We start from the raw sequence: 113311 nt of genomic DNA, 5'->3' as shown, positions 1-113311 counted from the left end.
CTGCGGTTCTCACTGCCCTATCGCAGCCTGTTCGCCCACGGGATGACGGCCGAGAACCTTCCCAGCCTGATCGACGCCATCGTCGTGTTGCTCGTACGCCTGCATCTGGCGGGTTTCTACTGGGGCGACGTCTCGCTGTCGAACGTGCTGTTTCGGCGTGCCGCCGGGGAGTTCTCGGCCTACCTGGTGGACGCCGAAACCGGTGAACTACGCGATCACCTCAGCGACCAGATGCGGCACTATGACGTGACCGTCGGCTGCGAGAACATCTTCGCCGAACTGCTCGATCTGCATGCCAGTGGCGCGATCGACGTCGAGGAGCGCGCGCTGACGATCGTGGAGACCCTGGAAGAGAGGTACGCCGCGCTCTGGGCCGAGCTGACCCGGGTCGAGGAGTACCCCGCAGGCGAGCTCTGGCGCATCGAGGAGCGGGTGGAGCGACTCAACGAGCTCGGCTTCGACGTGGACGAACTGGACGTTGAGACCGACTTCGACGGCGACCGGATCGTGATCCGCCCGAAGGTCGTCGAAGCCGGACATCACGCCCGCGAACTGCAAGGGCTCACGGGGCTCACCGTCGAGGACAACCAGGCTCGGCGACTGCTCAATGACCTGGCGGCCTACACCACGCACAAGAATCTCGGGCGCGAGCCTCGCGAACTCGTCGCCGGCCGGTGGCTGCACGAGATCTTCGAGCCGATCATGGAGTTGGTGCCGCCCGACGCCCGCGGCAAGTTGGACGGCGCCGAGATCTTCCACGAGATCCTGGTGCACCGGTGGTATCTGTCCGAGCGGGCGGGCGAGGAGGTGTCGATATTCGACACCGCCCGCGACTACATCAAGACCGTGCTGCTGCAAAAGCCCGACGAGGCCATCACCAGCCCAGCAGGAGAGGCCGGACCGGAGATCGACGACTGACGGATCACACGACCGGCTTCGCCGGGAGCTTCCTGCCTTCGATCTCACGCTGGCTCGCGGTCACCGCGTCATTCCAGGCGGTGAGCGCTTCGGCATACTCCTTGGTGATGCGTTCGGACTCCGCATGGAAGAACTTCCAGCCGGACGTGTCGCGATAGAAGCAGGTCGTGTAGCAACTGTCCGCATCGACCAACCCGTCGTACGCCTCGCTGACCGCCTCGATCCCGTCGTCGATCATCGTCACCAGACGGGAGTGACTCTCCTGCATCTCTCGTGGCACGGACAGCACGTTCATCGCGTCGCGTACCTCACCGCGCTGCTGGCCGGCGTCGCTGAGCTTGGTGTAGGCATCGCTTTCGGTAATGGCCGCGTTGGGGTCTTCCACGGCATCGAACCAGTCGCCGAGGTTCTCCCTCAGCGCGCTGTAGCGCTTGAGCAGTCGATCCATCTCGTCGCGGTAGTAACTCAGCATTTCCCGGTCGGAGTCGCGTTGCTCGATCGCGACCCGATTATCGTCCTCCCACTTGGCCATCGCCTCAACGCCGCGGTCGACGATCCCCGCGACATTCTCCAGCGCCGCGGCCCCGCTGATCCCGGAGATCTTCGCGAGCGAAACATTCAGTTGCGCCCGCACGGCCTCCCACGAGTCCAGGTGACTGGCATTCAATCCGCTGAGGGCTCCGATGGCGGCGAAGGCGCCGGAGAAGTTGCGCAGCGTTTCGGCTTCTGCTCCGGAGAAGTCCCCCAGCACGGATTCGATCGCACTGTGCTGAGACTGCGCCGCGCTCGCCGTCTCTCGGACTTCGGCGGTGCGTCCGGCTGACTGCAGTCTCTCGAGTGCCGTCGTCAAAGCACCGTTGGCCCCGACTGCGACTTCCCCGCCCACGAGAGCGGTGAGCGAGTCGAGGACGCCGGCGACGTCAGGGACCAACCCCCCGGCCTCGGTGTCGACTGCTGCCATGTGGGTCTTCGCCTCGTCGAGCTCGGAGATAGCCGACTGCAGGCTGTCGTTCACGCCAGGCCACCCGGAAAAGTCAGCTCCCGACACACCCGACAACGTCGTCAGTGCGTCGACAAGTGCGGACTCGGCGGCCAGAACCGATGCGCTGGCCACCGCGAACTTCGAGTGCGCTTCAGCCGCTGACTCGCTCAGACCTTCCAACTCGGATTTCGGCGCCGTCCGCGGCAGTTGCCACGTCCGCGATCGATGTTGCCGACTCCATCGACTCCACCACCGGGGCGAACGCCTTCTGAGCCGCCACGAAGTCATCCTTGATCGGCTTGGCTTTCCAATAGCGGAATCCGAAGAAGCCGCCCAGGGCCAACAACAACACCAGCGACAGACCGGCCGCGAAGGCGACTGCGACGAGTCGTTTCGACGAACCTGCCGCTTCGGAACCCGGCACCTGCTGGGAGGCTGCGCTCGGGTCGAACTCGTGCATCCTGATCAGCGCATCCGCACCAGGATCGTCTTGCTGCACTTGCCCTTGTAGCAGGCGATGTAGCGACGCGAACCCGACCGCACGTCCTCGCGGTGCCGGAAACGACCGGTCGGCGAAATGCACTTGCTCGCCTCAACGACCCACCGCGAGCCACGGCGCGTGAGTTTTTGATAGATCTTGACCTTGCCGCGACTGCGGTTGACTCGACCCTTCAAGGTGACGAAGCCACCACGACTGACGAGATACTTGTTTGCTTTGAGCGTGATCTTGAGCTTCTTCGCCGGGGGCGGCGGAGGTGGCGGCGGTGCGACAGGAGTGGTGCCAAGCGACGAGGCGGGCGAGACCATGATCCGGTAGGTCGTCCCGACGGTGCCGGTGATCTTCAACTTGAAGGTCTGGTCGGAACTGCTCACCTTGGTCGACTCGAGGTCGTAATACCCGGCGGAAGCCGACAGGTCGCTGAGATAGTTGTAGTTCAAGGAATCGGCATCGGCCTGCCCCGCAGCAACGCTCAGTCTGACGTTGGCCGCCATGTTGGCCTTGACCTGGAAGTAGACGTAGTCGGCATCGTTCGAGGTCTCGATGGCTCCCGCGAAGTCGACGTCGCCAGTCAGCGGGCCGTTCGCCTGCGACTCCAGATCGTTGGGCTCGGTCAGATTCACCACGGGTGCCATGGCTGGTGGGGTCGGATCGATGGCATCGGTGGCGCCACCGGCCGTATTCGTCACTTTGAGCGAGTAGCGACAGTTGAGCCCTTCGTCTTTCCAGTATTCCGCAACGGATACCAGGAAGTACTGCGTCGGTCCACCGACAACACCAGGAGTCGTCAGGGTCGTCGTCGAAGAAGAACCGTTATCTGGATTCAGGTAAGCCAAGGAATAGGCAGTTGAGTCAGTGGGTTCGCGGACATAGATCCGTAGCGAGTTGTAAGGATCAGCGCACCCGGCGACCGCAGCCGTCATACGAATCTGACGCTGGGGTCGCAAACCAAGCCAGAAGTAGTCCAGGTCTCCGTCAGCTCCCCAACACCCCCATGAGCCCTTCGGTGTTCGCGGTCGCAGACACCTGGAAGATGTTGTCGTTCGGCTCCACTTCCATGGTCGGCGCTGCGGACGCCGTCGGCATTGTCAACAACGCGATCACCACCGCCAAGACGGTCCCCAGCAGCGTTCGCCTGATCCCCACACGACTCATCCGAAACAACTCCCTCGCCTGCGGCACTCCCTGGGCAAAACCGACGAATCGCACGTTAACCCAGGGCGGGGACATCCGACGGAGATACCGAAAATCTCCCTCGATCTGGGGAGGTCAGGGTGCTCCCATTGGAACGAAATCGGTAACTGACACCCTGCCGTTGGTCTGGATGACCACGGCCTGCACTCCCAGGGGACGGCCGTCGCGGTAGGTGATCAGGGAGACCTCGGCCATCCGCCGCGGCTTGCTTCCGACCGCAATCGTGTACGCAGCACCGCCAGTGGTGCCGTTGATGTACGTATAGCCCGTCTCGCCGTTCACGCCAACCGTCGCGTCGGGGCCCGTGCGTACATGCAGGTGCCCACCCACCACCAGGTCGACGCAGCCACGCCGCAACGCCTCACGGCCGAGGTTGGTGTCGTGGACCAGCAACGTAGTGACCCGTTCGTCCGCTGCACACGCCGTGTCGGCGAGTTCGCGACCGATCTCGGTGAACGTACGAGGCCCCTCGTCGCGCCAATTCCCCAACCCGGAGCGGCGTGGGTCGTCCACGCCAAGCAGCGTCGTGCCGCCGGGTCCGTCGACGACCTCGCCGGACAGCCGGGTCCAGCCGAGATCCAACAGGTACGGCCCCACGAAATCGCCGTTGTCGTGGTTTCCGGTCACGGCCCAGCGGTCGAAATCCTCGAACTCCTCCGTGACCGAGTCGAGGCTGAACGCCTCCCAACTCTTGCCGGACGAGGTGTCGTCGCCGGCGTTGAAGACCGCCGAGGCTCCCCCGCGGTCGGCGATCGCACGTGCCACCGGATCCATGCCCACGTTGTCGTGACGGTCGGAGACCAGCGCAACGACGGTGTCGCCGGGCTCCGGTACGCGTACCTCGATCTCACCGACCCGCGCGACCACCTCGGCATAGAAGTGCTTGGAGCGGTCATAGGTGTCCAGGGCGCTCTGGATCAGTCGTCTGGTCTGCCTGGTGGTGATGTCACCGCTGATCTGCACGGGCGGCAGATCGCCCGGCAGCGCGACCTCGACGCCCGCGAATTCTTCGAGACTCACCCAACGGCGCTCGGACTCCGAGGTCGGGTCGGTGACATCCCAAGGCTCGATGAGCACGACGGCCACCGCCACCACCGCCAGGGTCCCCGCCGTGACCGCCGGGGACCGCAGTCGGCCCACCAGGTCCCGACGTCGGGTGCGTCCGACCAGCACCCACACGAGCAACGGCAGCCCCGCCACCACGCCACCGCGCAGCACCGCACTGACCGCCATCTGCGACAGCGCTCCGCGTACCTTCTCGATCTGCGCCTGCGGGTGCGCACCGATCACCGCATAGCGCTGCATCAACTCGTCGATCGAACCCGCATCCGTCTTGCCCAACTGGATCTGCGCGCCGATTGGCGCCTGTGACTCTGCGCGAAGGTTGGGCAGGATCGGCCCGGTGCGGACCTCGATCCACGGTTCGTACGTCGGCCGCACGACAGCATCGTGACTGGCCAGCACGACCTCTCGACTGCTGTGAGTGAAGATCAGGCTGGCACAGCCGACCGTCATCGCCAGCCACACGGCGACGGCCAACGCAGCCTTCGCCACCGCGCGCGTACGTAGGCGAATCGGCATCGTGTCACCGTAGCCGGGATCAGGGTTCTCCCCGGAAGAGGGGACCCGTACGGGTACCGTGCGGCCGTGGGCAATCGGAGATTCTGGACCCACACGCGGCCACCTGGCAGATAAACCGGTGCCGCAGCGCCCCACGACCAGAAGGCAACGATTGGCATGACCCGCTTTCCTCAGATCGGTGACGACTTCGGGCCCTATCGCATCGTCGGCCTGCTCGGCCAAGGCGCGATGGGGGTGGTCTTCGCGGCGACCGAAGTGGGGTTGGGTCGGCAAGTGGCACTCAAGGTGCTCTCGCCACAACTGAGTCAACAGCCGGAGTATCGGGCTCGCTTCGAGCGTGAGGCGACCTCACTGGCCCGGGTGGACTCACCCCACATCGTGGCGATCTTTAGTCACGGCGCCATCGATGACTGCCTCTACATCGCCGCCCAGTACGTCTCCGGCGGAGACCTGGGCGATCGGATCCAACAGCAGGGCCCGCTGGCCCCGCTCGACGCGCTCACGGTCGCTGCCCAGGTGGCCTCGGCGCTCGCCGCGGCTCACCAGGTGGGGGTGCTGCACCGAGACGTGAAGCCGCGCAACGTCTTGCTGCGCCCAGCTGGCGACGGCCTGCACGCCTACCTGTGCGACTTCGGCATCGCTGCTGGACAGGATGCGCAATTGACGGCGACCGGTGTCGTGGCGGGTACGTTCGGCTACTTGGCCCCTGAGCGCTGCCGAGGCGAGCAGGCCGCCCCCGCCTCCGACCTCTATTCGCTCGGCTGTCTGTTGTGGAACTGCCTGACCGGTTCGCTGCCCTATGAGGGAAGCGCGACCGAGCAGGTGCTTGCGCATGTCAGTGGTCCCGTGCCCCAACTGCGGGAGACCGACGGTACGTCGGTGGCACTCAACCGAGTGCTCCGGACCCTGATGGCCAAGGATCCGCAGGCGCGCTACCCCGACGCGATCGCGGCGCGTGACGACCTGCTGCGGGTGCGTCAGATCGTCGAGCGGGCAGGTGACACCACGCTGGTGACTGCCCCGCTCGCGGGTCAACACCCAGGAGAGCAACCGACGGTGGCGCGCGTGCCCGACACCGCGGCGTACGCGTTGCCGCCCACGCCGACGACGAACCACACCTCACGCAAGTGGGTGGTCCCGGTGGCTGTCGGATCGGTCGTCGCCGTCCTCGCCGCGGCGGGCGGAGTGTTCGCGCTGACCCGAGGCGGCGACGACGAGTCGACCCCGAAGGCGGCGGTGACGAAGTCGACCGCCACGCCCACTGCCCCGACCTCCTCGGCCTCGACCAAGCCCAAGAAGCCACGCAAGACCCTCACGGCCACAGCCACCGTCACGATGACCGCAGGCACGGCGGGATCGGCCGGCGTGCTGAGCGGTCGAGACGCCAACGGCGACGCCCACGACGACTTCGTCATCCAGACCTCCGACGGCGTCGCGGCAGTGACGCTGTCCGGTGACGACGCCTCGCCGGAGGTGCTGTGGGAGCAATCCACCGACAACCCGTCAGTGCCTGTCGTACGCGAAGACTTCGATGGCGACGGCCTGATGGATCTGGCCTCGATGTCGTTCGTCGAGGGTGGCTGGCTCGTCGAGGTCTCGACGGGCATCGGATCGCGGTTCGAATCCCCCGGGTCCTGGGTGAACTGGGAGGGCGACGCCGAGCAGGACTCCAACATCACCGCGGCCGATTTCACCGGTGACGGTCTGGCCGATCTCGCCGTCGCACGTTCCACCCCCGGAGGCATCGCGATCGATGTGCTCGAGTCGACCGGTTCTTCGTTTGCCGCACCCGTCACGTGGGCGTCGGTGCCGAAATGGACCTGGGCCAACATGAAGATCGTCGCCGGAGACTTCACCGGGGACGGCATCGCGGACCTGGCCGAACTCGGCAAGCCCTGGCGCGGTGGTGTCGATGTGCGGATCTTCGAGTCGTACGGCTCGGGCTTCGCGCCCAACCGCGAATGGATGGCCAACAAGACCTGGGACTGGTCCAAGACCCACCCCCTGGTCGCCGACATCGACGGCGACGGAGTCGTGGACATGCTGATGCTGCGCGACGAGGGCTCCACCACCGCGTACGCCCTGATCTCCAACGGGAGCGAGTTCGAAGACTCCTATCCCCTCGGCACCGTGTCGTCACAAAGCCTGGAACACGTCGCCAGCGTCAGCGTGGACGCAAATCAGGACGGCCGGACCGATCTGGTCGTCCTGGGTGACCTGACCAGCGGGAGTGGCGGGACTATTCAGTCCTTCCTGTCCAACGGTTCGGGACTGGACCCGGCAAGTTCAGGGCGTACGGACTTCAATGTCTCCGGGGCGAGCAGGGCCGTGGGCAGCACCGCGTTGGCGATGAACTGGTAGCCGTCAGGCGCGGGCCTGGCTGATCGCGTACAGCGCGACCGAGGCGGCCACGCCTGCGTTGAGCGACTCCAAGGTCGAGGCCATCGGGATCGAGACGAGTCGATCGCAGGTCTGCGACACCAGGCGCCCGAGTCCGTCGCCCTCCGAGCCGACGACCACGACGAGCGGGCCACGCGCGAGGTCGGCGTCCTCGACCAGTTCGGGCAACGTCAGGTCACCGTCGGCCGCAAGACCGACGACCTGGCAGCCGGCGTCCTGATAGGCCCGGAGTTGTCGGGTCAGATTGACGGTCTGGGCGACCGGGATGCGGGCCGCCGCACCAGCCGAGGTCTTCCATGCCGAGGCAGTCATGGAGGCGGCTCGACGTTCGGGGATCAGCACGCCGTGGGCACCGAATCCCGAGGCGCTGCGGATCACCGCACCAAGGTTGCGCGGATCCGTCACCGAGTCGAGCGCGACGATCAACGGACGCTCGCCCACTGAGGTCGCCGCGTCGAGCAGATCGTCGGCGTGCGCATACTCGTACGCCGGGATGCGCGCCGCCAGACCCTGGTGCACCGCGCCCGCGGTCATCCGGTCGAGTTCGCCGCGCGGCACCTCCATCAGCGCCACGCCGCGCTCATTGGCAAGCTTGAACGCCTCACGCAATCGGCCGTCACGCTCCGCGCCTTCAGCGACATACAGCGCGTTGACCGGGACACCCTCGCGCAGCGCCTCCACCACGCTGTTGCGACCGGCGATCCACTCGGCATCCGAGGTCTTGGTGACTCGACGCTTGGGTCGGGCGGTGGTCGCGTCGGCCTTCTTCTTGGCCTTGTGCGCCTTGTGATAGGGCCGGTCGACCGCCTTCGGGGTCGGACCCTTGCCCTCCAACCCGCGCCGGACCCGACCTCCCGAGCCCGCAGCTGGCTTCTTCGAGGTCTTGCGGATCGCGCCCTTGCGTTGTGAATTGCCTGCCATCACACACTCCACTTCGGCCCGGACGGGGTGTCCTCGATCGTGACGCCGGCGGCCGAGAGTTGGTCGCGGATCGCGTCGGCGCGTCCCCAGTCCTTGTCGGCACGTGCCTGCGCCCGGTCGGTGAGCAGTGCCTGGACCAGCGCGTCGACGACGGGTTCGAGTGAGTCCGTACGGGACTCACCCCACGCCGGATCTGCCGGGTCGAGACCGAGCACGGCGAGCATCGCGCGTACGGCCGTCGCCTCGGCGGCGGCGGACTCCCCCGCCGCGAGCTTGCGGTTGCCTTCGCGCACGGTGTCGAAGAGGACCGCCGTCGCGCCCGAGGTGTTGAGGTCATCGTCGAGCGCGGCAGCGAACGCCGCGGGAAGCGTGGTTTCGAGACGGGCTGCGCCCTCCTCAACCACCGGTTGGCCGGGATTGGTTTCGAGAGAGGTCGGTGCTACCGGTGGTTGAGGAGCCGACGCAGTCGGCGTCTCGAAACCACCGGCCCGCTCCAAGAAGTCCTCCACCCGACGAAAGCCCTTGGCCGCCTCGTCGAGGGACTCGTACGAGAACTCGACGTGGGAGCGATAGTGCGACGAGACCATATAGAAACGCAGTTCGATCCCGCGTACGCGCTTGAGCACCTCGGGGATCAGCAGCGAATTGCCCAGAGACTTGCTCATCTTCTCGCCCGCAGTGGTGATCCAGGCGTTGTGCATCCAGTAGGTCGCGAAGGGGCGGCCGGAGGCTGCGGACTGAGCCAACTCGTTCTCGTGGTGCGGGAAGCGCAGGTCCACGCCCCCGCCGTGGATGTCGAAGGCATCGCCGAGGTACTTGCCCGCCATCGCCGAGCACTCGATGTGCCAGCCAGGACGCCCCGGTCCGTACGGAGAGGGCCAAGCGGCAGTCTCCGGCTCCGAGTCCGCCTTGTACCCCTTCCACAGCGCGAAGTCGCGCGGATCGCGCTTGCCCCGCGGGTCGGCGTCCCCGGCGGGCTCCATGTCGTCGACACCCTGCCGGGTCAGCGAGCCGTACGCCGGCCACGACCGCACGTCGAAGTAGACATCCCCCGAGCCGTCCTCGGCGACGTACGCGTGCCCGAGCGCGATCAGGCGATCAATCAAGGCGATCATCTCGGGCACATGCCCGGTCGCCGCCGGCTCGTACGTCGGTGGCAACACGTTGATCGCGGCCAGCGCCTTGTCGAGTTCGCGCGCCATGTTCTGCGCCAGCGAGTACCAGTGGATGCCCTGTTCGGCCGACTTCGCCAGGATCTTGTCGTCGATGTCGGTGACGTTGCGGATGAAGTCGACCTCGAAGCCCTTCGCGGTCAACCAACGCCGCAGCACGTCGAAGTTCACCGCGCTCCTGACGTGCCCGACATGCGGTTCGCTCTGCACGGTCAGCCCGCAGACGTAGATACCGGCCTTGCCCTCGACGAGGGGCACGAAGTCACGGACTTCGCGCTTGGCGGTGTCATAGAGCCGGAGAGTCACCCGGGCAGTCTAGGGAGCCGGGCCCGCTGCCCCCCAATCATTCACTGGGGCCCATCACTGGGGCCCATCACTCGGGCCCATCACTCGGGCCCATTCACTGGACCCGATCATTCGGCGCTGAACTCGACCTGATGCCAGCCCGTCGCACCATCCGGTAGCACATCGCGGCGTACACTCGTCTGCCACTGCCCGTCCGCGCCACGAGCACGCACCTTCACCACATGGTCGCCGGGTGCCACCTGGGTGACGGCCAGCCACTGCACCCACGTGTTGACCGACGGCACCTCGGCCAGTCGTGCGTCCTGCCAGGCGCCACCGTCCACGGCGATCTGGACCCCGGAGACACCGACCCCCTGGTTCCAGGCGACGCCCGCAAAGGTCACCGCGCCAGCCGAGACCGAGTCGCCGGAGCGCGGGACGTCGATTCTCGAGGCCAGCTTCACCGGACCCCGCTCGGACCACCCGTTGGCAGTCCAGAACGCGGTGAAGTCCTCGAACCTGGTCACCTCCAGGTCGACCACCCACTTGCACGCCGAGACATAGCCGAAGAGTCCGGGCACGATCGTGCGTACCGGAAAACCGTGCTCCAACGTGAGCGCTTCTCCGTTCATCGCCATCGCCAACATGGCGCCACGCTGGTCCTGCAGCGCGGCCAGCGGGGTGCCGCAGGTCCAGCCGTCCTGGCTGGTCTGAAGCACCGCGTCCGCGTCCGTGTGCGCCCCTGCCTCTGCTAGCAGGCCGGTGAGGCGTACGCCCGACCACCAGGCGTTGCCGATCAGTCCCCCGCCGACCTGGTTGGAGACGCAGTTGAGCGTCATCCACTGCTCGGTGAGCTCGCGGCGAGCCAGGTCGTCGTAGGTCAAGGTGAGTTCGCGCTCGACCATCCCGTGGATCCGCAGCCGCCACTCGAACGGGTCGATCGTGGGCACCGCGATCGCGGTGTGGATGACATAGAAGTCCCGTACGGGTGTCTGCCACGGGGCGAGTCCCTCGGCGGCGGTGACGTAGGCAGCGTCGACCTCCGGTGACGTCACGCCGCCCAGGTGCACCAGCCTGCGCACCTTCTCGACGCGACGCCGACCGCGCCCTGCCCAGCGCCCACCTGCGGCCACCACGGCAGCGCCGACGGCCAGCAGCAACGTACGCCGTGAAGGCCCCGGCGTCGCGGGAGCCGACGCCGCCTGCAGCGGCGACGTCACCCAACGCAATCCCACCACCCAACCGAGCAGACCGACGGCCAGCGGGACCAGGTCCCACCGGCTCGCACCGGGACGGGTCAGGACGGCGATCAGGCCGATCGCCGCGAGGATCAGGTAGCCCGTGTCCGCGCGCCACAGACCGTCGCGTGCCTGGTCGCCCAGAAGACAGAAGACCACGACCAAGATCGCGATCGTGGCGCCCACCAGCAGGGGTTTGTCCGCCGGGCCGACGGTGTCCAGCGCCCAGCGGACCACGACCCCGGGCGTGATCGCGATCAGGAGTTCGTCCACGGCCACGACCGGGGACTGCCGCACGGTGAGCATCAGACTCACGGCATAACTTGCGGCGAGGCCGGCAAGGCCCGCGACCAGCCCGGCGAGCCGCCAACGCCAACGCGGAGCCTGCGCGTTCTCGCGAACGCGCTCCACGGAGGAGTCAGCCGCGGCAGTCATGAAGGCGATTGTCGCAGCCTCTGGTCGGCGTGCGGCATGATCCGAGCGTGCACTCCACCCCCAACTTCCGTGTCGGCACGGGTGTCGACGTCCATCGACTCGTGCCGGGTGTCCCGCTACACCTGGCCGGACTCGCCTGGCCTGACGAGGAGTACGGCCTGGAGGGCCATTCGGATGCGGACGTCGCCGCGCATGCGGCCTGCGATGCGCTGCTCGCCGCCGCTGGCCTCGGCGATCTCGGCTCCAACTTCGGCACTGCCCAGCCCGAATGGGCCGGTGCCTCGGGAGCCGCCCTGCTGTCCGAGACCGCCCGACGCGTACGCGCTGCCGGCTTCGAGATCGGCAACGTGTCGGTGCAGGTCATCGGCAATCGGCCGAAAATCGGGCCGCGACGCGAGGAGGCACAGGTGGCATTGAGCAGTGCCGTGAGCGCGCCCGTCTCGGTCAGTGCCACCACCACCGACGGGCTCGGCCTCACCGGCCGCGGCGAAGGCATCGCCGCCATCGCCACCGCGCTCGTGAGTCGCTGACCATGTCGGTCGCGATCGTCATCCTCGCCGCGGGGTCAGGCACCCGGGTCGGGGCGGAGGTCAACAAGGTCTTGCTGCCCGTCGGCGAGATGCCGCTGCTGGCGCACTGCGTACGCACGGCGCTGACGGTCCCCGGGGTTATTCGCGTGCTGGTCGTCACCCGCGCCGACGAACGCGACGAGGTGGCAACGGCTCTGTTGCCGCACCTGGGTGATGCGGAGATCACCCTGGTCCACGGCGGTGCCACTCGTCACGCGTCGGAGACCAATGCCCTTCGCGTGCTCGCAGACGACATTCACCGTGGCCTGATCGAGACGGTGGCGATCCACGACGGGGCTCGCCCGCTGGCGCCCCGCTCGCTGTTCGAAAGCGCCCTGGCCGCTGCCCATGAGCACGGCGGCGCCCTGCCCACGGTCTCCGTACGCGGGCTGGTCGACGACACCGGCGCCGAGGCACCGGGCGAATTGGTCACGGTGCAGACGCCGCAAGCGTTCCGCGCCACCACCCTGCTCGACGCCTACCTGAAGGCTGCCGAGGACGGCTTCGAGGGCACCGACACCGCCGCCTGTCTTGCGCAGTACGCCCCCGACGTCCGCCTCATGGGCGTCCCGTCGACGCCGCTCAACCTCAAAGTCACGTTCGCCGAGGACGTGGCCGCGGTCGAACATCTGCTGCGCAGCGGCCCGGCATGAAGGCGTACTAGGGCCTCGGCGCGGCCGTGAGCGCTTCCAACAGTTGCAGGTCCTCGGCTGAGGACACGCGGCGTGCGCTGGGGGGCGCCTCGATCCACTCCAGGTGCTCGCCGCGCTCGACCAGTGCGCGGCAGAGGGCGATGAACTCGGTCGGCGGCGTACGGTCGAAGGCCTCCACGACGCGCAGCGGCAACACCATCGGGGACACGACCGCGCGCAGCCGGTCTCGATCGACGGTGCGGCCCACCTGGCCTACCACTAGTTCCTTGACGGTGTCGGTGACCGGTCGAGACGCCACCACCACGCGGTCGTTCAGCACCGCTCGGGTCACGCACGCGGCCAGGAAGTCCGGTGGCGTCATCGGGCACAACGCATCGTGAAGCACCAGTGCGTCACCCACGGCTGCCGCACGCTCGGCGATGGCAGACCACGGCGCATCCGGGTCGATCGGCTCGATCCCGGCGGCTTCCAACGCCAATACCGCGCAGCGGACTAACGGCTCGCCGTGGATCAGGGCGTACGGCAGCGACCCCCGGTCGCGTTCCCACACCAGCCCGAGGGCGGGCGGGGCCTCGGGAGTCAGATCGGACACGTGCCGGAACCTATCGCGTGCGACCGGCCGATAAATGCATACCGGGCCCCGTGAGGTTCACGGGACCCGGTGCGAATGCAGTGTGGATCAGGAAGCGAGGACCTCGTCGAGCATGGCCTCTGCCTTGTCCTCGTTGGTCTTCTCCGCGAGCGCGAGCTCGGAGACCAGGATCTGGCGAGCCTTGGCCAGCATCCGCTTCTCACCCGCGGACAGGCCACGGTCGCGCTCACGGCGCCACAGGTCGCGTACGACCTCGGCGACCTTGTTGACGTCACCGGAGTGCAACTTCTCGAGGTTGGCCTTGTAGCGACGCGACCAGTTGGTCGGCTCCTCCACCTGCTGGGCACGCAAGATGTCGAAGACCCGGTCCAGGCCCTCCTTGTCGACCACGTCGCGGACACCGACGAGGTCCAAGTTGCATGCTGGCACTCGTACGACCAGGTCCTGCTGAGCGACGATCCTCAACACGAGGTATTGCCGGTCCTCTCCCTTGATCTGCCGCATCTCGATGTCCTCGATGACTGCGGCCCCGTGATTGGGGTAGACGACCGTTTCGCCGACAGTGAAAGTCATATGTTCAGTTCCCTTCCTAAGGTGACCAGTCTAACACGGGCCCCTGTCCATCCCCACATCGTTTGCGCAGGTCAGAGCCGCAATGGGGGGTTGACATATCGCAAAGGGTTATGCGTCAACCGACACTAGATCGCCCTCTTCGCACCGAGACGGCCTTCGGCCGCTACGCTGTGGCCATGCATGCGCGTCGCTCATTCCTCTCGGCCGTCGCGGCCGCGGCCTTGGCGTTCCCCGCCCTCACCGCCTGTGGGTTCGACATGGGCACCAACCGCGAATATCAACCAGGTGCCGGATCCAATGAGGTCGGCGAGATCAGCGTGCTCAACGCTGCCATCGTGGCGGCGACACCTGACCGCGGCTCCTTCGTCGCCAGCATCAACAACGGCACGGACGACGCGATCAAGCTCACCTCGATCGAAAGCGGCGGCGCCGGCGACATCACCGTACGCAACGTCGGCAACGTCGAGGTCGCCAAGCACGGTCTGGTCAACCTGGCTGCGGCCGCCGAGCCGATCGTGGCGTTCGGCAAGTTCGAGCTGGGCAACAATGTCGACCTGGTCTTGAGTTTCGACAACGGCTCCACCGTGGAGGTCACGGTGCCGGTGGTGGCCAACGTGGGCCAGTGGGAGGACATCCCCGTCCCAAGCGCCCCCGAGTGAGTCGACCCGACTAGCCCGGAGACCCCCGCGCCCCAGCGCAAATCTCTCAGCGCAAATCTCTCAGCGCACATCCCTCAGCGCACATCCCTCAGGGAGGAACCCATGGCCCTCGGCACTTTGATTCTGCTCCGCCACGGCGAGAGCGAATGGAACGCCAAGAACTTGTTCACCGGCTGGGTCGACGTGGCCCTGACGGAGAAGGGTCGCGGCGAAGCGGTTCGGGGTGGGGAACTGATCAAGGAGTCCGGCCTCCTGCCGGACGTTGTGCACACCTCGCTGCAACGCCGGGCGATCAACACCGCCGCGCTCGCCCTCGACGCCGCCGACCGGCACTGGATCCCGGTCAAGCGCAACTGGCGGCTCAACGAGCGGCACTACGGTGCACTGCAGGGCAAGGACAAGAAGCAGACGTTGGAGGAGTTCGGCGAGGAGCAGTTCATGCTCTGGCGCCGCTCCTTCGACACGCCCCCGCCCCCGCTGGACGACGCGTCCGAGTGGTCGCAAGCCGGCGATCCGCGGTACGCCGACCTGGGTGCGGACCTGCCGCGCACCGAATGCCTCAAGGACGTGATCGAGCGGTTCCTGCCCTATTGGGAGACCGAGATCGTCCCCGATCTTCGCGCGGGCAAGAACGTCCTCGTCGCTGCCCACGGCAACAGCCTGCGGGCGTTGGTCAAGCACCTGGACCAGATCTCCGACGACGACATCGCGGGACTCAACATCCCGACCGGAATGCCGTTGGTCTACCGCCTCGACGAGGATCTGCAGCCGACCGTGAAGGGCGGCCAATACCTCGACCCCGAGGCGGCGGCAGCCGCCGCAGCGGCGGTCGCCAACCAAGGCCGCTGATCACGCGCCACCAGCAACCACGAAAAGCGGGCCTGTCGCCATGACAGGCCCGCTTACTGGTTGTCGCTGGGCGAAGACTCAGTTCATCTCGCCGTGCTGGCCGGTAACCACGAAGATCACGCGGTTGGCCACGGACACGGCGTGGTCGGCGATCCGCTCGTAGTAGCGGCCCAGCAGCGCGATATCGACGGCCGCCTCGACCCCGTGGTCCCAGTCGGTGCCCAGGAGTTCTTGGAAGGTCGCCACTCGCAGCCCGTCCATCTCATCGTCCATCAGCGCCAGTTCGTCGGCGGCTTCGATCTCACGATCGGCGATGATGCGTACGACTCGTTGCACCATCTGTTCGGCAACCGTGGCCATCCGCAGCATCATCGGTCGCGCCGGCACCGGAACGGCGATATGCGGGACCCGCAGTCGCGCGATCTTGGCGACGTGCACCGACAGGTCACCCATCCGCTCGAGTTCGGCGACCATCCTCAGGGCGGCGACGACCGTACGCAGGTCGCCCGCGACCGGCTGCTGCAGCGACAGCACCTCGAAGCACCGCTCCTCGACCTGCTCGGCGAGCCGGTCGATCTCCTTGTCCTGGGAGATGACCCGTTCGGCGGTCGAGGCATCGGCAGACAGCAGCGCATGGCTGGCCTCCTGCACCTGGGAGTGGACCTGCCGGGCCATCTCCGCAAGGTCGGTGATGGTTGCCTCAAGTTGTTCGATAAATGCCTCACGCATGGCGCCAACCCTAGATTGCGGGGGTAACGCGAGGTGCGGAAGCGGTGAACGTGAAGTGAACTCTCCGCGTCGTTGCTGCTCAGCGGGGGTGGCGCACCCCAGTTCGAGCCTATTGTGGGCGGCATGGACGCTACCGCCCAGACGATGCTCGCTGCCCTGGTGGGCGGCATCATCGTCGGCGGTGCCGTGCTGGCCTGGATGTTGAGCGAGCGCGAACAACGCGCGGTCGTGTCACCCGAGCCGGCAATTCCGGACGGCGTCGCGGCCGTGTTGTCGGTGCTGCGCAGTTCGGCGGTTCTGATCGACGACAACGACCAGGTCTTGAAGGCGTCCGCTCCGGCGTACGCGTTCGGGCTCGTGCGCGGAGACCGACTGGCGGCCGCGGAGTTGGCCGATCTGGTCCGCGTGGTGCGCCGCGACGGACAGATCCGAGAGACCGAGTTGCTTATCTCGCGTGCCGACCTGCCTCCACGGACGGTGACCGCCCGCGTCGCGCCCTTGGGAACGAGCCTGGTGCTCGCGCTGGTCGAGGACCGCACCCGCGAACGTCGACTCGAAGCGATCCGGCGTGACTTCGTGGCCAATGTCAGTCACGAACTCAAGACCCCGGTCGGCGCGATCCGGCTTCTGGCCGAGGCAGTCGGCGACGCCGCCGACGACCCCGAGGCAGTGCGCAGATTCTCCAAGCGGATGCACGGGGAGAGCGACCGGCTCGCCCGACTGGTGCAGCAGATCATCCAGCTCTCCCGACTCCAGGACGACGAGGCTCTCGACCACCCCACGCCCATCGACCTCGACGAGATCGGGTCGGCGGCACTCGAAGCGTCCAGCACCGACGCGATGGCGCGTCGCATCGAGTTGGTCCGCAGCGGCGAGACCGGGCTGGCCGTGATGGGCAGCCACCAACAACTGCAGGCCGCGGTCAGCAATCTGGTCGCCAATGCCGTGACCTACTCCCCCGAGGGCTCGACGGTCGTGGTCGACACCCGCAGCACCGAAGGCCGGGTCGAGCTGAGCGTGATCGATCAGGGCATCGGCATCTCCGAGGACGAGATCTCCCGGATCTTCGAACGCTTCTACCGCGTCGACCCGGCCCGCCATCGCTCCACCGGCGGCACCGGTCTGGGGCTGTCCATCGTCAAGCACGTCGCCAGCACCCACGGCGGCGAGGTATCGGTCTGGTCCGAACCCGGTCACGGCTCGACCTTCACCCTGACGCTTCCCCGCCTCCAGCAGGCCTCGGACGGCGAAGTCTCACCACAAGATGATTCCACCAACCAGGAGGTGCGCCCGTGACGCGGGTGCTCGTCGTCGAAGACGAAGAAGCTATTCCGACGCCTTGTCCTACATGCTGCGGCGTGAGGGGTACGAGGTCGCGATCGCGGCTACCGGACCCGAGGCGCTGAGCGAGTTCGAACGCAACGGCGCCGACGTGGTGCTGCTCGACCTGATGCTGCCGGGAATCCCGGGCACCGAGGTGTGCCGACAGATCCGGCTGACGTCCAATGTGCCGGTGATCATGGTGTCGGCCAAGGACGAGGAGGTCGACAAGGTCGTCGGTCTCGAACTCGGTGCCGACGACTACGTCACCAAGCCGTACTCCCCTCGCGAACTGGTGGCTCGTATCCGCGCCGTCCTGCGCCGCGGGCAGGATGTCGATCTGGTTCCCGCCACCCTGGAGGCCGGGCCGATCCGGATGGATGTCGAACGCCATGTGGTCACCATCGATGGCCACGAGCAACGTCTGCCTCTCAAGGAGTTCGAACTGCTGGAGATGTTCTTGCGCAATCCGGGCCGCGTGCTCACGCGCGGACAGCTGATCGATCGAGTCTGGGGCTCCGACTACGTCGGTGACACCAAGACCCTGGACGTGCACGTGAAGAGGCTGCGCTCCAAGCTCGAACCCGAGCCCTCGACCCCGCGATACCTGATCACCGTGCGCGGACTGGGCTACAAGCTCGAGGTCTGACCCGCTCCCATCGGCCGAGTCCGGCGTGCGTGCGGGAATGCGTACGCCCTAGGGTCGGCGCGTGAGTTCGACCTCCCCGCCGACCTGGGTAGCACCCACCGCGGTGGCGGTCACCATGGTCTTGTGGGCTTCGGCCTTCGTCGGCATCCGGCACTTGGGAGCGGACTTCTCTCCCGGGGCGCTGTCCCTGGGCCGGCTCCTGGTGGGTTCGGCCGCGCTCGGGCTGGTTGCCCTCCGGCACCCCTGGATCCGGCCGAGCCGCGGTGACTGGTGGCGCCTGATCGCGATCGGCACGCTCTGGTACGCCATCTACAACGTGGCCCTGAACGAGGGCGAACATCATGTGGATGCGGGAACGGCCGCGATGCTGCTGCAGTTGTCGCCGGTGCTGCTCAGCGTGCTGGCGGTCCTCTTCCTCGGCGAACGCTTCAGCGTGTGGTTGGGGGTCGGGCTGGTGGTCGCCTTCTCGGGTGTCGCGCTGATCGCGACCGGCAGCAGCGAAGACAGCAATCGTGACCCCGTCGGCGTCGCGCTGTGCCTGCTGGCCGCGCTGGTCTACTCGGTGAGTGTGGTGCTGCAGAAGCCGATGAGCGGGCGGCTGCGAGCCGGCCAGATCACCTGGGTGGCCTGCACCGTGGGTGCGGTGCTGTGCCTGCCCTTCGCCCCGACCTTGTGGCACGAGGCGACCGCCGCGCCGATGTCGTCGCTGGGCTGGCTGATCTATCTGGGAGTCTTCCCGACCGCGATCGCCTTCACCACGTACGCCTACGCGCTGACCCACATGAATGCCTCGTCGCTGGGGGTGACGACCTACCTGGTGCCCCCGATCACCATCGTGATGGGGCTGGTGTTGCTCGGCGAGGAGCCGCCGAGGTTGGCCTACCTAGGCGGCGTGGTCGCGTTGTTCGGGGTGTGGTTGGCGCGCCGCACCCCCAAGGTCGAGCCGCGGGTCGTGGGGCGTTGAGGCGCGCACTTACTTAGCGCTCGGGGCGCTCCGGGCGCTCCAACCAACCACGGAAAGCCTCCAGATTGGCGGTGGATTCGCCGCGGGAGATCCGCCACTGCCATTCCTTGCGGATCGAGGTGGCGAACCCGAGTTCGAGCAGAGTGTTGAACGAGCCGTCGGCCGTCTCCAGAACCGTGCCGAGCAGCCGGTCGAGTTCGTCGTGGGTGACCACGCTCAACGGCAATCGGCCGTCGAGGTAGATGTCCCCCATCGCGTCGAGGGCGAAGGCGACGCCGAACAGTTTGAGGTTCTTCTCCAGCAGCCAGCGATACACGCCCACGTGATTCTCGTCGGGTTGGCGACACACGAACGCATGCACACCGAGAGCGTGGGTCCCGACGTCGAGCCGTACGGGTGTCGCGAGTTTGCGTACGCCCGGCAGGTCGAAGGAGAACATCGTCTCGACCTCGTCGTAGGCGAGATCCTGCTCAGCCAGGTAGGACCGGATGACCTCGGCCGGCGTCATCGGGCGGTGTCCGTACGCATGGCGGAGCGGGCCTTGGCATAGACGTCGAGAGTGCGGTCGGTCGTACGCTCCCAGGAGAACTCGGCCGCCTGCTCGACCGCACCGCGCGCCAGCCGCTCGCGAAGGGCAGGGTCGGCCACGATCTTCTCGATGCTCGCCGCCCAGTCGCGCGGATCGTGACCGTCGACCAACATTCCGCTGACGCCGTCTCGTACGACCGTCGTGAGCCCGCCCACCGCCGCGGCGACGACCGGCGCACCGGCTGCCTGGGCCTCGACTGCGACCAATCCGAACGACTCGTTGTGCGACGGAACCGCGACAAGCGTCGACGCGGCGAACCAACGTGCGAGTTCGGCCTGGCCGACCGGCGGTACGAAACGGACGACATCATCGAGGTCAAGGTCTGCCACCAGGTCGGCCAACGCCGTCGGATGCTCCAGCCCCGAGCCCGACGGACCGCCTACGATCGGCACCACGAGCCGCGAGCGCAGCGACGGGTTGCGATCGAGCAGCACTGCCACGGCTCGGACCAGCACGTCAGGGGCTTTCAGCGGCTGCAACCGCCCGGCGAAGAGCAGGATCAACGCGTCCTCGGACAACCCCAAGGCGGTGCGAGCCGACTGCTGGCCGATCGGTTGGAAGACATCCAGGTCGACCCCGGGATGCACCACCTCGACCCGAGCCGGATCCGCGGCATAGAGGGCGATCAACTCACCCGCTTCACGATCGGTGTTGGCGATCAGCATGTCGGCGGCTTCGACCACCTGCTCCTCGCCGATCATCCGCGCCATCGGCTCGGCACTGTCCCCCTGAGCCAGCGAGGCGTTCTTGACCTTGGCCATCGTGTGCATGGAGTGGACCAACGGCACACCCCACCGATCACGCGTCAGAGCACCGACCTGACCCGACAGCCAGTAGTGAGAGTGCAAGGCGGTGTAGTGGCCCGCATCCTGGCCCGCCTCGGCGCGCAGCACCTCGCGCGCGAAGACACACAACTGCGCGGGCAGTTCCTGCTTGCTGAGCCCCTCGAACGGACCGGCCTCGATGTGGCGTACGAGCACCCCCGGCGCCGCCTCGGAGATTGCGGGAAGTTTCGACGACGTGGCCCTGGTGAAGACGTCGACCTCGATGCCGCGCTGGGCCAGTCGCTTGGCCAACTCGATGACATAGACGTTCATGCCGCCCGCATCGCCGGTGCCGGGCTGATCGAGCGGGGAGGTGTGCAGGCTGATCATGGCCACGCGTTCGGGCCTGGTCTGATGTGCGTGCACGGCTCCAGTGTGACACCTGCCAAACCGGCCCCGCCGTTCCCGCCCGCTCTGATTGAATGGCGTTGTGCAGACGATCGGACTCCTCGGTGGGATGAGTTGGGAGAGCAGCGCGGCGTACTACCGCATGCTCAACGAGGGCGTCGCGGAGCGTCTCGGGGGCCTCTCCTCACCCAAGCTGGTGCTCAGCACCGTCGACTTCGCCGAGCTGACCTCCCTCGAAGAGGACCAGAAGTGGGACCAGGTCGGCGCCCTGCTCGGCGATGCCGCTCAAGGTGTCGAACGCGCCGGCGCTGACTTCGTCGTGATGTGTACGACCACCTTCCACAAGGTCGCGGACCAGGTCGAGCAGTCCGTGTCGATCCCACTGCTGCATCTGGCCGACGTGGTGGCTCAGGCCTGCCTGGCCGCGCGCGTCACCACGGTCGGTTTCATCGGCACCCAGGTCGCGATGACCGATCCGGTCTTCATCGAGCGCGTCGAACGCCACGGCGTGCGGGTGCTGGTCCCCGACGTACGCCATCACGCTTACCTCAACGACGCGATCTATGAGGAACTCGTACACGGTCACGTGCTGGCGCGCACCCGTCGCGGCGTGGTGTCGATCATCGACGAACTGTGGGATGCGGGCGCCGGCGGCGTCTTGCTGGGCTGCACCGAACTCGAACTCCTCGTCGATCAGTCCGACGTCGAGATTCCCGTCTTCCCCTGCACCACCTTGCATGTCCAAGCAGCCCTGGACCGCGCCCTAGCCTGAACCACACCCGCCTGGTCAGCGCTCCAAGCCACTCTGGAGCACCAGGGCTGCCAATTCTGCCAACTCCGGCGTCAGATGTTGCTCCGGCACGGTGAACTCGGAACGTTCGGGCAACGCGAAGCAATAGACGAAGTGGTCGGGCATGGGGGGGCCGCCCTTGACCTGGTGGACCTGCACCCGGCGACACAGCACGGCCGCCTCGGCGGCCTCCGGGCTGCCGTCCGTGAGATCAATCGCGCCCTCGACGGTGCGTCCGGCGAAGCCGCCCGTACGCCGCACGGCCACCGTGCCGGCCTCGCCGAGCGTCCCGCTCCCTCCGCTCGCGACCGAGCCGGCCCCGGTGACGCCCACGTCCGCCCAAGCCTTCGCGACCAGGTCACGATGGGCTCCCGCCGACTCGATCGTCAATGCCGCGAACGCGTCGAAGTCGGCGGTCGGGCGCAGTCCGCCTGCGGTCCAGGCTTGCCACCAGATCCGGCCGGCGCCCTCCCACGACGCGCCGCCGATCGAGGTTGCGGCCAACTGGAAGGCCCGGTTGGGGATGCCGGAGTTGAGATGCACGCCGCCGTTGTCATCACGGGTGTCGAGGTAGTCGCTCATATGGCCGACCTGGGGATCCTTGCCGAGCGCCGGGTCGTCGTACGCGGTCCCAGGTGCCGCCATGTCGCGCAGGCCACGCGCCTTGATCCCGGGCACGAAGATGCCCTCACCGATCAGCCAGTCGGCCTCGTCGGCACTTTGACCCAGGACCCGCTGCTTCACGCAGGCCGCGAACACGTCCGAGAGTGATTCGTTGAGCGCGCCCGACTGGTCGCGATAGACCAGGCCCGCGGCGTACTGCGTCACCGCGTGGGCGAACTCGTGGGCCATCACGTCGACCGGCTTGGTGAACCGCTCGAAAACGGTGCCATCGCCGTCACCGAACACCAGTTGAGTGCCGTCCCAGAACGCGTTGTCGTAGTCCTGTGCGTAGTGCACCGTGATGGACAGCCGCGCGCCGCGGTCGTCGTACGAATCCCGCTCGAAATCGCGCGCCAACGCCAACGCCGCCACGGCGCCGGCCGCGGCCTCGTCCACCGCCAGGTCCCCGCTCTCTGCGTCACCATCGCGGCGCACTGCGCGTCCGGGCAGCGTGGTGTCGTTGTCGGCGGAGTGGACGATCCAGGCAGACGTCGTGGCCTCCGGTCCGGCGGCGGATTCGGGAGCCAGGTCGCGCTTGGCTCGCAACTCACCGTCGGTGCGCAACGTCCCCTCGGCTGCGTCCGGCGTGGGGCACCGCTGCGCGACCTCGCGCAACAAGTAGGGCGGGATGAAGGTGCAGCGGGCTCCGAGACTGCTCATGGGACATGCCTACCTGGTGCCACCGACAGCGCGGAAAACCTCAGGCCTCGGGCGTCCCTTGGTGGAAGCGTTGCTGCCAGCCGCCGGGCGTACGCACCCACCAGGACGAGCGCAGCCGCGAGTCGTCGTCGGAGACCGCACGCCACACGAGCAGGATCTGGTCCGGGCCGATCTTCTCGACCGACAGCACGTCGAGGCTCACCGGCGACGCGAGCGGGCCGATCTCCGCAAGCAGGTCCGCGCGGCTCCACAGCCGCCCCGATGCGCCGATCTCCTGCCACTGGGGATGCAGCAGGGCGGCGACGGCCGGCGGATCGGACCGTACGTCATCCGCGAGCAGCGAACGTTCGAGTTCGACCACCGTCTCCTCGTCGCTGCGCTCGTTCTCGTCGAGCATCGAGAAGAGGTCGTCCTCGGGCTCGGTCTGCCCCACTTCGTACGCGTGGTGCAGCGCGACCCCGCCCATCCCGGGCCCGGCATCGGGGTCGCGTCCCTCTTTGTGGGCCAGGGCCGCAGCATTGGCCAGGCGGTCGGCCTGCTCGTTGAGCTCGTGACCGGAGTGGCCCTTGACCCATTCGAACTTGACAGCTCGACCCTGCATCGCGGCGTCCAGCGCCTTCATGATCTCGACATTTTGGACCGGCTTGCCGTCGCCCTTCTTCCAGCCTTTGCGCTTCCAGCCGGCCATCCATTTGGTGACGCTGTTGATGACGTACGTCGAGTCGCACACGATGACGAGGTCCTCGTCGAGATGCGCGGTCTGCTGCAGCAGGTCGAGTACGGCGGTCAGTTCGCCCATGTTGTTGGTGCCGTGCGCCCAACCGCCGCTGGCCCAACGTTCCTCATCGACGTACCAACCCCAGCCGGCGGGGCCTGGGTTGCCGAGGGCAGATCCGTCGGCGGCTGCAGTGATCGTCACGCAGGCATGGTGCCACGATGGCGCCTATGACCACCGATCGCATCGCCGTCGTCACCGGCGCCTCCAGCGGCATCGGAGCCGCGACCGCCCGGGAGTTGGCCCGTTTGGGCTTCCACGTCGTCTGCGCGGCCCGGCGTACGGACCGGATCGTTGCGCTGGCCGACGAGATCGGCGGTCGCGCGGTCACCTGTGACGTGACCTCCGACGAATCCGTCGCCGCGCTCGCCGAGTCCGTGGGCGTGGTGCACGTCCTGGTGAACAACGCAGGCGGCGCCCTGGGCGTGGACCGCGTCGAGGACGCCGATCTCGATCAGTGGCGCTCGATGTACGAGACCAACGTGCTGGGCCTGGTCCGCGTGACCAAGGCATTGCTGCCCGCGTTGCGCGCGTCGGGCGAGGGGTTGATCGTCAACGTCGGGTCACTCGCGGGGCGGGTGTCGTACGAACGTGGTGCCGGGTATGTGGCTGCCAAACACGCGACGCGTGTCGTCACCGAGACCCTGCGTCTCGAACTCAACGGCGAACCCATCCGGATCTCCGAGGTGGCGCCCGGGATGGTGCACACCGAGGAGTTCTCACTCGTACGCCTCGGTGGCGATCAGGCCGCGGCCGACGCCGTCTACGCGGGTGTCGACAAGCCCCTGCTGGCCCACGACATCGCCGACGCGATCGGCTGGATCGCGACCCGCCCGGCGCACGTCGACATCGACGAGATCGTGATCAAGCCCGTAGCCCAGGCGGCACCGCACAAGGTGCACCGCGCGGGTTGAGCTGCGTGAGCTTGGAGAGTCCCCGGCCGGCCGGGGACTCTCATGGTGTGTAACCGATGCATTGGTCACACACCATGAGACTTGGTTACTAACCCACGCCCAGCCGAGGGCCGAAGGATCGACCCGCCAACACGGTTATCCACAGCCTGGCGTCGTCTGGGTTGGCCAGGAGATCACAAGGGGCATGCACTGGGAATGGAAGACGTCTTCGACAGCGACGAGATCAGCGCCATGTTGCTCTTGCGCCGTGACCTGGTGGCCCAAGGGCTCAGCGACAATCAGATCAGTCGGCTGCGACGAGGCGGGGTGTACGAACGAGTCCGGTACGGCGCCTACTTCCCCGGCGGCATCTGGGACCAGATGTCCGACGAAGCCAAGCACCGCGTACGCGCTCGAGCGGTGCTGCGTACAGCCGCCGACGACTCCATCCTGAGTCACCTGTCCTCGGTGATCGAACGCGGCGTGCCTGTGTGGGGTTTTGATCTGAGCGTCGTCCACACCACCCGCATGCTGGGCAAGTCCGGGCGAAACCATAGGGACTGGACTCAGCATCGCGGAAGACTGAACGACGACCAGGTCGAGTTGATCGAAGGCATCCGTGTCACCCGGGCTGCTCGGAGCGCGGTGGAACTCACCACGATCGGGACTCTTGAGGCTTCCGTGGTCGCAATCGACGGGTTGTTACACGCTGGCTGCTTTACCCGGCAACAGCTCGCGGATGAAGTTGAGGCGTGTCGACACTGGCCGTCCTCGTTGACCGCCGACATGGTCTTGCGACTGGTTGATGGGCGCCACGAATCGGTCGGCGAGCGACGGTTCGACTTCTTGTGCTTCAAGCAGGGCCTGCCTCGTCCTGAGCCTCAGGTCGACGTACACGACGCATCGGGCGCATTCGTTGCTCGGGTCGACTTTGCGTGGCCCGAGTACGAGGTCTTTCTCGAGTTTGACGGCAAGCAGAAGTACTTCGACTTCCGCCGCGAGGGCGAATCGCTGGAGCAGTTCTTAGTGCGCGAGAAGCAACGACAGGAACGAGTCTCGCTGGAGACAGGTTGGTTCTGTATTCGCATCACGTGGGCGGACCTGGCTCAGCCCGCCCGCCTGGCACGTCGCATCCGCGCGATCCTGAAAGCCCGTGGCCTGGCCGCTGCATGACGATGTGGATTGTCCATCCGTGTGACTAAGTCTCACGGTTCGGTGTCAATGCATCGGTTACTTACCGTGAAAGTCCCCGGCCGGCCGGGGACTCCTAGGGCGCGACGATGCCACTCCCGCGCGAGGCCCGACCTAGACTGGTGTTTCGTGTCCCTGAAGCGCTCTGACATCCGCAACGTCGCCATCGTCGCCCACGTCGACCACGGCAAGACCACCCTCGTCGACGCGATGCTGCGTCAAGGTGGTGCCTTCACCGCTCACCAGGCCGAGGGCGTGGCCGAGCGGGTGATGGACTCCGGTGACCTGGAGCGTGAGAAGGGCATCACGATCCTGGCGAAGAACACCGCGATCCGCTACACCGGCCCGAGCGCGGCCGAGCACGACGCACCCGACGGGATGACGATCAACATCATCGACACCCCCGGCCACGCCGACTTCGGCGGCGAGGTCGAGCGCGGGCTGTCCATGGTCGACGGCATCGTGCTGCTCGTCGACGCCTCCGAGGGCCCGCTCCCCCAGACCCGCTTCGTCCTCCGCAAGGCACTCAACGCGGGGATGCCCGTGATCTTGGTGGTCAACAAGACCGACCGCGGCGACGCACGGATCGCGGAAGTCGTGGACGAGACGTACGAGCTCTTCATGGACCTGCTCGACGACTCCCACAGCCAGGACGCGCTGGACTTCCCGGTGATCTATGCCTCCGGCAAGGCAGGCATCGCGGCGCTCGACGCGCCCGGGGACGGCACGCTGCCCGACGGCGACAGCCTGGAGCCGCTCTTCCGCACCATCTTGGAGACTATCCCCGCACCGACGTACGACGAGGACGCCCCGCTCCAAGCGCACGTGACCAACCTTGACGCGAGCCCGTTCCTGGGTCGTCTCGCACTGCTGCGTGTCCACCAGGGCACCTTGAAGAAGGGGCAGCAGGTCGCCTGGATGCGCCGTGACGGCAGCACCAAGACCGTCAAGATCACCGAACTGTTGATCACCGAGGGTCTCGACCGCAAGCCCGGCGAGTCCGCCGGACCGGGCGACATCGTCGCGGTCGCGGGCATCCCGGAGATCACGATCGGTGAAACGCTCGCGGACGCGGAGAACCCGATCGCGCTGCCACTGATTCACGTGGACGAGCCGGCCATCTCGATGACGATCGGTACGAACACCAGCCCGCTGGTCGGCAAGGGCGGCAAGGGCCACAAGGTCACCGCGCGCCTGGTCAAGGACCGCCTCGACTCCGAGCTCGTCGGCAACGTGTCGCTGCGCGTGCTCCCCACAGAACGCCCCGACGCGTGGGAGGTGCAGGGCCGTGGCGAGTTGGCGCTGGCGATCCTGGTCGAGCAGATGCGACGTGAGGGGTACGAACTCACGGTCGGCAAGCCGCAGGTCGTCACCAAGGAGATCAACGGCAAGCTGCACGAGCCGATGGAGCGGCTGACGATCGACGCGCCGGAGGAATACCTCGGCACGATCACCGAGCTGCTCGCGCTGCGCAAGGGCCGGATGGAGTCGATGACCAACCACGGCACCGGCTGGGTGCGGATGGAGTTCATCGTGCCGGCGCGTGGCCTGATCGGATTCCGTACGGATTTCCTCACCGAGACCCGTGGCACCGGCATCGCCCACCACATCTCCGAGGGGTACGAGCCGTGGTCGGGCGAGATCCGTTCGCGTGCCTCGGGCTCCCTGGTCGCGGACCGTTCGGGCGCGGCGACGGCGTACGCCATGACGAGCCTGCAGGAGCGCGGCGTGATGTTCGTCGAGCCGACCACCGAGGTCTATGAGGGCATGATCGTCGGCGAGAATTCTCGCGCGGACGACATGGACGTCAACATCACCAAGGAGAAGCAGCAGACCAACATCCGCTCCGCGACCAGCGACAACTTCGAGAAGCTGATCCCGCCCAAGCGGCTCTCGCTGGAGCAGTGCCTGGAGTTCTGCCGTGAGGACGAGTGCGTCGAGGTGACCCCGGAGACCGTACGCATCCGCAAGGTCGAGCTGGACGCCAACGTCCGCGCGAAGATCGCGAGCCGAGCGCGTAAGGCCAATAAGTAGGGCTCGGAGCGAGGAACGAGCGGAGAGTTCTACCTACTGGCTTTCTGCGAGGCGAGGCGATCCATTCGAGGTACGAGGATCGATCGCCTCGCCTTCATCCGCATGTCGGCAGCAGGGTTGACGTCGCTCACACCACGCTCCTCGTCGGAGTAGCCCGGAACATGATCGACGGACATCTCTGGTCAACACCACCAAGGAGAAGCAGCAGACCAACATCCGCCGCGCGCAAGGCCAACAAGTAGGCCCTAGCGCCTCGTCACCACCACGACGCCCTCGATCCGCACCGCCTTTCGCTTGGCAACCTGGATCTTGAGCACTCCCGAGCGAGGAGAATCGAATTTCCGGACGCGCTTGAGCACCAGGAAGCGCTTCTTCCCCTTGGTCTTGACCGTGCGCAGCACCGACTTGCCCAGCGTCACCTTCACCGGGCCGAGTCGCTTGCCGGTGCTCACGATCAGCCGGATCTCGGTGACCCCGCGGACCTTCAGCCGCAGCAACGAGCCGCGCTTCTTGGACGTGGCGTAGTCACCGCCGTACGCCCGTGTCTTGGCTCGCACTCGCCACTTGCCCTTGCGTTTGAGGGCTCCGTCGTCGAAGGGCACCGTGAAAGTACGCCGTGCTGGCGTCGCGTCGAGGAGACCTTGCGGGCTCCGGGCGGCGACTGTGAACACGTGAGTGCCGCTAGGCAATTTCGGCCAGGAAACTCCTGATGCGGCGCAGGGCAGCGCGGCACCGTCGAGGGTGCACACAAAGGAGCCCGGCGTGGTGGTGGAGGCGTACGTGAATCCCATCGGCTGCTTGAGCACGATCGCCTGGTCTGCCAGGCCGCCGGTGATCACGGTGTCCGGCGCGACGGGAGGAGCGGCCACGACCTGGAAGTCGATGTCGTTGACGTCGAAGAAGTAGTTGCCGACGGCTTCGACCTTCACGCGGGCCTGGGCCGTGGGGATGTCAGGCCAGACGATCTGGGCGGTCCCGTTGTTGGGGGTCGACTCGGCCAGCACGTAGGCGAAGTTCTTTCCGCCATCGACCGAGAGCGAGATCCGCACCTGCGTCGCCAGGTCCGGTCGATCAGTGCCCGCGACGTCCCAAGTGACCGTGCCCGCCGTCCCCCCGGTGACCGACTGACCGACCTGGCTGTGCGACGTCACTCGGAAGGGCAGCGGATTCGGCCGTTCGGCCGTCGCCGGCTGCGGGTCGACCAGAGTCAGTTTCACGTCACCGCTCGTCGTGCCTCCCGCTTCCGGCGCGAGGTCACGGACGGTGAGGCGGAAGTTCAGCGACGGCTCGGTGTTGCCCGACAGATCGCTCCCGACGTACGCCGCGGTGGGCAACCATTCCGAGGCGCATTCGATCAACGGCACCGGCACGTTGCTGCCGGAGCCCTCCGGCGGCGGGGCCGGAAACGCAGGGCACGTCCCGGTCATCGCATTGGTGTTGTTGGCCAGGATCTGGGCCATGTCGGGGAAGACGCGGGTCGGGCTGGTCGAGGCCGAGTTCTGTCCCGGCGAGCCGATGAGGAGGGAACCAGCAGGGGTGACAGGGGCGTACGTCCCGAACATCCGGAAGAGTGGACCGTCGACCTTCGTCTGGCTGCCCAGCGCGGTGCCGAACGCGCCGCCCTCGTCATTTTGCTCCCACGAGTAGACCAAGGCGTCCCCATCGGGGTCAGTGGCGGAGCCGGTCAGCGCGAACGGCACCCGGATCGGGATCGACTTGGCGCCGGGCACCGTCACGATGGGCGCGTGGTTGCCCGACGGCGTCACCGTCGACCCACCGTTGGTCGCCGCGCCCCCACGCGCGGTCTCGCCCGACCAGCCCGCGACGTCACCGCTGACCGGAATCACGGTGATCGCCGGTTGATCGTTGAACCTGACCTGGGTGCCGGTGAACCGGACCTCGAAACCGGTGTCGTTGAGCGACCCCGTGCCGGCGAACGGCGCGACTGTCACCGAACCTGCGCCCGTGATCGCCTCGATCGCGGCGTCGAGGGCCGCCAGGGTGTAGGTCGTCGTGCCGCGCGCGATCGGCACGGTGTTCTGCCCACCGATGTTCAACCGGAACGACTCACCATCAACGTTGAAGCGCTGGAGCGCGATGTTCTGGACTTCGTTGACCATCGGTCGCGACGTCAGCAGGCCCGCTGCAATCTCCGCGATGCTGCGTTGCGAGAAATACGGGTCCGTATGCGGCTGCAGATCGTCTTGGCCGCAGATCCCGGCGTACGCCATCACCGACGAGCCGGAACCGGGTTCCACCGGCGAATCCCCGCCGCCACATGAATACTCCGTGCCGTTGAACGTGTGCCAGGCCCCGAACTGGTGGCCGATCTCGTGTGCGACGTAGTCGACAGCGAAGAAGTCACCCTGCGGAGTCGGCAGCCCGGTGCAGCCACGGCCCTTGCCGTCGCCGCCCACGACACCGATCCCGGCGAGTCCGCCACCGTCCTTGCCCAGTGCGATGTGTCCGATGTCGTAGTTGCTCGCACCGATGAGCTGGCCGAGCACCACGCGGTTGCGATTGAGCAGAATGCCCGAGCACGAGGTCAGGTCGGACGGGGTGAAGCAACCGGCCGACCCGCACGGACCGTTGGCTCCGATGGCCTTCGCGTCCGTGTCCAGGTTGAGTTTCTCGGTGCCGTTGACCAGCAGCATCCGCACCCCGAGGTCGTCGTTGTAGATCTGGTTGACGCGGTTGATCAGCGTGACCTTCTCGCTCAGCACATTGGCCGAGCCGAAATACGCGGCGTACGACTGATCGGTCACCAGTGCCAACCGGAACGTGCGCAGCGAGACCTCGGCGCCGGGTGCCTCTCCGGCGTTCTTCACCACCTTCTTGGCTGCCTCGGCACCGAGTTCGGGCTCGATCAGCGGCTGTTGCGGTGCGGGGACGTCCGAGCCCAGGTAGGACACGTACAGGCTCTCGTCACCTTGGTAGGCCGGGTCGACATGCCAGGCCGCAGTGTCCGCGCTGCCACGCACTGACGCGTGGAAACCGGTCGTGGTGAGGTCGAGACGGATCGAGGCAGTGGGATCCAGGACTCCGCGCCCGGCGTACGACTTGATCTCCGGGTGACGCGCGGCCAAGTCGGCCTGCATCACCGGCGACTCCTTGACCCGGAAGTTGACGAGCGAGCCGTCGGGCGAGGGCACCGAGACGACCACACCGTGCGTACGCGCCCCCTCGTCGGGTGCGGTCGCCAGTCGGCGTGTCAGGCTCGCGCGGTCGAGCGTGTACGCCTCGTAGCGCGTGGGCAGCACCCGCGCCTGATGCCCGTTCTTGCTCGGGCGCTGCTTCGCGGTCGTCGAATGCCAATAGCCGGTGGTGTCCCCCAGGGGCGTCGCCTGCGCGGACGAACTCATGACCGCCAACGCGGCTGCTCCGAGCAGCGTGCTGAGGGTGACGGCGAGTGCCTGTCGACCGCGACGGGTGATAGACGGCATTGCGGTCTCCGATGCGAGGGGGACTTGAGCCTGGCCACCATAAGCCGTGACCGCTCCCCTTCACGAGTAGCCTCCTCGCCCATGAGTCAGGGTGTCCGCGACACGGCCAACGTGCGCACGTGGTCCAAGAAGGTCCCGGCCTATTTGTTCGACCTGGGCGACCTGGATGCTCACGTGCTCAAGGAGCACCCAGAGGTGATCTCGGCGATGGGTCGCGCCCGGACACCACGAACCGTCGACTGGAACGGCGCGATCGTCCTCTTCCTGTGTGGGCTGCTGCCCCTGATGGCTGCCGCGGCTTGGGGCGGGGTCCTCACGGAGAGCCGGATCGAGGTCGATGCTCTCTCAGAGGCACCCGAGATCGGGCGGTGGTGCTTCTCGGGTTCGACACTCGGCCTGATCGTGGTGGCGGCGTCGTGGTGGCGTACGCACCGACTGCGCAGCACCTTGGAGATGGCCACGGTCTTGTGGGCAGTTGGCGCGGGCGTCTATTTCCTTGTCGGGACCTGGAACGACGGCAGCGTCGACGTCCTTCCCCCGGATCAGGAAACGGTGCCGGCGTGGCTCACGATCCTGGGTGGGCTCGTGCTAGCAGCAGTGATGCAGTGGGCCTCGCACGGCCAGCGGTTGCAGTTCCGTCGCTTCTTCCGGGTCACGCACAAACCGAATTTCGACGAGGTACGACGCCTCGTGGGCCGACTCGACTATCGACGTCAGGAGAAGCTCCTCGACGAGCGCCGCCGAGCCATCCGCCGGTTGACAGAGCGGGGTCTGATCGATCGCACGCAGGCGGCGCGCGTCGAGTCGCTGCCCCTGGGTTGCTCCCCGATGGCGACCGACGACGACTGATGCGGTCAGGGTGAGCAGGTCACTGTCGGTGCCTTGATCGCGATGTCGTTGACATAGGTCGCGCAGCCGACGCTGGTGCCGTACGACGTCGCGTTCTGGAACTGGTAGCCGAAGTAGATGGTGTGAATCGACGTGGTCTGGGCCGTGAAGGTGAGCGTTCCTGTCCCAGACCGATTGTTGACCCCAGGGCCGGTGGCCGAGCTGCTGCGAATCGTGCATCGGGTCCCCGTGAGCACCCGATCAGCGCGGGTGATGACGGCGGAGGTTCCACCAGTCGGTTGAGTGCCGGTGGGGAACACCCCGGGCACAACCCCGAGTTTCATCTCGGCCCACAATGCGTTCCCGTTGTAGGAGATCCAGGGCACGCTGAACCTGTAGGTGGTCCCGGCCGCGAGGCAGAGCGTCTGGGAGAGCGAGCCCGTCACATTGGCGTAGCGGGGGTCGCCTTGGGCCACGAAGGTGGCGCCCGTGAGCGACACGGTGTTGCAGGTCACCGGAGTGTTCGTATTCCCATCACATCGGGTGGTGGTGTTCGGAATCCAGGTCGTCTGGCCGGACTGATAGGTGAAGCCGTTGTACGTGCCCATCCCCTGGTCGCCACCGGAATAGAACAGGTTGGTGCCCGTTGTCCCGTTGCGGAACTGTTGCCACGTCCAGGTGCCCGGCGAGACTCCGTTGCCGTACGTGGACGCACCGAAGGCCATCGTGCCGTTGAGCGCTGCACAGGTGACGGCCGTGCACGGCTGGTGGACCGGCGAACTCGCGAACGCGGGCGCGGCACCCATCAGCGAGACCGCAGGTACGGCCCAGAGACCCCCTTTCGCAACAGTCCGTCGCGTCGACCTGACGCCCCCAAATTTCACATCGGTCATGTCATCCCCCGCCCCTATAGACGAACGCGTCCCCACGCGCCACATTTTCGGAGCAGAAATTTCTCACATTCCCTGGCCTTGCGGAGGCAGAAATCATGAGCTCGATCATTTTTTTTGTGCGGGTCGGCGCTTCAACGCGCACTGTCCGCAGTTCACGGCCCACGCATTTAGGGTGGCGGTCATGCCAGCCCGCCGCGTGATGCCGTCCGAGGAAGCCACCGACCTGCTCCGTTTGGTGCGCGAGCTCTGCACGACCGAGTTGTTGCCGAAGGCCGCGGAGGCTGAGGCGACCGAGACCTTCCCGCGCGAGATCTTCACGTTGCTGGGGCGCACCGGGCTGCTGGGGTTGCCCTATGGCGAGGAGTACGGCGGGGGCGGTCTGCCGTACGCGGTCTATCTCCAGGTGCTGGAGGAGATCGGCGCCGTCTGGGCCAGCGTCGGCGTGGGCGTGAGCGTCCACGCACTGTCCTGCTTCGGCCTGGCGACGGCGGGCACGTCGCAGCAACGCGCAGACTGGTTGCCCGACATGCTCGGCGGTGAGTTGCTGGGGGCGTACTGCCTCTCCGAGGCGCATGCAGGCTCCGACCCGGCTGCCATGCGTACGACCGCCCGTCGCGACGGCGACGAATACGTGCTCAACGGGGCCAAGGCCTGGACGACGCACGGCGGACAGGCCGACTTCTACAAACTGATGGCTCGCACGAGCGATGACCGCAACGGGATCTCGTGCTTCCTGATCCCGGCCGACACCCCCGGTCTCGTCTCAGACCCGCCCGAGCGCAAGATGGGGCTCACCGCCAGCCACACCACGACCATGCGCCTGGAGGACGTACGCATCCCCGTCGAACGCCGTCTCGGCGCCGAGGGCGACGGCCTCAAGATCGCGCTCGCCGGCCTGGACAGCGGTCGGCTCGGGATCGCGGCGGTCGCGACCGGACTCGCCCAAGGCGCGTTGGACCACGCGGTGGCGTACGCCAAGGAGCGCGAAACCTTCGGGGTACCGATCATCGACCACCAGGGACTTGCCTTCCTGCTCGCCGACATGGAGGCGGCCGTGTCGTCGGCACGCTCGACGTACCTGCACGCCGCTCGCCTGCGCGATCTCGGCTTGCCGTTTGGCCGGGAGGCATCAGTGGCGAAGATGGTCTGCACCGACAACGCGATGAAGGTGACGACCGACGCGGTGCAGGTCTTCGGGGGCTATGGCTACACCAAGGACTTCCCCGTCGAACGCTTCATGCGTGAGGCCAAGGTGATGCAGATCTTCGAGGGCACCAACCAGATCCAACGGATGGTGATCTCGCGCGGACTGGCAAAGGACAACCAGGGGCGCATCGAGCAGGCGTAACCCCCCGGCCGCTGTCGCGTTGAGCCAGGCATAGCCACTCAACAGACCTCGACGAAAGGCCCCCTGATGACCCGTTCACGCCGCATGGCAGCCGCACTCGTTAGTTCCGCTCTGCTCGCGTTGGGAGGTACGACGGGGGTGCTGGTGAGTTCCGCGAACGCCGCCGAGGACGCGACGGCAGCCGCTGAGGTGCTCCCCACGGAGTTGCCCAGCCTGCCGATCCCCACCGAGATCCCGACGACGCTGCCGCCCTTGCCGCCCTTGCCGCCCTTGCCCACGATCCTGCCGAGCCTGCCGATCCCGACCGGTTCCCCCTCGACCTCTGCTCCAGCCACCCCTGCGAGGAAGTGCTCCGGTCAGGACGTGACCGTGCCGGCCGGCGAGCCCGCGACGAAGGCCGGCGACGTCATGCTGGGCACTGCCCAGGGCGACGTACTCAAGGGCCGCCGGGGCGGCGACACGATCTGCGGCAAGGCTGGCAACGACGTGTTGAAGGGCGGCAGGGGCGCCGACACGCTGCGCGGCGGCTCGGGCAACGACGTGCTCGTCGGCGGTCCCGGTGCCGATGTCTTGAAGGGGGGCACCGGCAACGACGTGTGCCGCAACGTTGGCAAGAATGACGTCACCAAGTCCTGCAAGGTCAAGCGGGGTTGATCCACCACCGCTGAAGCAGAGTGCCGTGGTGTTCGATCAGTTGGTGGAGCGCCACGGCGCTCGTGCTGCGCGCGCCGGCGAGAAGTCGCAGGGACTCACCGCCAAGCAGCAGGGGTACGACCGTCAGACACAACTCGTCGATCTGCCCGGCCGCCACGAGGTCCGCAGCCAGGTGTGGCCCACCCTCGCACAACACCTGCTGCCAGCCGCGCGCATGGATCTCGTCACGCAGCCCGTCCAGGTCGACCTCGTCGTCGCCGAGCAGGAGCACGTTCTCCTTGCCCAGGACGTCGAGTGCCTGACTCAGCAGCGGCGCGTTGCGTACGGTCGCGAGCAACACCGTGCCGCGCGGAGACGTGCCCAAGGTTTCGGGGACCGCTCCGGACCTGCTCACGACCACGACGGGCCGTTCGTTGACCTGATAATCCTCCGCGCGCGCCGTCCCGGCGCCGACCACGACGACATCGGAGATCTCTCGCAACGTGGTGAAGACCCGCTCGTCCGCGTCGTTGTTGATAGACCCGCTCAGTCCGTCGGATCCGCGGATCGCCCCGTCGACGGTGGCGACGAAGTTCAGCCGCCACCAGGGGGCTTTGGGGGCGGTGTACGCCTCCCGCAACGCGTCGTCGTCGAGATCGGCAAGCGCCAGCATGTCCATGACCGCACCCTAGACTCGCGGGGGTGATCACTCTCGCGGCGCTGGCGCGCGTTCAGGCGGCGTACGGCGACTCGTGGTCCCACGACATCTCCCCCGTAGCGGTCGGCGATCTGAGCATCGGTGACGACGCGCCGGTGCTGATGGGCACGGTGAATCTCTCGCGCGATTCCAGTTATCGAGAATCCGTGGCCACGGGCACGTCCTCTGCGCTGCGAAAAGCACGCATCCAGATCGCACAGGGTGCGGGCATCGTCGACCTCGGGGCCGAGTCGAGCAACGTCGGGACCGTACGCGTGTCGTCACGCGACCAGATCGCGTCCTTGGTGCCGGTGATCGAGGAGTTGGCCGACGAGACAGTGGTGAGTGTCGAGACGTACGAACCCCCGGTCGTCGAAGCCTGCCTCGACGCCGGCGCGACGATCCTCAACATGACCGGCCGCGAGCACGAGGACGAGATGCTCACGCTCGCGGCAAAGTACGACGCCGCGGTCGTGTTGTGCTTCGGCGAGGCCGACAACATCCGCGAGATCAGCGACCTCGACCTGTCCGGCGATCCGATGCCGCTGCTCGTGGACCATTTCGGGGCCCGGTTGGAGCGCGCGCGCTCGTTGGGGGCGACCCGGCTGATCATCGATCCGGGGATGGGCTTCTATTACGGCAACCTCGTCGATCCGATCCCCCGTGCCCGCCACCAGGCCAAGGTGTTGACGCAAGGGTTCCGACTGCGTTCCCTGGGCGCGCCGATCTGCAACGCCATGCCGCACGCGTTCGACCTCTTCGAGGACGAGTTCCGCACCGCCGAAGGGTTCTTCGCCATCTGGGCGGCACTGGGCTCCACGCACGTGTTGCGTACGCACGAGGTGTCGCGGGTCAAGGCCGTGCTGGACTCGCTCGCGGCGCTGGCCGTCGACTGAGCGCGCGCCGGCGCCCGCCGGCGCGCTGGCCGTTGAGCGGCCAAACTGGGTGCTTAGTCGAGCCCCGAGACGCTATTCAGCGGCCCTTCCACTGGGGCGCACGCTTCTCGGCGAATGCCCGAGGACCTTCCTGGGCATCTTCGGAGACGAAGACCGGCATCAGGATCTCCATCTGTTTGGCCCACGCCTCGTCGGCCGACCACCCGGAGCCCTCCCGGGCGACCTGCTTGGTCGCTGCCACCGCGAGCGGGCCGTTGGCGGCGATCTTCTCGGCCAACTCCACCGCCGCATCCAGAGCCGCACCGCTCGCAACCACCCGGTTGACCAGGCCGAGTTCTGCGGCCCGTCCAGAGGTGATCGGGTCTCCTACCAAGAGCAGTTCCATGGCTTGCGCCAACGGGATCCGCTGCGGCAACAACATCGCGGCGCCTGCCCCCGCTACGAGGGCACGCTTGACCTCGGGCACTCCGAACGTCGCATCCTCGGCCGCCACCACCAGGTCGCAGGCCAGAGTCAGCTCGAACCCACCCGCGAGGGCGAAGCCTTCGACAGCAGCGATCAGCGGCTTGCGTGGTGGCGCCTCGACCAGACCGCCGAACCCGCGACCCTCCACCATCGGCGAATCGCCCGTCAGGAAGCCCTTGAGGTCCATGCCGGCGCAGAACGTCCCGCCTGCCCCCGTCAGCACCCCGACCCGCAACTCGTCAGCCGAGTCGAGCCGGTCCATCGCGGCGGCGATTCCCTGCGCCACTGCGCCCGATACCGCGTTCTTGGCCTCGGGCCGGTTGATCGTGACGACCAGGACGTGGCCGCGTACGTCGGTCAGGACCGCCGCTTCAGCACCCTGACCTGCACGTTCGCTCAGTCGCTCGCTCACGGTTCCACCACCGGCCACAGCGGCAGGTTCGAGAACTCCGGCTCCCGCATCAGTTCCGCTCGCGCCAAGGTCACCAGATGCACCTCATCCGGCCCGTCGAAAAGCCGCATCGCCCGATGCCACGCCCACAACTGCGCGAGCACCACGTCGTTGGTCACCCCCATGCCCCCGAAGACCTGGATAGCCCGGTCGATCACGCTGAGCACAGCACGCGGCACCGCGACCTTGGCCTCGGCGACCAGGTGACGCGCTGCCTTGTTGCCTTCGGCGTCGATGACGTACGCCGCGTGGTGGCACAGGTCGCGCGCCATGTCGAGTTCGATCCGCGACTCGCCGATCCGCTCACGCACCGACGACTGCTCGGCCAACAACTTGCCGAAAGCCCGACGTTCCTTCGTACGCGCCGCCATCAGCGCCAGCGCGCGCTCACCCGCACCCAACGCGCGCATCACGTGGTGGATCCGGCCCGGGCCCAGCCGTGCCTGCGCGTTGGCGAAGCCGCCGCCCTCCTCGCCGAGGAGGTTGGCGACAGGCACGCGTACGTCGACGAAGTCGGTAACCGGGTGGCCCTGGTGGTCCCACTGCCCGAACACCGGCACGTTGCGCCCGATCGTCACGCCCGGGGTGTCGGTCGGCACCAGCACCATCGACTGCTGGCGGTGGATCGCTGCGGTCGGATCGGTCTTGCCCATCACGATCAGCAGTTTGCACTCGGGATCCTGCGCGCCGGAGGTGAACCACTTGCGCCCGTTGATGACGTATTCGTCGCCATCACGCTCGATGCGGCACTCGATGTTGGTGGCGTCGCTCGACGCGACCGCCGGCTCGGTCATCGCGAAGCCGGAGCGGATCGCTCCGTTGAGCAGCGGTTCAAGCCACTGTGTCTGCTGCTCCTTCGTACCGACGAGGTGCAGCAGTTCCATGTTGCCGGTGTCGGGGGCCGCACAGTTGGTTGCAACGGCGGCCAGGTGGGTCGACCAGCCCGTGAGTTCGGCGAGCGGGGCGTACTCCAACTGCGTCAGCCCACTGACATGCGGCAAGAACATGTTCCACAGCCCCTGCTCCTTCGCGATCGCGATCAGATCGTCGACCACAGGCGGACGGGTGCCGTCGAGGTGGCCCTTCTCCTCGCGATAGGCGTCGTAGGCCGCCTCGGCAGGGAAGACGTGCTCGTTGAGGAATGCCTTGAGTTTGGCCTCGAGCTCGACGGCTTTGGCGGACGGTGCGGGATAAGCGGGATACATCGGGACTCCTCAGACGTCGGTCACGCGGACGCCCGCGTGCGCCTTGTAGCGGCGGTTGATGCTGATCAGGTTGGCCGTCAGCGCCTCGACCTGGTGGGCGTTGCGCAGTCGTCCGCCGAAGATGCCGCGTACGCCCGGGATCGCGTCGGCGAGTTGCTGTACGAGGTCCGTCGCCGCGCGGTCGTCACCCAGGACCAGCACGTCGGTCTCGACCGTGGCGACCTCGGGGTCCTCCAGCAGCACAGCGCTGACGTTATGGAAGGCGCCCACCACGGTCGACTCGGTGCAGATCGCCGCCGCCTGCTGGGCGGCGCTGCCCTCCTCGACCGGGAGCGCGTACGCACCCTGCTTGTCGAAACCGAGCGGGTTGACGCAATCGATCACGATCTTGCCGGCGAGCGCCGGGGCGAGTTCGCGCAGGAGTTCGGCGTGGCCGTCCCACGGCACCGCGACCAGGATGAGGTCGCCTTGGGCAGCCGCGTCGGCATTCGCCGCCCCGCTCACCTCGCCACCCGTGGCGTCGGCCAAAGTCGCGGCCGTCTCCGCAGCGCGTTCGGTCGTACGAGATCCGATCACCACACGCAGGCCCGCAGCGGCCCACCTTCGGGCGAGTCCGCGACCCTGGGGCCCCGTCCCGCCGAGTACGGCGATCGTGTAGTCGGACAGCGTGCGGGCGTCGGCCTCGGTCATGATTCGCAGCCTAGCGGGACCGTGACAGTGCCGCTGTCAGCATCCAGGGACATCCCGGTGGTTGAGGAGCGAGCACAGCTCGCGTCTCGAAACCACCACCAGCCATCCCGGTGGTTGAGGAGCGAGCACAGCTCGCGTCTCGAAACCACCACCAGCCATCCCGGTGGTTGAGGAGCGAGCACAGCTCGCGTCTCGAAACCACCCACGCCCGTCAACCCAAGAACCGCGTCGCCGCCTGGGTCAACGCACCCGCATAACGCTGCCGACCCGCCGGCGTCGTCATCCGCCCGGCGTCCAGCGCCGACCGCATGTTGCCCAACTCGACCATCACGGTCGGCACATTCGACAGATTCAGCGTGCCCAGGTCACCCCGGAAATCCAGGCCGTCGCCGCCGGCGATGTAGTTGGCGACCGGGATCCCGGCCGCGACCAGTGCCGTCTTCATGGCGTACGCCGCCCGCCGCGACGGGCGGTAGATGTCGTTTGTCCACGGAGCCCGGTTGGTCGGCGCGATCACGTGGAAACCGCGCGCACCGGCGGCGTACGACCCGTCGGCATGGATCGAGATCTTCAGATCCGCGCCGACCCGGTTGCCGGCTCGTCCGCGTACGTCCACACACGGACCCCAGCGATCCAGTCGGTTGGTGACGCGCGTCATCAGCACACGTGCGCCCAACGCCCTCAACCGCGCACGCAGGCGGAGCGCGACATCGAAGGCGAACGACGCCTCCGGGTAGCCCCCGTTGGTTGACGTGCCCGTCGTGTTGCACGGCTTGCTGAAGCCACCTGCCGGGACCAGTCGGTTGATCTCGGCGGGGAAGCGGTAGTTGCCCAGTTGGTGGCCCGGGTCGAGTACGACGACCTTGCCGGCCAGCGGCGATCGTGACCCCTCGGCGCGAGTTGGTGACCCCTCGGCGGAAGTTGGTGACCCCTCGGCGGTTGTTGGTGACCCCTCGGCGGAAGTTTGTGACCCCTCGGCGGGACCACAGCCGAACAACCCCAGCGCCACGACCATCACGAGGGCGACGATTCTCACGCGCGAAGACCGTTCACGCCGAGTATCCGTTCGGGTTTCCCGACTGCCACCGCCAGGTGTCGACGCACATGTCGTCGACCGACTTCTCGGTGGCCCAGCCCAACTCCCGGTTGGCCTTGGCGGGATCGGCGTACGACGTCGCGACATCACCCGGGCGGCGGTCGACGATTTCGTAGGGAAGCGAACGCCCGACCGCCCTCTCGAACGCGTGCAGCAGTTCGAGCACCGAGGTGCCCCGACCGGATCCGAGGTTCCACACCGAGACCGGCTCCGCGGACACCGCGAGCTTCTCCAGCGCCGCCACGTGCCCGGCCGCGAGGTCCTCGACATGGATGTAGTCGCGTACGCCGGTTCCGTCGACGGTGTCGTAGTCGTCGCCGAAGACGGACAGCTTCTCGCGGCGCCCCACCGCCACCTGGGCGATGTACGGCATCAGGTTGTTGGGGATGCCCGACGGGTCCTCCCCGATGGTGCCCGATTCGTGCGCCCCCACCGGGTTGAAGTACCGCAGCAGGGCGAACCTGAAGTCCGGCTCGGCGCGCGCGACGTCGGAGAGGATCTGCTCCTGCATCACCTTCGTCCAGCCGTACGGATTGGTCGCGAACGTCGGCCGGTCCTCGGTGGCGCCAGCCTGATCGGTGCCGTAGACGGTGGCGCTGGAGGAGAAGACGAGCTTGTCCACGCCGTGGCGCTGCATCGCACGTACCAGCGAGAAGGTCGAGCCGAGGTTGTTCTCGTAGTACTCCAGCGGCTTCTGCACGCTTTCCCCGACGGCCTTGAGCCCGGCGAAATGGATGACCGCGTCGAAGGACTCCTGCGCGAAGAGTGCCGCGGTCTTGTCGTAGTCGCGCAGGTCGAAGGCATGCACCGGCAGGTGCCGGCCGACGATCGACTCCAACCGCCCGACGACGGCAGGATGGGCGTTGCTGAAATTGTCGACGATGACGACGTCGTGGCCGGCTTCAAGCAGGCGTACGACCGTGTGCGACCCGATATAGCCAGCGCCGCCGGAGACGAGTACCAACATGGCGGACACCATACGGCCGTCGATGCCCGCGAACACCTGCACGTCTGGGAAGGTGGGTGCGTGAGCACCGCGCGGATCCTGGCTGACGCGCGGCGTCGACCACTGGCGTCGGCTGCCATGGTCGTCTATCTGGCCTGCCTGGGTCTGCTCACCTTTCAGCCGGGTGGCGCCACCGCCAACTGGGCCGTGGTCCGGGCCGTGGACCTGCTGTCACGTCTTCAGTTCCCGCCGACGATCGCGAACGAATACCGGATGGGCGTGTTGCTCAACGTGGCGATGCTCATGCCGCTGCCGATGCTCGGGATGTGGCTGTTGCCGCGCACCAACTGGCGCGACTGGACCGCGTGCGCCTTCCTGACGTCGCTGACCATCGAGGTGCTGCAGGTCCCGATGACGACGCGCGACGCCAGCTACAGCGATATCGCTGCCAACACCGCGGGCGCCCTGGTCGGCGGCCTGCTCTTCCTCGCCGGCCGCTGGCTCTGGGACTCGCACCGGCTGCGCCGCGAGCACGATTCGTACGAGCCCGGCTCGCCGCGCGAACCTCTCCGAAAGGCACAATGACCTCCATGCCATCCGCACTCATCACCGGCATCACCGGCCAGGACGGGCTTTATCTGGCCGAGAACCTGCTCGCGAAGGGGTACGAGGTCCACGGCCTGATCCGTGGTCAGAACAACCCCCGTCGCGCGCTGGTCGAGAACGTCGTGCCTGACGTTCGCCTGCACAACGGCGACCTGACCGATCTTTCCAGCCTGATGCGCGCCCTGCGCGACTCCGAGCCCGACGAGGTCTACAACCTCGGCGCGGTGAGTTTCGTGGCGTACTCCTGGGAGAACGCATTCGTGACCAGCGACGTCACCGGCATGGGCGTGCTCAACATCTTGGAGGCCGTACGCCTGCACGCCGGGTCCGACCCGGCGAGCGTCCGCTTCTATCAAGCCTCCAGCAGCGAGATGTTCGGCAAGGTTCAGGAGACCCCGCAGCGGGAGAACACCCTGCTCTGGCCGCGCTCGCCCTATGGCGTCAGCAAGGTCTACGGCCACTACATGACCATCAACTATCGCGAGTCCTATGGGATGCACGCGAGTTCGGGGATCCTGTTCAACCACGAGTCGCCTCGTCGCGGCGAGGAGTTCGTGACGCGCAAGGTCAGCAAGGCCGTCGCCGCGATCAAGCTCGGCCTCCAGGACGAGATCGTGATGGGCAACCTCGACGCTCGTCGAGACTGGGGCTTCGCGGGCGACTACGTCGAGGCGATGTGGCGGATGCTCCAGCAGCCCGAGGCCGACGACTACGTGATCTCCACGGGCGAGACCCACTCGATCGAGGAACTGCTCGACGTCGCCTTCCAACACGTGGGCATCGACGACTGGCGTCCGTACGTGCGCCAAGACCCGCGCTTCATGCGACCGGCCGAGGTCGACCTGCTCATCGGGGACGCGAGCAAGGCCAAGGAGAAGCTGGGCTGGGCGCCGACGGTCAGCTTCGAGGACCTGATCCGGATGATGGTCGACGCCGACCTCGCCGCCCTCAAGGCGGGCTGGTGACCGCTCGCCGTGCGCTGATCACGGGGGTCAGCGGCCAGGACGGGAGCTACCTCGCCGAGCGTCTGCTCGACGAGGGTGTCGAGGTGCACGCCATCTCGCTGCACGACGAGGCGTCGGAGCACGTCCCCGCCGATGTCGAGATGCACGCTGGCGACATCACCGACGTGGAGCACACCCGGGCCCTCACGCTCGCACTCAAGCCCGACCTGATCGTCAACCTGGCCGCGGTGAGCTCGGTCGCCCGGTCGTGGCACGAGCCCGAACTGGTCTCGCAGGTCAACGGCGCGGCGGCGGTCGCGATGTTGGAGACGGCCTTCCTGGTGCGCGAGCGCGGCACCGACGTGCGCTTCCTCCAGGCCTCCAGCGCCGAGATCTTCGGCGAGCCGTCGATCAGTCCGCAGCATGAGGACACCGCGATCGCGCCGGTCAATCCCTACGGCGTGGCGAAGGCGTACGCCCACCTGATGACCGGCGTCTATCGCACCCGCGGCCTGCACGCGTCGAGCCTGATCCTCTACAACCACGAGTCACCGCGGCGGCCACCGCAGTTCGTCACCCGCAAGATCACCTCCACCGTCGCCGCGATCGCCAACGGCACCGCCGACGAACTCGTGCTCGGCAACCTCGACGTACGCCGCGACTGGGGCTGGGCACCTGACTATGTCGACGCGTTGACTCGCGCCGCTGCGGCGGACCAACCCGGCGACTATGTGATCGCCACCGGGGTCACCCACACGATCCGCGACTTCGTCGCGGCGGCCTTCGCGCACGTGGGAATCGCCGACTGGGAGCGGCTCGTACGCGTGGATGCGGCCCTGGCGCGCCCCGCTGACGCGGCGGCCCAACAAGGTGATGCGACCAAGGCGCGTACGCACCTGGGCTGGCGACCGACCGTGGGGTTCGACGAGATCGTGGCCCGGATGGTCGCTGCGGATCTCGACCCCAGCTGACTGCTCGTACTCCAGTGCGTTTTGGTCGCTGTGGGGGCAGGCTGACGACCATTTCGCACTGGACTATGCGGGAGGGGCGATGCGCACGGCGCCGTCACCGGGCCGGAATTCGATCAACTGCCCGCCCGAGCCCTCCAGCCTCGCGAGCGTCTCGCGTGACTTCACCAGCATCTCGACCTCACGCGGACTCAACGTGCCATCTGTCTCCTTGGCCCCGAGCCGCGCGATCTGATCGTCGAGCCTGATCCGGTTGGCCTGATCGCGGGCCGACCATGGCAGGCCCTCGGCGTTGCCGACGGCGCCGGGATAGCCCGCGATCACGGCCTCCCGCTCGGCGTGGCTGAGCCCTGCCCACCACCTCTTCTGCTCGTCGGCGGTGGCGTTGTCATCCAGCACCGAACCCCGGCCTGCCACCGCGTGGCGCGCGAGATCCGTACGCCCCGCTGCCCGCGTCAAAGCCTCCTCGCGGGTGTCGGCCGACTCGAACGACTCGCGCATCAGGCGTTCGTTGTCCGACACGTGGCGCCGGAGCCTGGCTTCGTCGTGCACCAACTCGGCGTACTCGGCGCGCAGTCTCAGCGACCGCTCCTCCAGCGCCCGCACGGCCGCGACCGAGACCAACGGGTCGCGTTCGAGCGCCGTCACCTCGCGTGAGAGTTCCGCCCGCCGGGAGTCGAGGAGGCGCTGCCGTTCGCGCAGTTCGTCACTGGTCGCCAGGTGGGCGCGCAGATTGTCGGCGTACGCGACCACGGTGCGCGCAACTCGGCGGACGGCACCAGCCATCGGCGGCTGTTCGCGAGCTACGCGCTGGGCGCGCCGGGCGTACGCGGCCACGGCTTCGCCCGCACCCTCACTCCTGCGCAGCAATCGGATCGCCTCCTCGCCGAACTCGTCGAAGCGTTGCGCGGTCGTGAAGAGCGTCTGTGCGAGCCGATCCGCAGCGTCGGCGTCACCCTCCGGCTGCACGATCTGCTCGGGTCGCGAGTCGGGCAGGTCGATCATCGCGGGCTCCCGAGCCGCTCAGCCAGGTCGGAGCCGCCCACGAAGGCATCGGCGCGCGCCTGATCAACCCGCCCGAAGTCATGCTGGGCCCGCACGAGCCCGGCACCTACCGCACCGGCCTCCTGCGCACTCTCCTGCGCGAGCCTGCTCCAGGTCTCCAGGAACCGACGCGCCGCAGGCACCACGCGGGGCGCCAGTTCGTCCACCGACGCGGCACCCACCCGGCGGCCGGACTCGCTCAGCAGGTCGTCCAGCAGCGACCAGCCTGCGGCGTCTTGTCGCAATGCGTCGGTGTCCAACTGGACACGCCCCTCGATCCATCCCGTCATGATCTGCCTCCCGCTCGCCTGCCGAACGGATGGTGGACCACCCGCCGGGCCTGATTGCGAAAGTCGTGTCCGCACGAGGGCGGCGCAAACCGAGGGCGCTTCGGCCTGTGGATGACCGCACGAGGAGAGTGCGCGTACGGGCCCCGATCAGCGGCGGTGGCGCAGCAGTCCCAGCAAATATTCGCCATAGCCGCTCTTGCGCAACGGCTCGGCGACCCGCGCCAGGTCGTCGTCGCTGAGGAAGCCCAGCCGCCAGGCGATCTCCTCGGGACAGCCGATCTTCATGCCTTGGCGACCTTCGATCGTACGCACGAAGTTGGAGGCGTCGTTGAGCGAATCGAAAGTCCCGGTGTCCAGCCACGCAGTGCCTCGCGGCGAGCACCTCCACCTGCAGCGTGCCCGCCTCGAGGTAGATCCGGTTGAGGTCGGTGATCTCGTACTCACCACGCGCCGACGGCTTCAGCCCTGCCGCGATGCTCGACGACGCTCGTTGTCGTAGAAGTAGAGGCCGGGCACGGCGTAGCTCGACTGCGTGGTTCGCTCGGCTTCTCCTCCAGGCTCAGGGCCTGGCCGGCGGCGTCGAACTCCACGACGCCGTACGCCGTGGGATCCGCCACGTGGTAGGCGAAGACGGCCGCCCCCGTCGATGTCGACTCGAAGCGAACGCAGGCTGAGTGCCCAGGCCGGTGCCGTAGAAGATGTTGTCGCCGAGGACGAGGCCGACCGAACCGTCGCCGATGTGTTCCGCGCCGATCAGTGAAGGCCTGCGCCAGACCATCGGGCGCGGGCTGCTGCGGCGTAGGTGATCGAGATCCCGAACTGGGACCCGTCGCCGAGCAGCCGCTCGAAACTCTCCGCGTCGTGCGGGGTGGTGATCACCAGGACGTCGCGGATGCCTGCGAGCATCAGCGTCGACAGCGGGTAGTAGATCATCGGCTTGTCGTAGACGGGCATCAACTGCTTGCTGATGCCTTGCGTGATCGGGTGCAGTCGCGATGCCCGTGCCGCCTGCCAGGATGATGCCGCGCATGACGCCATCCCTAGGGCCGAGCCACGTCGTACCGCGAGCCGTAGGACTCCGGCGCCATGTCAGACGCTTCTCGTGACCGGCGGCGCCGGCTTCATCGGCTGCCAACTTCGTCCACCACCTGCATGGACCACACCGACGCGCAGCGTGACCGTGCTCGACAAGCTGACCTACGCCGCGTCGCGCGAGGCCTCCTGGCGGGTCTGCCCGGCGGATCGCGTACGCCTGGTGGTCGGCGATGTCGCCGACGCCGACGCTGGTCGACGCGCTGGTGGCCCAGGCGCGACGCGATCGTGCATTTCGCCGCGGAGTCGCACAACGACAACTCGCCTCGACGACCCGTCGCCGTTCGTGCAGACCAACCTGATCGGCACCTTCACGCTTGCTGGAGGCGGTCCGCAAGCACGACAAGCGCTACCACCACATCTCCACCGACGAGGTGTACGGCGACCTCGAACTCGACGATCCGGCGAGCGCTTCACCGAGGACACGCCCTACAACCCGTCGTCAGCCCGTACTCGTCCACGAAGGCCGGCTCGGACCTGCTCGTGCGCGCGTGGGTGCGCTCGTTCGGCGTGCAGGCGACGATCTCCAACTGCTCGAACAACTACGGCCCGTACCAGCACGTCGAGAAGTTCATCCCGCGTCAGATCACCAACGTGATCGACGGGATCCGCCCCAAGCTCTACGGCGCCGGCGAGAACGTGCGCGACTGGATCCACGCCGACGACCACTACGTCGGCGGTGCTGACGCATCCTCGAGAAGGGCCGCATCGGCGAGACCTACCTGATCGGTGCCGACGGCGAGAAGAACAACCTCGACGGTGATCGAGCTGATCCTCGACGCTGATGGGTCGAGCCCGCGGACGCGTTCGACCACGTCACCGACCGCGCCGGGCCACGACCTGCGCTACGCGATCGACGTCGACCAAGCTGCGCACACGAACTCGGGTGGGAGCCGCGGTTCCAGCGACTTCCGAGTCCGGCCTGGCCGACACCATCGAGTGGTATCGCGAGCACGAGGCGTGGTGGCGCCCGGCCAAGGACGGCGACCGAGGCCAGCGTACGCGCAAGACAGGGCCAGTGATGGACCGAGCTGACCGTCGAGACCACCGCCGATCCCGGGCCTGCTGGTCGTACGACCTGCCTGTGCACGGCGACGCCCGCGGCTGGTTCAAGGAGAACTGGCAGCGCGAGAAGATGGTCGCGCTCGGCCTGCCCGACTTCGGACCGGTGCAGAACAACGTCTCCTTCAACGCCGCGCCGCGGCGCGACCCGCGGGCATCCACGCCGAGCCGTGGGACAAGTTCATCTCGCTGACGACCGGGCGGATCTTCGGCGCCTGGGTGGACCTGCGCGACGGGCGACACGTTCGGCACGGTCGTTCACGCTCGAAGTCGACCCGAGCGTGGCGGTCTTCGTCCCGCGCGGTGTCGGCAACTCCTACCAGACCCTGGAGGACGAGCACCGCGTACACCTACCTGGTCAACGAACACTGGCGAGCCGGCGTCACCTACCCCGCGCTCAACCTCGCCGACGAGACCGTGGCGATCGCCTGGCCGATCCCCCTGGACTCCGCCGAGGTCGAGATCTCCGACAAGGACCTCGCCACTCCGCGCTTGGCCGACGTCACGCCGATGGCAGCCAAGAAGACACTGATCATCGGCGGCGAACGGCCAGCTCGGCCGCGCGCTGCAGGCGCGACTTCCCGGGCTCGACGCTGGTCGACCTGGTCGCCGAGGACGGCGTGGAGGCGCTCGACGTCTCCGATGCCGGCCGCGGTCGCCGCCTGGCCGTGGCACGAGTACGCCACCATCCTCAACGCCGCCGCCTACACGGCCGTCGACGCGGCCGAGACCGACGAGGGCCGAGTCGCGGCCTGGGCCGCCAACGCCACTGCACCCGCGACGCTGGCGCGGGTCGCGGCCGCGCACAACCTGACGCTGGTGCACTACTCCTCCGACTACGTCTTCGACGGGACCGCGCAGGAACACACCGAGGACGAGCCCCTGTCCCCGCTCGGTGTCTACGGCACAGAGCAAGGCAGCCGGGTGATCTGGCCGTCGCCACGGCGCCGCGCCACTACATCCTGCGTACGACCTGGGTCATCGGCGAGGGCCACAACTTCGTCCGCACCATGGCGACGCTCGCTGCCAACGGGGTCTCCCCCAGCGTCGTCGACGACCAGATCGGACGCCTGACGTTCACCTCCGAGCTCTCGCGCGCCACCCGGCACCTGCTCGACGTAGGTGCCGAACACGGCATCTACAACGTCACCAACGGCGGCGAGAACCTGTCGTGGGCGGGCTGGGCCAAGGCGGTGTTCGCGCGCTGCGGTCGCCACGTCGACGACGTCAGCGCGACCGACACCGCCTCGTACGCAGCCGGCGTGCTCGCCCAAGGCAAGCCGTTCGCACCGCGCCCCCTGGGCTCGCGGATGTCGTTGGCCAAGCTCGAAGCGACCGGCTTCGTCTCGCAGGACGCCCACACGGCACTGGATCGCTATCTGGCCTGACCGGGTTAACGCATGTCGGTGGCCTGTGAGAGTGTCCCGTTCGTGTGGTGCGTACCGGTGGGCCTGCGGAAGGTCCTGACTCTGCTCTTCGTCCTGGGCGTGTGTGCCGTGATCTCCCCGCAAGGGCAGGCGGTCGCCTCGCAGGTGTCCACCGTGGGCAGCACGACGACGCCGCGCGCCGTGACCTGGCGCCGGTGTGCGCGCCCGGCCCTGCGCAAAGCCAAGGCCAGGTGCGCGACGCTGCGCGTCCCGCTCGACTACGACAACCCGTCCGGCGCGACCTTGGTGCTGGCCCTGTCTCGAGTGGCGCACACGGCCAAGCGCTTTCGAGGCGTGGTGTTGACCAACCCGGGCGGACCGGGGCTGCCGGGGCTCACGATGGCGTTGGAGGGAGAGCAGATCGCGGGCAAGATCGCCCGGTCGTACGACTGGATCGGCATCGACACCCGAGGCGTCGGCGCCAGCCGCCCGCGTCTGGCCTGCGACGCGGGCTATCTCAAGCGGGGCCGGCCGGCCTACCCACCCGCCCAGGCAGCCGCCGCTTCGCCCTGGGTTGCGCGCAGTGCCGCGTACGCCCAGCGTTGCAGTTCCGCCACGGCTCGAGATCTGCTGGGTCACCTGCGATCGCTGGACACGGTGCGCGACTTCGAGTCGATCCGGCAGGCGCTGGGCGTCGACCAGGTGAACTTCTACGGCGTGGGCTACGGAACGCACCTCGGCGAGCTCTACGCCGCACAGTTTCCCGATCGGGTACGCCGCCTGATCCTCGACGGTGCCCGCGATCCGGAGATCGCGGCCTACGACCAGTTGCGCGCCCAGACAGGTGCGCTCACCCCCGCCTGGAACCGGTTGACACGTTGGGTGTCTCGTCGCGCGAAGCGTTATCACCTCGGCCGTACGCCCACCGCGTCGGCGCGGATCATCCAACGCCTGATCGCGATGCCGGGCACCGCGCGCCTGGGGTCGGCCGATGTCGCGGACATCGTTGCGCCCGCGCTCGCCGATGCCGCAGCCTGGGCCCCGACCAGCGCCGCACTCGCCGAACTCAAGCAGGGCAGACCACGCCAGGCCGTCCGGCTCTATCGCCGGACGCTGCGTGCGAGCGGGGGTGAGAACGGGTACGCCGTGCGGATGGCGACGACCTGCACCGACAACCCACAGACTCTGCCGACCGGCGGATTCGGCCCCTTGACATCCTCGCCCACGGCGCCGATCGGCCTGCTCAAGGACGGCCGGCTCTACGGCACGTCTGCCAACATGCTGATGTCGAGTTCGGACATGGGCGCCACCTGGCAGCCCGTACGCGATCTGGGCGTCGACGGCGGCGCAGTCGTGAAGATCCTGGACGCCCCGGGCGGCGAGATCCTGCTCGTACGCGCCTACCGCGTGCTGCGTTCGACAGGTTGGTCGGCGTCCCCCGCAACCGCGAGGCTCAGTACGACGCTGCGACTGGACGGTCGTTCCACGTTCTATTCGTGGGGCGTCAACACCAACACGGACGGTTCGAAGGTGGTGGCCACCTCGTATGTCGGCGCTCCACCCTTCACCGGGAGTCGATTCGTCTGGCTTTCGACCGATGGCGGCCTGACCTGGTCGGTGATCTACGACCTGGAGCAGAAGGCAGCCGAGGTCGGCCAGACGAACGACACGACCCATCTGCATTTCGCGACCTTCGATCCGTGGGCGGGGGATCGGATCTGGATCGCGTGGCATGCCCCCGGCGTGGACAACGCGGCCCGAGTGGCATTCAGCGACGATCTCGGCCGCTCCTGGGTCACCGCATCGGACAACAGGAATCCGACGTTCGCCCTGGCTACTCCCCGAGGGATGATCTTCGGAAGCGACGGGGTGCCGGATGGACTCGCCATCTCGCGTAGGGATGCGCCCGCGCGGGTGGAGACTCTCTGGATGGCGGAGGGGGCGTCCCAGACCAACGCGTACGGTTTCGCCTACGACGGCACCTACGACGACGTGACGGGTCTGGCTCACATCGCCTTCATCGCCGAGGCGGGACACGTCCCCTACGTGGTCGCGACCGATGGCAACACCGCGAAGATCACCTTGCGTGCCGACGGCCCGGCGGGCGTGCGCGGCGAGGGCTTCCGCCGGGTCTTCTCGCGCTCCGGACGCGTCCTGGCCGCGCAGTTCCGAGGCGGCACCTGGCAGACCGCTACCGCCTCCGACGCGATCCCCGCGTGGCCCGCCGAACTCGAAGGCTGGACCGGGACTCCTACCGCCGCACCACGGGTGCCGGCATTCTCGTGGCGTGAGACGTGGCGGGGACTGCCGTGTCGCGACTGGCCGGTCCCGGCCGGTTCCGCGGCACCGATCGATCTGACGCAGATCGAGTCGGGCGCGCTGCTGGTGCAGTCGCAGTTGGATCCCGAGAATCCACTCCCGGGAGCGCTGAGCGTACGGGCGAAACTGCCGGATTCCGCCCTGGTGGTGACCCGAGGCACCGTGACGACACGAGCGACGAAGGCTGGCGGCAACTGCCTCCAGGACGCCGTCGGGCGCTACCTGCGTTCCGGGGCCCTGCCGAACGGCTCAGCCGGCACCGGTGCGGACCTTACCTGCCCGAGAACGCCGGTGAACTAGTCGTGACGGCCGTAGTCGTCCTCGAGCCGGACGATGTCGTCCTCACCGAGATAGTGCCCATGCTGGACCTCGACGATCACCAGCAATTCGTCGTGCTCGTTGCAGATGCGGTGGGCAGCCCCTAGCGGCACATCGATCGAGTGCTCGGTCTCGGCCACGACCGTCTCGCCGTCGATGACACACGTGGCGGTTCCTGCCACGACCACCCAGTGCTCCGACCGGTGGGCGTGCGTCTGATAACTGAGCCGCTGACCGGGCAGCACGTCGATCCGCTTGACCTTGAAACCCTCGGCCTCGTGGAGCACGTGCCACGAGCCCCAGGGGCGATCTGCTGATTCGAGCGACAACGAGACTCCAGAGTGGTGGAAAGCAGACGGGCAATGCGGCTGTGAGTGTAGCCGCGTGGTCGCTCCACCACGTCGCCGGTCAGCCAGTTGCTGTCACTGACGGTGTCCTCGCCGGGCCTGCGGTCGGCGCCGGACTCGGCGCCTGCTCCTCATCACACAGTCGCGCGAGCAGCTCGGTGACCTCCTGAGCACCCCCGAGGCGAGGTAGCGAGTCGATGATGTCGTCGGCGATGCGCGGCACGGGCACGTGCGAGATAAGCGGGTGGGTGGGGCGTACGTCTTGTGGCTCGGAGTCGGCGAAGAGTTCCTCGTGCATCTTCTCGCCGGGTCGGAGCCCGGTGAACTCGATCTCGATCCGACGGCCGGACTGCTCGATCAACTGCTCGGCGACTGCGAGGATGCTGATCGGCTCACCCATGTCCAACACCAGGGCTTCACCGGGCGTGCCGATCGCGCCGGCCTGGATGACCAACTGACATGCCTCCTCGATCGTCATGAAGAAGCGGGTGACCCCGGGATCTGTCACGGTGACCGGACCCCCCTTGGCGATCTGGTCCGCGAAGGCGGTCAACACCGACCCGCGACTCCCCAGCACATTGCCGAAGCGGACCGAGAGAAGGCTCGCCCCCGTATTCAGGTCGGCGTACGAGGCCGTGAGCCGCTCCGCGATACGCTTGCTGTAACCCAGGACCGAGGACGGATTGGCGGCCTTGTCCGTGGAGATGTTGACGAATCGTTGCACCCCGACGGCGAGTGCGGCGTCGAGCACGTTGCGGGTGCCGATGATGTTGGTCTTGATCGCCTCGGCGGGGTATTGCTCCAGCATCGGCAGGTGCTTGAGAGCAGCGGCGTGGAAGACGACCTCGGGTTGGCGGTCGGTGAAGATCCGATAGAGCGAGCGGACGTCACGGATGTCTGCCAGCACCACGTCGGTGCCGTCAAGGAGCGCCCGCCCGTGGATCGACAGCGACACCGCGTGTAGGGCCGACTCGTCTCGATCGAGCATCATCAACTCGGCCGGCTCGAAACGATTGATCTGCCGGCACAATTCCGAGCCGATGGACCCACCGGCACCGGTCACCAGGACGCGCTTGCCACGCAGATAGCCGGCGATCGCGCCGACGTCGGTGTCGAGCTGATTGCGCCCGAGAACATCGGTGAGGTTGATGTCGCGCAGATCGCGGATCCCCACCCGGTCGGTCAGCATCTCGGCCGTGGACGGCACCGTCTTCAGCGGCACCTGCGCCTCGTCGGTGGCCAGGTTGACCCGTCGGACCAGTTCGCGATCCGCCGCGGGATTGGCCAAGATCACCGCCTCGGCCTGCAGCAGGCGTACCTTCTCGGGGATCTGGTCGACGGTGCCGACGACCTTCCTGCCCTCGAGGACCAGATGTCGATTGCGGGGGTCGTCGTCGATGACGCCGACCGGGTCCCACTGGTGCAGCGGATCGCGCTGCATCGACTTGATCAGGTCGATGGTGGCATCCCCGGCACCGACGACCAGTGCGGGCGTACCGCCCTTCGCGCGCAGTCGTTCCCTCGTCCTGACCTGTCGCCACAACGTCCTGCCCCCCATGGAGAGCGACATGAAGGCGAGTGCCGCGATGAGCGGGACCGCTCGGGAGCCGTCACCGAGATTGAGCACCACGTTGCCGAGGAAGACCAGTACGCCGGTCACCCCGGCGACCGCGCCGATCAACCTGAACTCATCGAAGCTCGCGGTCCGAGCGCGGCCTTGGTGCAGCCGCAACGGCACTCCGATGACGAGGTACACCACGGCACAGGCCACACCCAGGCCCAGCGCCCACATCCAGGGAATGTCACCCGGTCGGGAATAGCGCAACAGCGCGGCGGCGGCGGAGGCGACAAGCCACATTGTGGCGTCGAACCCGACGATCAACGGTCCGTAGTAACGACGCACCTGGTCGATGATCCGGCTCATCCCACCACTTTCCTGCTGACGAACGGCTTAGCGAGTATAGGACTGGCTCATTGGGGGGTTCAGCCAAACCCCCACCTTTTAACTCTAGGTGCAATTGCACCCCGCAGAGGAGCCGCAGAATTGGACTCGGCCCACGGTCAGGCAACGAGTGCCCGGCCGTGGGCCGAGAGTGTGTGGCAGACCACAGCGGCATCCGCCAGGGTCAGTCGCCGATCTTCTCGGCGGCGTCCACGACTGCCTTCGCGGCAGCAGCCGCGGTCTTGCGAGCAGACGTCACGGTCGCTTTGGCGCTGCGCTCGGCCGCGGTGGTCTTCTTGGCGGGGGCCTTGCGAGCCGGCGCCTTCTTGGCGGCCTTCTTGACGGTGGCCTGCACGTCGGCAACAGCCTTCTTGGCCTCGGCGACCTCGGCGGTGACAACCTTCTTGGTCGCCGTGACCTCGGCGTCGACGGCCTTCTTGGCCTGCGTCGCGGTGGTCTTGGCCTTGGCGACGGTGGTCTTGGCGCCCTTGACAGCTTCCTGGGTGCTGGCCTGGTTGCGGATGCGGCTCACGAGGGACTCGCCGCGCTTGACCAGGTCGCCGTACGCGTCGCCCACGACCTTGACGTTCTCGTCAACGCTGGACTGCATCCGGGTCGGAAGCTCCTCGGCGTCCTTGCGCAGGTCGGCGACGCGCTTCTCGATGTCGGCGCGGCGGGCCTTGGCGTCCTTCTGCAGTTCCTCGACGCGCACGCTCACGGCCTTCACGGCCTGCTCGCGCAGCGACTTGGCGTCGAACGAGGTGACGCTCTTCTGCACGTCAGCGGCGCGCTTGCCGAGGTCGGCAACGTAGTCACGGACGGTCTCGACGGCCAGGTCGGTCGCACCGACGTAGGCGTAGAGCGGACGGGTGGCCTCGGTCTTGAGGTCGAACTTTGCACGGCTCTTGGTCGCCATGACCCTCTCCTTCATTTCTTGGTGTTGCTGGTGGATGTCTTTTTGGTCTTCGCCTGGCGAGCAGGCTTCGTGGGGGGGCTTTCGGTCTCCGTGTCATCGCCCTTGGCGTTCAGCGCCAGGAACGAGGCGTACACGTCCAGCAAGGACTGCTTCTGCCTTTCGGTCAGCCCTGAGTCCGCGAGTACGGCCAACTCCACACTGCGCGCGGGGTCCACCGTCTCCTCGTCTGGGTTGAGCAGCCCCGCCCGGACATAGAGTTGTTCGGCCGAGATGCGCAACGCCTTGGCGATCTCCTGGAGCACTGCGGCCGACGGTTTGCGCAGCCCGCGTTCGATCTGGCTCAGGTACGGGTTGCTCACCCCCGCCTGCTCCGCGAGCTGACGCAAGGACAGCCGCGACTCAAGGCGCTGCGCCTTGAGATAGTCACCGAGCGACTCGACCGTCAGCCCGACTTTGCTCCTGCCCATGCCTCCATTGTGCTAACAAAAGTTAGCAATACGCAAACTCAGCAAGCGTGAGTCGAGTCACAGGGTGGCACGGACCTCGCCGACCGGCCGACCGCCGCCCAGCAGTGGCCAACTCCCCGTCGCGGCGACCGCGTCACTGTCCAGTCCGGCTTGGGCCAGCACCGCCGCCATCACCACTGGTCGCGCGCGCGGCGAACCGTCGTCGATCTTGAGGGCGAACGCCCGTCCGTCGGGCAGCGCGACGGCATAACACGCCTCGGCGCCCGCCTTGCCGATCGCACCCGGAAGTGCGCGCAGCAGTGCCAGTTCGTCGCGGGTGGTGCCCGAGACCATCTCCGGGTGGGCCACGATCGCGTCGCGCACTCGCGCGGCATCCGGATCCGCGACGTCTTGGCCATCGAGACCGCGCACGAGGCGCGAGAACGCCAGTGCGAGCCCGGTCAGGCTCGTGGCGAAGATCGGTGCCCCGCACCCGTCGACCGGTCGCTGAGGGTGGGTTTCCCCCGTCATCTCGGCGAAGGTCGCACCGAGCGCCACCTGCAGTGGGTGGTCGGGAAGCTCGGTAGGACTCCAGATCCCACCCGTTGCGTACGCAGGTCGCCAGCATCGCCGCGTGCTTGCCCGAGCAGTTCATGCAGATCGGCGCCTTGCCGCCCCCGGCGCGGATCCAGTCCTCGCGCGCCTGATCGTCCAGCGGATAGTCGGCAGGCGTACGAAGGTGTGTCTCGTCCAACCGCGCGGAGGCCAGGATCCGCCGCACGCCCTCAAGGTGGAACGTCTCGCCCGAGTGTGAGGCACATGCCAAGGCGAGCAGATCGGGCGGCAGGTCGAGCCCCAAGCGCACCATGCCGAGCGCCTGGAGGGGTTTGTTGCACGAGCGGGCCAGGATCGGCTTGTCGATCACGCCCAGGGACCGCGTCACGCGGCCGTCGGGATCGAGCGCGACGACCGAGCCGCGATGATCGCCCTCGACGAATCCGGAGCGCACGATCTCGGCGACCACGACGGGGGCAGATTCGGCTTCCTGACCAGACACACGGGCACCCTAGCCCGCTCACCGGAGACGGCTGGCAGGATTGGCGCGTGGCCCACGACCTCACGACCAGTCGCCCGCAGCACCACCCCACATTCCGCGAACTCCAGGATCTAGAACTCCTGACCACGGGGATGTTGAGCCCACTGCGCAAGGTCAATCACCCCGGCAGCCCCGTCACGCTGTCCCTGCCCGCCGATCTGACCGGTCGTGAGGTGGAGATCGTCGATGCGGAGGGCCTGCCCCTCGCGGTCGTGGCGGCCGACGGCACGGTCGAACCGCTGACCCACGCCCAGCACGGCCCCTTCCGCGACCTCTACCTCTCGGTCGAGCAGGTGCGCGCACGCTACGCGGGTCGTACGTTCGTCGCGGTGGCGGACCCTTTGACCCAGCACCACCTGGCTGCCCTTCGTGGCTTCGGCGCGATCGTCCTGGTCGCGTTGGCTGGCGAGGGCACGGCCTCCCTGTCACCGGTCGCGCTGCTTCGCGCCACCAAGCAGGCCGCGGCGATGCTGCCCGTCGCCGATGTCGTGGCGGTGCCCCTGGCCGCGCACGGTGACGCGGCCGTCGATCACGACCTGGGCACTCAGATCTTGGAGAACCTCGCCCAAGGTGACCCGATCCATGCCCTACCCGAGGGCGACGACGACTACCCCGACGAGATCGCGCGCATCATCGACGAGGACCAGCCACCCGCCGACGAGCAGGGTCTGGTGTTGTTCTTCACCGGCCTCTCCGGGAGCGGCAAGTCCACCCTCGCCCAAGCGTTGATGGATCGGCTCCTGGAACAAGGGGGCCGGACGGTGACGAGCCTCGACGGGGACGTCGTGCGCCGCAGCCTGTCGGCGGGGCTGACCTTCTCCAAGGAGGACCGCGAGACCAATATCCGTCGGATCGGCTGGGTAGCCGCGGAGATCGCCCGGCACCGAGGGATCGCCGTGTGCAGCCCGATCGCGCCTTTCGACCAGACCCGCCAGCAGGTCCGCGCGATGGTGGAGGCAGCCGGGGGGGCCTTCTTCCTGATCCACGTCGCCACACCATTGGCCGAGTGCGAGCGCCGCGACCGCAAGGGGCTGTACGTCAAGGCGCGCCGCGGCGAGATCCCGGAGTTCACCGGGATCTCCTCGCCGTACGAAGAGCCCCAGGACGCCGATGTCCGCGTGGACACGACGCGCCGTTCGGTCACCGAGGCACTGGGCGACGTGCTGGTGGCACTGCGAGACGAGGGGTACATCGACCTGCTCGGCGATGAGGCACCATCCCCGGCGCCGACCGACGAGCCGAGTTCTGCTCCGCAAGGAGCGGCCGTCCATTCTCCCGATCATCCGCTGCGCGTCCTGTTCGTCTGCACGGCCAATATCTGCCGCTCCCCCAGCATGGAACTCATGGCGCGGGCCCTGGTCGGCGACGGCACCGACCTCGCATTCGCCAGTGCGGGCACCCACGGGTTCGTGGACCACGAGATGGACGCCACGATGGCGGCGGCGGTGGGCGAGGATGCGAGTGGCTTCCGAAGCCGTCGGATCGAACGACCGATCATCGACTCGGCCGACCTGATCCTCACCGCCGAGGCAGCCCACCGGAAATACATCATCGAGGAGTTCCCCGGGGCTTTCCGCAAGGTCTTCACGATCGGACAGTTCGTGCGAGACACGGCCGGCCGGCCGGAGCGAGGCTGGGATCTCTTGGCGTACGCCGCGGAGCACCGCACCGCCGTCGACAAGTCCCTGGATGTGGCTGATCCCTATCGCAAGGGTTCGGCGGCTGCGGCCACTGCGCGCGACGAGATCGACCGACTCGTGACGTCGGTCGTGCAGCGCCTGAGCGCGTCGTCGTGAACGTCTGGGCCGGTTGGCAACGGCCCACGCCCGGCTCGGCGTCTAGGCCTGGCGGGAGTCGTCAAGCTCGGCCACCTGAGTCGGCCGCTGGACGATGCCCGAGTCTGCGAGTTCGGTGAGCACCTGCCTTACTCGATCATCGACGTCGAGTCCCTCCGGCTGACCGAACTCGTCGATCAAGTGGGCGCGAATCGACTCGAAGTCGGTGCGACCCGAATCGATCGCTTCCAGCACGACGTGCCCGATCTCCGACAGCACGACGACCTTCGAGTCGACGAAGACCGCACGCCTTCCCCCGGCGACGTACTCGTCCAACACGGGCTGCCGAAGGTACGTCTGGTCGCTCACGAGAGCCTCGCAAGTTGCGCGGCGACCACGGGCTCCAGGTCGGCAACCTCGGCATAGGTGAGCCGCTGCAACCCACCCGCACCGTCGATCAGTGCCGCGAGCGTATGCATCGGCTTGGGGATCCTGGTCAGGTAGGAAGACTCCGGGGCCAGCATCGCAAGAGCGTCGACCGTGTCGATCTTTGTCACGGTAACCCCTTCGTGATCGGGTTGGCGGTCGAGCAGGGACAGCGCGCACAGGCGCAGTGCGGGATGTTCAGCCACCTCGATCCCGAGCGAGCCCACCGGGGTTTGGGTCTTGGTGCCTGCCGAATAGCCCTCTTCGATGATGGACAGCGGCTTCGGGTACGGGCGTACGACGCCGTCGAACTCGACTGCGACGGTCTCGTCGGTGACATAACTCCACTTGCCGGCGAGGGTACGCGAGAAGGTCGTCTTCCCCGTGCCCGAGGGCGCGACGAAGGCGGCGACCGCTCCTGTCCGGGGGTCGGCGACAGCACAGCCGTGCAGCAAGACGAGCTCACCGCCGCGCACTCCGATGGCCGCAATCGTGATGCGCGAGGCGAGGTCGGTCAGTGCCGCACGCTCGTCGCGAACCACGAGCGCCGAGGCGACGTCCGGCAGGTCTTGGAGTTCGTCGGGGTCGATCAACGTGATGACCGTCTCAGGCGCCGGAGTGGTGGGCTCCACCGCGAGTGCGGCGCAATCCGCCCAGCCGGTTAGGATGCCGTCGACCAACCACCGGGTGCGCTCGGTGAACTCGAGCCGGACCGGCACCTCGATCGCCACCAGATCGACGCACGCAGCGGGATGGACCGAACTGCCTGACATGGCAGCGAAGTCTAGGCCCATGGGGAGACACGGATGGAACTGCACGACTACCTCGTCATCGTGAGAGCGTATTGGCGATCCATCGTGGCGTTCGTGATCCTCGGCGCGCTGCTGGCACTCGCGTGGAGCCTGGCGCAACCCAAGGTCTATGCCTCGACCGCGACCGGATTCGTCACCTCGGGCACCACTGCAGCCGACCCGAGCATGGCCAACGTCAACGACGTGTTGTCCAAGTCACGCGTGAAGTCCTACGTGGGCCTGGCCACCGACCGTCAGACGGCGGAGTTCGTGATCGACGACCTCAACCTGACCGAAAGCCCCGAAGAGCTGATCAGCAACGTGACCGTCGAGCAGCGGCCCGACACGGTCCTGCTGGGCATTACGGTGAACGCCAGGACCCCCGAGAGCGCCCAGGAACTGGCCAACGCCTGGGTCAAGGCCCTGAGCAAGAGCGTCAGGGAGTTCGAGGACCCCTCTGGCACCGGCAAGGCCGCCATGCGGTTGCTCCCCAACCAGACCGCCGCGCTGCCCACCGCGCCGACCTCCCCCAAGATCCCCCTCAATGTGATCCTGGGGTCGCTGGTCGGGTTGGCTCTCGGACTGGCGTACAGCATTACCCGCCACCGTCTCGACCGTCGACTGCGTACCGCCTCCCAGGTGGAGAAGGACACCGGGTTCGCGGTGGTCGCCTCCGTTCCGGCGCTTGGCAGCGGGGACACGACCGAGCCCCGTCAACTCGTGACGGATCCTCAGACCACCACCGAGCGCCTCGCCGCCGAATCGTTTCGCAAGTTGCGTACGAACCTGTCCTTCATGGACGTCGACCACCCGCCGCGCGTCATCGTGGTCACCAGCCCCAGCAAGGGTGACGGAAAGTCCACGATCGCCGCGTCGCTCGCACTTGCCATCGCGCACGCGGGCCAGCCGGTGTTCCTCCTGGAAGGCGACCTGCGCCGTCCCCGCGTCGCCAAGATGCTCAAGCTCGACAACTCCGTCGGTGTCAGCGACGTCCTGGCCGGGCGGGTCCCGCTGAGCGAGGCCCTGAACGTCGACGCCCAAGAGGGTCAGTTGCGCGTGCTGACCTCCGGCACCCGAGTGCCCAACCCCAGCGAGTTGCTGGGCTCCAACGCGATGCGTGAGTTGCTCGCCGAACTTTCACAAACCGGCATGGTCATCGTCGACGCCCCACCGCTTCTGCCCGTCACCGATGGGGCCGTGCTGGCCCGGATCGCCGATGGAGCACTCGTGGTGGTGTCTACCGGCAAGACCGTGGACACCGAACTCACCGCTGCGCTGGGCGTCCTCGAGCGCGTCAGCGGCCGGGTCCTCGGCATCATCATGGGCCGCGTCTCCAAGCGCACCACGACTCCAGGCACCTACCACGAGTACGGCTATTACGACTACGAGTCGCGAGACAAGAAGCGCAGCCGCAAGAGTTCCGACACGCCTGAGAGCGGCAAGGTCGGCCGGCGGGCGGCTCGCTAGCCCGGAGGCGGAATTTGGGCCACGCTGGGTCTAGGCTCCTGCCGTGGCTGATCTGATCACCGGCGCCTTCATCTCGATCCTGCTTGCCGGTTTTTTCGTCGGCATCGTCGTCGGCCTCACCGGCATGGGCGGTGGGGCGTTGATGACGCCCGCGCTGATCTTCCTCGGGGTGGGTGACGCGGCGACCGTGGTGACCGCCGACCTCACCGCCGCCGCGATCTACAAGACCGGTGGCGCCATCCAGCACGGGCGGCAGGGGTCGCCAGACCTGACCATGGCCAAGTGGTTGATCCTGGGTTCCGTGCCGACTGCGCTGGCCGGGCCATGGGTGCTCAACGCACTTGTCGGCAACCATGGGGACCTGGACGCGACACTCAAGCTCTGCATCGGTTTCGCGCTCTTGCTCGCGGCGGTCACCTATGCGCTGCGCCTGCTGATCAACCTGGTGCGGGTCCGCCGCGGCGACGGTCCCACCGACGCCAATCCGACGATCCGTCCGCTCCCCACGCTACTGGTGGGTGCCCTGGGGGGCCTCCTGGTCGGAATCACCAGCGTGGGCTCGGGCTCGGTGATCATGATCGCGCTGCTCATGCTCTATCCGGGGCTCGCCGCAGTCAGACTCGTGGGAACCGATCTCGTGCAGGCCGTCCCGTTGGTCTTCGCCGCAGCGGTCTCCAACATCGCGCTGCACGGTCTCGACTGGGCCCTCTTGATCCCCCTCGTCCTCGGGTCGGTCCCCGGCACTCTGCTCGGTGCGCGCATCGCACCGCGGGTGCCCCAGTCGGTGATCCGCCGCGCGATCGTCATCGTGTTGACGATGTCGGGTGTGGCACTGCTCGACAAGGCCGGCTGGGCGCCGTTGGGGGCGGGTGAAGATCAAACCCACCCGATGCTGATCGCCGGCATCGGTTTGGCCATGGTCGTGCTCGTCCCGCTGATCTGGGGAGCAATCCGAAGGACTCAGGGCCTGCCGATGTTCGGCTCCCCCACGGTTGCCGAGCTTGAGGACCCCTCCTACCGTCCCGGGATCTACGGCATGAAGCGCCAGAGTTGAGTGGCCGACGATGGAATTCAAGGACTACTGGCGGATCCTGCGAAATCACTGGCTGGGCGCGCTGTGCTGCGTGATCGCGACAGCCCTGCTGGCCTTGTCGTGGAGCCTTGCCCAGCCGAAGGTCTACGCGGCCGTCTCCACCGGCTTCGTCACCACCGGCACCGTCGGCGACGCCGGCCTGGAGAGCCTGGGTGACAGCCTGGCCAAGTCCCGGGTGAAGTCCTACGTCGTGCTCGCGACAGACCGCACCACATCTCAGATGGTGGCCAGCCGGCTCGGCCTGACAGATTCCCCTTCTCAACTCGCTGGCAGGATCGATATCGAGCAACCCCCCGACACGGTGAATCTGCAGATCACCGCGACAGGCCCCACCCCTCAGGAAGCCCAAGCCCTGGCTGACACGTGGGTGCAGGCCTTGGCCGACCGCGTACATCAGGTCGAGAACCGGGGCGGCTCCAAGCAGGAATCCACCATCAGCATCGAGCCGAGCGCCTCCGCCGAACTCCCCACCGCGCCGATCTCGCCGCAGCCGCTGCGCAATGCCCTGATCGGTGCTTTGCTCGGCGCCATCCTCGGCACCGCGTACGCGACGGGCCGCAACCAACTCGACCGTCGCATCCGGTCGTCGGAGCAGATCACCCGACTCGGCACCAGCACCGTGGCGAGCATCCCCGAGATCGCCGGTGTCGGCAGGAATCTGGGCATCGTGGCCACCGGCCGTGCCCAGGAGAAGTCGACTCAGGCCGCCGAAGGATTCCGCAAGCTCCGCACCAACATCTCCTACCTCGACGTGGACAACCCACCCCGGATCATCGTGGTGACCAGCCCCAGCCAAGGCGACGGCAAGTCCTCGGTGGCCGCGAATCTCTCGGCGGTGATCGCCGTCAGTGGCCAACCAGTCACGCTGATCGACGGCGATCTGCGCCGTCCCAGAGTTGCGAAGGCGCTGGACCTTCCCGGCGAGGTGGGCCTTACCGACGTGCTCGCAGCCCGGGTTTCCCTCGATGACGCGCTTCAGCAACACCCGACCCTGACCACACTTCGCGTACTTCCCGCGGGCAATCGGCCTCCCAACCCCAGCGAGTTGTTGGGCTCCAAAGCGATGCGCAAACTCCTGAGAGCGTTGTCTCGGACCAGCATGGTGATCGTGGACGCTCCGCCACTGCTGCCCGTCACCGACGCTGCGGTGCTCACCCGAGCCAGTGACGGGGCACTGGTCGTCGTCTCCGCCGGCCGGACCCTCGACACGCACCTCGAGGCGGCGCTCGACAACCTGACCAACGTGCAGGGACGGGTCCTAGGCGTCGTCCTCAACCGGGTGACCCGCCGGCGCACCACCTCGGACTACTACAAGCAGCAGTACTACTACAGGTACGACGAGGACCGTTCCCGCAGCCGCGGCCGGCGTGCTCGTACCGAAGCCGGCTAACGCTGCAGGGGCAGCGACCAGGAAGCGGACTGCTCCCAACGCTGCGAGACGTAGCGCAGCGTGTTCCCGCGGGCGCGCCAACCCTCGGGCAGGTGCTGGGCGGCGTACCCCTTCGGCACCCGGACGGACACGTCCAGTGCGGCCGGAGTAACCAGCCCCTGCGGATCGACCGAGAGCGAGTACACCAACTCGTCGCCCGAGACTCGCGCGGCGTCAGGCACCGTGTAGCGCATGCGCATGGTCGCGCTGGCTCCTGGCGCGAGGGTGAAGGACTGGCGCACGAAGGATTGGGTCCCAGTCCTGCCCACATGCGGGGTCGGCACCTGCTTGCCGTCCAGGCTCATCGACTCCAGGTGCATCCGCTCGGGCAGGAAGGCCGCAAGAGACAACCCGGCCCACCGCGTCTGATAACTGCGGATCCGCGGATCCGGTTCGGGACCAACGTAGGGCGGCGTGTCGTTGTGGACGACGATCTGGAGGTCGACCTCGGCCGACCCGTCGGCACGCAGGCGCACGTTCGAGGTGACATCGCGCCGTTGGTAGTAGTCGACCTTGGAGATGTTGGTGTTCTGGCTCTGCGCGGAGAAGTAGTCCCCACTCCCACCCTGGTGAAGATCGCCGGAGACCCCGAGTTCCTCGATCATCCTCTGCTCGCCCTCGGGGCGCAGGTACATCGCGAACTCACGCGCTCCCGCCGCCTGCCCCAACGCCAGGAACTTGTCGACGAAGTCGCCGCCGTCGAGCAGTCGGTCGGTGAAAGCGCTCGCGAGGAGTTGGTTGTTCGCCCTGCGCTGCTCGACGTCGGGATAGGTGTCGTAGCTTCCCGACACCGTCTTGACGAAGTTGTCCGCCGTCAGGGTTCCGTAGACCGCGTGCTCGATCGGATTGGTGACAGCCAGCAGCCGGGCCAGTGCCTGCGCATCCACCACGATCAGCCCGTCGTGGTCTGCACCCGATGCCACCTGCAGGCCTCGGAGGAACTCCTCTCCCGAGATCGACCAGTTCGGATTCAAGGTGGCGTTCTGCAGCGGCAGCGCCTCACCATTGCGGTGGAACACGTTGCCTTCGACCTTCGGCCAGCTCAGACCACGCGTCTCTGGCAACTCGGTCAGACTGCCGGCCTCCTCGACTCGAATGCGTCCGTCACGCGCGGTTACCCGAGTCCCTGTGAGCACGGCTCCCCCGGAGTAGCGCAACTCGGCGGGGTTGCTGATCATCACCATGTAGGAGCGGGGCCCAGAGGCGCCCAGCACATCGGGCAATCCGTCCATCATCGGCTGGAAGCGCTCGAACTTCGCTGCCGCAGGATCGATCTGGCGCTGGGCCCGGTCTCGGGCGTCGCGGATCTGGGCACCGAGGAAGGGAGCGTCACCCTCGACCTGCGCCAGTTCGTCACGAGCGCTGACGAGTTCGCCGCCCACCCGGTCGGCTTCCTTCAGGACCGAGTCGAGGAGCCCGAGGTCGATGTTGCGGTCCTCGACGAGTCCTCCGTCGTCCGACATGACCTGGGGATAGACCTCCACTGCCCCGCCGACCGCACTCGTGCTGGCCGCCATCGCGGCGACCAGATGGCGGGCATCTCGTACGCCACCGCCCACCACGGGCACCCACGACCAGACCCGCGCGCCGAGCCCCTCACTGGTCTCGGAGGCCTCGTCGGCGTACCTCTGCGCGGCGACCTGGTGGCGGCGCGCCACACGCAGATTGCCTGACTTCAGCGCCTCGACCGAACGTCTGAGCTCAGACTCTGCGTTGCGTGAATCACTGGCCAGCCCGCGCAGCGGAAGGGCCAACAAGACCAGCGCGACGCCGACCATCACCAAGCCCGCCAGCACCCACCGAAGAATGCGAGAACGGCGACGGCTCGGCGCGGCTGCGCGGCGACTACTTCGACTCATGGCGACTCGTTAACCCACTCCCCCCGAGACGTTCGTGCGATTCTCGCAGAACCAGGGCACACCGATAGCATGCAGGTCGGAGCAAAAGGAGAGGCATCCACCACAGATGAGTGCAGCGCCAGCAACCCACGCCGATTATCAGCTCAGCCAACTGGACCAACTCGAAGCCGAGTCGATCCACATCTTCCGCGAGGTCGCGGCCGAGTTCGAGAAGCCGGTCCTGATGTTCTCCGGCGGCAAGGACTCCATCGTCATGCTGCGACTGGCCGAGAAGGCCTTCCACCCGGCGAAGATCCCGTTCCCGGTCCTGCAGGTCGACACCGGACTCGACTTCGACGAGGTGCTGCAGACGCGCGACCGTTGGGTCGAGCGACTCGGCGTACGCCTGATCGTGGCCAGCGTCGACCAGGCGATCGCCGACGGCATCGTCACCGACGACGGCAAGACCAGCCGCAACCGACTCCAGATCGGCACCCTGCTCAACGCGATCGAGGAGAACGGCTTCACCGCCGCCTTCGGTGGCGGTCGCCGCGACGAGGAGAAGGCGCGCGCCAAGGAGCGGGTCTACTCCCACCGTGACGAGTTCGGTCAGTGGGACCCCAAGAACCAACGCCCCGAGTTGTGGAGCCTGTACAACGGCCGCCTGCACGAGGGCGAGCACATGCGGATCTTCCCGATCAGCAACTGGACCGAGCTCGACGTGTGGCACTACATCGGCCGCGAAGGCATCGAGATCCCGTCGATCTACTACTCGCACGAACGCGACGTGATCGCGCGTGACGGCATGCTGTTGTCCGCCTCCGAGGTGGTGCAGCCCAAGGGCAACGAGAAGATCGAGCGTCGCCGCGTCCGCTTCCGCACGGTGGGCGACAAGTCCCAGACCGGCTCGGTCGAGTCCGAGGCCGACACGATCGAGAAGATCATCGACGAGATCGCGATCGCCCGAGTGACCGAGCGAGGCGCCACCCGAGGCGACGACCGCTTCTCCGAAGCGGCGATGGAAGACCGCAAGAAGGAAGGCTACTTCTGATGGGCGAGATGGCTCAGCACACCCACGAGCACGAGGGCCGCGCCCCCATGGATCTGCTCCGTTTCGCCACGGCAGGTTCGGTGGATGACGGCAAGTCGACCCTGATCGGTCGCCTGCTGCTCGACTCCAAGTCGATCTTCGAGGACCAGTTGGAAGCCGTCGAGGCGTCCTCGCAGTCCAAGGGATACGACTACACCGATCTCGCGCTGCTGACCGACGGTCTGCGCTCCGAGCGCGAGCAGGGCATCACCATCGACGTGGCCTACCGCTACTTCGCGACGCCGACTCGCAAGTTCATCATCGCCGACACCCCGGGCCACATCCAGTACACCCGCAACATGGTGACCGGGGCGTCGACCGCCGACCTGGGCCTGGTTCTGGTGGACGCCCGCCACGGCCTCACCGAGCAGTCGCGTCGCCACGCGGTGCTGCTGTCGCTGCTGCGCGTGCCGCACCTGGTGTTGGCGATCAACAAGATGGATCTGGTCGACTACGACGAGTCGACGTACGAGCGGATCCACAACGAGTTCACGCAATTCGCCACGAAGTTGTCGATCCCGGACCTGGAGGTCATCCCGATCTCCGCTCTCCAGGGCGACAACGTCGTCGAGCGCAGCACCAACATGCCCTGGTACCACGGCCCGACACTCATGCATCACCTCGAGCACGTGCACGTGGCCTCCGACCGAGAACTCGTCGACACCCGCTTCCCGGTGCAGTACGTCGTACGCCCCAAGTCCGACGCCTACCACGACTACCGTGGGTACGCCGGTCAGGTCGCGGGCGGTGTGCTCAAGCCGGGCGACGAGGTCGTCGTGCTGCCGAGCGGCATGACCTCGACGATCGAGGGCATCGACCTGTTCGACAAGGAGATCACGGAGGCGTTCCCGCCGATGTCGGTCACCGTCCGTCTGGCCGACGACGTCGACGTCTCGCGCGGTGACATGATCGCGCGCGTCAAGAACGCACCGACCCCCAGCCAGGACATCGACGCGATGATCTGCTGGATGACCAACACGCCGCTGAAGCCGCGTCAGAAACTGGCGATCAAGCACACGACCCGCATGGGGCGCGCGATGGTCAAGGACATCCAATATCGCCTGGACATCAACACCTTGCACCGCGACCAGGAGAGCAACGAGTTGGGCCTCAACGAGATCGGTCGGGTGCAATTGCGCACCACGGTCCCGCTGCTGTGCGACCCGTACGCCAAGAACCGTACGACCGGTTCGTTCATCCTGATCGACGAAGCCACCGGCGTCACCGTCGGTGCCGGCATGATCAACAGCGGCAGCTGACTGCCGAGCGACTGCGTCAGCTCAGGCGCGGCGGGGCCGACGACTGCGGCCCCGCTTGCGTCGCACCTGGACGCGAGATCACGGCATTGTCGGGTCGAAGTCGGGCAGGCGAGTGCCCACACCCAGCATCTGGGCGATCGCTGCGGCCGACCTAGCCCCTGCCGCGCCGTCGCCATACGGGTTCACCGCGTTCGACATCTCCGCGTAGGCGGACTCATCGCAAAGCAACCGCGAGGCTTCTTCGAAGATCCTGGCGCCATCGGTGCCCACGAGCTTCACGGTTCCGGCATGGACGGCCTCAGGGCGTTCGGTGTCGTCTCGCATCACCAGGACCGGCTTGCCCAGTCCAGGCGCCTCCTCCTGCACACCGCCTGAATCCGTGATCACCAGATGCGAAGCACGAAGCAGCGAGGCGAACTGTGAATATTCCAGCGGCTCGGTAAGGATCACGTTGTCCGCCCCGGCGAAGGCCGGCTCCACGACTTCGCGCACCGCAGGGTTGCGATGCAGCGGCAGCACGAAGAGGTCGTCGGCCCACTGGTCGGCCAACTTTCGCAGCGCGCTCATCGACTCCTGCATCCGCGCGCCGAGAGACTCGCGGCGATGAGTGGTCATCAAGACGATGCGTCGACCACTCGCGATGGCCTGTGCGACCCGCTCGTCTTCTTGGTTGACCTCGCGTGCCGAGATCTCCAGGAGTGAGTCGATCACGGTGTTTCCGGTGACCGCGATGTCCTCGACGGGGATCTGCTCCGCCAACAGATTCTCGGCATTCATCCGCGTGGGCGCCAGATGCAGCGATGCCACCTGGGTCGTCAGCCGGCGATTGATCTCCTCGGGGAAGGGTGAGTAGCGCTTTCCGGTGCGCAGTCCGGCCTCGACATGGACCACCGGAATCTGTTGATAGAAGGCCGCCAGTCCGCCCGCGAACGTGCTCGACGTGTCACCCTGCACGATGATTACGTCGGGTCGTGCGGACTCCAAGATCGCGCTCAGCCGGTCGACGACCGTGGCGGTGATGTGCGCCAGGGTTTGGCGCGGCTTGCTGATGTCCAGGTCGTACGCGGGAACGATTGCGAACAACTCGTTCACCTGATCCAGCATTTCGCGGTGCTGGCCCGTCACGGCGACGATCGGCTCGATTCCCACTGCCCGAAGGCTGGGGATCAGCGGTGCCATCTTGATGGCCTCAGGCCGGGTTCCGTACACCAACAGCGCTGTCTTACCCACTGGTCATTCCTTCACGTTGACACCACTACGATGTGGAGCATAGTTCCGGCACCACCCAAAGGGATCATCACTGTGACGACTGTCTATGAACGCGGCATTGCCGTACTCGGTCTCGGTTACATCGGCTTGCCGACGGCTGCGATTCTTGCGACCCACGGGGTCCGCGTGATCGGTGTCGATGTCAACGAGTCGGTGGTGGACTCCGTCAGCCAGGGCAAGGTTCCTTTCGTGGAGCCCGACCTGGGCGCCGCCCTCAGCGGCGCCGTGGCCAACGGCAACCTCACCGCCACGACCGAGGTGCCGCAAGCCGATGGCTTCATCATCGCGGTGCCGACACCCATCCTGGCGGACAAGTCTGCCGACCTGTCCTACGTACGCTCTGCCGTCGAGGCGATCGCGCCGCGCCTGCGCGGGGGAGAGTTCGTGGTCCTGGAGTCCACCTCACCTCCCGGCACCTCACGCCAGATCGCTTCCTGGCTGCGCGACCTGCGCCCCGACCTGGTGGTGCCTGCGACCGGAGGTGAGACCAACGGGATCCACGTGGCACATTGCCCAGAGCGCGTGCTGCCCGGCCGAATCATGATCGAGTTGGTGACCAATGACCGGGTGGTCGGCGGCCTCACCCCCAAGTGCGCCGAATTGGCGGCCGACCTCTACCGGATCTTCTGCCAGGGCGAGATCGCCCTTACCGATGCCACCACGGCGGAGATGGTCAAACTCGCAGAGAACTCGTTCCGCGACGTCAACCTGGCCTACGCCAATGAACTGTCGGTCTTGTGCGACAAGTTGGAGATCGACGTCTGGGGCGTCATCGAGGCCGCCAACCGGCACCCCCGGGTCAACATCTTGAACCCCGGGCCCGGGGTCGGGGGCCACTGCATCGCGGTGGACCCGTGGTTCATCGTCGACGCCGCACCCGACGAGGCCAGGTTGATCCGCACCAGCCGGGAGATCAACGACGCCAAGCCCGAATGGGTGGTCGGCAAGGTGCTCGACGCCGTGGGCGGTAACACGGTGAGTCAGGTTGCCTGCCTGGGTCTGGCCTTCAAGGCCGACGTCGACGACCTGCGAGAAAGCCCGGCGATCGAGGTCGTCGAACGCATCTCGAAGGCACTACCCGACGCCTCGATCCTGGTGGTCGAACCGCACGTCACCACGCTGCCCAAGTCCTTGGAGGGGCTGGCCAACGTACGCCTTGTGGACACCGCGGAGATCGCGGATGCCGACGCGGTTGTGCTGCTGGTCGACCACCGACAGTTCGGCGAATTGGACCCCCGGTCATTCACCGGCACCGTGATCGACACGCGCGGCCAGTGGCGACACCTGCTCAACGCCTGAGCGATCCTGCTCTCTGCACCCCGGCGGGCACCCTGCGGGGCACGCCGCGATGGTCGAGTTCGGCCGGTTCTGCGTCGGGGTCGGCCGATTCTGGCGGTCGCTTCTTCACGAAGACGTGATAGAGCCGGTTGAGGAGCCACAAGGTGAACGGTCCGGCCAGCAGGATCGTGTACGGGTCGATCAGGAACATGCATCGATAACCCAAGGCCGACATGATCACCACCGTCGCGACATCACGTCTGGATCGGATCAAGCCTCGAATGGTGATGATCTGGGCCAGGAAGCCCATGCCGAAGGGGATGCCGAGCAAGCCCACCGTGCCGAAGTTGTAGTAGTAGGAACCCCACGGGTCCAACGGGTTGTTGCCGTTGGGGTTGCCGTAGATGAGGTAGTAGACGCGCACGTCGAAGGGCATCCCCTCCACCTGGGAGCCCGGCAGCACGATCTTCAACTGTTCGACCCACTGGTCACCGTTGACCGGGATCTCACTCTGCAGAGCCTTGAGCGCCACCATCTGGGTGCGCGAGTAGTCACCGCCGACTCGGTCCCACACACCCACTGTGGCTGCTTCGGCGAAGCTCATCTCGCGACCATCGCGCATGTTGCGCCCCTGGAGCGCCGTTACCAGCGCGAAGGACAACCCCAACGCCACGACGATGCCGATGGTCGCGCCACGCGACATCCTGAATTTGCGCGGTAGCGGACTGGAGCCGTGGCCGACCATGAGACCCAGCAGGAGCAGCAGGGCGAGGATGTAAGTACGCCCACCTTGGACGGTCACGAAGTAGACGCTGGCCGCGAGCAGACCCCAAGCGGCAACGCGCAGTCCGGCCGAGCGCCGGATCTTGCCCTCCAGCCACAGGTACACCACAAGGGTCGGCAAGATGATGGCGATGAACTGGACCGCATAGCCGGCCGCGCGGTAGGTGGACTTGGCGTCCGACCGCAGACCCGAGAACGTCGCACTGTCTACCTGTGAGCCGGAGATGATCGCACCCAACTGGCTGAACAGGGTGTTGTAACCGACGGAGCGGTAGTAGAGGAATCCGACCGCGAGGGACAGCAACACCAAGAACCAGACGAGTGCCCAGGTCATCGACGTCGAGGCGGTCGTGTCAAGTGGGCTGTCGCGCCATCGTTTGATCTCTTGTGCGGGCTTGAAGCCCTCGAGGAGATTCGCGACCACGCCGCCGAGCACGAACGACAAGAAGGCCAGGCTTACCAGGATCGGCCAGTCTTCTCGAAATGGCACCGTGCGCATCGACTCGACCGCGACCCCGATGACATTGAACGATTGATAGAGCAAGAAGGCCAGGGGGGCGGTGATCAGGAACTGCCGCCCACTGAGCGAGAGCCACGCGATGATGACACCCACGAGCCAGATCGCCAGCGCGGCACCGGAGGGGCTAACCAACCAACTCATCGAGCAACTCCGGCAGAATCGAGAACGTTGTCCATCGCAGCGGACATCTCCTGCCAAGAATACAGCGAATCGTAGGCCTTCCTGGCCGCGTCACACATCGCGGCGTACTCGTCAGGTCCCGCAGACCTGAGGTCTGCCAATGCTGTAGCCAGTTCGGTCACCCGCGCGAATGGAATCCGGATCGCGCAGTCGTCGAATTCCGGCCCCGCTGTCATCAGGACTTCTGCGTTGGTGACGATCGGGCGACCGAGAGCGAGTGCCTCGGCGATCTTGTTGGGGGCGGCCATCTGGTTGATCGGCCGCGTGGGCGCATAGATGGCGGCAATGAAATCCGCCGCCCGCATCTGATCGAGCGAGTCTGCATAGTTGACGTAGCCCAGATACGTGGCACGACTCTCCCGCACTCTCTGGGTGAGTTCTTCATCGCCGCTTCCCGCGATCACGACCTCGACCAGGCCCGCGTGTGCGTCGGCGAGATCGATCAGTTCCTGGACGCCGCGACCGGCATCGATCCATCCCGCATAGAGGATCCGAATGGGACGCTGGCCGAAATCCGGGTTGGGGAGCGTCACGTCCAACGGCTCGGGCGCGTTGCGGACCACCTCGATGCGCTCTCGACACCACCGCGGAAGGGCATCCCTGCGGAACGGTTCCGGCACGAGCGCCACGGTGCTGGCGCGAACGGCCAGACCCTCCAGGCGATTGAGCACCGCCCGGACCGGGCCGGGCAGATTGTATCGATCGGCGTAGTTGTCGTGGACGTTGTAGATCACCCGGGCGCGCGAGACCAGCCGCCACAGCAGCGCCGCGGGGGCGGCCTCCAGATCGGAGGCATGGACGACCCTGGGACGGATCTTCAACAAGACCCTGAACACGGCGAAATTGAAGGCGAGCAAGCCGTACACGTACTGGGCTGCGCCTTTGCCGTTCAGGTTGGGCAGGAGCGGGCCGACTCGTCGCAGTGTCGTGTCGTCCTCCCACATCTCCCGTGCGGCCAAGCCCGGCTCTCGGTGCGCACCTACGTAGGTCGTACGCCAACCCCTGTCCTTGGCGGCGTGGATCATCCGTGCGACCCTCGGCACGGGTTGCGCAAGCATGCGAACGAAGACGATGTCACGCTTTCCCATGGTGTTCATCTCTCCATTCGAAAGTAGTCTGCGACCGACTCGGCAACTCGCCCTCGGCTCTCACTCGCAGCACGCGGGCCAGGACCCGGGAACCGTAGGCAGCAGAGAACCAATAGTCGTCGCAGGTGATTGTCACCGGCCCCGCGTGCTGCACCAGCATCGAGGCGCACACGAGTCCCGACTCCACCTCCAGGATGTCCCAGTGTGAGTCCGTCCGGGGCTTCGCGTCGAGGCCCGGTGCGAGATGCCACGACCAGTGCAGCCCCCGCCGGCCCTCGCCCTTGAGGCTGTCCACGATGGTGGCGACAGTTCCGGTCTCGTCACACGACAACGTGCGCTCGTACGCCACCGGACGCTCGCCTCTCGACCAGCCGTCGTGACCCGCGACCAAGCCGGAGCCGTCGCTCGCGATCCGCAATGACCCGCTGGTGTTGATCGAGACAGTAGGCATCACCGAGCCTTCGATCGCGGGCGACGGATCATCTCCCTCGACCAGCAGCATGTTGTGCTGGGCGGCAGCCAGCTCGTGGAGCCTCGCCGACCGTGAGTAGGTGTAGGTCCACGTACCCGGATCGACCAGAAGGTCACGACCGCCCAGGCGCAGAACCGGCGAGGTGAGATCACTGTGGTCATGGCCTCCGCGCCCGCCGAGCCCCGGAGCTCCGGCTCGGACGACCAGGTGGGCACTTCCGCGTTGCAGAACGCCGAACCCATCGACCGTGGCCACCTCCGTCGCGACCGGCGCGGTCTGCTCAGCAGGCCCGCGATCGGCGTACGGGATCGCGAGCATCCAGGCCACGGCGGGCAGGCACGCAGTCTCCGCCTGGGATCCGACCGCGCGAGCCAACTCCCTCACGCGGCGGGGATCGTTGGAGGGGTCGTCCGCGACGACCAGGAACTCTCCCGAGTCGCAGTCCCCGATCAGCGGCAGCGTTGCGCCACCGGCCAGCATCTGGCAGACGTCGGCTGCTCGTAACGCGATCGACCTGACGTCTGGCGGCACCCCAAGTCCGAACCGGTCACACTCGGCGACGGTGAGCAGCACCAACTCGGTCATGTAGCGGTGATAGTTGGTGGCGAACTCGAAGTGCATCCCGTCCGGCGCGAACTGCGCGCGAACCTCGGCGAAGAATCTCTCGGCGTCGCGCCGGGTGGTGCCTTTGACGTCACCCTGACCGAGCACCAGGGCGAGTTGGAGCGTCACACCCAGATCGACCAGGTAGTGGTTGCCCGAGATGTCGCTGCGCTCGGGGTGACGGCGCAGGAAGTCCAGATGCTCCTGCAGCATGGTCGCCGCGTCGGACTTTTCGGCTTCACCCAACTCCGGCCACACCATCGCGAATGTGGCCACCAGGTTCATCCCCCGGATCGCCACTTCCATGGCGCACGACCACGCGACTCCCAACCCGACGGGGTTCGCTGCGCGCCACTGCTTCAGCACGCCACGGGTCTGGTCGACGTACGCCTGCTCGCCGGTCAACAGGTGGGCCTGCGCCAGGTTGGTCACGAACTGCAGGCGGTTGAGCTCCCACGGGACCTTGATGTCCCCGTGGAGATCGCCCGGCACCAGGGGCAACTGGAGGCCGGGGCCGTCGCCCCACTCCACACCATGAGCCGCGTCGAGGCTCCAGTTGATCGGCGCTCCGAAGTCGAGCTCTCCGAACCCCAGGACCTGGACGCGCCCGGCTTTGGCGGCCTGGGCCCGCGCGAGCACCCAGTCGAGATGGGCACGGTCGGCGAGGCTGGTGGCCACCGGCGCGTACGCACGCGCGAACGGGTCACAGGCGCGGAGAAAGGCCCGGGACGGGGACGACGGACTCGTACCCGAATCTGCGGCACGGGCGTAGCGCCGCGACCAGAGCCGACTGATGGCGGCCTCACGCACCTTCCACGCCAAGAACGAGGCGGGCGCCTCCCTGATCCGGCGGATTCGCCGGACGTACGGGGAGGCCACGTGTGCTATCCGTGCGCGCATCACCGCTCCGTTTCGACAAGTTGGATCTCACGATTGGTGACATGCCTTGCGGCCAGGAAGTGACCACTGGACCGGACCAGCATCCCCAAAGTCGCTCCGACCGCGACTCCCATCGGACCCCACACGGGGAACAGCGCGAACATCAGGGCCACGGCAACGACGGCACCGAGCCACGAGCAGCGGGCCGCGAGGCGTTGCTGCCCGAAGGCGATCAGCAGTTCGGCCCCCGGCCCGACGAAGGACGACACCAGGCGACCCACGGCCAACACAGCGAGCCAGCCAGCCGCGACTCCCGAGCCCGGCACGAACGCCTCCAGGATCGGCTCACCCAGGAGCCACAAGCCAAGGCACAAGGCGGTCCCCATCGCTCCGGAGAGCATGCTGGCCTGTCGATACTGCTTCCAGGCACCCCCGGGGTCACCCTCGGCCACGAGGCGACCCAGGATCGGCGCCTCCCGAGGGATCAGCCCACCCAGCGCCAAGGTCACCACGAGGGCGAGCCGGGAGGCCGCGGCGTACGCGCCTGCTGAGGAGTCGAGGGCCAGCAGCCCGATCACGATGATGTCGCCTTGCGTGAGCACCAGTGAGGCCACGGCGTTGGATACCGCCTGCAGGCCGGAGCGGATCCAACCGCGTACGGCCGACGGCAACGAACCCAGGCGGCCCGAGCTCGCACCCGGGATCCGCGGTCGACAGACGCCGAACGCGATGAGCACGTTGCCCACTGCCACACACGCCCCGGCCCACGGCAAGGTGACCGTCACACCGGACACGAGCAGCGCGATCAGCAGGAGCACCGACAACCCCGTACTGAGTCCGGGTGCGAACAGGACGGCGTTGCCGCCCCCGAGTTGCAGTGCCTGACCGCGCCTGGCCAAGAGCAGTCCGACGCTCGGCACGACCAGGGCCAAGGACAGTCCGAGCCCCGGCGCCTCCAGCCCGATGAGCGGTTGCAGCAAGGCGACCGCTCCCGCGAGCACCAAGCCCAACAGCACCGCCAGCCCCGAGGTCAAGGCGAGATACCACCGGACCTGTTGCGCCTCACCAGCACGAATCAGATCCGCCACATACCGGTTGCCGACCTCGGGAAGACCCAACGGCGCGATCGAGCCGAGCAGCAGCCCCAGCGTCATCATCAGCGCGTAGTCACCGAAGAACGCCAGTGACGAGCCCCGGGCCACCGCGGAGTCCAGCAGGTACCGCGTCGCCACGGCGGCCACCACGCTGCCCAGGGCGGCCCACCGGGCCGTACGCACGACCACCGTCGGCACGGAGTCCGATCCGTCGCCCCGCTGGGAACGGATCTCGCTCACGCGAGCTTGACCGGCTCCACGTCGACACGCCGGCCATCAGCCAAGGACGCGATCGCGGCGATCATGGTCTGCGCCGTACTCAGGCTGACTTGGAGGTGTCGCGGGTCGCGGTTGGTCGCGCGCAGTTGCTCACGGAACGTCCGCAGCCCGTCAGCGTGGCCCTTGCCGGTCCCGACACCGGTCACCGCTTCGCCGTCACAGGTCATCGTCTTGAAGTCATCGATGATGACCGTGTGGCCCCGCCCCATGATCTCGATGCGTTCCTTGGGCGTACTGGAGTGCGCGTCGGTGATGTATTCGATCGTGCTGGTGGCACCGTTCGCGTACCCCACCATCAAGGTCACGTCCTCCTGCAACACCGTGCTCGCGTCCGAGCGGCCCAAGGCGGTCACTGAGACCGGCTCGGCCCCGATCAGCCACGTCGAGGTGTCGACGAAGTGGCACACCTCGCCCAACAACCGCCCGCCCTGGCGGGGATCCTTGAGCCAGTGGGTGTCGGGCAGCGCCCCCGCAGAGACTCGGTAGTGCACCGTCATCGGCGTGGTCCCCTGACCGAGCAACGACTTCGCACGAGTGACCATCTCGCTGTAGCGACGGTTGAAGCCCAGCCAGAGCAGTCCCGGGTTCTCGCCGAGCGCTTCGACGACCTCGTCGAACTCGGCCTCGTCGATCGCGAGCGGCTTCTCGCAGTAGACGTTCTTGCCGGCTGTCAGGCCTTGGACGGCCAGACGTGCGTGGCTGTCGTGGCGGGTGGCGATGAAGACGGTGTCCACGTCGTCGCGGGCGATCACCGCGTCGGCGTCCGAGCTCACCTCGGGGATGCCCGCGCGCTTGGCCAACGCCGTCGCGGAGAGTCCTCCGGAGGAGGCCACGACGTTGATCTGCCCCCACCCGGTCGACTGCATGGCCGGCAACAGGGTCGACCCCACGAAGTCGCCGGTGCCGATCAGTGCCACGCCACCGGGCGTACGAGCGCCGGCACCCACCTTGACGGTCTTCGCCCGGTCGGTCTCCCGGTCGTAGGTGAACTGGATCGCCAGGATGTCGCGGTTGGTGCTGAGAGTCTCGTACGCGTCGACCGCGTCGGCGATCGGGAAGGTCTTGGACACCAGGTCGCTGACCTGGAGGCGCCGGCGCGCGACCAGGTCGAGGTAGGCCGCGATGTTCGTCCGTTGCGTACGCGGCACGTAGCCGACCGGGTAGTCCAGTGCTTGCGCCTCGAAGCGAGGGTCGTAGCGACCCGGGCCGTACGAGCGGGCGAAGCGCAGGTCCACCTCCTTGACGTAGAAGGGCGTACGGTCGATGTCCAGGCCGACGTCCCCGACGACGATCACCCGACCGCGTTCACGGACCCGCTCGACGCCACGCATGACCGGCTCCGAGCTCGCAGTGGACGCGGTGATCACGACGGCGTCGGCGAGCCGACCGCCGGTCAGGTCACGGATCGCCTGGGTGGTCGCGTCACCACTCTCCACGATCGCGAGAGCACCGTGCTGCTCGGCCAAAGCCACTACTCCGGCCTGGGGGTCGATCCCGATGACCTTCAAACCGGCGGCGACGGCCAGTCGCGCGGTCAGTTGCCCGACCAGACCCAGTCCGGCGACCACGACCGTGTCGCCCAGCATCAGCCCCGACTGGTGCAGGCCGTGCATCGCGATCGCGGCCACGGCGCCGAAGGCGGCCTCCTCGTCGGTCACGGCATCGGGCACCGGCACCGCCAGCAACCCGGGTACGACCTGCATCTCGGCATGTCCTACCGAGGCGGTGGCGACCCTCGTGCCGGGGGCGAGCAACGGGGCGTGCTCACCGCACGCGACGACGACTCCGGCGGCGGAGTAGCCCAGTGGTGTGACCGCGTCGAGTTTGTCCCGAACGGCGGTGAAGGTCTTGCGCAGCCCGTCGGACTTCACCCGGTTGAGCACCTGCTTGACCAGGTCGGGCCGCTTCTGCGCCTTCTTGAGGAGGGAGGACTGGGCGAGTTCGCGAAGCGCCCGCTCAGTGCCCGACGACACCAACGACCGAGTGGTCTCGACCAGTACGTCGGTCGGGCCCGCGTCCGGAGCCGGCACGTCCAGCACGGACAGGGTGCCCTTGCCGGTTGACTGCACTACTTGCTTCATGATTCTCCGTTTCGGTCGGCGGTCGCCGAATCGCGGTTGACCCGCACGCCGGACCACACATGGTTTCGTGACGCGGTGGAGACGATGAACCGCACCACCCTGTTGCTCGTGTCCGAGATCTCGTACCCGGCGGGCATCGAGGAGCTGACCGCACCGTCAGCCATCGCCAGACCGACAGCCGCGACGACGTCGTCACGGTTGAGTCCGGTCATGATGATCGACCCGGAGTCGAGTGCCTCCGGGCGTTCGATCGAGTCCCGCAACGTGATTGCGGGGAATCCCAGGATCGAGGACTCCTCCGAGATGGTGCCGGAGTCGGAGAGCACGCATGCGGCTTTCAGCTGCAGGTGGTTGTAGTCGTGGAAGCCGAAGGGTTCGAGCCACCTGACGTCGCCCTCGACCGCGCGCCCGAGCGCCTCGAGGCGCTTGCGGGTCCGCGGATGGGTCGACACCACGATCGGTAGCTGCCAGCGATCCCAGACCGCGCCCAGGCAGTCGAGCAGCATGCCGAGCCGCTCCGGAGAGTCGACGTTCTCCTCACGGTGCGCGCTGACCAGGAAGTAGCCCCCCTCGGTGAGGTCCAGACGCGACAAGATGTCGGAACCTTCGATCTCGGCGGTGAACTTCTCCAGCACTTCTCGCATCGGCGAGCCAGTCACGATGATGCGGCGTGGGTGCAGGCCCTCGGCGAGCAGATTGCGGCGGGCGTGCTCGGTGTAGGCCAGGTTGAAGTCCGCGACGTGGTCGACGAGCCGGCGGTTGGTCTCCTCCGGCACGTTCTCGTCAAAGCAGCGGTTGCCGGCTTCCATGTGATACGTCGCGATCTTCATCCGCTTGGCCATCAGGGTGGCGATGCACGAGTTCGTGTCACCGAGGACGAGGACCGCGTCCGGTCGCTCTGCGAGCAACACCTTCTCGGTCTCCGCGAGGACACCGCCCAGAACGGCGCCAAGGCTGGCCGTGTCCACTCCGAGGTAGTGGTCGGGCTGGCGCAATTGCAGATCGTCGAAGAACACTTGATTCAACTGATGGTCATAGTTCTGGCCGGTGTGGACCAGGACGTGCTCGATTCCCTCGGTCGCGTCCAGTCGCGCCATCACCCGAGCGAGCCGGATGATCTCGGGACGCGTCCCGACGATCGTCATCACCTTCATGGGCGTCATCCTCTCAGCCCGGCGGCCCTGCGCTTCAATCGGCTTGGGCAGCGCCGGGACACTCATTCCGGCTGGGCGTTCTCCGGCTGGGCGTTGTCCGGCTGGGCGACCATTTCCGGATACTGATCGGGGTTGTCACGATCCAGCAGTTGATCGGCCCAGAACATCGTGACGAGTTCGTCGTCACCGACGTTGCGGATGTTGTGCACCCACAAGGTGGGCATGTCGACGAATGACGGTCGGTCACCGCTCAGTGTGAAGGTCACGACGTCGTCGTGCAGGAGTCGTCGCAATTGGATCTGGGCGGTCCCCTTGATTACGAAGAACCGCTCCACCTTGTGCAGGTGGTAGTGCTCGCCTCGGCCCTGTCCGGGCAGGGTTGTCGACACGAAAGCCTGTCCCGTCCCGCCATGCGCGCGCACGGTCTCGAACAGATCACCCCGGTTGTCGGCGAAGACCTCGGGCGAGAGCGGCCACATCCCGGGGAAGGCTGCGGCCCGGTAGGTGTTGAAGAGATTCACCGCGAACTTCGACTCAAGTGCGGGGATCTCCCCGCGGGTGGCGTACAAGTCGTGGGTGCGTTGCAGGAACTCCAGCACCTCCCCGATCCCGTGGGGTTCACCGGGCACGACGAGCGAGTCACTGCCGCCGACCGCCTCGACCAACGCCGAGGCCGCATCCTGCACGTGGAGCAAGGGGATATCCCTGTCGCCGGTGACTGTGGGCGTACGTCCCGCGGCCACCTCGTGCGCGAAGGTCGCGACGAAGGAGTTGTACTGCGGTAGCCCGTGTTCGCCGAAGAGATTCGGCAGCAGCCGGTCCGCGAATCGACCACCGGACGCGGTCACGACGTCAGCCAGCACCCCGGCCGCCGCCGCCTTGCCGCGACCGTACGCATTGTCCAACTCCGCTTGAACCGAGTTTGCGAAGACCACGTCGACGGGGCGGCCCTCGATCGCTTGCCCCAAAGCAGTGGCGAGCGCGACGTTGCCCTGCTCGACCTCGGCATCGGAGTCAGCCCGGTTGACCCCCGCGACGTGGTAGACGACGTCGACGTCGGCAAGGCGCGCCGCCAGACGCTCAGAGTCCGCGAAATCCGCGCGGCCCAGCCGTACTGGTTCCAGACCGTGCTGGGCTCGCAACCGGCACGCCAGGTGCCAGCCCAAGAACCCGTAGCCTCCGGTGATCGCGACCTTCATCTCAACCTCTCCCATCCCTCACGCCCAAGCGGCGGGCTCCACCGACCCTGCAACCACCCCGGTGACTGGTCCTGGCCGAACCACAGCATCTCCAAGCGTCGCGACAGTGCGGCGAAGGCACCCGAGCGCCTGCCCAACGTGCCGGTGACGCGCACCACCGACCGTGCCAGCGGCGTCGGCAGGTGCTTGGGCTCTCGATCTCCCAGGATCCGTACGAGGTCGGCTGCGGTCAGGTCCTCGGCAGGCTGGAGCACCACCGAGGGTGGTTGCTGCTCGGTCAACGTCACGAATGCGACGGCGTCACCGACGTTCTCCACCAGGACCTGGGGCGTGGGCCGAGCTCCCGCACCTGCCACCGAGGCCAGCGGCGAGGACGCCACCTTCACCAGGGTCCGCGTCACGTCACGGCCGGGCCCCTGCACCGAGGTAGGCCGAAAACAGATCGCGTCGGGACGTACGCGCAACGTCACGCTCTCGCCGAGTGCCTTGGCACGCGAGTAGGGGCTGAAAGCCTCGTGCCCGAGGGACTCGTCGAGGCTGGGCCTGGACCCCTGCACGGCCGCGGAACTTACGTGTACGACCCGTGCCCCACCAGGGGCAGCGCTCGCGACGAGTCCGGGCAGCAACGCATCCGCCCCGAACAACTCGTCCCCGGCGCCTCCGGCCGTCGCGAGCCCGGCCGCGTTCACGACCGCGTCGACGTCGCGCAACCGGTCGCGCAACTCCCCCACTGTCTGCGCGCGCGTCTCGAGGTCGTCCAGGAGTTCGGCCACCGTACGCGCCGTCGTGGTGAGCCGTGGCGCCGAGACCGCGACGACCTCGGCCCCGCGATCGCGCAACGACACGCAGACTGCTCGGCCCACGAAGCCGCTGGCCCCGATCACCGCGACCCTGGTCATCGTGACGCCCCTGCGACGGCGGCCGAGAGCAGTTCCTCCAGGCGCGTCGCCCCGGCCGTCGCGCCCAGTTCGCTGACGTAGGCCCGGCGTCCGCGCTCTCCCAGCGCCCGCCGTTGCCCAGGATCCATGGTCGCCATGGTGTGGAAGGCCTTGGCCAGCGCGACCGGGTCTTCGGGTGGCACGACCAGACCGGACTCGGTGCGCTCCACCAACTCGGCCGCATCACCGGCGACAGCACAGATGACGGGAGCGGCACACGCCATCGAGGCCTGCACCTTGCTGGGGATGGTCCCGCGGAACAGAGGCAGGTCACGCAGGCTGATCAGTTGCGCCGCGGCCTCGGCCATCAGTGCGGGCATACGTTCCATCGGCTGCGGCCCCGCCTCGAAGAACCGGTCGGTCACCTGAAGCTCTTCGGCGAGGCGGCGCAGGCCGAGACGCGCGGTGCCGTCTCCGACGAGAGCCAGCCCGACATCGCTGCCCTCTGGCAGCAATGCCAGCGCACGTACCGCGTGCTGGAGGGCCTGCACCTCCCCGATCCCACCGGCGTACATGATCCAGGTCCGCCCCGGCGGCAGGGCCGGCTCGACCGGCGCGGGCGCGGGCGCGAACACTCCCTCGTCGATCCAGTTCGGCACCGCGACGGGCACCGACCTCGGACCGCGATCTGCGAGCGTCGCGGCCATGGTCGGACTGATCGCCGCCACCCCGGAGGCTCCGCGATAGAGCCGCCTCAGATACCGGTTGAGGCCCGACTCGACCATGCGGGTGGCCTTCGCGTTCCCGATGAACCCACTCGCGGTGACCGTCTCGGGCCAGAGGTCCTGCACATAGAGCACGTACGGCACTCCGGCCAGGCGGCGCAGCGTCATTGCGGCCGCGCCCACGGTCGCGGGGGTCAGATACACCAGGCTGGCATCGACGTGGCGCAACCAGCTGACCTGCGTCGTCGCTGAGGCCGCGAAGGAGGTGAGGCTCAGGGCACGACGGATCGCGTTGTCGTCGTGGCTGGGCACGTCCGGGACCCGGCAGAGCAGGACTCCGTCTCGTTCCTCGACCTGGCGAGGACGCATCGAGTATCCCGAATGCACCCGTCCTTGGGGATAACTGGGAAAGCCGGTCAGCACGCGCACCTCGTGACCACGCGCAGCCAACGCCTCCGCGATCGCGGTGGGGTGGGCGGCCGACCCCGTTTCCGGCTCGTACCACTGACTGATCATGCCGATCTTCATGCTGCCTGCCCTCCCGCCTTCGCACCGAAGAACGCGGGCGTAAGCAGGTAGGCCAACAGCACGACCGCGATCGCGAGGCTGGTCCAGGGTTGGGGCAAGAACGCGACAGCGGCACACACGAGCAGTGCGAAAGTGACGACGACCCCCGTGCTGCCGAGGTGTGTGAGACCTGCATCGGTCAGTCGCTGATACACGTGGGTGCGGTGCGCCTCGAGCAGAGACTCTCCGCGTACGGCGCGCAGGGCGATGGTCCCGGCCGTGTCAGCCAGGTAGATGCTCAACGGAGCAGCGGCGACGAAGGGCGATCCCGTGACCAGCCACGTCATCAGGGCCAGGCAGGCCAGGACGGCGCCGAGGCCATAACTGCCGACGTCGCCGAGGAACACCCGTGCCTTGGGCACATTCCAGGGCAGGAACCCGACCGCCGCGCCAGCCAGCGCGAAGGCGGCGAGCGCTGGGGCGGAGAGAGACTCGTGCGCCAGCCAGGCTCCGTACCACAGCGCTGCCAGCAACGTCGTAGACCCGGAGATGCCGTTGATGCCGTCCATGAAGTTGAAGGCATTGACGAAGGCGGCGATCCACACCGCACCGATAGCCACGATCACCAGCGTCGGCATCGGCCGACCCGGCAGCACGGCCGCGATGCCGAGGGCGAGGGCGATCCCGGCGCCCAGTTGAACCGCCAGCCGCAGGACCGGCGCCACATGGCCCAGGTCATCGACCAGACCAAGAGCTCCCCAGGCCCACTCCACCGGCGAGCAGGACCAGAAGTGCACCCACTTCCGGCTTCTCGACGAGCACGGCACCACAGGTAGCCAGCAGGGCACCCAGCAGCACGCCCAGCCCGCCCCCGCGAGGCACGACGTTCACATGCGAGGACCGTTCGTTCGGCACGTCCATCAACTGACGTGCCCGCAGGAATCTGATCACCAGTGGCATCAGGGCACACGTGATCGCGGCGCCGGCGATGCCGACGAACGCGTTAGTCAGCACGGAGCAGGGCCTGGAAGGCAGGCATCGAGTTGAGCAGGTCGACCACCTGATCGACGTCCAATCTCTCGGTGTTGTGCGAGTGGTAGTCCTCGAGAGTCGACTCTTCCTGGTCGCCCTCCTCGAAGTACTGGTCGTAGTTCAACTCGCGGGCATCCACCGAGATCCGGAAGAACTCACCCTGGTCCTCGGACCGAGCCAGTTCTTCGCGAGTAGCCAACGTCTCGTAGAGCTTCTCGCCATGGCGGGTGCCGATGACCTTCAACTCGGCCTCGACCCCGACCGCCTTGGCAACGGCGAGCGCCAGGTCGCGCACGGTGCAGGCCGGGGCCTTGCGGATGAAGAGGTCGCCTGGGCGCGCCTGCTCGAAGGCGTGCTCCACCAGGTAGACCGATTCGTCCAATGTCATCAAGAAGCGCGTCATGTGCGGGTCCGTGATCGTCAACGGTTTGCCGGCGCGCAGTTGCTCGACGAACAGCGGAATCACGGAACCGCGCGACAGCATCACGTTGCCGTAGCGCACGGTGGACACCACCGTGGCCGCGGTGGGGTTGTTGCGGGCGAAGGCCTGCGCCACCTTCTCCATCATCGCTTTGGAGATGCCCATCGCGTTCACGGGGTAGGCGGCCTTGTCGGTGCCCAGGCACACCAGGGACTGCACACCGTTGTGGTTGGCGGCTTCGATGACGTTGGCGCTGCCCAAGATGTTGGTCCGCACCGCTTCGAGGGGGAAGAACTCGCAACTGGGGACCTGCTTGAGCGCGGCCGCGTGAAAGACCTGGTCGACGCCTCGCGTGGCGCGATCGACACTGTCGTAGTCGCGGATGTCCCCCAGATAGAAGCGTACGCGCGAGTCCCCGACCCGACGGCGCATGTTGTCCTGCTTGAGTTCGTCGCGGCTCAGGACGCGTACTTGATCGACGTCGTCGCGAGCCAACAATCTCTGCACCATGGTGGAACCGAATGAACCGGTCCCGCCCGTCACCAGCACCGTGCGTGACCCGCTCACAGAACCAACCTCCGACGATCTTGCGTCGCGCCCACCGCGATAGGGTCCACAGCATAATCGGCGGCTCGCTGCGCCGTATCACCGCCGTCACGCACCGCGTCACGCACCGGTCCGAGTGGCCAGAACAGGAACACGTCATGGGATCCAGTCCGGCTGCCGTGGAGCAGTTGCGGGCGGCCTTGCGTACGGTGCTGCGCCTGGAAGCCGGCGAAGACGCGCACTGGCGTCTGGCGCCGGAGGTCTCCGACGACGAGTTCTTCGCCGCCGTACGTCGGCACCTGGTCAGCGGTGCGCTGTGGGCCCATCTCGACGCGCTGGAAATGCCCGAAGGCGTACGAACTCGGCTGATCGGGGAGCGCGACGCCGCGGCGGTCGCGTGCCTGCGTACGCTGCGCACCGCCGTGCTGGTCCAAGACGAGTTGGCGGCCCACGGCATCGACAGCCTGGTGTTCAAGGGTCCGGCCCTGGCCTTGCAGACGACCGGCTCGGCGACCTCGCGGGGATTCGGCGACGTCGACCTCCTCGTCGCACCCGACTCGGCACACCGCGCCTTGGACATCTTGGAGGCTGACGGTTTTGTGATCCGCGCCGACAACCCGCGAGACGGGAAGTCCTGGGCTGCCCGCTATCAACTCCGCGTCTACTACGAGGCCAGCTTGAGCCGCAATGGGGTCGATGTCGACCTGCACTGGCGGATGGACCCGGCGGTCTACGCCCTGCCCAGCTTCGAGGAAGTCTGGCACCGCCATGTGACAGTGGAGCAGGAGGGGGTTGCGCTGCGTACGCTCGATCCCCTGACCGCCTTGATGCAGTCCTGCGGGCACGCCGCGAAGGACGATGGCCGGTGGTTGCGCTCGCTGATCGACATCGCGCGCCTGGCACGCCATCCCGATCTTCCCCCCGACTGGATCGCACACCTGCGCCCCATCGACAAGAAGATGCTGGCGATCACAGCCGACGCCCTCGGTGGCCTGCCTCACCACACCTGGACTACCAGCGTTCGGCAGCTGCGCCGCGCGCGCCAGGCTCAGGACACCGACGTACCCGTCCCGGGTCATAGCCGACTGCCACCGTGGATCGAAGCCGTACGACGCACCACGCAGTCGAGTCACCATCCGGCCGACGTGGTCCGAGCCACCGCGCTGGCGTTGATGCCGGTGCGCACGATCCACCACGTCCCCGATCACCAGTGGTGGCGCGCGTTGCCGAAGGCGCTCGGGGCACGAGGCCAGGACCTCGGCCGCAAGTTTCGGGCCCGCGCCATCCGCCGCTGAAGGGACTCGTCAGGAGACGACGCCACCCGGCGCGACATCTGCCAAGGCGCGCGCGCCCGGTAGCAGCGTCGCCTCATCACCAATCCGCACCTGCGGTGCCACCAGGGCACCCACGGCGATCAACACCGCGTCACCGACCACGTTGTCGCCCGCGACATTCGCCCCTGGATTCAGGCTTACGAAGTCGCCCAACGTGGAGTCGTGTCCCACCGTCACGTTGGGATTGAGATGGGCGTGGCGGCCGATCGTGACGGAGGTCGTCAGCCGTACCCCGGCGCACACGATCGAGCCTGCCCCCAGACGCACGTCGAACCCAAACGTCGCCGCAGGGTGCACCAAGGTCGCCGCACTGAAACCGGCCGCGTCCAAACGCGTGGCCAGCAGCCGTCGTACGCTCGGCTTGCCGATGCCCACGACGTAGGCGGTGGGCTCGGGCCATGCCAACGCGACCTCGATAGCGCCGAGATAGGCCGCACCTCTGCGGGCGAGTCGGTCCAGATTCTGCGGTGAGGGGTTGTCGTCTACGACGCCGGCCAACTCCCAGACCGTGTCGACCGTGTTGACCGCGTCGATGACGTCGAGCGTCTCGCGACCGAAGCCACCGGCCCCGACGACGATAAGGGGCGTGGGCATCGCGGGCGTCTACCTCCGGGCAGTGGGTGGGTCGAGCACGATCGTCGCACGAGGCGCGCGTCGCCCGCACCGACGAATCAGAGCGGGTGATCGGCGAACAGCGTCGTCCAATCCCCGCTGACACTGTCTTTGAACGCACATGTCACGGTCTGGTTGCCGGCGTTCTTCGCCGTGACGCTGAAGGTCCCTGCCGGGGAAGTCGCTCCGGCCGCCAGTGTGATGGTGAAGGTGACCAGCGTCGCGGTCACGGTGACGGTCCAGCCCGTCGGCGTCGTGGCGGCGGTGAATGCGTTCTTGTAGGGGGTTGGCCCGCCCATGGTCCAGGTCATCGTGATGGTCATCGGCTTGTTGGTCGTGTTCTCGAACGTGCCGTGGGAAAAGGTCACGCGCCCATCGGTGACGGGTGCATCCAGCGTCCCGGTGACAGCCACAAGAGAAGAGGCGAAGGCGGGTGCGGCGGTGACCATGACGACCGCCGGGGCACTCCACAGGGCTCCGCGAACGACAGAGCGCCGCGACGCTGGCATTCTGGTGTACGACACGGTCAACTTCCTTTGGCGAGCGTTTTCAGACCAAGAACATCGTCGCAACCGTACGAAGCCTTTGAACATAGATTTCTCATCTCTTCGACTAAAGTCGTATAGAGATGTCCAGACCACTTGCGGTATGCAGCCTCGCGCACCAGTGCGATCATCGGGGCATGCGAGTCGTAGCCCAGCGGGTCACTCGAGCCTGCGTACGCGTTGACGGGGAGGTGGTCGGCTCGGTCGCGGGGGCGGCCGTGCTGGCGTACGTCGGCTTCACCCACACCGACGGCCTGCCCCAGATCGAGTGGATGGCTCGCAAGTTGTGGGGGCTCCGGATCCTGCGCAACGAACTGTCCGCCTCCGACGTCGCGGCACCGATCCTGGTGGTCAGCCAGTTCACCTTGTACGGCGATGCACGCAAGGGCCGCCGACCCACCTGGGACGCCGCCGCACCTGGGGCGGTCAGCGAACCGCTGTATGAGAACTTCCTGACGGCGTTGCGCGCCTTGGGGGCCGAGGTGGAGACCGGCATCTTCGGCGCGGACATGACGGTCGACGCCGTGAACGACGGTCCCATCACGCTGCTGCTGGAACGCTGAGAAGCGGCCGACCTGCCCGAAACGGTCCAGAATTGGCAACAGAGCCGCAATTGCCTTGGGGGGGCGGGGGGGATGCGGCTCTGCTGCGTGGGGGGGTAGGTGCCTTCTAGGGGGGTGGGGATGAGCACCTCTTCACATCGTGGCAGATTTTGTAAAGCAACGCCAGCCCTCAGCCAGGAAATTCCACTTGTTTCACTCGAAAGTCTCACGTGATGTGTAACACAGTGTTGCACACAACGCGACAGGCCCGATCTCCTAGGAGGTCGGGCCTGTCGTCGTGGCGTGGAACACCGGTCTTCAGAGAGTGACCGCGACCTCCGCGATCTGTCCGCGCTGCGCGGTCACCACGCGGTCGACCGGGTCGGCCTTCGGGGCAAGCGTGCGCAGGGTCCACTCACCGTCGCCAGCGAAGAAGCGGAAATGCCCGCTGTCGTTGGTGGGCACCTCCGCGGTGAACTCACCGCTGCGGTCGAGCAGCCGGACGTACGCGTTCGGCACCGGCCGACCATCCCGGGTGACCTGCCCCTGAACGATCGCCTCCGTCTTGGTGTTGACGCCGTCGAGCGACAGACCACCCTCGGTCGCGCCGCACATCAGGCGTCCGCCGATCCGGGCTCGTCACCGAGGACGACGGGCACGCCGACCAGGGAGCCGTACTCGGTCCACGAACCGTCGTAGTTCTTCACGTTCTTGCGACCCAGCAGTTCAGTGCAGCACGAACCACGTCAGCGACGAACGCTCACCGATGCGGCACAGCGCGATGGTGTCCTTGTCGGCGTCGAAGCCCACCTCGTCGTAGAGCGCGGCGAGCTCCTCGTCGGACTTGAAGGTGCCGTCGTCGTTGGCGTTCTTGCTCCACGGCACGTTGACCGAGGTGGGGATGTGACCCGCACGCTGCGCCTGCTCCTGCGGCAGGTGGGCCGGGGCGAGCAAGCGGCCGGCGTACTCGTCAGGGCTGCGCACGTCGACGAGGTTCTGCGCGCCGATCGCGTCGACGACCTCGTCGCGGAAGGCGCGGATCGAGTTGTCCTGGTCCTGCGCGACGTACGTCGTCTTCTCGCGCGTGGGCGGCTCGTCGGTCAGCTCGCGCGAGTCGAGCTCCCACTTCTTGCGACCGCCGTCGAGCAGCTTGACGTCCGAGTGGCCGTAGAGCTTGAAGTACCAGTACGCGTACGCCGCGAACCAGTTGTTGTTGCCGCCATAGAGGATGACCGTGTCGTCGTTGCTGACGCCGCGCTCGGAGAGCAGCGCCTCGAAAGCCGCCTTGTTGACGAAGTCGCGACGCACCTGGTCCTGCAGGTCGGTGGTCCAGTCGAGCTTGATGGCGCCCTTGATGTGGCCCTTGTCGTAGGCAGAGGTGTCCTCGTCGACCTCGATAACGACGATGCCGTCAGCGCCGAGGTTGTCCTCCACCCACTGGGCGGAGACGAGAGAGCTTCTCGCGGGTCATTTCTTTTCCTTCTTCTTGGGGTTTTGAGAGTTGTCTTGATCAGGAGGCGATGCGTTTGGCCAGCAGGTAGACCTCGCAGCCCAGGCAGAAACCGAAGAACGCGTTGAGCAGGGCCGCGGCAAGCGCGAACCCGACGGCCACAACGCCGATCGCGTCCAGGCCCAGTGAGAGCGCCGCCAGTGCGACGGCGGCGAAGACGAGCCCCACTGCCTGCGCGAAGCGCGGTGGCGCCGCGTCTTCGAGGTGCTCCGGAGGCGCCAAGCGCGGCCGAACCACTCGCTTGAACAACCAGGCGTGCGGAGTGCGGCTGACGCCGAGCGCGGCGCCGAGTGCGAAGAGGCCGGTCTGTGTCGCCAGGAGAGCGAGGGCGACGGAGCCGGGAGCGGTGAGCAGTACGAGGGCCAGCACCACGCTGGTGAGCGCGGCGGCGAACTGCGGACCACGGGGGTCCACCGTGGCGACGGTCGCGGCGTTCGTGGTTGCGGCAGTGTCGAGCGTGGTCATTTCTCTCCTGAGGCAGCGCTGTCGGGCATGAGCGAACGGCGCCGAACAGGGTGGTCGAGGTTTCGACCGCGGGAGTTTCCGGCGCCTCAGGACATTCGACACAGCGCCGAGCGCTGGCGGCAGTGATCCACTGCGCGGCGCTTGGTCAGCATGGTCGAGGACATACCGGGAACTGTAGGTGCGCGCCACCGATACGCACATACAACATCTTGAATGTTGAGATCGCTGTCCATATTATGGTCACGCCCCGCTCAGGGAAGCGAGCGCCGCGCGCACTTGAGCCAGCGTGGGAGCCCCGGTCGCACGACTTCGCTCGACTCCGTCGGCGTCGAGGATCACCGTCGTCGGCGTCCGCAACACTCCGAACTGCCGGACCATGTCGAGGTTTTCCTCTGCGTCGATCTCGCGATGGACTACTCCGTCGGTCTCCGACGCCACCTGCTCAAGCACCCGTCGGGTCGCGCGGCAGGGAGCGCAGAACGCGGACGAGAATTGCAACAGCGTCACGTGGGCCTCAGACGAGGTCGTGGTTTCGAGACGGGCTCCGCCCTCCTCAACCACCGGCAACACGGCGCCCTCCCCCACCACCGGCAACACGGCGCCCTCCCCCTCCACCGGCAGGGCTCCGCCTTCCTCGATCCCAGCCTCGGTGGTTGAGGAGCGAGCGCCAGCGAGCGTCTCGAAACCACCCGTACGCAACGTGGTTTCGAGACGGGCTCCGCCCTCCTCAACCACCGGCAACACCGAACCCTCCCCCACCACCGGCAGGGCTCCGCCTTCCTCGATCCCACCCTCGGTGGTTGAGGAGCGAGCGTCAGCGAGCGTCTCGAAACCACCCTCGGTGGTTGAGGAGCGAGCGCCAGCGAGCGTCTCGAAACCACCCGTACGCAACGTGGTTTCGAGACGGGCTCCGCCCTCCTCAACCACCGGCAACACGGCGCCCTCCTCAACCACCGGCAACACGGGACCCTCCCCCACCACCGGCAACACGGGACCCTCCTCAACCACCGGCAACACGGGACCCTCCTCAACCACCGGCACTACGGGACCGTCTCCGACCACCGGGGTCTTGGGCGGGCGGAACCGGCCGTCGGTGCGGGCGCGCCAGAGCCCGAAGCTCACGGCCAGCACGAGACTGACAAGCAACACCCACTGGCCGATGGTCACGATCAGCCAACCCTCATGGCACGGCCGACATTCCTGGCCAGACGTCGCGGCCGCACCTCAGCCGCCGGCGAAGGGGGGCAGAAAGTCCAGTGTCTGCCCCGGAAGCACCGAGACCTCGGCTGGATCCTGCGCCGATGCAGGGTGCTCGTCAACAAGAACCGAGCACACCGCCAGCACTGCCGCGAGGCGCTCGCCGTACGACTGCGCGAGATGGTCGGTCACGGCCGCGAGCGTGGTCGGCTCCGCGAGGTCGACCAGGATCTCGCCCGCACCGGCCGCCGCGCGTGCCGCGGCCCACAGGCGTACGACCACCGGGCCACCGGTCTCGTGGTCGGAGTCTTGCGCGGTCGCGGGGGTCATGGTCGATATCCTTGCCTATCGAACCTGACCGGCCAGCCGGGGAGCACCATGAGCCAGTTGCTGCTGCTGACGAGCGAACTCAGCTCGTCGGCCGAGATCCTGCCCGCGCTCGCGCTGCTCCCCCACAGCGTGAAGATCCTGCCCGCCGAGATCTCCGCTCTCGTCGACGCTCCCGCGTCCGACGCCGTGTTGGTCGACGGTCGCCGAGATCTCGCGCATGCGCGTGACTTGTGTCGGCTGATCCGTACGACCGGCTCGACCCTGCCCGTGCTGCTCATCCTGACCGAGGGCGGTCTCGCGGTGATCCAGTCCGATTGGGGAGTCGACGACTTCGTGTTGCCCACGGCGGGTCCGGCCGAGGTGGAGGCGCGGCTGCGGGTAGCCACAGGGCGCCTCAACGCCGGCGAAGCAGAGGCCCCCGATCCGGTGATCCGTTCGGGTGAGGTGACGGTGGACGAAGCGGCGTACACGGCGAAGGTCGGTGGTCGCATGCTCGACCTGACTTTCAAAGAGTTCGAACTCCTCAAGCATCTGGCCCAGCACCCGGGTCGCGTCTTCTCCCGACAGCAGTTGTTGTCGGAGGTGTGGGGTTATGACTACTTCGGCGGTACGCGTACGGTCGATGTCCACGTTCGGCGGCTGCGCGCCAAGCTCGGCCCCGACAAGGAGCACCTGATCGGCACCGTACGCAATGTCGGATATCGCTTCGTGATCCCGTCTCGGACCGAAGCGCGGACGCAAGAAGAACTGGAGATGGCCGATGATCAGCCCTGACACGATCCTGGTGCAGGAATCCGGACTGCTGGGTACGAGCACGGCGACCCAACGCGTCGTACTCAACGAGAAGTTCGAGTATCTGGGCCTGGACCCGATCGCCGAGCACATCTTCGAATTGCTGGAGACGCCGACGTCGTTCGACAACCTGGTGGGCATCCTGACCCAGGAGTTCGCGATCTCGCCCGAGCGTTGTCGCGCGGACATCACTCCCTTCCTGGAGAAGATGGTCGAGCACAGACTGCTCCGCACGACGTGACCGCATCTCAGCTGTCCTTGCGACAGTTCCGGCCCGACGACCTGGAGGATGTACGACGGGTCATCGCCCAGGCCGAGTCCTACGATCGGGTCGCGCCCCTCGACGAGGCCGCACTGCTCGACCTGGTCCATCGTGGCGAGGCGGTCCGAGTGGTCCTGGCACAAGACGGATTCGCGACCGTACGCGGTGACGCCCTCGATCTGGTGGTCGCGCCCTCTGCTCGCCGACGGGGACTGGCGCGAAGTCTCGCCGCTGCCGCCCTCGCGGGAGCCGACGCCCCGAGCACCGCGTGGGCGCACGGCGACCTGCCGGGTACGTACCGGCTTGCCGCACACTTCGACTTCCAGGTGGCCCGACAACTGCTGGTCATGCGACTTGGTCCAGCGGCGCTGTTGCCCGACCTCGAAGCGCCTACCGGCGTCACGATCTCGACTTTCACGCCCGATGACACCGACGACCTGCTGCGGGTCAACGCATCGGCGTTCGCCCAGCATCCCGAGCAGGGCCGGTTGACCAGACCCGACTTCGAAGAGCGTGCCCAGGAGCGTTGGTTCGACCCGGCCGGGCTGCTGCTCGCCCGAGACGAGGCGGGCGGGTTGCTGGGCTTCCACTGGACCAAACGGCACTCGGAGACCGACGGCGAGGTGTACGTCGTGGGGGTCTCTCCGCAGGCACAGGGTCGCGGCCTAGGCCGTACGCTCACCCTCGCCGGTCTGCACCACCTGCGCGACGGCGGCGCCCGCGACATCCATCTCTATGTCGAAGCCGACAACGCCCCGGCCGTGAAGGTGTATCAACGCCTGGGCTTCACCGTCGACCGCCGAGACACACACGTGCAGTACCACCGCCGCAGTTGACCCGCGGGTTGTGGTCACCCGAGCCGGGGACGGACGTGCAGCCCGACCTCCGGATCGACGACGACCTCCTGGGCGGCGGGAAGTCCGTCCACCACCAAGGCCGCGTCGATCGGCACGTTGCGCTTGAGCAGCGCCAACCCGATCGGGCCGAGTTCGTGGTGCCGCGCAGAGGAGCCGACGAATCCGATCGACCGGTCACCGTGCTGCACCTCGGCTCCGTTGGCGGGCAACCGGTTCTCCGAACCGTCGAGATGCAGCAGCGTGAGCCGCCGCGGCGGGCGTCCGAGAGTGTGTACGCGGGCCACCGTCTCCTGGCCGCGATAACAGCCCTTCTCCAGATGCACCGCCGGACCGATCCAGCCCACCTCGTTGGGGATCGTGCGGTGGTCGGTGTCGAGTCCGAAACGCGGCTCACCACGCGCGATCCGCAAGGCCTCGAAGGCCCACATGCCGGCCGGGGGGCCGGCCGCTTCGGCGTACGCCACCAGGCGCTCGCGCGGCACGAAGTCATAGGTGAATCCCTCGCTGGTCGCGCGCCAGGTCGCCGCGAGGTCGGGCACCGTCGACACCTCGACTCGGGTCATGAAGCGCATCCGGTCCAGCCATGCGACCAGCGCTTCACCCGCGCCGGCCTCGGTGTGTGCCGTGAACGTGGTGCCGTCGTCGACCCCGGTGAACGCATGCTCGACGTGTCCTTGCGGGCTCAAGATCAACGCGGTCGTCCACACGCCGGGCTCGAGTGTCTCGAACCACTGGGTCGTCAGGGAGTGCAGCCAGGTGAGTCGGTCAGGACCGGCGATGCGTACGACATCTCGGTGCGACAGATCGACGAAGCCCTCCCCACGCTCCAGCGCCACCTGCTCACCGAACAGCGAGCCGTAGTGCGCCGCCACACCGGCGTCGACACCCTCGGCCTCGACCGCTCCGGGCAGATCGAGCAACGGACTGCGTACGCCGGTCATCGCCGCTGCAACCTGGCCCACAGGTGCGGCTGCAGTTCCTGGCCGACCGCGCCCATGTCGTAGGCGTAGAGCAGGTCACCTTCGACGTTGCCGTACATCCGCGCGCCCTCGGTCACTTCCTTGGCCGACTCTGTGAAGCCGACACCGGCGGTGTGCAACTCGATCTTCCCGGCGTCGGCCTGGCCGTACCAGATCTCCGAGATGCCGGACGTGTGCGCGAGCACGAGTTCGAGCCGGCCCTCGGGACGGCACCGCAGGAAGCCCGTCTCCAGGGCGGCGTCACGCACCTTCTCCCCCGCCTCGTCGACGATCCAGGATCGGGCGAAGTAATGGAAGAACGGGCGGCCGTCGTGGGTGAAGATCAACTCCTGGCCGAACTGGAAGGAGTCGATCGTCGGGTAGTCGCCGTGTCCGTTGCCGGCCCAGGTGCCGAGCAGCCACGCGACCGGCATGCAGTCGGGATGCAGGTTGTCCGGGATCTCGAAAACCATACTCGCCACTCTAGTGTGAGGGCCATGCGCGATCTCGTGGTGAAGGTGACCTGTGGTGCGGACGATCCGGAGCGGTGCAATCAGGCATTCACGGTCGCGGCATCCGCCGCAGCGGCCGGCGCGAACGTCTCCCTGTGGCTGACCGGGGAGGCCGCCTGGTTCGCGCTGCCCGGACGGGCCGAGGAGTTCGATCTCCCGCACGCGGCGGCACTTGCCGATCTGCTCACGGCGGTTGCCGGGGCCGGCACCGTGACGGTGTGTACGCAGTGCGCGACTCGCCGCGGGATCACCGAAGGCGACCTGCGCGAGGGCGTACGTATCGCCGGCGCCGCCACGTTCGCCGAGGAGATCTTGCGCGAAGGCGTGCAGGCACTGGTGTATTAGGCCCGCATCCGCTGGCGTACGACCGCCGCGACCTCGCGCAGATGCTGCTGCGCGGTGCGGCGCCTCCCCCTCGTCGCGCAGCGGGTCGAAACCCGCGGTGATGACGTACGCCGGAGCAAGTTCTTGCGAGATCTCTGCGACCAGCACGGACGCTCCGCCCACTGCGATCCGCGTCGGGTCGGCCCCGAGGTCGTCCACATGCGCGAAGGCCCAGTCGAGCGTCACGAGCACACGTCGCCAATCGGCTGGTCACCGCCCACCAACGCCGATTGGTGATCGATCAGCCGACGACCCTGAGCCATCGGCAGCCGCTCGGCCGCCGGACTGGGGTTGAGGGCCATCAGTTTGAGCAGCAACTGCGTCTCGGTGGCCAGCCTCTGGCCTTCGATCACGACCGGCGCCCCGACCAGCCGGCGCTGCACGCGTACGGGTAGCCCCAACAACTTCGGGACCAACCGCTGTTCGGCTCGCTGCTGCCACCGCTCAAGCCGGTTCATGAACCCGAACCTAGCGCCCCACAGTGGTGGAAGGATGCGGTCATGAGTACGCCGTCGGACAGCACCCTGCACCCGCACGAGACCCGACTGCGCGACGAGGGGCCCGAGGGTGCCGACCCCTTCGCCCACCCGACCGACACCTTCGACGTCGAGCCGCCCTACGAGCCCGATCATGGCGCGCTCGCTGCCGTGGAGAAGTACGAAGACCGATTCCTGGACCGGGAACTGTCCTGGCTGCGCTTCAACCAGCGGGTCCTCGAACTCGCCGAGGACGAGCAGTTGCCGCTGCTGGAGCGAGCCCGCTTCCTGGCGATCTTCGCGGGCAACCTCGACGAGTTCTTCATGGTGCGGGTGGCCGGCCTGAAGCGACGCATCGCCGCAGGCGTGGCCCTGCGCGCGGCGTCGGGGCTGCTCCCGCGCGAAGTGCTCGACCAGATCTGGACGACGACCGAGACGCTGATGCGCCGTCACGCCGAGGTCTTCCGCGACCAGATCGTTCCTGCCCTAGCCGACGAGGGCATCGAACTGGTCCGCTCCCACGAACTGACCAAGGACGAGCAGAAGCTGGCCAAGCGGCTGTTCAAGGAGCGCATCTTCCCGGTGCTGACCCCCTTGGCCGTCGACCCGGCGCACCCCTTCCCGTACATCTCCGGGCTCTCCCTCAACCTCGCGGTGCTGGCGCGCAACCCCGAGACCGGCACCGAACACTTCGCCCGCGTGAAGGTGCCGCAGACCTTCGACCGGTTCGTGCCGCTGGGCAATCAGCGGTTCGTCCCGATGGAGGATCTGATCGCCGAACATCTGGGGCGGCTGTTCCCCGGCATGGAGATCCTCAAGGCCCACACCTTCCGAGTCACCCGGAACGAGGATCTGGAGGTCGAGGAGGACGACACCGAGAACCTCCTCCAGGCACTCGAACGCGAGTTGTTGCGGCGTCGGTTCGGCCCACCCGTACGCCTGGAGGTCGAGGAGTCGATCGATCCGGAGGTGTTGGATCTCCTGGTGTCGGAGTTGGGGGTCAAGCTGCCCGAGGTGATCCGGCTGCCCGGTCCGTTGGACCTCACCGGTCTGCACGCGATCAGCGATCTGGACCGTGAGGCGCTGAAGTTCCGCGCGTACATCCCCAGCACCCACCCGAGCCTCGCGGAGGTGGAATCGGCCTCGCCCGTGGACGTGTTCGGCGCCACCCGCCGACGCGACATCCTGCTGCACCACCCGTACGACTCCTTCGCCACCAGCGTGCAGCGCTTCCTCGAGCAGGCCGCCGCCGACCCGCACGTGTTGGCGATCAAGCAGACGCTCTATCGCACCTCCGGCGACAGCCCGATCATCGATGCCCTCGTGGATGCGGCCGAAGCGGGCAAACAGGTCCTGGTGATCGTCGAGATCAAGGCGCGCTTCGACGAGGAGGCGAACATCCGGTGGGCGCGCAAACTCGAGCACGCGGGCTGCCATGTGGTCTATGGCCAGGTCGGCCTCAAGACCCACTGCAAACTCGCCCTGGTCGTACGCGACGAGCCCGACGGGCTGCGCCGGTATGCCCACATCGGCACCGGCAACTACAACCCCAAGACCGCTCGGGTCTATGAGGACCTCGGGCTGCTTACCTGCGACGGCGAGATCACCGAGGATGTCGCGCACCTGTTCAACAACCTGTCGGGGTTGTCGCTCAATGCGGCCTACGACACCTTGATGGTGGCGCCCGACTCCGTGCGCGACTCGTTGGTCGACACGATTCACCGCGAGATCGAACACCACCTGGCGGGGCGCCCCGCGCGAGTGCGAATCAAGGCCAACTCCATCGTCGACGAGACCTTGATCGATGCGTTGTATCTGGCCTCCCAAGCCGGGCTGCCGGTCGAGTTGTTGATCCGCGGCATCTGCGCGCTGCGCCCTGGCGTACCCGGCTTGTCCGAGACGATCACCGTGCGCTCGATCCTGGGACGCTATCTGGAGCACAGCCGGATCGTGTCGGTCGAGAACGGCGGCGAGCCGACAGCCTGGATCGGCTCGGCCGACCTGATGCACCGCAACCTCGACCGTCGGGTGGAGGTCTTCGTCCCCCTGCCCACCGCCGATTCGGTCGCCGAGATCCGCCAACTGCTCGACCTGGCGTTCGACCCCGACACCACGGCGTGGGAACTCGACAGTGAGGGCGTGTGGACGCTGCGCCGCGGCACCCGGAACCTGCAGACCACGCTCATCGAGCGGGACCGTCGACTCCGAGGGTGAGGTTGGCTCCGGTCGATTCTGGGTCGATTCTGGGTCGTTACCTTCGCCCTCTAGCATGTCGGCTGTTCACGCCCGCCTCGCCTGGAGTTCGCCGTGGCTTTCCGCATTCGTCCCGTCGAGGGGACCTTCTTCGAGCAGTTCTCTGCTCTCGCGGAGCACGCGGCTACCGGGGCTGATCTCCTGGCCGAAATGCTGGCCGACGATTGCGATCGCGCGGGGGTGCTCGAGGGGCTCACCAAGTGCAAGCGCGAAGCTGACCTGGTCACCCACCGCCTGATCAAGCAGGTCAACGCCACGTTCGTCACCCCCTTCGACCACGAGGACGTCTACCGCCTCACCCTCGCGCTCGATCACGTCATGGACCAGATCGAACAAGCCGGAGCGCTGATCGAGCTCTACCAGGTCAACACACTCCTCTCGGAGTTCTCCAGTCAGGTCGAGGTTCTGCAACGGTGTGCGGAGGTCACGACCCAGGTAATGCCGCGACTGCGTGCGCTGCGTGGGATCGAGGAGTACTGGATCGAGATCCACCGGCTGGAGAACCTCGGCGACACCACGCACCGGCGCGTGTTGGGGCAACTCTTCGACGGCAGCCGCAAAGCGTTGGAGGTGATCCGGCTCAAGGACATCTCGGCCGCGCTGGAGGGTGCCGTCGACGCCTTCGAGCAGGTCGCGAACATCGTGGAGCAGATCGCCGTCAAGGAGTCCTGACGCGATGGAACTCACCATCGTGATCGTGGTGGTCGGCGCCGCCCTGGTGTTCGCCTTCACCAACGGCTTCCATGACAGCGCCAACGCCATCGCGACCTCGATCTCGACCCGAGCGCTCACCCCTCGCATCGGGCTGATCCTGGCTGCGGTGATGAACTTCGTCGGCGCACTCGTCGGGCAGAAGGTGGCGCAGACAGTCGCCGAGACGGTCGGCACACCGGCCGGCACCCACGGCCTGGTGATCGTCTTGAGCGGACTTCTCGGTGCCATCGCGTGGAACCTCGTGACGTGGTTCTTCGGACTGCCCTCCTCGTCGTCGCACGCGCTCATCGGGGGCCTGGTGGGCGCAGCACTCGCCGCCGGCGCCACGGTCAACTGGGGGTCGATCGAATCCAAGGTGTTGCTGCCGATGGTGGCGTCACCACTGCTCGGTTTCGTGATCGCCTTCGTGTTGATGCTCGCGCTGATGTGGCTGCTGCGTCGCAGGCGCCCTGCCGTACTCAACCGCAGATTCCGCGGCCTCCAGGTGATCTCCGCAGCCGCGCTGGCATTGGGCCACGGGCTCCAGGACGCTCAGAAGACGATGGGCGTGATCGTGCTCGCCCTGGTGACGTACGCACCGCACAACTACAGCAGTGACACGCTGCCACTCTGGGTGGTGCTGAGTTCGGCCGCGGCGATCTCGCTGGGCACCTACTCCGGTGGGTGGCGGATCATGCGGACCCTGGGTCGCACGATCGCCAAACTCGATCCGGCCCGAGGGTTTGCGGCCGAGACCACGGCCACCGGCGTGCTCTATGTGATGGCGCTCTACTTCCACGCACCGGTCTCCACCACCCACACCATCACCGCCGCCGTGATGGGCGCGGGCGCGACCAAGCGGCGCTCGGCCGTACGCTGGACGGTCGCCCGCTCGATCGCCGTCGCCTGGGTGCTGACCTTCCCGGCCGCGGGCCTGGTCGCCGCTGCCTGCTACGGCGTGGCTGCGGCGTGCGGGCTGACGGGTTAGCCGAAGCGACCCGAGATGTAAGCCTCGGTCGACTCATGGTCGGGGTTGGCGAACATCTTGCTGGTCGGGTTGAACTCCACCAGGTGCCCAGGCTCGCCGGCCGCCTTGAGGTTGAAGAACCCGGTGTCATCCGACACCCGAGCCGCCTGCTGCATGTTGTGCGTCACGATCACGATCGTGTAGTCGGTCTTGAGTTCGTGGATCAGATCCTCGATTGCCGACGTCGAGATCGGGTCCAGCGCCGAACACGGTTCGTCCATCAGCAGCACCTGCGGCTCCACCGCGATCGCACGTGCGATGCACAGCCGCTGCTGCTGTCCACCCGAGAGGCCCTGGCCGGGCTTGTTGAGCCTATCCTTGACCTCGTTCCACAGGTTCGCGCCCTTCAGCGAGCGCTCGACGATGTCGTCAGCCTGCGACTTGGGCATCCGCTTGCTGTTGAGGCGGTTGCCGGCGAGCACGTTCTCGTAGATCGACATGGTGGGGAACGGGTTCGGCCGTTGGAAGACCATGCCGATCTCGCGGCGTACGGCCACCGGATCCACACCCGGGCCGTACAGCGACTGGCCGCCGACGTTCACGGTGCCCTCGACTCGAGCGCCGGGGATCACCTCGTGCATCCGGTTGAGCGCCCGCAGGAACGTCGACTTGCCGCAGCCCGACGGGCCGATGAACGCCGTCACCGCCTTGGCGCGGATCGTCATGGTGACGCCCTGGACGGCCAGGAAGTCGCCGTAGTAGATGTCCAGGTCGGACACATCAATGCTCTTAGCCATTGCCTAGTTTCTCCTTATCGCATCCGGGTCGGGCTCAGGCCTTCTTCGGAGCGAAGATCCTTCCGATGATCCGAGCGATCAAGTTGAGCAGCATCACGATGACGATCAGGACGAGCGCGCCACCCCAGGCGTACGACAGACCCTTCGGCGTCGACGCGGTGTATTGGGTGTAGATGAACACCGGCAGCGTCATCATCCGGCCGTCGAACATGTTGGTGTTGACCGAGTCGGTGAAGCCCGCGACCACCAGCAGCGGAGCGGTCTCCCCGATGACTCGCGAGATGGCCAGCACGACACCGGTGACGATGCCCCCGAGCGCGGTGGGCAGCACCACCTTGGTGATGGTGCGCCACTTGGGCACGCCCAGGGCGTACGACGCCTCGCGCAGGTCGTTGGGCACCAGTCGCAGCATCTCCTCGGTCGAGCGTACGACCGTCGGGATCATCAGCAGCGACAACGCCACCGACCCTCCCAGCCCGAACCGGACCGCGGGGCCGAAGATCAGCACGAACAGGGACAGGGCGAAGAGACCGGCCACGATCGAGGGGATGCCGGTCATCACGTCCACGAGGAAGGTCACCCACCGAGCCAGCCGGCTCTTGGCTCCGTACTCGACCAGGTAGATCGCGGCGAAGATACCTACGGGCACCGAGATCAGGGCGGCTCCCAGCGTGATCAGCACCGTGCCGATCAGTGCGTGATAGAGACCGCCCTGGGCATCTCCGAGCACGTTGCGCATCGAGTACGTCAGGAACTGCGCGTTGATGACCGGCAGGCCGTTCTTGAGCACGGTGAAGAGCAGCCACAGCAGCGGGATCAGCGCGCCGAGGAACGCCAGCCACACCAATGTCGTGATCAGCTTGTCGACGCCGGAGCGGCGTCCCTCGACGGCTGTCGCCCATGCGAAGGTGCCGAAGGCCATGACTGCGGCCGAAGTGAGCCCCCCGAGCCCGATGCTGTCGCTGAGGAGCCAGATCAGGACACCTGAGGCGAGGGAGACCGCGACCATGATGGCCGGGGCCTGCCGCGGCAGGCTGCTCCTGGTCATCTGGTCGGACTTCGGCGCTTGGATCGTGGAGGTCATTTCGCCTGCTTCCTCTCACCGCGCCCGGCGATCCAGCGCGCCAGGAAGTTGACCGCGAATGTGAAGGCGAACAGCACCAGACCCGTGGCGATCAACACCGCCTGCTTGTCCGGGGTCGCCTCCTTGTAGTTGGTGGCGATGTTGGACGCGATCGTCGCGGGGTTGGACGACGAGATCAGGTTCAGCGTCACCACGGGCGCCGCAGACAAGACCATGGCGACCGCCATCGTCTCGCCGAGCGCGCGGCCGAGACCGAGCATGATCGCGGAGACCATGCCCGAGCGGGCGTACGGGAAGACGGCGAGCCGGATCATCTCCCACCGAGTCGCACCGAGCGCGAGTGCCGCCTCCTCATGCAGCCGGGGGGTCTGCGCGAAGACCTCACGGCACAACGCCGCGGTGATCGGCAAGATCATGATGGCCAGCACGATGCCGGCGTTGAGCATGGTGCGCCCGGTGGCAGACGGGGGGCCCGCGAAGAACGGCAGGAAGCCGAGGGTGTCGTGCAACCAGCCCTGGAACCCGGTGATCTGCTTGGCCAGGATGCCTCCACCCCACAAGCCGAAGACCACGCTGGGCACGGCGGCAAGCAGGTCCATGACGTAGGCGACCGGAGTCCTCAGCGCCTTGGGCGCATAGTGCGACACGAAGAGAGCGATGCCGATCGCGAACGGCACCGAGATCAGCAGCGCCAAGATGGCGGCCAGCGTCGTACCGAAGATCAGCGGCCAGACATAGCCCCAGAAGGTCGTGAACGGACGGTAGAAATGCTCGTCGACGCTCAGACCGGGATAGCCCTCCACGAAGAGGAAGAGGAAGACGCCGGCCAGGGCCAGCAGGATGGTGATGCCCGCACTGAGGGCGAGCCCGCCGAAAATGCGGTCTCCTAGCCCTCGAGGAGGCTTCGTGGGTGTCGCGGTGTCAGACACGGCGGGGGATCTCCTGGCTACGGCTTCGGGTCCGTACGACCGGTGGGTCTCACCTGGTCGTACGGACCCTCAGCGCAGGTTGTGGACTACTTGGCGGCGATCTTCTCGACCAGCCCGAGCGCCTCGTCGGCGACCTTGCGGTCGAGCGGTGCCGAACCGGCCTCGTCGTGGGCGGCGTTCTGGCCGTCCTCCGACAACACGTAGGTCAGGAAGCCCTTGACCAGGTCGGCCTGGGTGGCGTCGGCGTAGGTCTCGCAGGCGATCAGGTACGACACCAGGACGACCGGGTAGGCGCCCGACTCGGTGGTGTCGCGGGCCAGGTCGACAGCCATGTCGGTCGCGTCGACACCCTCGGTGCGCGGCGAGATCGCGAGCACCTTGGCGGCACCCTCGGCGCTCGGAGCAGTGAACTCCTCGCCCACCTTTACCGACACGACACCGACACCCTCGGCGGCGCTGAAGTCGGCGTACCCGATCGTGCCGTTGCCGCCGCTGACCGCACCCACGACACCGGAGGTGCCGTCGGCGGCCTCGCCGCCCTTGATGTCGGCCGGCCAGATGCCGTCGGGCTCGAACTTCCAGCCGCCGACGGCTTCCAGGTACTTCGTGAAGTTCTCGGTGGTGCCGGAGTCGTCTTGGCGGTGCACCGCCGTGATCGCCAGGTCGGGAAGGTCCACGCCTTCGTTGTCAGCAGCGATCGCGTCGTCGTTCCACTTGGTGATCTCACCGGCGAAGATCTTGGAGATCGTCTCGGCCGAGAGGTTCAGGGAGTCGACACCCTCGAGGCTGAAGATCACCGCGATCGGGCTGACGTAACCGGGGACCTGGATCACGTTGCCGTCGTTGCAGCGGGCCTTGGCGTCGCTCAACTCACCCTCGTCGTCATCGAGCGCCGAGTCTGTGCCCGCAAAGGCGAACGCCTCACTGATGAAGTTCTGACGACCGGTGCCCGAACCGACCGGGTCGTAGTCGACGGTCACGTCGGGGTTGTCGGTCTGGAACCCGCTGCGCCAGGCTGCCTGAGCCTTCTCCTGGCTGCTGGCGCCACCGCCGGCGAGCTGGCCGGAGAGCTTGTCGCCTCCGGACGAGTCGCCATCGGTGGAGCCTTCGTTGCCGGCACCGCACGCGGTGAGGGTCAGCGCGAGCGCGGCGATGCCGGGGACGATGGCCCGGCGGAAAGAAGTGGTCTTCACTTCGTTGTCTCCTAGCAAGGTCAGGATGCTTACGACCTGGAAGTTAGGAGCCGGAGGTGTCCGGTTCGATGGCCCTTGGTGAACGAGAGGTGAACACCGCACACCAGATTGCCCACGGCTTGGCGAGGGTGTGGCGACCATCACGTGAACGATCCGATTTTCGCTTGACGCACGCAGTTGCCCTGGGGAACAGTCGGCCGACTTCGCGCCCTTATGGCTGGTGTAGCTCGGTCGCCACGACGCGACCATCGCGGTGATGGGCCACCACGAATCCACCGGGCTCAAGTTTCTCGTGCTCGACCCCGAGCGCGTCGAAGATGTACGGCAGCACGGGACGGTGCGAGCACACCACCGAGCCCACGGGCGAGGTGAGCAGCGAGTCGACGACGCCGGCGATCCGGTTGGGACGCATCTTCTCCTCGCTCAGCGCCACTTCTGTCTTCAGTCCCAGACCCTCGATCGCGATGAAGGGCGCGATGGTCTGCATGCACCGCACGCTCGTGGAGCAGACCAGCCGCTCGACACCGTACGCCGCGATTTTGGGCACCAGATGCTCGGCCTGGGCCGCACCGGAGGCCAGCAGCGGACGCAGGCGGTCGTCGCGCTTCCAGTTCTTGCGCTGACGCGCATGCCCGTGGCGCAGCACGATCAGCGGGAGGGTCTTCTTGCCGAAGTCGAGTGCTTCGTCGAGAGTCTCCCGGTCATAGTCGTACGTGAGTCGCTTGGCCGCCTTGGCGACGGGAAGCCACTGGACCGCGTCGATCTCGTCATTCGCGGCGTACTTGGACACATCACCATTGGCCGTGACGCGACCGACCCAGTAGTGCACCTGCTTTTGGCGGCCGTTCTTGAGGTCGTAGCGTTGCGAGGTCAGACGCGGTCCGAGGCGGATGTCGACGCCGGTCTCCTCCTGCACCTCCCGTACGGCAGCCGCCAGCGCATGTTCGCCGCGATCCAACTTGCCTTTCGGGAACGCCCAGTCGTCGTACCGGGGGCGATGCACAAGCAGCACCTGCTCGCGGCGCAGAACCACTGCACCCGCCGAGACGGCAGCTGGACGGCTGGGAGGAGTCGCCATGGGAGGTAGTCTCACACCACCTGACCGGGGGTTGTCGAGCGGACCAGAGTCCGCTCAACCCCCGGCCAGCCGGGGGCTGAGCGGACAAACTGGGTGTCTAGCCGACAAATTTGCCCGGTCAGGACGAGCGGAGGGCCAGTGCGCACGCGCCGAATCCTGATCGCGGGGCTCGCAATCCTGGTGGTGGTGGGCGCGCTCGTCGCGTGGCGAGCCACGGGGAATACGACCCGTTTCGCCCAGGCCGTGCACCTGGCTCCGGGAGGCACCCAACGGGTGACGTGGACCGACTGGGCACGACTGCGTGACCTCCTCAACGAAGGACGAGTGCCCGAAGGCGACGATGTCGCGCGATTCCTGGACGAGGGCTTCGAGGCCGACCTGACCGCGACCTCGGCGCTGCTCTCCTCGATGGACTGGCTGAGCGAGGTCGGACTCTCCCCCGCGACGCTCGACTGGGAGATGCTGGCGCAGTCCTCCGACGGGGCGGCGCTGGTGTTGCACGCCGCGAGAGACCTCGACTTCGACCAACTCGAGGCTCAACTCGCACAGAGCGGATACGCCCGCAAGGATCCCGAAGCCGACAGCTGGCTCGGCGGCGGAGAGGTCGCGAGCACCCTGGGTATCACCCCGGAGCTTCCAGAACCTGATCCTGCTTCCCGACGACCGCCTTGTGGTGGCCTCCGACCGGGCCGCGTACGCAGCACAGGTCGCCGAGGTGGCGCGCGGTGAGCGCGATCATCTGTCGGGCCTGGATCACCTGATCGCTTCCGCCGGCACCCCGGCCAGCGCGGTCCTGCTCGCGGGGTCGTACGCCTGCGAGCACCTGGCCATGGGCCAGGCAGACGAGGCGGACCAGGCAGAGGGCGCGGAGTTGATCGCCCAGGCCGGAGACGTCGGTCCTCTCGACGGCTATCTGGTGGCGGCCCAGACCGCACGCCGCGGTCGGATCCTGTTGGGGTCCTCGTCGTCGGATCGTGCCGAACGCGAGGCCAAGGCGCGTGCTGCTCTGGCGGTCGGTCCGGCGCCGGGCCAGGGTGGCTCGTACGCCGACCGGTTCGACCTGGTCGAAGCCAGCACGCAAGATCGCGTGGTCGTGCTCGACGTACGTCTGGTCCCGGGCGCGTACGCCTTGTCCGACCTGACGTCAGGCCCTGTGCTCTTCGCGACCTGCTAGTTCGGTCAGCGACTCGACGGTCCTGGTCGACGAGGATCGCCGCCGGCACTCCGGGTGCCGTCGCGGGCTCGGATCACGCCTGAGGCTTACGCCGCGATGAAGCGGCTCGAGGGAGCCATCGGGCGATCCCAAAACGATCTGGTCCGCCAGGCCGTGCACCAGTTGCCGGTCGCTCACAAACCGGTCGATCACAAACTTGTGAACTGACCAAGGCTTCCTCGTGTCGTCCCAAAGGCGCTTCGCACAGTCCACGTGCCTGCGCTAGACGCAGCCTGTTCGACGGCCCGCTGGAAAGCGGCGCGTCAGATCCCCAGGATCTTGTCGATCTCGTCGTCGGTGAGGTGCTCGTCGGACTCACTCGCTGCGACGATCAGGTTCGTGGTGAGCTCAACTTCACCGAGCAGGTCGCCGTCTTCGAGAGACACGTCGAGGGGGTCGTGCACCCGAAGCTCCTTGCGGTTGAAAGTTGTCCCAATCATGGCTGTGTGTCGCATATGCCCGGCCGTGACACGCCCAAACATCGCCAGATCAAAGGTTCGGACAAATGACAGCGAGACCCCTCCCCGAAGGGAGAGGCCCCGCAAGTTCTGGTCAGACCAGGTGCTCTGCAATCAGAGCGGACGTACGTTCTCCGCCTGAGGGCCCTTCGGACCCTGGGTGACGTCGAACTCGACCTTCTGGTTCTCCTCGAGGGTCTTGTAACCCTGCGACTGGATAGCCGAGTAGTGCACGAAAACGTCGTCGCCGCCGTCCTCCTGCGCGATGAAGCCGAAACCCTTCTCGGCGTTGAACCACTTCACGGTGCCCTGAGCCATTGCGCTCGTTACTCCTTGTATTGGGGCGAGGGACGCCACTTCGGCGACCCACACCAGATGCCGTGCCACGTCGCTCCGACTTGGCTGACGGTTTGCCCGACACCATGAAGAAACGCCGTTGGATCACAAACTCCGCGGGCGTTGACCTGCTGGAACTTGCACCTGCTGCGCCACGAACACTACCAAGTCACGCTGTGACGTAAACCCCACCGCAGGGGTGGACTCCCATGGCAGCAGGAATCGGCTCTCCGAGCCCGGGCGAAGTAGGCTCCTGCGTGCCCGGATCTCGCGCACCGAGCACGGGCCCCTAAGCTCAAATTGGCAGAGCAGAGGACTTTTAATCCTTCGGTCCAGGGTTCAAGTCCCCGTCTCCCCACCCGCGTGTGACCTGCGAAAACGGCTCCTGACCTGCGGAAACCTGGGTCAGGGGCCGTTCCTCTGTCTGATGGTTGTTTCTCGCTGTTTCGGGCTGTTTTTCGCTCTCGTGCGGTCTGAGTGCGGTCTGAGAGCGGGCCTGTCTGCGCCGGCCCAGGGCGCGGCTTTCGGCGCGTGTCTGCTCGCGGATGCGAGGTGCCAGACCTAACGTCGTGAGCGTGAGAGCGGCTGAGGGCGGTGACGGGGTGCGGCTCGGGCACCTGTGCCCCCGTCGAGCGGCGGCCGGCGCTGCCAGTCGGGGCCTACGGGCCTCGAGGTCTGGCGCTGCGCTGCGTCGTTCAACGGCAAGGCGGCCGGCCGCGACGGCGAGCCCGGTGGACGCGTGCCCGTACCGGCCGAGCTCGAGGCCGTGGGCTACGCGCTGGTGGGTGCGCGGCTACGTCGCCGGCCGGAGCGAGGCGGGGCTACCGACGGCCGCTGATCGAGTCGACGAGTGGGACGAGGACGCACCCTGGCCGGGTGACGTCGCCAGAACATGAGCGCGTCCCCGGTGCCCGGAGCTCCGCGCATGAGTTGGGCACCGGGGACGCTTCCCTGACCCGCTCCACCTGGTGACCGACGAGAGCACCGGAGCGGGGGACTGTGAGGCTCTGCGGACTAGCGGCCGGCGAGAGCGCGGAGGGCGGAGTCGTCGAGGACGGCCGGGATGTGGCGCGGCCACCACTTGGGGACGGGACTGCTCGAGGACGCTGATGTGTCCTCCCTGGGCGAGGGAGAGCGCATCGTCGGCGGGGATCGTGAGCTCGTCGCCTCCGATGAGGTGGCGGCCGGTCGACGGCTGGTTGCACGAGTGGGTGCCGGTCCTGCCGAGCACGCGGACGCGGACGGTCCTGCTGTCGCCGGACTCGGAGGCGGTGGCCGGCGCGTCACCTGCGAGGGTGCGGCGGCGGCGTGTGAGCTCGAGCTCGACGTCCTCGCACACCTCGAGGTCGTCGCGGGCGTCGGCCAGTCGCTCGATGTGCTGGGCGGTCATGGTGCCGTCGACGACGGCGGAGGCTCGGGCGGCTCGAGCTGCTGCGAGCTCGTCGCGGGCCTGGACGGTGGCGGCGTGTGCGGTGTGCTGCTGCTCGACGAGTGCCTCGAGCTGTCGGCGGTCACGTCGCGGTCGTCGTCGTGAGGTGCGGTGCTGGTCATGGGGTGGTGCTCCTATCGGGTCAGGTCAGGGAAGGTCGAACGTTCGAAGGCGTCCCACGCGGCCTCGCTGCTGTCCTCGGGTGAGGGTGCGGGCGCGGTCGGGTAGGCGGGTGCCTCCTGGTCGGGGACCGGGGCGGACATGCGCGAGATGCTCGCGGCGGAGTCCTCGAGGTAGAGGGTCGTTATCCGCATGGGCGCGGCCTCCCTGATCGTCGGTCGGGTGTGGTGCTGAGTACGACGCTAGGAACGATGCCGAGAGCGTGGCGGGACGGTGGCCGTGTCGCGCTGTCGCTCGATCTGTGGCCGTTGGGCATGGCTGCTCAGAAGTGGGCGGAGGTGACGCGGCCGAGGTAGTTGAGGCTCGTGCGGTCGCGTTGCTCGGCGCGGGCGTGCTCGATGTTGTCGTGCATGAGCTGGTCGGCGGAGTCGAGGCCGGCGTCGTGTCGTGCCCAACCTTCGGGGCCTCCGCCGATCCTGTCGCGGCACCTGGGGCAGACCCGCACGGCGTCCGGTCGGGGCGGCCTCGGTGCCGGGGTCGGCGCGGGGGTGGGGGTCCGCTGCTCGGCGCGGGCGAGTGCCTCGAGCGCGTCGGGGTCCACGGTGCTCACGAGATGCCGTGCGCGTCGGTGACTGCGCGGGCGAGCGCGGCGGCTGCGGTGAGCTCCTCGAGGGAGACGTCCCGCGCTACGCGGGTCGCGCGGCCTGGGCGGGGCAGGTGCTGCGCTGGCTTCCGGCGAGGCTTCGGGGAGACGAGGCGGAGGGCGGCGACTCGGAGCCCTTCGGCGGCGAGGCGAAGCTCGTCGGGGTCGGGTGCGTGCTCGGCGGCCTCCTCGAGCTTGAGAGCGGCGTACGCGGCTGCGTTGAGCATCTGCTGTCGACGGGTCGGCTTCTGCCTGTCGTTGGTGCCGGGGCGTCTCGCGTACGCGAGGGCCAGATCGAGGGCGGAACGTGCCGACTCGGTGCCCTCGGTTGGCTGGTTGGGGGTCATGGTTGGTTCTCCTGGGTGGTCGTCGTGGTGTGCTCGGCTGCTATCGCGGTGCGGAGGTCGTCGAGGTTGGCGGCGAGGGTGTTGAGGTGGTCGAGGGCGACGTCGAGGCGGTCGACGTCGTGGCCGATCTTGGCTCCGAGCGCGTCGCGGACGAGCTCCGCAGAGTGCGTCTCGGGTGGCGGAGCGGTTGTGCCGGGTGGTGCGTCGTGCTAGCTCGTGTCGGCTGACGCGGCGGGGTGCTCGGGTCGGCTCGTCGTCGAGGTCGTCGAGGTCGTCGTCCAGGTCGTCGACGTCTGGCACGTCGTCGGGGTCGAGCTGCTCGTCGAGGGCGTGGGTCATGCGGCGTCGCTCCTGGTGGGCTGGTGACGGGCGAGCGCGTCGGCGGCGAGGGCGGAGACGAGCTCGGGGCGGGAGACGGTGGCGGCAAGGGTGGCGGGGCCGGCGACGGTGGCGAGGCCGTGGGCGACGAGCTGGCAGGCGGCTGCTCGCAGGTCGTGGCCGGTGAGCGTGAGGGTCTGTCCGGTGGAGAGCGTCACTCCGGGTTGGCCGGCCGCGAGCCGGACGGTCTGCCCGTCGGGGTAGCGGATCGTGAGGTGGGAGGCGGAGCGTCGTCGGTGCATGGTCCTGGTCCTGTCGTCGGTGGGGGTCACGCGGGGCGCTGGTCACGGCGTGCGAGGTGCGGGCGGCATTGCAGACACGGGATCGGCCTGTCGAGCTCGTCGTCTCCGAGCCACCCGTCCTCGCACCGGGAGTCGTGAAGGAACGGCTGCTCGGGGTTCTCCTCCTCGAGCTCGCGGAGCTCGCGGGCGTCGGCGGAGTCAACGGGGTAGCGGTAGGGACTCACGAGGCGGCCTCCTGTGCGTTGCTGTCGTGCGCTGGGCAGCACGTCCCGTCGGAGGCGTAGGGCGCTCCGCTGGGGCAGCGGTTGGCGGTGCTGCGGTAGGCGAGGCGGGCCGGCTGCGGCCTGGGCGTCGTCTCGAGGCTGCGGGTCCATGTGATGACGGCACCGGGGCCGGCGTTGTGCCACCTCTTGCGGGCGGCGACCTGCTCGAGGTCGTCGCGGGTCCAGCCGGCGGCGGTGAGGTTGTGGCAGGCAGCGGCGAGGGTGCGGGGGTCGGCGGTGAGCTTCGCGGCGGAGGTCGGTGGGCAGGTGCTCGAGGACTACGGCCGTGAGGTCGTCGTGTTCCGGGTCGTCGCCGGGGAGCGCGTGCGGAGCACGCTGCTCCTGGCCGTTGTCGGCTGTCTCCTGCTCCTCCTCCTGCTGCTCCGGTGCCGGGGCGGCGGGTGAGGTGGTCGCGGTGGCCGGGGACGCGGGGGAGGGGGAGGGAGTAGTTAGGGAGAGGGAGGGGTCGGCGTGGCCGGACGGTATCCCGACGGTTGACCGTCCAGCGTGGCCGGACGGTATCCCGACGGTTGGGCGACGGTTGGGCGACGGTTGCGGCTGCTCAAACCGTCCAGCGTCCCCGGACGGTTGGTCACTCTCCAACCGTCCAGCGTGGCCGGACGGTTGGCCGTCGAGCAGTAGGCGATAGCGCGTCCTGCGCTTGCCTCGAGAGCGGACGTCGACGGCGAGCAGAGCGGGCCGGCGCTCGGTGGGCTGCTGTAGGTCGCGGAGGATGCCGCGCACCGACGATAGGTGCATCCCGGTCCACGCGGCGAGGTTGTGCGCGGCCGGCGTAGTCGTCTGCCCGTCGTAGGAGTCGCACGCGAGGGCGAGTAGGACGAGGCGCTCTCCCTGGGAGGTGAGCTTCTCGGGGGAGTGCCGCCACGAGCTCGACGGCGGGGCGGGTGCCGTCGACGTCGAGGGGGTCGGGTCGCTGGGTCATGGCGTGGTCTCGTCGGTCCGCCTGGGCCGGTCCTGTCCGCGCTCGCGGCTAGTCTCGGGGTGCATGGTGTGGTCCCTTTCGGTACGCGGCTCCGGTTCTCTCGACCGGGGCCGCGTTGCTGTCGTCGGTGGGGTGCCGAGACGGCGGCAAGGGACTAGCAGTCCTCTGCTCGCCTGAGCCGTACGACGACGCGGCGGTTACGTCCTCGCAGGTCAGAGGCGGTGTCACCGTCTCGGCGGTCATGGGGTCGGGTCGCTCAGACCGCACTCAGACCGCACGAGGCCGCTGGGCGCGCTCGTTGTTCTCGATCCAGCGGTCGACGTCGGAGCGGCGGTAGCGGACGTGCCGGCCGAGCCGGACTCCCTTCGGGCCGGTGCCGTTGTGCCGCCACAAGCGGACGGTGGGCACCGGCACCTTGAGGTAGGCGGCCAGCGCGTCGGTGGTCAGGAGTTCACTAGCGGGTGTGGCTGCGGTCGTGTCCATGTGGGCTTCCTTGCTCGGGCGTCTTGCTGCGTCTTGCTGCATGGACACATACTGCGGGTGGCTGACAGATCGAGCGATTGGTGTGTATGGTTTCCATATGGCAACGACGACAGAGGCACTACCCCGGCTCCGGTGGCGCTGCGCTCAGAAGGTCCGGCGCGACGGCGACGAGCTCGTGTGGGACGTCGAGGCGACCCGACGCAAGGGCGGCGAGTGCGTGGGCGGCGAGACGTTCCTCGAGGGGTTCCTCGCGCTCGCTGAGGCCACCGACGAGGCCGTCGTCGACTACGCGGAGCGGTGGGGCGGAGTCCTGGCGTTCTGCCGTCACGGTCTGCCCGGTGCCTCACCTCGGCACCTCGAGGACCCTGACCGGCCGGGGGCGAGCTGGTGTGAGCCGACGGTCCGCGAGCCGCTCGACGAGTGGCGGCGCTGGTCCCGGTTGGCCGGCGTCGTCCTCAAGGTGTCCGGCGCGGTCGCTGCCGGCAAGAGCGTGCCGTCGAGCCTGTGGCCTGAGCTCCTGCCGTTCGCCTACGGCGGCGTCAAGGTGTTCGCGGGTGTCGAGCCTGGGTTCGAGAACCTCACCACACCTCGAGGCATCGGGGCTCGGCGGGCGCTGGTCGCTCAGGCGGTGTCGTACTGGCTCGAGGCGGGCGGCGCTCGGGTGGGCATGGAGTGGTCGACGGGTGCGCGGCCTCGGCTGGTCATCGGCTCCGGGGGCCTGCCCGACGCGGGCATCTTCGGCGCGCTCGGTGTGCGCAGCTCGCGGGCCGTTGCGCGAAGGCGGAGCGGCTCGACGTGTGCGACGGCTGCGGGCGGCCGTTCCTGATGAATCCCAAGCAACGCGCACGGCTCGAGCAGACACCGGGCACGCGGACGTTCTGCCCGGACTGCCGAGAGGCCGGCGTCCCGGCACGCATGGCCGACCAAGACCGGCGAGCACGACAGAGAGCGGCTCGCGGCAAGTAGAGACGGCGACGCGCTCGCATCCCTGAGAGCGCGTCACGACGAGAGAGAGGAACCGACGACATGGCAAGCATCAAGAGGCGAGCGGACACCGGGAGGTGGAGAAGCTCGCTACCGGGGACCGGACAAGCGGGAGAGGCTCAAGGACTTCGACCGCAAGACCGACGCGGAGCGGTGGCTCCGTGAGCAGACCGCGAAGATGGACCGGGGTGAGTGGACCGACCCGACGGCCGGCCGCGTCACGGTCGGGGACTACTCGGCGGAGTGGCTGCGCGGGAAGGTGAAGCTCAAGCACTCGACGCGCACGTCGTACGAGTCGCTGCTCCGTGAGCACGTCCTCCCGACCTGGGCGGCGGTGCCGCTGTCGGGGGTGCGTCACGAGGACGTCGCGGTGTGGGTCCAGCGGATGCACTCGCGGGGCCTGTCGGCGTCGCGGACGCGGCAGGCGTACATCGTCCTGTCGCAGGTGCTCGACCTAGCGGTGAAGGCGCGGCGCATCCCGTCCAACCCTGCGCGTGGGGTCGAGCTGCCGAGCCTGCCGAGCAAGGCCGAGCGGCCGTTCCGGGCGCTCGACGAGGGGCAGGTGTGGGCGATTGCGGAGGCGGCCGGGGAGAGCCGTCTCTCGGTGCTCGTGCTCGCGTGGTGTGGGCTGCGGTTCGGTGAGCTCGCGGGTCTGCGGGTGCGTCACTTCGACGTGCTGCGGCGGGAGCTGCGGGTCGAGACGAACCTCTCGGAGATCGGCGGGCACCTGATCGAGGGCACGCCCAAGACGGCCGCGTCGGTGCGGCGGGTGCCGGTGCCGGTGTGGCTGGTCGACGAGCTCGCGGCGACGCTCGGGGGCGAGCGGGCGGCCGATCATCTGCTGACGGCTCCGGGTGGCGGTGCGCTGCGGCTGGGCAACTGGCGGGGCCGGGTGTTCGACCCTGCGGTGAGGGCGGCCGGTGTGGCTCGGCAGGTGGCTGGCGACATGGTGCGGCCTCACGACCTGCGGCACACCTGCGCGTCGCTGCACATCAAGTACGGGACGCCTCCGAAGGTGCTGAGCGAGATGCTCGGGCACGCCTCGGTGAGCATCACCCTGGACCGCTACGGCCACCTGTACCCCGGTGACGCTCACACGTACGTGGATCGGCTCGGAGAGGTGGCGCTACAGTCTCGTGCGGTCTGGTTGCGGTCTGAGAGGTCTGCGCGGGTGGTTGGTCTGGCACCTGCGGCGGGAGAAAAGGCCGTCTGACCTGCACAAACAGATCAGCGGGCCCCTAAGCTCAA

Annotated in this window: 115 protein-coding genes and 4 pseudogenes (1 of these 119 cut by a window edge); 48 read left to right on the top strand and 71 right to left on the bottom strand. The window is 67.4% G+C overall.

All coding sequences use genetic code 11. The annotated features are described in order from the left end of the window. Positions 1-918: the 3' portion of a DUF4032 domain-containing protein gene (locus V9G04_13775; GenBank protein ID MEI2714322.1), read on the top strand. It extends 318 nt beyond the left edge of the window; only the last 918 of its 1236 coding nucleotides appear in the window; the start codon falls outside the window, past its left edge; it ends in the stop codon at positions 916-918. Positions 919-922: 4 nt separating this feature from the next. Here the strand turns inward: V9G04_13775 and V9G04_13770 are convergent, their stop codons facing one another. The 5 genes from V9G04_13770 to V9G04_13750 form a co-directional block, all read right to left on the bottom strand. Further along, complete coding sequence (locus V9G04_13770) at positions 923-1933, bottom strand: hypothetical protein (protein ID MEI2714321.1); 1011 nt, start codon at positions 1931-1933, stop codon at positions 923-925. Between the two features lie 118 nt (positions 1934-2051). After that, positions 2052-2360 (bottom strand): hypothetical protein, encoded by a 309-nt coding sequence (locus tag V9G04_13765; GenBank protein MEI2714320.1) that lies wholly within the window; start codon positions 2358-2360, stop codon positions 2052-2054. A 5-nt stretch (positions 2361-2365) separates the two neighbouring features. After that, positions 2366-3322 (bottom strand): hypothetical protein, encoded by a 957-nt coding sequence (locus V9G04_13760; GenBank protein ID MEI2714319.1) that lies wholly within the window; start codon positions 3320-3322, stop codon positions 2366-2368. Positions 3323-3374: 52 nt separating this feature from the next. After that, positions 3375-3545: a hypothetical protein gene (locus V9G04_13755; protein MEI2714318.1), complete on the bottom strand. Its 171-nt coding sequence runs from the start codon at positions 3543-3545 to the stop codon at positions 3375-3377. 123 nt (positions 3546-3668) lie between these two features. Next, positions 3669-5174 carry a metallophosphoesterase family protein gene (locus tag V9G04_13750; GenBank protein ID MEI2714317.1) on the bottom strand — a complete coding sequence of 502 codons (1506 nt, stop codon included), beginning with the start codon at positions 5172-5174 and terminating at the stop codon, positions 3669-3671. A gap of 156 nt (positions 5175-5330) precedes the next feature. Here V9G04_13750 and V9G04_13745 point away from each other — a divergent pair, with 156 nt between their 5' ends. Then, on the top strand, positions 5331-7535 hold the full coding sequence (locus V9G04_13745; GenBank protein ID MEI2714316.1) for a protein kinase: 2205 nt from the start codon (positions 5331-5333) through the stop codon (positions 7533-7535). Positions 7536-7538: 3 nt separating this feature from the next. Here V9G04_13745 and rlmB read toward each other — a convergent pair whose 3' ends face one another. The 3 genes from rlmB to V9G04_13730 all read right to left on the bottom strand — a co-directional run bounded on the left by rlmB (position 7539) and on the right by V9G04_13730 (position 11625). Further along, positions 7539-8495, bottom strand: coding sequence for a 23S rRNA (guanosine(2251)-2'-O)-methyltransferase RlmB (gene rlmB / locus V9G04_13740; protein ID MEI2714315.1), 957 nt, complete (start codon positions 8493-8495; stop codon positions 7539-7541). Next, a complete protein-coding gene (cysS, locus tag V9G04_13735; protein ID MEI2714314.1) occupies positions 8495-9973 on the bottom strand; it encodes a cysteine--tRNA ligase in 1479 nt (492 codons plus the stop codon). Before cysS ends, rlmB begins: the two co-directional genes overlap by 1 nt. A 107-nt stretch (positions 9974-10080) precedes the next feature. Next, a complete protein-coding gene (locus tag V9G04_13730) occupies positions 10081-11625 on the bottom strand; it encodes a molybdopterin-dependent oxidoreductase (protein MEI2714313.1) in 1545 nt (514 codons plus the stop codon). A gap of 47 nt (positions 11626-11672) precedes the next feature. Between V9G04_13730 and ispF the strand changes: the two genes are divergently transcribed. After that, positions 11673-12155, top strand: a complete 483-nt coding sequence (gene ispF / locus V9G04_13725) for a 2-C-methyl-D-erythritol 2,4-cyclodiphosphate synthase (protein ID MEI2714312.1) — start codon at positions 11673-11675, stop codon at positions 12153-12155. A gap of 2 nt (positions 12156-12157) precedes the next feature. Next, positions 12158-12847 (top strand): 2-C-methyl-D-erythritol 4-phosphate cytidylyltransferase, encoded by a 690-nt coding sequence (locus V9G04_13720; GenBank protein ID MEI2714311.1) that lies wholly within the window; start codon positions 12158-12160, stop codon positions 12845-12847. 7 nt (positions 12848-12854) lie between these two features. Here V9G04_13720 and V9G04_13715 read toward each other — a convergent pair whose 3' ends face one another. Next, on the bottom strand, positions 12855-13439 hold the full coding sequence (locus V9G04_13715; GenBank protein MEI2714310.1) for a 2-C-methyl-D-erythritol 4-phosphate cytidylyltransferase: 585 nt from the start codon (positions 13437-13439) through the stop codon (positions 12855-12857). An 87-nt stretch (positions 13440-13526) separates the two neighbouring features. Beyond that, positions 13527-14012 carry a CarD family transcriptional regulator gene (locus V9G04_13710; GenBank protein ID MEI2714309.1) on the bottom strand — a complete coding sequence of 162 codons (486 nt, stop codon included), beginning with the start codon at positions 14010-14012 and terminating at the stop codon, positions 13527-13529. A 176-nt stretch (positions 14013-14188) separates the two neighbouring features. On the opposite strand from V9G04_13710, the gene V9G04_13705 reads away from it, so the two are divergent. Both V9G04_13705 and V9G04_13700 read left to right on the top strand, forming a co-directional pair. Continuing rightward, complete coding sequence (locus V9G04_13705; GenBank protein MEI2714308.1) at positions 14189-14671, top strand: hypothetical protein; 483 nt, start codon at positions 14189-14191, stop codon at positions 14669-14671. 102 nt (positions 14672-14773) lie between these two features. Beyond that, positions 14774-15520 carry a phosphoglyceromutase gene (locus tag V9G04_13700; GenBank protein ID MEI2714307.1) on the top strand — a complete coding sequence of 249 codons (747 nt, stop codon included), beginning with the start codon at positions 14774-14776 and terminating at the stop codon, positions 15518-15520. A 78-nt stretch (positions 15521-15598) separates the two neighbouring features. On the opposite strand, the gene phoU is transcribed toward V9G04_13700, so the two are convergent. After that, positions 15599-16249, bottom strand: a complete 651-nt coding sequence (gene phoU, locus V9G04_13695) for a phosphate signaling complex protein PhoU (protein ID MEI2714306.1) — start codon at positions 16247-16249, stop codon at positions 15599-15601. Positions 16250-16372: 123 nt separating this feature from the next. Between phoU and V9G04_13690 the strand changes: the two genes are divergently transcribed. The 3 genes and pseudogenes from V9G04_13690 to V9G04_13680 all read left to right on the top strand — a co-directional run bounded on the left by V9G04_13690 (position 16373) and on the right by V9G04_13680 (position 19182). Continuing rightward, a complete protein-coding gene (locus V9G04_13690) occupies positions 16373-17545 on the top strand; it encodes an ATP-binding protein (GenBank protein MEI2714305.1) in 1173 nt (390 codons plus the stop codon). Further along, positions 17542-18218, top strand: a pseudogene (locus tag V9G04_13685) (response regulator transcription factor). Before V9G04_13690 ends, V9G04_13685 begins: the two are co-directional and overlap by 4 nt. Positions 18219-18279: 61 nt before the next feature. Then, entirely contained in the window at positions 18280-19182 is a 903-nt protein-coding gene (locus V9G04_13680) for a DMT family transporter (GenBank protein MEI2714304.1), read from the top strand. Between the two features lie 13 nt (positions 19183-19195). On the opposite strand, the gene V9G04_13675 is transcribed toward V9G04_13680, so the two are convergent. Continuing rightward, complete coding sequence (locus tag V9G04_13675) at positions 19196-19690, bottom strand: YbjN domain-containing protein (GenBank protein MEI2714303.1); 495 nt, start codon at positions 19688-19690, stop codon at positions 19196-19198. Then, positions 19687-20925, bottom strand: coding sequence for a D-inositol-3-phosphate glycosyltransferase (mshA, locus tag V9G04_13670; GenBank protein ID MEI2714302.1), 1239 nt, complete (start codon positions 20923-20925; stop codon positions 19687-19689). Before mshA ends, V9G04_13675 begins: the two co-directional genes overlap by 4 nt. A gap of 100 nt (positions 20926-21025) precedes the next feature. On the opposite strand from mshA, the gene V9G04_13665 reads away from it, so the two are divergent. Continuing rightward, complete coding sequence (locus V9G04_13665; protein MEI2714301.1) at positions 21026-21715, top strand: amino acid racemase; 690 nt, start codon at positions 21026-21028, stop codon at positions 21713-21715. A gap of 15 nt (positions 21716-21730) precedes the next feature. On the opposite strand, the gene V9G04_13660 is transcribed toward V9G04_13665, so the two are convergent. Beyond that, positions 21731-23056 carry a protealysin inhibitor emfourin gene (locus tag V9G04_13660; GenBank protein ID MEI2714300.1) on the bottom strand — a complete coding sequence of 442 codons (1326 nt, stop codon included), beginning with the start codon at positions 23054-23056 and terminating at the stop codon, positions 21731-21733. 40 nt (positions 23057-23096) lie between these two features. Beyond that, positions 23097-23975 (bottom strand): ribonuclease HI family protein, encoded by an 879-nt coding sequence (locus V9G04_13655; GenBank protein MEI2714299.1) that lies wholly within the window; start codon positions 23973-23975, stop codon positions 23097-23099. A 26-nt stretch (positions 23976-24001) separates the two neighbouring features. Between V9G04_13655 and V9G04_13650 the strand changes: the two genes are divergently transcribed. From V9G04_13650 to typA, 3 genes are all read left to right on the top strand, one after another. Further along, positions 24002-24745 (top strand): SDR family NAD(P)-dependent oxidoreductase, encoded by a 744-nt coding sequence (locus V9G04_13650; protein MEI2714298.1) that lies wholly within the window; start codon positions 24002-24004, stop codon positions 24743-24745. 195 nt (positions 24746-24940) lie between these two features. Then, positions 24941-25897 carry a hypothetical protein gene (locus V9G04_13645; protein ID MEI2714297.1) on the top strand — a complete coding sequence of 319 codons (957 nt, stop codon included), beginning with the start codon at positions 24941-24943 and terminating at the stop codon, positions 25895-25897. 147 nt (positions 25898-26044) lie between these two features. Beyond that, the gene (typA, locus tag V9G04_13640; protein ID MEI2714296.1) at positions 26045-27949 is read left to right on the top strand and encodes a translational GTPase TypA; all 1905 of its coding nucleotides are present in this window, start codon (positions 26045-26047) and stop codon (positions 27947-27949) included. A 245-nt stretch (positions 27950-28194) separates the two neighbouring features. On the opposite strand, the gene V9G04_13635 is transcribed toward typA, so the two are convergent. Beyond that, on the bottom strand, positions 28195-31392 hold the full coding sequence (locus tag V9G04_13635) for a M12 family metallo-peptidase (protein MEI2714295.1): 3198 nt from the start codon (positions 31390-31392) through the stop codon (positions 28195-28197). An 81-nt stretch (positions 31393-31473) separates the two neighbouring features. On the opposite strand from V9G04_13635, the gene V9G04_13630 reads away from it, so the two are divergent. After that, a complete protein-coding gene (locus V9G04_13630; GenBank protein MEI2714294.1) occupies positions 31474-32241 on the top strand; it encodes a hypothetical protein in 768 nt (255 codons plus the stop codon). A 5-nt stretch (positions 32242-32246) separates the two neighbouring features. Here V9G04_13630 and V9G04_13625 read toward each other — a convergent pair whose 3' ends face one another. Beyond that, positions 32247-33026, bottom strand: a complete 780-nt coding sequence (locus V9G04_13625; GenBank protein ID MEI2714293.1) for a hypothetical protein — start codon at positions 33024-33026, stop codon at positions 32247-32249. Positions 33027-33294: 268 nt separating this feature from the next. Here V9G04_13625 and V9G04_13620 point away from each other — a divergent pair, with 268 nt between their 5' ends. Beyond that, the gene (locus V9G04_13620; GenBank protein ID MEI2714292.1) at positions 33295-34461 is read left to right on the top strand and encodes an acyl-CoA dehydrogenase family protein; all 1167 of its coding nucleotides are present in this window, start codon (positions 33295-33297) and stop codon (positions 34459-34461) included. Between the two features lie 66 nt (positions 34462-34527). After that, positions 34528-35115 carry a calcium-binding protein gene (locus V9G04_13615; GenBank protein MEI2714291.1) on the top strand — a complete coding sequence of 196 codons (588 nt, stop codon included), beginning with the start codon at positions 34528-34530 and terminating at the stop codon, positions 35113-35115. Here V9G04_13615 and V9G04_13610 read toward each other — a convergent pair. Further along, positions 35102-35773: a dihydrofolate reductase family protein gene (locus V9G04_13610; protein ID MEI2714290.1), complete on the bottom strand. Its 672-nt coding sequence runs from the start codon at positions 35771-35773 to the stop codon at positions 35102-35104. The two genes, V9G04_13615 and V9G04_13610, sit on opposite strands and share 14 nt — an antisense overlap. 23 nt (positions 35774-35796) lie before the next feature. Here V9G04_13610 and V9G04_13605 point away from each other — a divergent pair, with 23 nt between their 5' ends. Then, positions 35797-36687 (top strand): dihydropteroate synthase, encoded by an 891-nt coding sequence (locus V9G04_13605; GenBank protein MEI2714289.1) that lies wholly within the window; start codon positions 35797-35799, stop codon positions 36685-36687. Between the two features lie 76 nt (positions 36688-36763). Here the strand turns inward: V9G04_13605 and V9G04_13600 are convergent, their stop codons facing one another. The 5 genes from V9G04_13600 to galE form a co-directional block, all read right to left on the bottom strand. Continuing rightward, positions 36764-37564 carry a crotonase/enoyl-CoA hydratase family protein gene (locus tag V9G04_13600; protein ID MEI2714288.1) on the bottom strand — a complete coding sequence of 267 codons (801 nt, stop codon included), beginning with the start codon at positions 37562-37564 and terminating at the stop codon, positions 36764-36766. Next, positions 37561-38808 (bottom strand): acyl-CoA dehydrogenase family protein, encoded by a 1248-nt coding sequence (locus V9G04_13595; GenBank protein ID MEI2714287.1) that lies wholly within the window; start codon positions 38806-38808, stop codon positions 37561-37563. Before V9G04_13595 ends, V9G04_13600 begins: the two co-directional genes overlap by 4 nt. Positions 38809-38817: 9 nt before the next feature. Then, entirely contained in the window at positions 38818-39498 is a 681-nt protein-coding gene (gene npdG, locus V9G04_13590; GenBank protein ID MEI2714286.1) for an NADPH-dependent F420 reductase, read from the bottom strand. 211 nt (positions 39499-39709) lie between these two features. Further along, positions 39710-40534 carry an N-acetylmuramoyl-L-alanine amidase gene (locus V9G04_13585; protein MEI2714285.1) on the bottom strand — a complete coding sequence of 275 codons (825 nt, stop codon included), beginning with the start codon at positions 40532-40534 and terminating at the stop codon, positions 39710-39712. 13 nt (positions 40535-40547) lie between these two features. Then, positions 40548-41561 (bottom strand): UDP-glucose 4-epimerase GalE, encoded by a 1014-nt coding sequence (galE, locus tag V9G04_13580; protein MEI2714284.1) that lies wholly within the window; start codon positions 41559-41561, stop codon positions 40548-40550. A 60-nt stretch (positions 41562-41621) separates the two neighbouring features. Between galE and V9G04_13575 the strand changes: the two genes are divergently transcribed. The 3 genes from V9G04_13575 to V9G04_13565 are packed head-to-tail and all read left to right on the top strand — an operon-like array spanning position 41622 to position 44061. Then, the gene (locus V9G04_13575) at positions 41622-42125 is read left to right on the top strand and encodes a VanZ family protein (protein MEI2714283.1); all 504 of its coding nucleotides are present in this window, start codon (positions 41622-41624) and stop codon (positions 42123-42125) included. Between the two features lie 5 nt (positions 42126-42130). Next, on the top strand, positions 42131-43111 hold the full coding sequence (gmd, locus tag V9G04_13570; protein MEI2714282.1) for a GDP-mannose 4,6-dehydratase: 981 nt from the start codon (positions 42131-42133) through the stop codon (positions 43109-43111). Next, positions 43108-44061, top strand: coding sequence for a GDP-mannose 4,6-dehydratase (locus tag V9G04_13565; protein MEI2714281.1), 954 nt, complete (start codon positions 43108-43110; stop codon positions 44059-44061). The genes gmd and V9G04_13565 overlap by 4 nt, the downstream gene beginning before the upstream one ends. 63 nt (positions 44062-44124) lie before the next feature. Here V9G04_13565 and V9G04_13560 read toward each other — a convergent pair whose 3' ends face one another. From V9G04_13560 to rfbA, 3 genes and pseudogenes are all read right to left on the bottom strand, one after another. Then, positions 44125-45063, bottom strand: coding sequence for a hypothetical protein (locus V9G04_13560; protein ID MEI2714280.1), 939 nt, complete (start codon positions 45061-45063; stop codon positions 44125-44127). Continuing rightward, positions 45060-45392, bottom strand: coding sequence for a hypothetical protein (locus V9G04_13555; protein MEI2714279.1), 333 nt, complete (start codon positions 45390-45392; stop codon positions 45060-45062). Before V9G04_13555 ends, V9G04_13560 begins: the two co-directional genes overlap by 4 nt. A 147-nt stretch (positions 45393-45539) precedes the next feature. Then, a pseudogene (gene rfbA / locus V9G04_13550) lies at positions 45540-46422 on the bottom strand (glucose-1-phosphate thymidylyltransferase RfbA). Between the two features lie 56 nt (positions 46423-46478). Between rfbA and V9G04_13545 the strand changes: the two are divergent. From V9G04_13545 to V9G04_13525, 5 genes are all read left to right on the top strand, one after another. Next, positions 46479-47210 (top strand): NAD-dependent epimerase/dehydratase family protein, encoded by a 732-nt coding sequence (locus V9G04_13545; protein ID MEI2714278.1) that lies wholly within the window; start codon positions 46479-46481, stop codon positions 47208-47210. A gap of 160 nt (positions 47211-47370) precedes the next feature. Then, on the top strand, positions 47371-47739 hold the full coding sequence (locus tag V9G04_13540) for a hypothetical protein (protein ID MEI2714277.1): 369 nt from the start codon (positions 47371-47373) through the stop codon (positions 47737-47739). 110 nt (positions 47740-47849) lie between these two features. After that, positions 47850-48620, top strand: a complete 771-nt coding sequence (locus V9G04_13535; GenBank protein ID MEI2714276.1) for a sugar nucleotide-binding protein — start codon at positions 47850-47852, stop codon at positions 48618-48620. Continuing rightward, positions 48506-48934: a sugar nucleotide-binding protein gene (locus tag V9G04_13530; GenBank protein ID MEI2714275.1), complete on the top strand. Its 429-nt coding sequence runs from the start codon at positions 48506-48508 to the stop codon at positions 48932-48934. The genes V9G04_13535 and V9G04_13530 overlap by 115 nt, the downstream gene beginning before the upstream one ends. Before the next feature lie 57 nt (positions 48935-48991). Further along, positions 48992-51532, top strand: a complete 2541-nt coding sequence (locus V9G04_13525) for an alpha/beta fold hydrolase (protein MEI2714274.1) — start codon at positions 48992-48994, stop codon at positions 51530-51532. Here V9G04_13525 and V9G04_13520 read toward each other — a convergent pair. From V9G04_13520 to V9G04_13495, 6 genes and pseudogenes are all read right to left on the bottom strand, one after another. Beyond that, positions 51529-51879 carry a phosphomannose isomerase type II C-terminal cupin domain gene (locus tag V9G04_13520; GenBank protein ID MEI2714273.1) on the bottom strand — a complete coding sequence of 117 codons (351 nt, stop codon included), beginning with the start codon at positions 51877-51879 and terminating at the stop codon, positions 51529-51531. The genes V9G04_13525 and V9G04_13520 overlap by 4 nt on opposite strands. 79 nt (positions 51880-51958) lie before the next feature. Further along, positions 51959-53821: a nucleoside-diphosphate sugar epimerase/dehydratase gene (locus tag V9G04_13515; GenBank protein ID MEI2714272.1), complete on the bottom strand. Its 1863-nt coding sequence runs from the start codon at positions 53819-53821 to the stop codon at positions 51959-51961. Between the two features lie 202 nt (positions 53822-54023). Continuing rightward, on the bottom strand, positions 54024-54755 hold the full coding sequence (locus V9G04_13510) for a hypothetical protein (GenBank protein MEI2714271.1): 732 nt from the start codon (positions 54753-54755) through the stop codon (positions 54024-54026). Positions 54756-54766: 11 nt separating this feature from the next. After that, complete coding sequence (locus V9G04_13505) at positions 54767-55222, bottom strand: helix-turn-helix transcriptional regulator (GenBank protein MEI2714270.1); 456 nt, start codon at positions 55220-55222, stop codon at positions 54767-54769. A gap of 57 nt (positions 55223-55279) precedes the next feature. After that, positions 55280-55759, bottom strand: a complete 480-nt coding sequence (locus V9G04_13500) for an asparaginase (GenBank protein ID MEI2714269.1) — start codon at positions 55757-55759, stop codon at positions 55280-55282. Positions 55760-55841: 82 nt separating this feature from the next. Further along, a pseudogene (locus V9G04_13495) lies at positions 55842-56210 on the bottom strand (asparaginase). A 95-nt stretch (positions 56211-56305) separates the two neighbouring features. Here V9G04_13495 and cysC point away from each other — a divergent pair. Next, on the top strand, positions 56306-58093 hold the full coding sequence (gene cysC / locus V9G04_13490) for an adenylyl-sulfate kinase (protein ID MEI2714268.1): 1788 nt from the start codon (positions 56306-56308) through the stop codon (positions 58091-58093). Between the two features lie 42 nt (positions 58094-58135). On the opposite strand, the gene V9G04_13485 is transcribed toward cysC, so the two are convergent. Together V9G04_13485 and V9G04_13480 are read right to left on the bottom strand one after the other, a co-directional pair. Next, positions 58136-58441, bottom strand: coding sequence for a PqqD family protein (locus V9G04_13485; protein MEI2714267.1), 306 nt, complete (start codon positions 58439-58441; stop codon positions 58136-58138). Further along, on the bottom strand, positions 58438-59271 hold the full coding sequence (locus V9G04_13480; GenBank protein ID MEI2714266.1) for a hypothetical protein: 834 nt from the start codon (positions 59269-59271) through the stop codon (positions 58438-58440). The genes V9G04_13485 and V9G04_13480 overlap by 4 nt, the downstream gene beginning before the upstream one ends. Positions 59272-59304: 33 nt before the next feature. Between V9G04_13480 and V9G04_13475 the strand changes: the two genes are divergently transcribed. From V9G04_13475 to V9G04_13465, 3 genes are read left to right on the top strand one after another with little or no spacing between them, the layout of a single operon-like run. Next, complete coding sequence (locus V9G04_13475; GenBank protein MEI2714265.1) at positions 59305-60756, top strand: polysaccharide biosynthesis tyrosine autokinase; 1452 nt, start codon at positions 59305-59307, stop codon at positions 60754-60756. A 43-nt stretch (positions 60757-60799) separates the two neighbouring features. Further along, positions 60800-61810: a sulfite exporter TauE/SafE family protein gene (locus V9G04_13470; protein ID MEI2714264.1), complete on the top strand. Its 1011-nt coding sequence runs from the start codon at positions 60800-60802 to the stop codon at positions 61808-61810. A 10-nt stretch (positions 61811-61820) separates the two neighbouring features. Beyond that, on the top strand, positions 61821-63239 hold the full coding sequence (locus tag V9G04_13465; protein MEI2714263.1) for a polysaccharide biosynthesis tyrosine autokinase: 1419 nt from the start codon (positions 61821-61823) through the stop codon (positions 63237-63239). On the opposite strand, the gene V9G04_13460 is transcribed toward V9G04_13465, so the two are convergent. After that, a complete protein-coding gene (locus V9G04_13460) occupies positions 63236-65074 on the bottom strand; it encodes a DUF4012 domain-containing protein (GenBank protein MEI2714262.1) in 1839 nt (612 codons plus the stop codon). The genes V9G04_13465 and V9G04_13460 overlap by 4 nt on opposite strands. Positions 65075-65243: 169 nt before the next feature. On the opposite strand from V9G04_13460, the gene cysD reads away from it, so the two are divergent. Continuing rightward, positions 65244-66167 carry a sulfate adenylyltransferase subunit CysD gene (gene cysD, locus V9G04_13455; GenBank protein MEI2714261.1) on the top strand — a complete coding sequence of 308 codons (924 nt, stop codon included), beginning with the start codon at positions 65244-65246 and terminating at the stop codon, positions 66165-66167. Next, positions 66167-67465, top strand: coding sequence for a GTP-binding protein (locus V9G04_13450; protein MEI2714260.1), 1299 nt, complete (start codon positions 66167-66169; stop codon positions 67463-67465). Before cysD ends, V9G04_13450 begins: the two co-directional genes overlap by 1 nt. 78 nt (positions 67466-67543) lie before the next feature. On the opposite strand, the gene wecB (V9G04_13445) is transcribed toward V9G04_13450, so the two are convergent. After that, complete coding sequence (wecB, locus tag V9G04_13445) at positions 67544-68695, bottom strand: UDP-N-acetylglucosamine 2-epimerase (non-hydrolyzing) (GenBank protein MEI2714259.1); 1152 nt, start codon at positions 68693-68695, stop codon at positions 67544-67546. 72 nt (positions 68696-68767) lie between these two features. Between wecB (V9G04_13445) and wecC the strand changes: the two genes are divergently transcribed. Next, positions 68768-70033, top strand: a complete 1266-nt coding sequence (wecC, locus tag V9G04_13440) for a UDP-N-acetyl-D-mannosamine dehydrogenase (protein ID MEI2714258.1) — start codon at positions 68768-68770, stop codon at positions 70031-70033. On the opposite strand, the gene V9G04_13435 is transcribed toward wecC, so the two are convergent. From V9G04_13435 to V9G04_13380, 12 genes are all read right to left on the bottom strand, one after another. Continuing rightward, a complete protein-coding gene (locus tag V9G04_13435; protein MEI2714257.1) occupies positions 70023-71456 on the bottom strand; it encodes a hypothetical protein in 1434 nt (477 codons plus the stop codon). The genes wecC and V9G04_13435 overlap by 11 nt on opposite strands. Next, positions 71453-72592 (bottom strand): glycosyltransferase, encoded by a 1140-nt coding sequence (locus V9G04_13430; protein MEI2714256.1) that lies wholly within the window; start codon positions 72590-72592, stop codon positions 71453-71455. Before V9G04_13430 ends, V9G04_13435 begins: the two co-directional genes overlap by 4 nt. Further along, positions 72570-74558, bottom strand: a complete 1989-nt coding sequence (locus tag V9G04_13425) for a heparinase II/III family protein (GenBank protein MEI2714255.1) — start codon at positions 74556-74558, stop codon at positions 72570-72572. The genes V9G04_13430 and V9G04_13425 overlap by 23 nt, the downstream gene beginning before the upstream one ends. Continuing rightward, positions 74558-75871 (bottom strand): polysaccharide biosynthesis C-terminal domain-containing protein, encoded by a 1314-nt coding sequence (locus tag V9G04_13420; protein ID MEI2714254.1) that lies wholly within the window; start codon positions 75869-75871, stop codon positions 74558-74560. The genes V9G04_13425 and V9G04_13420 overlap by 1 nt, the downstream gene beginning before the upstream one ends. After that, positions 75868-77991, bottom strand: coding sequence for a bi-domain-containing oxidoreductase (locus V9G04_13415; protein MEI2714253.1), 2124 nt, complete (start codon positions 77989-77991; stop codon positions 75868-75870). Before V9G04_13415 ends, V9G04_13420 begins: the two co-directional genes overlap by 4 nt. Continuing rightward, the gene (gene wecB, locus V9G04_13410; protein ID MEI2714252.1) at positions 77988-79145 is read right to left on the bottom strand and encodes a UDP-N-acetylglucosamine 2-epimerase (non-hydrolyzing); all 1158 of its coding nucleotides are present in this window, start codon (positions 79143-79145) and stop codon (positions 77988-77990) included. The genes V9G04_13415 and wecB (V9G04_13410) overlap by 4 nt, the downstream gene beginning before the upstream one ends. Positions 79146-79207: 62 nt before the next feature. After that, on the bottom strand, positions 79208-80359 hold the full coding sequence (locus V9G04_13405) for an NAD-dependent epimerase/dehydratase family protein (protein MEI2714251.1): 1152 nt from the start codon (positions 80357-80359) through the stop codon (positions 79208-79210). After that, on the bottom strand, positions 80341-81243 hold the full coding sequence (locus V9G04_13400) for an NAD(P)-dependent oxidoreductase (GenBank protein MEI2714250.1): 903 nt from the start codon (positions 81241-81243) through the stop codon (positions 80341-80343). Before V9G04_13400 ends, V9G04_13405 begins: the two co-directional genes overlap by 19 nt. Beyond that, positions 81240-82475, bottom strand: a complete 1236-nt coding sequence (locus tag V9G04_13395; protein ID MEI2714249.1) for a glycosyltransferase family 4 protein — start codon at positions 82473-82475, stop codon at positions 81240-81242. Before V9G04_13395 ends, V9G04_13400 begins: the two co-directional genes overlap by 4 nt. Then, positions 82472-83179, bottom strand: coding sequence for a hypothetical protein (locus V9G04_13390; GenBank protein ID MEI2714248.1), 708 nt, complete (start codon positions 83177-83179; stop codon positions 82472-82474). The genes V9G04_13395 and V9G04_13390 overlap by 4 nt, the downstream gene beginning before the upstream one ends. Positions 83180-83189: 10 nt before the next feature. After that, positions 83190-83468 (bottom strand): hypothetical protein, encoded by a 279-nt coding sequence (locus V9G04_13385; protein ID MEI2714247.1) that lies wholly within the window; start codon positions 83466-83468, stop codon positions 83190-83192. After that, positions 83458-84474: a polysaccharide biosynthesis protein gene (locus V9G04_13380; GenBank protein MEI2714246.1), complete on the bottom strand. Its 1017-nt coding sequence runs from the start codon at positions 84472-84474 to the stop codon at positions 83458-83460. The genes V9G04_13385 and V9G04_13380 overlap by 11 nt, the downstream gene beginning before the upstream one ends. Before the next feature lie 137 nt (positions 84475-84611). On the opposite strand from V9G04_13380, the gene V9G04_13375 reads away from it, so the two are divergent. After that, the gene (locus tag V9G04_13375; protein MEI2714245.1) at positions 84612-85748 is read left to right on the top strand and encodes a nucleotidyltransferase family protein; all 1137 of its coding nucleotides are present in this window, start codon (positions 84612-84614) and stop codon (positions 85746-85748) included. Between the two features lie 9 nt (positions 85749-85757). On the opposite strand, the gene V9G04_13370 is transcribed toward V9G04_13375, so the two are convergent. Then, the gene (locus V9G04_13370; GenBank protein ID MEI2714244.1) at positions 85758-86381 is read right to left on the bottom strand and encodes an acetyltransferase; all 624 of its coding nucleotides are present in this window, start codon (positions 86379-86381) and stop codon (positions 85758-85760) included. A gap of 77 nt (positions 86382-86458) precedes the next feature. Next, positions 86459-86848 carry a hypothetical protein gene (locus V9G04_13365; GenBank protein ID MEI2714243.1) on the bottom strand — a complete coding sequence of 130 codons (390 nt, stop codon included), beginning with the start codon at positions 86846-86848 and terminating at the stop codon, positions 86459-86461. A gap of 233 nt (positions 86849-87081) precedes the next feature. Between V9G04_13365 and dtd the strand changes: the two genes are divergently transcribed. Next, positions 87082-87507 carry a D-aminoacyl-tRNA deacylase gene (dtd, locus tag V9G04_13360; GenBank protein MEI2714242.1) on the top strand — a complete coding sequence of 142 codons (426 nt, stop codon included), beginning with the start codon at positions 87082-87084 and terminating at the stop codon, positions 87505-87507. 297 nt (positions 87508-87804) lie between these two features. Here dtd and V9G04_13355 read toward each other — a convergent pair whose 3' ends face one another. From V9G04_13355 to V9G04_13335, 5 genes and pseudogenes are all read right to left on the bottom strand, one after another. Then, positions 87805-88101, bottom strand: coding sequence for a DUF1416 domain-containing protein (locus V9G04_13355; protein ID MEI2714241.1), 297 nt, complete (start codon positions 88099-88101; stop codon positions 87805-87807). Next, positions 88101-88920, bottom strand: a pseudogene (locus tag V9G04_13350) (sulfurtransferase). Before V9G04_13350 ends, V9G04_13355 begins: the two are co-directional and overlap by 1 nt. 76 nt (positions 88921-88996) lie before the next feature. Beyond that, complete coding sequence (locus V9G04_13345; protein MEI2714240.1) at positions 88997-89461, bottom strand: DUF4395 domain-containing protein; 465 nt, start codon at positions 89459-89461, stop codon at positions 88997-88999. A gap of 240 nt (positions 89462-89701) precedes the next feature. Beyond that, a complete protein-coding gene (locus tag V9G04_13340; GenBank protein ID MEI2714239.1) occupies positions 89702-90628 on the bottom strand; it encodes a thioredoxin family protein in 927 nt (308 codons plus the stop codon). A 57-nt stretch (positions 90629-90685) separates the two neighbouring features. After that, a complete protein-coding gene (locus V9G04_13335; protein MEI2714238.1) occupies positions 90686-90988 on the bottom strand; it encodes a MoaD/ThiS family protein in 303 nt (100 codons plus the stop codon). A 48-nt stretch (positions 90989-91036) separates the two neighbouring features. Here V9G04_13335 and V9G04_13330 point away from each other — a divergent pair, with 48 nt between their 5' ends. From V9G04_13330 to mshD, 3 genes are read left to right on the top strand one after another with little or no spacing between them, the layout of a single operon-like run. Further along, positions 91037-91762 carry a response regulator transcription factor gene (locus V9G04_13330; GenBank protein MEI2714237.1) on the top strand — a complete coding sequence of 242 codons (726 nt, stop codon included), beginning with the start codon at positions 91037-91039 and terminating at the stop codon, positions 91760-91762. After that, entirely contained in the window at positions 91749-92021 is a 273-nt protein-coding gene (locus V9G04_13325; GenBank protein MEI2714236.1) for a PqqD family protein, read from the top strand. Before V9G04_13330 ends, V9G04_13325 begins: the two co-directional genes overlap by 14 nt. Then, entirely contained in the window at positions 92018-92878 is an 861-nt protein-coding gene (mshD, locus tag V9G04_13320) for a mycothiol synthase (protein ID MEI2714235.1), read from the top strand. Before V9G04_13325 ends, mshD begins: the two co-directional genes overlap by 4 nt. Before the next feature lie 14 nt (positions 92879-92892). Here mshD and V9G04_13315 read toward each other — a convergent pair whose 3' ends face one another. Then, on the bottom strand, positions 92893-93840 hold the full coding sequence (locus V9G04_13315; GenBank protein MEI2714234.1) for a folate-binding protein: 948 nt from the start codon (positions 93838-93840) through the stop codon (positions 92893-92895). Then, positions 93837-94331, bottom strand: coding sequence for an FABP family protein (locus V9G04_13310; GenBank protein MEI2714233.1), 495 nt, complete (start codon positions 94329-94331; stop codon positions 93837-93839). The genes V9G04_13315 and V9G04_13310 overlap by 4 nt, the downstream gene beginning before the upstream one ends. 24 nt (positions 94332-94355) lie before the next feature. On the opposite strand from V9G04_13310, the gene V9G04_13305 reads away from it, so the two are divergent. Then, the gene (locus V9G04_13305) at positions 94356-94715 is read left to right on the top strand and encodes a DsrE family protein (protein MEI2714232.1); all 360 of its coding nucleotides are present in this window, start codon (positions 94356-94358) and stop codon (positions 94713-94715) included. A 221-nt stretch (positions 94716-94936) separates the two neighbouring features. Here V9G04_13305 and V9G04_13300 read toward each other — a convergent pair whose 3' ends face one another. After that, the gene (locus V9G04_13300; protein ID MEI2714231.1) at positions 94937-95212 is read right to left on the bottom strand and encodes a hypothetical protein; all 276 of its coding nucleotides are present in this window, start codon (positions 95210-95212) and stop codon (positions 94937-94939) included. Positions 95213-95254: 42 nt separating this feature from the next. On the opposite strand from V9G04_13300, the gene V9G04_13295 reads away from it, so the two are divergent. The 3 genes from V9G04_13295 to V9G04_13285 all read left to right on the top strand — a co-directional run bounded on the left by V9G04_13295 (position 95255) and on the right by V9G04_13285 (position 99164). Then, entirely contained in the window at positions 95255-97444 is a 2190-nt protein-coding gene (locus tag V9G04_13295) for an RNA degradosome polyphosphate kinase (GenBank protein ID MEI2714230.1), read from the top strand. Between the two features lie 93 nt (positions 97445-97537). Beyond that, a complete protein-coding gene (locus V9G04_13290; GenBank protein ID MEI2714229.1) occupies positions 97538-98155 on the top strand; it encodes a DUF47 family protein in 618 nt (205 codons plus the stop codon). 4 nt (positions 98156-98159) lie between these two features. After that, positions 98160-99164 (top strand): inorganic phosphate transporter, encoded by a 1005-nt coding sequence (locus V9G04_13285; protein ID MEI2714228.1) that lies wholly within the window; start codon positions 98160-98162, stop codon positions 99162-99164. Here the strand turns inward: V9G04_13285 and pstB are convergent. The 5 genes from pstB to V9G04_13260 form a co-directional block, all read right to left on the bottom strand. Then, the gene (pstB, locus tag V9G04_13280) at positions 99161-99940 is read right to left on the bottom strand and encodes a phosphate ABC transporter ATP-binding protein PstB (GenBank protein MEI2714227.1); all 780 of its coding nucleotides are present in this window, start codon (positions 99938-99940) and stop codon (positions 99161-99163) included. The genes V9G04_13285 and pstB overlap by 4 nt on opposite strands. Positions 99941-99974: 34 nt before the next feature. Next, on the bottom strand, positions 99975-101024 hold the full coding sequence (pstA, locus tag V9G04_13275; GenBank protein ID MEI2714226.1) for a phosphate ABC transporter permease PstA: 1050 nt from the start codon (positions 101022-101024) through the stop codon (positions 99975-99977). Then, the gene (pstC, locus tag V9G04_13270; protein ID MEI2714225.1) at positions 101021-101953 is read right to left on the bottom strand and encodes a phosphate ABC transporter permease subunit PstC; all 933 of its coding nucleotides are present in this window, start codon (positions 101951-101953) and stop codon (positions 101021-101023) included. Before pstC ends, pstA begins: the two co-directional genes overlap by 4 nt. An 86-nt stretch (positions 101954-102039) precedes the next feature. Beyond that, positions 102040-103146 (bottom strand): phosphate ABC transporter substrate-binding protein PstS, encoded by a 1107-nt coding sequence (locus tag V9G04_13265; protein MEI2714224.1) that lies wholly within the window; start codon positions 103144-103146, stop codon positions 102040-102042. Positions 103147-103357: 211 nt separating this feature from the next. Then, complete coding sequence (locus V9G04_13260; GenBank protein MEI2714223.1) at positions 103358-104224, bottom strand: NUDIX hydrolase; 867 nt, start codon at positions 104222-104224, stop codon at positions 103358-103360. A gap of 138 nt (positions 104225-104362) precedes the next feature. On the opposite strand from V9G04_13260, the gene V9G04_13255 reads away from it, so the two are divergent. Together V9G04_13255 and V9G04_13250 are read left to right on the top strand one after the other, a co-directional pair. Then, the gene (locus V9G04_13255; GenBank protein MEI2714222.1) at positions 104363-104953 is read left to right on the top strand and encodes a hypothetical protein; all 591 of its coding nucleotides are present in this window, start codon (positions 104363-104365) and stop codon (positions 104951-104953) included. Beyond that, entirely contained in the window at positions 104940-105398 is a 459-nt protein-coding gene (locus V9G04_13250; protein ID MEI2714221.1) for a hypothetical protein, read from the top strand. Before V9G04_13255 ends, V9G04_13250 begins: the two co-directional genes overlap by 14 nt. 302 nt (positions 105399-105700) lie before the next feature. On the opposite strand, the gene V9G04_13245 is transcribed toward V9G04_13250, so the two are convergent. Both V9G04_13245 and V9G04_13240 read right to left on the bottom strand, forming a co-directional pair. Beyond that, positions 105701-105841, bottom strand: coding sequence for a hypothetical protein (locus V9G04_13245; GenBank protein MEI2714220.1), 141 nt, complete (start codon positions 105839-105841; stop codon positions 105701-105703). 168 nt (positions 105842-106009) lie between these two features. Then, on the bottom strand, positions 106010-106213 hold the full coding sequence (locus V9G04_13240) for a cold-shock protein (GenBank protein ID MEI2714219.1): 204 nt from the start codon (positions 106211-106213) through the stop codon (positions 106010-106012). A gap of 1081 nt (positions 106214-107294) precedes the next feature. Here V9G04_13240 and V9G04_13235 point away from each other — a divergent pair. Then, a complete protein-coding gene (locus V9G04_13235; GenBank protein MEI2714218.1) occupies positions 107295-107765 on the top strand; it encodes a hypothetical protein in 471 nt (156 codons plus the stop codon). Between the two features lie 29 nt (positions 107766-107794). On the opposite strand, the gene V9G04_13230 is transcribed toward V9G04_13235, so the two are convergent. The 3 genes from V9G04_13230 to V9G04_13220 all read right to left on the bottom strand — a co-directional run bounded on the left by V9G04_13230 (position 107795) and on the right by V9G04_13220 (position 108770). Next, entirely contained in the window at positions 107795-107974 is a 180-nt protein-coding gene (locus V9G04_13230) for a hypothetical protein (GenBank protein MEI2714217.1), read from the bottom strand. 128 nt (positions 107975-108102) lie between these two features. Further along, complete coding sequence (locus V9G04_13225) at positions 108103-108390, bottom strand: hypothetical protein (protein MEI2714216.1); 288 nt, start codon at positions 108388-108390, stop codon at positions 108103-108105. Beyond that, positions 108387-108770 (bottom strand): hypothetical protein, encoded by a 384-nt coding sequence (locus tag V9G04_13220; protein MEI2714215.1) that lies wholly within the window; start codon positions 108768-108770, stop codon positions 108387-108389. The genes V9G04_13225 and V9G04_13220 overlap by 4 nt, the downstream gene beginning before the upstream one ends. 216 nt (positions 108771-108986) lie before the next feature. Here V9G04_13220 and V9G04_13215 point away from each other — a divergent pair, with 216 nt between their 5' ends. Beyond that, positions 108987-109136, top strand: a complete 150-nt coding sequence (locus V9G04_13215; protein MEI2714214.1) for a hypothetical protein — start codon at positions 108987-108989, stop codon at positions 109134-109136. Here the strand turns inward: V9G04_13215 and V9G04_13210 are convergent. Together V9G04_13210 and V9G04_13205 are read right to left on the bottom strand one after the other, a co-directional pair. Next, positions 109106-109390 carry a hypothetical protein gene (locus tag V9G04_13210; protein ID MEI2714213.1) on the bottom strand — a complete coding sequence of 95 codons (285 nt, stop codon included), beginning with the start codon at positions 109388-109390 and terminating at the stop codon, positions 109106-109108. The two genes, V9G04_13215 and V9G04_13210, sit on opposite strands and share 31 nt — an antisense overlap. A 26-nt stretch (positions 109391-109416) precedes the next feature. Further along, positions 109417-109614, bottom strand: a complete 198-nt coding sequence (locus V9G04_13205) for a hypothetical protein (GenBank protein MEI2714212.1) — start codon at positions 109612-109614, stop codon at positions 109417-109419. Between the two features lie 276 nt (positions 109615-109890). Here V9G04_13205 and V9G04_13200 point away from each other — a divergent pair, with 276 nt between their 5' ends. Beyond that, positions 109891-110058: a hypothetical protein gene (locus tag V9G04_13200; protein ID MEI2714211.1), complete on the top strand. Its 168-nt coding sequence runs from the start codon at positions 109891-109893 to the stop codon at positions 110056-110058. 805 nt (positions 110059-110863) lie between these two features. Here V9G04_13200 and V9G04_13195 read toward each other — a convergent pair. Further along, a complete protein-coding gene (locus V9G04_13195; protein ID MEI2714210.1) occupies positions 110864-111121 on the bottom strand; it encodes a helix-turn-helix domain-containing protein in 258 nt (85 codons plus the stop codon). A 55-nt stretch (positions 111122-111176) separates the two neighbouring features. On the opposite strand from V9G04_13195, the gene V9G04_13190 reads away from it, so the two are divergent. Together V9G04_13190 and V9G04_13185 are read left to right on the top strand one after the other, a co-directional pair. Next, entirely contained in the window at positions 111177-111905 is a 729-nt protein-coding gene (locus V9G04_13190; GenBank protein MEI2714209.1) for a hypothetical protein, read from the top strand. A 336-nt stretch (positions 111906-112241) separates the two neighbouring features. Then, positions 112242-113276 carry a site-specific integrase gene (locus V9G04_13185; protein MEI2714208.1) on the top strand — a complete coding sequence of 345 codons (1035 nt, stop codon included), beginning with the start codon at positions 112242-112244 and terminating at the stop codon, positions 113274-113276. Positions 113277-113311: the final 35 nt, after the last annotated feature.

This window comes from Nocardioides sp., assembly GCA_037045645.1.
Taxonomy (GTDB): Bacteria; Actinomycetota; Actinomycetes; order Propionibacteriales; family Nocardioidaceae; genus Nocardioides.
This window is presented reverse-complemented; position numbering and strand designations above follow the sequence as displayed.

Excerpts from the sequence above, each read along its gene's own strand:
- V9G04_13415 (MEI2714253.1), bottom strand. The coding sequence starts at position 77,991 with ATGAAGCAAGTAGTGCAGTCAACCGGCAAGGGCACCCTGTCCGTGCTG.
- V9G04_13395 (MEI2714249.1), bottom strand. The coding sequence starts at position 82,475 with ATGAAGATCGGCATGATCAGTCAGTGGTACGAGCCGGAAACGGGGTCG.
- V9G04_13750 (MEI2714317.1), bottom strand. The coding sequence starts at position 5,174 with ATGCCGATTCGCCTACGTACGCGCGCGGTGGCGAAGGCTGCGTTGGCC.
- V9G04_13305 (MEI2714232.1), top strand. The coding sequence starts at position 94,356 with ATGCGCGATCTCGTGGTGAAGGTGACCTGTGGTGCGGACGATCCGGAG.
- V9G04_13195 (MEI2714210.1), bottom strand. The coding sequence starts at position 111,121 with ATGCAGCAAGACGCAGCAAGACGCCCGAGCAAGGAAGCCCACATGGAC.
- V9G04_13425 (MEI2714255.1), bottom strand. The coding sequence starts at position 74,558 with ATGCGCGCACGGATAGCACACGTGGCCTCCCCGTACGTCCGGCGAATC.
- V9G04_13480 (MEI2714266.1), bottom strand. The coding sequence starts at position 59,271 with ATGTCAGGCAGTTCGGTCCATCCCGCTGCGTGCGTCGATCTGGTGGCG.
- V9G04_13400 (MEI2714250.1), bottom strand. The coding sequence starts at position 81,243 with ATGACCAGGGTCGCGGTGATCGGGGCCAGCGGCTTCGTGGGCCGAGCA.
- V9G04_13310 (MEI2714233.1), bottom strand. The coding sequence starts at position 94,331 with ATGGTTTTCGAGATCCCGGACAACCTGCATCCCGACTGCATGCCGGTC.
- npdG (MEI2714286.1), bottom strand. The coding sequence starts at position 39,498 with ATGACCGAGGCCGACGCCCGCACGCTGTCCGACTACACGATCGCCGTA.
- V9G04_13465 (MEI2714263.1), top strand. The coding sequence starts at position 61,821 with ATGGAATTCAAGGACTACTGGCGGATCCTGCGAAATCACTGGCTGGGC.
- V9G04_13610 (MEI2714290.1), bottom strand. The coding sequence starts at position 35,773 with ATGGACATGCTGGCGCTTGCCGATCTCGACGACGACGCGTTGCGGGAG.
- V9G04_13210 (MEI2714213.1), bottom strand. The coding sequence starts at position 109,390 with ATGCACCGACGACGCTCCGCCTCCCACCTCACGATCCGCTACCCCGAC.
- V9G04_13745 (MEI2714316.1), top strand. The coding sequence starts at position 5,331 with ATGACCCGCTTTCCTCAGATCGGTGACGACTTCGGGCCCTATCGCATC.
- V9G04_13595 (MEI2714287.1), bottom strand. The coding sequence starts at position 38,808 with ATGTATCCCGCTTATCCCGCACCGTCCGCCAAAGCCGTCGAGCTCGAG.
- V9G04_13730 (MEI2714313.1), bottom strand. The coding sequence starts at position 11,625 with ATGACTGCCGCGGCTGACTCCTCCGTGGAGCGCGTTCGCGAGAACGCG.
- V9G04_13635 (MEI2714295.1), bottom strand. The coding sequence starts at position 31,392 with ATGCCGTCTATCACCCGTCGCGGTCGACAGGCACTCGCCGTCACCCTC.
- V9G04_13615 (MEI2714291.1), top strand. The coding sequence starts at position 34,528 with ATGACCCGTTCACGCCGCATGGCAGCCGCACTCGTTAGTTCCGCTCTG.
- V9G04_13230 (MEI2714217.1), bottom strand. The coding sequence starts at position 107,974 with ATGCGGATAACGACCCTCTACCTCGAGGACTCCGCCGCGAGCATCTCG.
- V9G04_13620 (MEI2714292.1), top strand. The coding sequence starts at position 33,295 with ATGCCAGCCCGCCGCGTGATGCCGTCCGAGGAAGCCACCGACCTGCTC.
- gmd (MEI2714282.1), top strand. The coding sequence starts at position 42,131 with ATGCCATCCGCACTCATCACCGGCATCACCGGCCAGGACGGGCTTTAT.
- V9G04_13430 (MEI2714256.1), bottom strand. The coding sequence starts at position 72,592 with ATGAACACCATGGGAAAGCGTGACATCGTCTTCGTTCGCATGCTTGCG.
- V9G04_13335 (MEI2714238.1), bottom strand. The coding sequence starts at position 90,988 with ATGACCCCCGCGACCGCGCAAGACTCCGACCACGAGACCGGTGGCCCG.
- pstB (MEI2714227.1), bottom strand. The coding sequence starts at position 99,940 with ATGGCTAAGAGCATTGATGTGTCCGACCTGGACATCTACTACGGCGAC.
- phoU (MEI2714306.1), bottom strand. The coding sequence starts at position 16,249 with ATGCGTGAGGCATTTATCGAACAACTTGAGGCAACCATCACCGACCTT.
- V9G04_13630 (MEI2714294.1), top strand. The coding sequence starts at position 31,474 with ATGAGTCAGGGTGTCCGCGACACGGCCAACGTGCGCACGTGGTCCAAG.
- V9G04_13545 (MEI2714278.1), top strand. The coding sequence starts at position 46,479 with ATGTCAGACGCTTCTCGTGACCGGCGGCGCCGGCTTCATCGGCTGCCA.
- V9G04_13515 (MEI2714272.1), bottom strand. The coding sequence starts at position 53,821 with ATGAGCCGGATCATCGACCAGGTGCGTCGTTACTACGGACCGTTGATC.
- V9G04_13705 (MEI2714308.1), top strand. The coding sequence starts at position 14,189 with ATGCATGCGCGTCGCTCATTCCTCTCGGCCGTCGCGGCCGCGGCCTTG.
- V9G04_13475 (MEI2714265.1), top strand. The coding sequence starts at position 59,305 with ATGGAACTGCACGACTACCTCGTCATCGTGAGAGCGTATTGGCGATCC.
- V9G04_13295 (MEI2714230.1), top strand. The coding sequence starts at position 95,255 with ATGAGTACGCCGTCGGACAGCACCCTGCACCCGCACGAGACCCGACTG.
- V9G04_13185 (MEI2714208.1), top strand. The coding sequence starts at position 112,242 with ATGGACCGGGGTGAGTGGACCGACCCGACGGCCGGCCGCGTCACGGTC.
- cysD (MEI2714261.1), top strand. The coding sequence starts at position 65,244 with ATGAGTGCAGCGCCAGCAACCCACGCCGATTATCAGCTCAGCCAACTG.
- V9G04_13560 (MEI2714280.1), bottom strand. The coding sequence starts at position 45,063 with ATGATCGACCTGCCCGACTCGCGACCCGAGCAGATCGTGCAGCCGGAG.
- V9G04_13760 (MEI2714319.1), bottom strand. The coding sequence starts at position 3,322 with ATGACGGCTGCGGTCGCCGGGTGCGCTGATCCTTACAACTCGCTACGG.
- V9G04_13625 (MEI2714293.1), bottom strand. The coding sequence starts at position 33,026 with ATGGGTGCCGCGCCCGCGTTCGCGAGTTCGCCGGTCCACCAGCCGTGC.
- V9G04_13510 (MEI2714271.1), bottom strand. The coding sequence starts at position 54,755 with ATGGCGACCAAGAGCCGTGCAAAGTTCGACCTCAAGACCGAGGCCACC.
- V9G04_13660 (MEI2714300.1), bottom strand. The coding sequence starts at position 23,056 with ATGAGCAGTCTCGGAGCCCGCTGCACCTTCATCCCGCCCTACTTGTTG.
- V9G04_13405 (MEI2714251.1), bottom strand. The coding sequence starts at position 80,359 with ATGGGAGAGGTTGAGATGAAGGTCGCGATCACCGGAGGCTACGGGTTC.
- V9G04_13240 (MEI2714219.1), bottom strand. The coding sequence starts at position 106,213 with ATGGCTCAGGGCACCGTGAAGTGGTTCAACGCCGAGAAGGGTTTCGGC.
- V9G04_13435 (MEI2714257.1), bottom strand. The coding sequence starts at position 71,456 with ATGAGTTGGTTGGTTAGCCCCTCCGGTGCCGCGCTGGCGATCTGGCTC.
- V9G04_13355 (MEI2714241.1), bottom strand. The coding sequence starts at position 88,101 with ATGTGCGGCGCGACCGAGGGTGGTCTGTCGCTCGACGGCGTCAACACC.
- V9G04_13300 (MEI2714231.1), bottom strand. The coding sequence starts at position 95,212 with ATGAACCGGCTTGAGCGGTGGCAGCAGCGAGCCGAACAGCGGTTGGTC.
- rlmB (MEI2714315.1), bottom strand. The coding sequence starts at position 8,495 with ATGGCAGGCAATTCACAACGCAAGGGCGCGATCCGCAAGACCTCGAAG.
- V9G04_13450 (MEI2714260.1), top strand. The coding sequence starts at position 66,167 with ATGGGCGAGATGGCTCAGCACACCCACGAGCACGAGGGCCGCGCCCCC.
- V9G04_13345 (MEI2714240.1), bottom strand. The coding sequence starts at position 89,461 with ATGACCACGCTCGACACTGCCGCAACCACGAACGCCGCGACCGTCGCC.
- V9G04_13330 (MEI2714237.1), top strand. The coding sequence starts at position 91,037 with ATGAGCCAGTTGCTGCTGCTGACGAGCGAACTCAGCTCGTCGGCCGAG.
- V9G04_13220 (MEI2714215.1), bottom strand. The coding sequence starts at position 108,770 with ATGACCCCCAACCAGCCAACCGAGGGCACCGAGTCGGCACGTTCCGCC.
- V9G04_13190 (MEI2714209.1), top strand. The coding sequence starts at position 111,177 with ATGGCAACGACGACAGAGGCACTACCCCGGCTCCGGTGGCGCTGCGCT.
- V9G04_13765 (MEI2714320.1), bottom strand. The coding sequence starts at position 2,360 with ATGCACGAGTTCGACCCGAGCGCAGCCTCCCAGCAGGTGCCGGGTTCC.
- V9G04_13700 (MEI2714307.1), top strand. The coding sequence starts at position 14,774 with ATGGCCCTCGGCACTTTGATTCTGCTCCGCCACGGCGAGAGCGAATGG.
- V9G04_13285 (MEI2714228.1), top strand. The coding sequence starts at position 98,160 with ATGGAACTCACCATCGTGATCGTGGTGGTCGGCGCCGCCCTGGTGTTC.
- pstA (MEI2714226.1), bottom strand. The coding sequence starts at position 101,024 with ATGACCTCCACGATCCAAGCGCCGAAGTCCGACCAGATGACCAGGAGC.
- V9G04_13690 (MEI2714305.1), top strand. The coding sequence starts at position 16,373 with ATGGACGCTACCGCCCAGACGATGCTCGCTGCCCTGGTGGGCGGCATC.
- V9G04_13315 (MEI2714234.1), bottom strand. The coding sequence starts at position 93,840 with ATGACCGGCGTACGCAGTCCGTTGCTCGATCTGCCCGGAGCGGTCGAG.
- V9G04_13375 (MEI2714245.1), top strand. The coding sequence starts at position 84,612 with ATGGGATCCAGTCCGGCTGCCGTGGAGCAGTTGCGGGCGGCCTTGCGT.
- galE (MEI2714284.1), bottom strand. The coding sequence starts at position 41,561 with ATGTTGGTACTCGTCTCCGGCGGCGCTGGCTATATCGGGTCGCACACG.
- mshA (MEI2714302.1), bottom strand. The coding sequence starts at position 20,925 with ATGATCAGCCTGCACACCTCCCCGCTCGATCAGCCCGGCACCGGCGAT.
- V9G04_13235 (MEI2714218.1), top strand. The coding sequence starts at position 107,295 with ATGTGGCGCGGCCACCACTTGGGGACGGGACTGCTCGAGGACGCTGAT.
- V9G04_13720 (MEI2714311.1), top strand. The coding sequence starts at position 12,158 with ATGTCGGTCGCGATCGTCATCCTCGCCGCGGGGTCAGGCACCCGGGTC.
- dtd (MEI2714242.1), top strand. The coding sequence starts at position 87,082 with ATGCGAGTCGTAGCCCAGCGGGTCACTCGAGCCTGCGTACGCGTTGAC.
- V9G04_13645 (MEI2714297.1), top strand. The coding sequence starts at position 24,941 with ATGGAAGACGTCTTCGACAGCGACGAGATCAGCGCCATGTTGCTCTTG.
- V9G04_13710 (MEI2714309.1), bottom strand. The coding sequence starts at position 14,012 with ATGACTTTCACTGTCGGCGAAACGGTCGTCTACCCCAATCACGGGGCC.
- V9G04_13365 (MEI2714243.1), bottom strand. The coding sequence starts at position 86,848 with ATGGTCACCGCCGCACCCGCCTTCGCCTCTTCTCTTGTGGCTGTCACC.
- V9G04_13555 (MEI2714279.1), bottom strand. The coding sequence starts at position 45,392 with ATGACGGGATGGATCGAGGGGCGTGTCCAGTTGGACACCGACGCATTG.
- V9G04_13325 (MEI2714236.1), top strand. The coding sequence starts at position 91,749 with ATGATCAGCCCTGACACGATCCTGGTGCAGGAATCCGGACTGCTGGGT.
- V9G04_13370 (MEI2714244.1), bottom strand. The coding sequence starts at position 86,381 with ATGCCCACGCCCCTTATCGTCGTCGGGGCCGGTGGCTTCGGTCGCGAG.
- V9G04_13675 (MEI2714303.1), bottom strand. The coding sequence starts at position 19,690 with ATGACGCCGGCCGAGGTCATCCGGTCCTACCTGGCTGAGCAGGATCTC.
- V9G04_13505 (MEI2714270.1), bottom strand. The coding sequence starts at position 55,222 with ATGGGCAGGAGCAAAGTCGGGCTGACGGTCGAGTCGCTCGGTGACTAT.
- wecB (MEI2714252.1), bottom strand. The coding sequence starts at position 79,145 with ATGAAGGTGATGACGATCGTCGGGACGCGTCCCGAGATCATCCGGCTC.
- V9G04_13650 (MEI2714298.1), top strand. The coding sequence starts at position 24,002 with ATGACCACCGATCGCATCGCCGTCGTCACCGGCGCCTCCAGCGGCATC.
- V9G04_13260 (MEI2714223.1), bottom strand. The coding sequence starts at position 104,224 with ATGGCGACTCCTCCCAGCCGTCCAGCTGCCGTCTCGGCGGGTGCAGTG.